The organism is Stenotrophomonas lacuserhaii, assembly GCF_014836545.1.
In the GTDB taxonomy this organism is placed as follows: domain Bacteria; phylum Pseudomonadota; class Gammaproteobacteria; order Xanthomonadales; family Xanthomonadaceae; genus Stenotrophomonas; species Stenotrophomonas lacuserhaii.
On record NZ_JACSQS010000001.1, the window covers coordinates 1 to 112,516 of the forward strand.

The 112,516-nt window shown below is 66.7% G+C and carries 107 protein-coding genes, 2 tRNA genes and 2 pseudogenes; 54 read left to right on the plus strand and 57 right to left on the minus strand.

All coding sequences use genetic code 11. The features are described 5' to 3' along the window. Window positions 1-186 precede the first annotated feature (186 nt). From H9654_RS00005 to H9654_RS00015, 3 genes are all read right to left on the minus strand, one after another. Window positions 187-1,395 carry an acetyl-CoA C-acyltransferase gene (locus tag H9654_RS00005; RefSeq protein WP_191768016.1) on the minus strand — a complete coding sequence of 403 codons (1,209 nt, stop codon included), beginning with the start codon at window positions 1,393-1,395 and terminating at the stop codon, window positions 187-189. Window positions 1,396-1,481: 86 nt separating this feature from the next. Next, entirely contained in the window at window positions 1,482-3,854 is a 2,373-nt protein-coding gene (locus tag H9654_RS00010) for a 3-hydroxyacyl-CoA dehydrogenase/enoyl-CoA hydratase family protein (RefSeq protein ID WP_191768017.1), read from the minus strand. Between the two features lie 26 nt (window positions 3,855-3,880). Further along, window positions 3,881-4,561 carry a TetR/AcrR family transcriptional regulator gene (locus H9654_RS00015; protein ID WP_101099043.1) on the minus strand — a complete coding sequence of 227 codons (681 nt, stop codon included), beginning with the start codon at window positions 4,559-4,561 and terminating at the stop codon, window positions 3,881-3,883. Window positions 4,562-4,810: 249 nt separating this feature from the next. Between H9654_RS00015 and ndk the strand changes: the two genes are divergently transcribed. The 13 genes and pseudogenes from ndk to H9654_RS00080 all read left to right on the plus strand — a co-directional run. Next, the gene (ndk, locus tag H9654_RS00020) at window positions 4,811-5,236 is read left to right on the plus strand and encodes a nucleoside-diphosphate kinase (RefSeq protein WP_042615376.1); all 426 of its coding nucleotides are present in this window, start codon (window positions 4,811-4,813) and stop codon (window positions 5,234-5,236) included. A 9-nt stretch (window positions 5,237-5,245) separates the two neighbouring features. After that, a complete protein-coding gene (gene rlmN, locus H9654_RS00025; protein WP_042615375.1) occupies window positions 5,246-6,463 on the plus strand; it encodes a dual-specificity RNA methyltransferase RlmN in 1,218 nt (405 codons plus the stop codon). Continuing rightward, complete coding sequence (locus tag H9654_RS00030; RefSeq protein ID WP_191768837.1) at window positions 6,450-7,259, plus strand: tetratricopeptide repeat protein; 810 nt, start codon at window positions 6,450-6,452, stop codon at window positions 7,257-7,259. The genes rlmN and H9654_RS00030 overlap by 14 nt, the downstream gene beginning before the upstream one ends. Window positions 7,260-7,265: 6 nt before the next feature. Then, a complete protein-coding gene (locus H9654_RS00035) occupies window positions 7,266-8,141 on the plus strand; it encodes a RodZ domain-containing protein (protein WP_191768019.1) in 876 nt (291 codons plus the stop codon). A gap of 80 nt (window positions 8,142-8,221) precedes the next feature. Then, window positions 8,222-8,860 carry a YfgM family protein gene (locus tag H9654_RS00040; protein WP_191768021.1) on the plus strand — a complete coding sequence of 213 codons (639 nt, stop codon included), beginning with the start codon at window positions 8,222-8,224 and terminating at the stop codon, window positions 8,858-8,860. Continuing rightward, window positions 8,860-10,065: an outer membrane protein assembly factor BamB gene (gene bamB / locus H9654_RS00045; protein WP_191768023.1), complete on the plus strand. Its 1,206-nt coding sequence runs from the start codon at window positions 8,860-8,862 to the stop codon at window positions 10,063-10,065. The genes H9654_RS00040 and bamB overlap by 1 nt, the downstream gene beginning before the upstream one ends. A gap of 16 nt (window positions 10,066-10,081) precedes the next feature. Beyond that, the gene (der, locus tag H9654_RS00050; RefSeq protein ID WP_101099048.1) at window positions 10,082-11,479 is read left to right on the plus strand and encodes a ribosome biogenesis GTPase Der; all 1,398 of its coding nucleotides are present in this window, start codon (window positions 10,082-10,084) and stop codon (window positions 11,477-11,479) included. Window positions 11,480-11,555: 76 nt separating this feature from the next. Further along, window positions 11,556-12,692, plus strand: a complete 1,137-nt coding sequence (gene moeB, locus H9654_RS00055) for a molybdopterin-synthase adenylyltransferase MoeB (protein ID WP_191768025.1) — start codon at window positions 11,556-11,558, stop codon at window positions 12,690-12,692. A 258-nt stretch (window positions 12,693-12,950) separates the two neighbouring features. Next, window positions 12,951-14,816: a monovalent cation:proton antiporter-2 (CPA2) family protein gene (locus H9654_RS00060; RefSeq protein ID WP_191768027.1), complete on the plus strand. Its 1,866-nt coding sequence runs from the start codon at window positions 12,951-12,953 to the stop codon at window positions 14,814-14,816. Window positions 14,817-14,880: 64 nt separating this feature from the next. Further along, entirely contained in the window at window positions 14,881-15,762 is an 882-nt protein-coding gene (gene folD / locus H9654_RS00065; RefSeq protein ID WP_101099050.1) for a bifunctional methylenetetrahydrofolate dehydrogenase/methenyltetrahydrofolate cyclohydrolase FolD, read from the plus strand. A 166-nt stretch (window positions 15,763-15,928) separates the two neighbouring features. Continuing rightward, the gene (gene guaB, locus H9654_RS00070; protein ID WP_101099189.1) at window positions 15,929-17,383 is read left to right on the plus strand and encodes an IMP dehydrogenase; all 1,455 of its coding nucleotides are present in this window, start codon (window positions 15,929-15,931) and stop codon (window positions 17,381-17,383) included. A 109-nt stretch (window positions 17,384-17,492) separates the two neighbouring features. Further along, complete coding sequence (gene guaA / locus H9654_RS00075) at window positions 17,493-19,058, plus strand: glutamine-hydrolyzing GMP synthase (RefSeq protein ID WP_042612478.1); 1,566 nt, start codon at window positions 17,493-17,495, stop codon at window positions 19,056-19,058. 191 nt (window positions 19,059-19,249) lie between these two features. Continuing rightward, window positions 19,250-19,485 (plus strand): annotated as a pseudogene (locus H9654_RS00080) (type IV toxin-antitoxin system AbiEi family antitoxin domain-containing protein); the annotation flags it as partial. 123 nt (window positions 19,486-19,608) lie between these two features. Here H9654_RS00080 and H9654_RS00085 read toward each other — a convergent pair. Continuing rightward, window positions 19,609-19,947 (minus strand): hypothetical protein, encoded by a 339-nt coding sequence (locus H9654_RS00085; protein ID WP_191768029.1) that lies wholly within the window; start codon window positions 19,945-19,947, stop codon window positions 19,609-19,611. A gap of 221 nt (window positions 19,948-20,168) precedes the next feature. On the opposite strand from H9654_RS00085, the gene H9654_RS00090 reads away from it, so the two are divergent. After that, the gene (locus H9654_RS00090; protein ID WP_191768031.1) at window positions 20,169-20,951 is read left to right on the plus strand and encodes a 3-hydroxybutyrate dehydrogenase; all 783 of its coding nucleotides are present in this window, start codon (window positions 20,169-20,171) and stop codon (window positions 20,949-20,951) included. Window positions 20,952-20,986: 35 nt separating this feature from the next. On the opposite strand, the gene H9654_RS00095 is transcribed toward H9654_RS00090, so the two are convergent. The 6 genes from H9654_RS00095 to H9654_RS00120 form a co-directional block, all read right to left on the minus strand. Then, a complete protein-coding gene (locus tag H9654_RS00095) occupies window positions 20,987-21,445 on the minus strand; it encodes an SRPBCC family protein (RefSeq protein WP_191768033.1) in 459 nt (152 codons plus the stop codon). A gap of 2 nt (window positions 21,446-21,447) precedes the next feature. Beyond that, window positions 21,448-21,762 (minus strand): ArsR/SmtB family transcription factor, encoded by a 315-nt coding sequence (locus H9654_RS00100; protein ID WP_191768035.1) that lies wholly within the window; start codon window positions 21,760-21,762, stop codon window positions 21,448-21,450. Window positions 21,763-21,771: 9 nt separating this feature from the next. Further along, window positions 21,772-22,227: an SRPBCC family protein gene (locus tag H9654_RS00105; RefSeq protein ID WP_191768037.1), complete on the minus strand. Its 456-nt coding sequence runs from the start codon at window positions 22,225-22,227 to the stop codon at window positions 21,772-21,774. A gap of 231 nt (window positions 22,228-22,458) precedes the next feature. Next, the gene (locus H9654_RS00110) at window positions 22,459-22,605 is read right to left on the minus strand and encodes a hypothetical protein (protein WP_191768039.1); all 147 of its coding nucleotides are present in this window, start codon (window positions 22,603-22,605) and stop codon (window positions 22,459-22,461) included. A gap of 297 nt (window positions 22,606-22,902) precedes the next feature. Continuing rightward, window positions 22,903-24,345 carry a tyrosinase family protein gene (locus H9654_RS00115; RefSeq protein WP_191768041.1) on the minus strand — a complete coding sequence of 481 codons (1,443 nt, stop codon included), beginning with the start codon at window positions 24,343-24,345 and terminating at the stop codon, window positions 22,903-22,905. Between the two features lie 206 nt (window positions 24,346-24,551). Beyond that, window positions 24,552-27,674, minus strand: a complete 3,123-nt coding sequence (locus H9654_RS00120; RefSeq protein ID WP_406833428.1) for a galactose-binding domain-containing protein — start codon at window positions 27,672-27,674, stop codon at window positions 24,552-24,554. A 488-nt stretch (window positions 27,675-28,162) separates the two neighbouring features. Between H9654_RS00120 and H9654_RS00125 the strand changes: the two genes are divergently transcribed. Beyond that, window positions 28,163-28,909, plus strand: a complete 747-nt coding sequence (locus tag H9654_RS00125) for a hypothetical protein (RefSeq protein WP_191768043.1) — start codon at window positions 28,163-28,165, stop codon at window positions 28,907-28,909. 21 nt (window positions 28,910-28,930) lie between these two features. On the opposite strand, the gene H9654_RS00130 is transcribed toward H9654_RS00125, so the two are convergent. From H9654_RS00130 to galE, 8 genes are all read right to left on the minus strand, one after another. Continuing rightward, entirely contained in the window at window positions 28,931-29,818 is an 888-nt protein-coding gene (locus tag H9654_RS00130) for a DMT family transporter (protein ID WP_191768842.1), read from the minus strand. Window positions 29,819-29,850: 32 nt separating this feature from the next. Continuing rightward, on the minus strand, window positions 29,851-30,894 hold the full coding sequence (gene murB, locus H9654_RS00135) for a UDP-N-acetylmuramate dehydrogenase (protein ID WP_191768045.1): 1,044 nt from the start codon (window positions 30,892-30,894) through the stop codon (window positions 29,851-29,853). Next, complete coding sequence (locus tag H9654_RS00140; RefSeq protein ID WP_191768047.1) at window positions 30,894-31,949, minus strand: quinone-dependent dihydroorotate dehydrogenase; 1,056 nt, start codon at window positions 31,947-31,949, stop codon at window positions 30,894-30,896. Before H9654_RS00140 ends, murB begins: the two co-directional genes overlap by 1 nt. A gap of 7 nt (window positions 31,950-31,956) precedes the next feature. Further along, a complete protein-coding gene (locus H9654_RS00145) occupies window positions 31,957-32,727 on the minus strand; it encodes a class I SAM-dependent methyltransferase (protein ID WP_191768049.1) in 771 nt (256 codons plus the stop codon). A 7-nt stretch (window positions 32,728-32,734) separates the two neighbouring features. Then, window positions 32,735-33,019 carry a DUF4190 domain-containing protein gene (locus tag H9654_RS00150; protein WP_042612490.1) on the minus strand — a complete coding sequence of 95 codons (285 nt, stop codon included), beginning with the start codon at window positions 33,017-33,019 and terminating at the stop codon, window positions 32,735-32,737. 46 nt (window positions 33,020-33,065) lie between these two features. Next, on the minus strand, window positions 33,066-33,854 hold the full coding sequence (locus H9654_RS00155; protein ID WP_191768051.1) for an SDR family NAD(P)-dependent oxidoreductase: 789 nt from the start codon (window positions 33,852-33,854) through the stop codon (window positions 33,066-33,068). Beyond that, a complete protein-coding gene (gene amaB, locus H9654_RS00160) occupies window positions 33,854-35,386 on the minus strand; it encodes an L-piperidine-6-carboxylate dehydrogenase (RefSeq protein WP_191768053.1) in 1,533 nt (510 codons plus the stop codon). The genes H9654_RS00155 and amaB overlap by 1 nt, the downstream gene beginning before the upstream one ends. Before the next feature lie 249 nt (window positions 35,387-35,635). Further along, entirely contained in the window at window positions 35,636-36,313 is a 678-nt protein-coding gene (gene galE / locus H9654_RS00165) for a UDP-glucose 4-epimerase GalE (RefSeq protein WP_318241092.1), read from the minus strand. A 309-nt stretch (window positions 36,314-36,622) separates the two neighbouring features. Between galE and H9654_RS00170 the strand changes: the two genes are divergently transcribed. Both H9654_RS00170 and H9654_RS00175 read left to right on the plus strand, forming a co-directional pair. Continuing rightward, complete coding sequence (locus H9654_RS00170) at window positions 36,623-38,041, plus strand: undecaprenyl-phosphate glucose phosphotransferase (RefSeq protein WP_406833444.1); 1,419 nt, start codon at window positions 36,623-36,625, stop codon at window positions 38,039-38,041. A 69-nt stretch (window positions 38,042-38,110) separates the two neighbouring features. Further along, window positions 38,111-38,545, plus strand: a complete 435-nt coding sequence (locus H9654_RS00175; RefSeq protein WP_182655657.1) for a low molecular weight protein-tyrosine-phosphatase — start codon at window positions 38,111-38,113, stop codon at window positions 38,543-38,545. 51 nt (window positions 38,546-38,596) lie between these two features. Here the strand turns inward: H9654_RS00175 and H9654_RS00180 are convergent, their stop codons facing one another. From H9654_RS00180 to H9654_RS00205, 6 genes are all read right to left on the minus strand, one after another. Then, complete coding sequence (locus H9654_RS00180) at window positions 38,597-40,804, minus strand: YjbH domain-containing protein (RefSeq protein WP_191768055.1); 2,208 nt, start codon at window positions 40,802-40,804, stop codon at window positions 38,597-38,599. Then, window positions 40,804-41,493 (minus strand): capsule biosynthesis GfcC family protein, encoded by a 690-nt coding sequence (locus tag H9654_RS00185; RefSeq protein WP_191768057.1) that lies wholly within the window; start codon window positions 41,491-41,493, stop codon window positions 40,804-40,806. Before H9654_RS00185 ends, H9654_RS00180 begins: the two co-directional genes overlap by 1 nt. A gap of 81 nt (window positions 41,494-41,574) precedes the next feature. Then, on the minus strand, window positions 41,575-42,264 hold the full coding sequence (locus H9654_RS00190; protein WP_225211772.1) for a YjbF family lipoprotein: 690 nt from the start codon (window positions 42,262-42,264) through the stop codon (window positions 41,575-41,577). Window position 42,265: 1 nt separating this feature from the next. Then, a complete protein-coding gene (locus tag H9654_RS00195; RefSeq protein WP_191768848.1) occupies window positions 42,266-43,375 on the minus strand; it encodes a polysaccharide biosynthesis/export family protein in 1,110 nt (369 codons plus the stop codon). Between the two features lie 81 nt (window positions 43,376-43,456). Next, window positions 43,457-43,792, minus strand: coding sequence for a hypothetical protein (locus H9654_RS00200; protein WP_191768059.1), 336 nt, complete (start codon window positions 43,790-43,792; stop codon window positions 43,457-43,459). Between the two features lie 94 nt (window positions 43,793-43,886). Continuing rightward, window positions 43,887-44,396 carry a phosphatase PAP2 family protein gene (locus tag H9654_RS00205; RefSeq protein WP_191768061.1) on the minus strand — a complete coding sequence of 170 codons (510 nt, stop codon included), beginning with the start codon at window positions 44,394-44,396 and terminating at the stop codon, window positions 43,887-43,889. A 245-nt stretch (window positions 44,397-44,641) separates the two neighbouring features. On the opposite strand from H9654_RS00205, the gene H9654_RS00210 reads away from it, so the two are divergent. Next, window positions 44,642-44,718, plus strand: a tRNA-Arg gene (locus H9654_RS00210). Window positions 44,719-44,799: 81 nt separating this feature from the next. Here the strand turns inward: H9654_RS00210 and H9654_RS00215 are convergent. Continuing rightward, complete coding sequence (locus H9654_RS00215; protein WP_191768063.1) at window positions 44,800-45,036, minus strand: DUF1272 domain-containing protein; 237 nt, start codon at window positions 45,034-45,036, stop codon at window positions 44,800-44,802. 138 nt (window positions 45,037-45,174) lie between these two features. On the opposite strand from H9654_RS00215, the gene H9654_RS00220 reads away from it, so the two are divergent. Next, window positions 45,175-46,203, plus strand: coding sequence for a TraB/GumN family protein (locus H9654_RS00220; protein ID WP_191768065.1), 1,029 nt, complete (start codon window positions 45,175-45,177; stop codon window positions 46,201-46,203). A 31-nt stretch (window positions 46,204-46,234) separates the two neighbouring features. Here H9654_RS00220 and H9654_RS00225 read toward each other — a convergent pair whose 3' ends face one another. Continuing rightward, complete coding sequence (locus H9654_RS00225) at window positions 46,235-47,380, minus strand: GAF domain-containing sensor histidine kinase (RefSeq protein WP_191768067.1); 1,146 nt, start codon at window positions 47,378-47,380, stop codon at window positions 46,235-46,237. Between H9654_RS00225 and H9654_RS00230 the strand changes: the two genes are divergently transcribed. Further along, window positions 47,342-48,427, plus strand: a complete 1,086-nt coding sequence (locus H9654_RS00230) for a MarC family protein (RefSeq protein WP_191768068.1) — start codon at window positions 47,342-47,344, stop codon at window positions 48,425-48,427. The genes H9654_RS00225 and H9654_RS00230 overlap by 39 nt on opposite strands. Before the next feature lie 14 nt (window positions 48,428-48,441). On the opposite strand, the gene H9654_RS00235 is transcribed toward H9654_RS00230, so the two are convergent. Continuing rightward, a complete protein-coding gene (locus H9654_RS00235; protein WP_101099076.1) occupies window positions 48,442-48,798 on the minus strand; it encodes a response regulator in 357 nt (118 codons plus the stop codon). Further along, the gene (locus H9654_RS00240; RefSeq protein ID WP_191768070.1) at window positions 48,791-49,948 is read right to left on the minus strand and encodes a two-component system sensor histidine kinase NtrB; all 1,158 of its coding nucleotides are present in this window, start codon (window positions 49,946-49,948) and stop codon (window positions 48,791-48,793) included. Before H9654_RS00240 ends, H9654_RS00235 begins: the two co-directional genes overlap by 8 nt. Window positions 49,949-50,092: 144 nt before the next feature. Here H9654_RS00240 and H9654_RS00245 point away from each other — a divergent pair, with 144 nt between their 5' ends. The 9 genes and pseudogenes from H9654_RS00245 to thrC all read left to right on the plus strand — a co-directional run. Next, a complete protein-coding gene (locus tag H9654_RS00245; protein ID WP_191768072.1) occupies window positions 50,093-53,236 on the plus strand; it encodes a response regulator in 3,144 nt (1,047 codons plus the stop codon). Beyond that, window positions 53,233-54,057: a CheR family methyltransferase gene (locus H9654_RS00250; RefSeq protein ID WP_191768074.1), complete on the plus strand. Its 825-nt coding sequence runs from the start codon at window positions 53,233-53,235 to the stop codon at window positions 54,055-54,057. The genes H9654_RS00245 and H9654_RS00250 overlap by 4 nt, the downstream gene beginning before the upstream one ends. Continuing rightward, window positions 54,057-54,626, plus strand: coding sequence for a chemotaxis protein CheB (locus H9654_RS00255; RefSeq protein WP_191768076.1), 570 nt, complete (start codon window positions 54,057-54,059; stop codon window positions 54,624-54,626). Before H9654_RS00250 ends, H9654_RS00255 begins: the two co-directional genes overlap by 1 nt. Continuing rightward, entirely contained in the window at window positions 54,623-55,735 is a 1,113-nt protein-coding gene (locus H9654_RS00260) for a hybrid sensor histidine kinase/response regulator (RefSeq protein ID WP_101099081.1), read from the plus strand. Before H9654_RS00255 ends, H9654_RS00260 begins: the two co-directional genes overlap by 4 nt. A 46-nt stretch (window positions 55,736-55,781) precedes the next feature. Then, window positions 55,782-56,480, plus strand: a complete 699-nt coding sequence (locus H9654_RS00265) for an AraC family transcriptional regulator (protein WP_191768078.1) — start codon at window positions 55,782-55,784, stop codon at window positions 56,478-56,480. A gap of 66 nt (window positions 56,481-56,546) precedes the next feature. Next, window positions 56,547-57,494, plus strand: coding sequence for a DMT family transporter (locus tag H9654_RS00270; protein ID WP_191768079.1), 948 nt, complete (start codon window positions 56,547-56,549; stop codon window positions 57,492-57,494). Window positions 57,495-57,845: 351 nt separating this feature from the next. After that, window positions 57,846-60,359 carry a bifunctional aspartate kinase/homoserine dehydrogenase I gene (gene thrA / locus H9654_RS00275; protein ID WP_191768081.1) on the plus strand — a complete coding sequence of 838 codons (2,514 nt, stop codon included), beginning with the start codon at window positions 57,846-57,848 and terminating at the stop codon, window positions 60,357-60,359. Then, window positions 60,356-61,270 carry a homoserine kinase gene (locus H9654_RS00280; RefSeq protein WP_191768083.1) on the plus strand — a complete coding sequence of 305 codons (915 nt, stop codon included), beginning with the start codon at window positions 60,356-60,358 and terminating at the stop codon, window positions 61,268-61,270. The genes thrA and H9654_RS00280 overlap by 4 nt, the downstream gene beginning before the upstream one ends. Window positions 61,271-61,296: 26 nt before the next feature. After that, a pseudogene (thrC, locus tag H9654_RS00285) lies at window positions 61,297-62,583 on the plus strand (threonine synthase); the annotation flags it as partial. A gap of 146 nt (window positions 62,584-62,729) precedes the next feature. Here the strand turns inward: thrC and H9654_RS00290 are convergent. After that, window positions 62,730-63,449, minus strand: coding sequence for a Crp/Fnr family transcriptional regulator (locus tag H9654_RS00290; protein WP_042612520.1), 720 nt, complete (start codon window positions 63,447-63,449; stop codon window positions 62,730-62,732). 140 nt (window positions 63,450-63,589) lie between these two features. Here H9654_RS00290 and hisS point away from each other — a divergent pair, with 140 nt between their 5' ends. The 11 genes from hisS (at window position 63,590) to hisIE (ending at window position 72,867) form a co-directional block, all read left to right on the plus strand. Then, a complete protein-coding gene (gene hisS / locus H9654_RS00295) occupies window positions 63,590-64,987 on the plus strand; it encodes a histidine--tRNA ligase (RefSeq protein WP_191768087.1) in 1,398 nt (465 codons plus the stop codon). Continuing rightward, window positions 64,984-65,277, plus strand: a complete 294-nt coding sequence (locus H9654_RS00300) for a hypothetical protein (protein WP_318241093.1) — start codon at window positions 64,984-64,986, stop codon at window positions 65,275-65,277. Before hisS ends, H9654_RS00300 begins: the two co-directional genes overlap by 4 nt. 172 nt (window positions 65,278-65,449) lie before the next feature. Beyond that, window positions 65,450-65,776, plus strand: coding sequence for a YerC/YecD family TrpR-related protein (locus H9654_RS00305; RefSeq protein ID WP_101099089.1), 327 nt, complete (start codon window positions 65,450-65,452; stop codon window positions 65,774-65,776). A gap of 13 nt (window positions 65,777-65,789) precedes the next feature. Then, entirely contained in the window at window positions 65,790-66,701 is a 912-nt protein-coding gene (gene hisG, locus H9654_RS00310) for an ATP phosphoribosyltransferase (RefSeq protein ID WP_182655673.1), read from the plus strand. Beyond that, complete coding sequence (hisD, locus tag H9654_RS00315) at window positions 66,698-67,993, plus strand: histidinol dehydrogenase (protein ID WP_191768089.1); 1,296 nt, start codon at window positions 66,698-66,700, stop codon at window positions 67,991-67,993. The genes hisG and hisD overlap by 4 nt, the downstream gene beginning before the upstream one ends. Beyond that, window positions 67,990-69,084 carry a histidinol-phosphate transaminase gene (gene hisC / locus H9654_RS00320; protein ID WP_191768091.1) on the plus strand — a complete coding sequence of 365 codons (1,095 nt, stop codon included), beginning with the start codon at window positions 67,990-67,992 and terminating at the stop codon, window positions 69,082-69,084. Before hisD ends, hisC begins: the two co-directional genes overlap by 4 nt. Next, window positions 69,081-70,154 (plus strand): bifunctional histidinol-phosphatase/imidazoleglycerol-phosphate dehydratase HisB, encoded by a 1,074-nt coding sequence (gene hisB, locus H9654_RS00325; protein WP_191768093.1) that lies wholly within the window; start codon window positions 69,081-69,083, stop codon window positions 70,152-70,154. The genes hisC and hisB overlap by 4 nt, the downstream gene beginning before the upstream one ends. Continuing rightward, entirely contained in the window at window positions 70,151-70,756 is a 606-nt protein-coding gene (gene hisH / locus H9654_RS00330; protein WP_101099094.1) for an imidazole glycerol phosphate synthase subunit HisH, read from the plus strand. The genes hisB and hisH overlap by 4 nt, the downstream gene beginning before the upstream one ends. Further along, window positions 70,753-71,487, plus strand: coding sequence for a 1-(5-phosphoribosyl)-5-[(5-phosphoribosylamino)methylideneamino]imidazole-4-carboxamide isomerase (gene hisA, locus H9654_RS00335; RefSeq protein WP_191768095.1), 735 nt, complete (start codon window positions 70,753-70,755; stop codon window positions 71,485-71,487). Before hisH ends, hisA begins: the two co-directional genes overlap by 4 nt. Further along, a complete protein-coding gene (gene hisF, locus H9654_RS00340; protein WP_191768097.1) occupies window positions 71,481-72,257 on the plus strand; it encodes an imidazole glycerol phosphate synthase subunit HisF in 777 nt (258 codons plus the stop codon). Before hisA ends, hisF begins: the two co-directional genes overlap by 7 nt. Beyond that, window positions 72,247-72,867: a bifunctional phosphoribosyl-AMP cyclohydrolase/phosphoribosyl-ATP diphosphatase HisIE gene (gene hisIE, locus H9654_RS00345; protein WP_191768099.1), complete on the plus strand. Its 621-nt coding sequence runs from the start codon at window positions 72,247-72,249 to the stop codon at window positions 72,865-72,867. Before hisF ends, hisIE begins: the two co-directional genes overlap by 11 nt. A gap of 18 nt (window positions 72,868-72,885) precedes the next feature. Here hisIE and H9654_RS00350 read toward each other — a convergent pair whose 3' ends face one another. Next, the gene (locus tag H9654_RS00350) at window positions 72,886-75,048 is read right to left on the minus strand and encodes a translocation/assembly module TamB domain-containing protein (protein WP_406833445.1); all 2,163 of its coding nucleotides are present in this window, start codon (window positions 75,046-75,048) and stop codon (window positions 72,886-72,888) included. 220 nt (window positions 75,049-75,268) lie between these two features. On the opposite strand from H9654_RS00350, the gene H9654_RS00355 reads away from it, so the two are divergent. The 3 genes from H9654_RS00355 (at window position 75,269) to H9654_RS00365 (ending at window position 77,053) form a co-directional block, all read left to right on the plus strand. Beyond that, window positions 75,269-76,045, plus strand: a complete 777-nt coding sequence (locus H9654_RS00355) for an SGNH/GDSL hydrolase family protein (protein ID WP_191768103.1) — start codon at window positions 75,269-75,271, stop codon at window positions 76,043-76,045. A 24-nt stretch (window positions 76,046-76,069) separates the two neighbouring features. Then, complete coding sequence (locus H9654_RS00360; RefSeq protein WP_191768105.1) at window positions 76,070-76,510, plus strand: hypothetical protein; 441 nt, start codon at window positions 76,070-76,072, stop codon at window positions 76,508-76,510. A gap of 114 nt (window positions 76,511-76,624) precedes the next feature. Next, window positions 76,625-77,053, plus strand: coding sequence for a hypothetical protein (locus H9654_RS00365; RefSeq protein ID WP_191768108.1), 429 nt, complete (start codon window positions 76,625-76,627; stop codon window positions 77,051-77,053). Window positions 77,054-77,131: 78 nt separating this feature from the next. Here the strand turns inward: H9654_RS00365 and H9654_RS00370 are convergent, their stop codons facing one another. The 6 genes from H9654_RS00370 to hutI form a co-directional block, all read right to left on the minus strand. After that, window positions 77,132-79,030, minus strand: coding sequence for a sensor histidine kinase (locus H9654_RS00370; RefSeq protein WP_191768110.1), 1,899 nt, complete (start codon window positions 79,028-79,030; stop codon window positions 77,132-77,134). An 84-nt stretch (window positions 79,031-79,114) separates the two neighbouring features. Then, window positions 79,115-81,229 carry a TonB-dependent receptor family protein gene (locus tag H9654_RS00375; RefSeq protein ID WP_191768112.1) on the minus strand — a complete coding sequence of 705 codons (2,115 nt, stop codon included), beginning with the start codon at window positions 81,227-81,229 and terminating at the stop codon, window positions 79,115-79,117. A gap of 363 nt (window positions 81,230-81,592) precedes the next feature. Next, entirely contained in the window at window positions 81,593-83,260 is a 1,668-nt protein-coding gene (gene hutU, locus H9654_RS00380; RefSeq protein WP_191768114.1) for a urocanate hydratase, read from the minus strand. Further along, a complete protein-coding gene (gene hutG, locus H9654_RS00385; RefSeq protein ID WP_191768116.1) occupies window positions 83,257-84,111 on the minus strand; it encodes an N-formylglutamate deformylase in 855 nt (284 codons plus the stop codon). Before hutG ends, hutU begins: the two co-directional genes overlap by 4 nt. After that, window positions 84,108-85,661, minus strand: coding sequence for a histidine ammonia-lyase (gene hutH / locus H9654_RS00390; protein WP_191768118.1), 1,554 nt, complete (start codon window positions 85,659-85,661; stop codon window positions 84,108-84,110). The genes hutG and hutH overlap by 4 nt, the downstream gene beginning before the upstream one ends. Window positions 85,662-85,675: 14 nt before the next feature. Next, window positions 85,676-86,881, minus strand: coding sequence for an imidazolonepropionase (gene hutI / locus H9654_RS00395; RefSeq protein WP_191768120.1), 1,206 nt, complete (start codon window positions 86,879-86,881; stop codon window positions 85,676-85,678). Between the two features lie 67 nt (window positions 86,882-86,948). On the opposite strand from hutI, the gene H9654_RS00400 reads away from it, so the two are divergent. Then, window positions 86,949-88,319, plus strand: a complete 1,371-nt coding sequence (locus H9654_RS00400; protein WP_191768122.1) for a formimidoylglutamate deiminase — start codon at window positions 86,949-86,951, stop codon at window positions 88,317-88,319. A gap of 24 nt (window positions 88,320-88,343) precedes the next feature. Then, complete coding sequence (gene hutC / locus H9654_RS00405) at window positions 88,344-89,075, plus strand: histidine utilization repressor (RefSeq protein WP_101099109.1); 732 nt, start codon at window positions 88,344-88,346, stop codon at window positions 89,073-89,075. 66 nt (window positions 89,076-89,141) lie between these two features. On the opposite strand, the gene H9654_RS00410 is transcribed toward hutC, so the two are convergent. From H9654_RS00410 to H9654_RS00420, 3 genes are all read right to left on the minus strand, one after another. Then, window positions 89,142-90,146 (minus strand): restriction endonuclease, encoded by a 1,005-nt coding sequence (locus H9654_RS00410; protein WP_191768124.1) that lies wholly within the window; start codon window positions 90,144-90,146, stop codon window positions 89,142-89,144. 236 nt (window positions 90,147-90,382) lie between these two features. Next, entirely contained in the window at window positions 90,383-90,883 is a 501-nt protein-coding gene (locus H9654_RS00415; RefSeq protein WP_191768126.1) for a phasin family protein, read from the minus strand. Between the two features lie 106 nt (window positions 90,884-90,989). After that, the gene (locus tag H9654_RS00420) at window positions 90,990-91,265 is read right to left on the minus strand and encodes a polyhydroxyalkanoic acid system family protein (RefSeq protein ID WP_042612543.1); all 276 of its coding nucleotides are present in this window, start codon (window positions 91,263-91,265) and stop codon (window positions 90,990-90,992) included. Between the two features lie 114 nt (window positions 91,266-91,379). On the opposite strand from H9654_RS00420, the gene H9654_RS00425 reads away from it, so the two are divergent. The 4 genes from H9654_RS00425 to aroA all read left to right on the plus strand — a co-directional run bounded on the left by H9654_RS00425 (window position 91,380) and on the right by aroA (window position 96,176). Beyond that, window positions 91,380-92,180 carry an FHA domain-containing protein gene (locus H9654_RS00425; RefSeq protein ID WP_101099112.1) on the plus strand — a complete coding sequence of 267 codons (801 nt, stop codon included), beginning with the start codon at window positions 91,380-91,382 and terminating at the stop codon, window positions 92,178-92,180. 258 nt (window positions 92,181-92,438) lie between these two features. Next, window positions 92,439-93,524 (plus strand): 3-phosphoserine/phosphohydroxythreonine transaminase, encoded by a 1,086-nt coding sequence (gene serC, locus H9654_RS00430; protein WP_191768127.1) that lies wholly within the window; start codon window positions 92,439-92,441, stop codon window positions 93,522-93,524. A gap of 62 nt (window positions 93,525-93,586) precedes the next feature. After that, window positions 93,587-94,783: a prephenate dehydratase gene (gene pheA / locus H9654_RS00435; RefSeq protein WP_191768129.1), complete on the plus strand. Its 1,197-nt coding sequence runs from the start codon at window positions 93,587-93,589 to the stop codon at window positions 94,781-94,783. Window positions 94,784-94,862: 79 nt separating this feature from the next. Beyond that, window positions 94,863-96,176: a 3-phosphoshikimate 1-carboxyvinyltransferase gene (gene aroA, locus H9654_RS00440; RefSeq protein WP_191768131.1), complete on the plus strand. Its 1,314-nt coding sequence runs from the start codon at window positions 94,863-94,865 to the stop codon at window positions 96,174-96,176. Between the two features lie 194 nt (window positions 96,177-96,370). Here the strand turns inward: aroA and H9654_RS00445 are convergent, their stop codons facing one another. Further along, window positions 96,371-96,940: an energy transducer TonB gene (locus tag H9654_RS00445; protein WP_191768133.1), complete on the minus strand. Its 570-nt coding sequence runs from the start codon at window positions 96,938-96,940 to the stop codon at window positions 96,371-96,373. A gap of 143 nt (window positions 96,941-97,083) precedes the next feature. Next, the gene (locus tag H9654_RS00450; protein WP_191768135.1) at window positions 97,084-97,728 is read right to left on the minus strand and encodes an energy transducer TonB; all 645 of its coding nucleotides are present in this window, start codon (window positions 97,726-97,728) and stop codon (window positions 97,084-97,086) included. A gap of 115 nt (window positions 97,729-97,843) precedes the next feature. Here H9654_RS00450 and serS point away from each other — a divergent pair, with 115 nt between their 5' ends. Beyond that, complete coding sequence (gene serS, locus H9654_RS00455; RefSeq protein WP_101099118.1) at window positions 97,844-99,124, plus strand: serine--tRNA ligase; 1,281 nt, start codon at window positions 97,844-97,846, stop codon at window positions 99,122-99,124. A gap of 314 nt (window positions 99,125-99,438) precedes the next feature. On the opposite strand, the gene H9654_RS00460 is transcribed toward serS, so the two are convergent. After that, window positions 99,439-100,017 (minus strand): FMN-dependent NADH-azoreductase, encoded by a 579-nt coding sequence (locus H9654_RS00460; protein WP_191768137.1) that lies wholly within the window; start codon window positions 100,015-100,017, stop codon window positions 99,439-99,441. A 123-nt stretch (window positions 100,018-100,140) separates the two neighbouring features. Between H9654_RS00460 and H9654_RS00465 the strand changes: the two genes are divergently transcribed. Then, complete coding sequence (locus H9654_RS00465; RefSeq protein WP_042612553.1) at window positions 100,141-101,133, plus strand: LysR substrate-binding domain-containing protein; 993 nt, start codon at window positions 100,141-100,143, stop codon at window positions 101,131-101,133. Between the two features lie 149 nt (window positions 101,134-101,282). Then, window positions 101,283-101,372 (plus strand) — tRNA-Ser (locus tag H9654_RS00470). 36 nt (window positions 101,373-101,408) lie between these two features. Here the strand turns inward: H9654_RS00470 and H9654_RS00475 are convergent. Genes H9654_RS00475 through H9654_RS00485 form a run of 3 tightly spaced genes read right to left on the minus strand, consistent with a single transcriptional unit; the run spans window position 101,409 to window position 102,581 of the window. After that, entirely contained in the window at window positions 101,409-101,651 is a 243-nt protein-coding gene (locus H9654_RS00475) for a helix-turn-helix transcriptional regulator (protein WP_191768139.1), read from the minus strand. After that, complete coding sequence (locus H9654_RS00480; RefSeq protein ID WP_318241095.1) at window positions 101,651-101,896, minus strand: hypothetical protein; 246 nt, start codon at window positions 101,894-101,896, stop codon at window positions 101,651-101,653. Before H9654_RS00480 ends, H9654_RS00475 begins: the two co-directional genes overlap by 1 nt. Beyond that, complete coding sequence (locus H9654_RS00485) at window positions 101,889-102,581, minus strand: hypothetical protein (protein WP_225211775.1); 693 nt, start codon at window positions 102,579-102,581, stop codon at window positions 101,889-101,891. The genes H9654_RS00480 and H9654_RS00485 overlap by 8 nt, the downstream gene beginning before the upstream one ends. A 49-nt stretch (window positions 102,582-102,630) precedes the next feature. Between H9654_RS00485 and H9654_RS00490 the strand changes: the two genes are divergently transcribed. Next, a complete protein-coding gene (locus H9654_RS00490) occupies window positions 102,631-103,443 on the plus strand; it encodes a hypothetical protein (RefSeq protein WP_191768141.1) in 813 nt (270 codons plus the stop codon). 161 nt (window positions 103,444-103,604) lie between these two features. On the opposite strand, the gene H9654_RS00495 is transcribed toward H9654_RS00490, so the two are convergent. Together H9654_RS00495 and H9654_RS00500 are read right to left on the minus strand one after the other, a co-directional pair. Beyond that, window positions 103,605-104,036, minus strand: a complete 432-nt coding sequence (locus tag H9654_RS00495) for a hypothetical protein (RefSeq protein ID WP_191768143.1) — start codon at window positions 104,034-104,036, stop codon at window positions 103,605-103,607. Then, a complete protein-coding gene (locus H9654_RS00500) occupies window positions 104,033-106,069 on the minus strand; it encodes a DNA cytosine methyltransferase (protein WP_191768145.1) in 2,037 nt (678 codons plus the stop codon). Before H9654_RS00500 ends, H9654_RS00495 begins: the two co-directional genes overlap by 4 nt. Before the next feature lie 157 nt (window positions 106,070-106,226). On the opposite strand from H9654_RS00500, the gene H9654_RS00505 reads away from it, so the two are divergent. Next, window positions 106,227-106,517 (plus strand): hypothetical protein, encoded by a 291-nt coding sequence (locus H9654_RS00505; RefSeq protein WP_191768147.1) that lies wholly within the window; start codon window positions 106,227-106,229, stop codon window positions 106,515-106,517. Between the two features lie 161 nt (window positions 106,518-106,678). On the opposite strand, the gene H9654_RS00510 is transcribed toward H9654_RS00505, so the two are convergent. The 10 genes from H9654_RS00510 to H9654_RS00550 form a co-directional block, all read right to left on the minus strand. Continuing rightward, entirely contained in the window at window positions 106,679-106,915 is a 237-nt protein-coding gene (locus tag H9654_RS00510) for a hypothetical protein (RefSeq protein WP_191768149.1), read from the minus strand. Window positions 106,916-106,928: 13 nt separating this feature from the next. Beyond that, window positions 106,929-107,204 carry a KTSC domain-containing protein gene (locus H9654_RS00515; protein ID WP_191768151.1) on the minus strand — a complete coding sequence of 92 codons (276 nt, stop codon included), beginning with the start codon at window positions 107,202-107,204 and terminating at the stop codon, window positions 106,929-106,931. 82 nt (window positions 107,205-107,286) lie between these two features. Continuing rightward, window positions 107,287-109,071 carry a hypothetical protein gene (locus tag H9654_RS00520; protein ID WP_191768153.1) on the minus strand — a complete coding sequence of 595 codons (1,785 nt, stop codon included), beginning with the start codon at window positions 109,069-109,071 and terminating at the stop codon, window positions 107,287-107,289. A gap of 2 nt (window positions 109,072-109,073) precedes the next feature. Then, on the minus strand, window positions 109,074-109,919 hold the full coding sequence (locus tag H9654_RS00525) for a recombinase family protein (protein ID WP_191768155.1): 846 nt from the start codon (window positions 109,917-109,919) through the stop codon (window positions 109,074-109,076). Beyond that, complete coding sequence (locus H9654_RS00530) at window positions 109,916-110,188, minus strand: hypothetical protein (RefSeq protein ID WP_191768157.1); 273 nt, start codon at window positions 110,186-110,188, stop codon at window positions 109,916-109,918. Before H9654_RS00530 ends, H9654_RS00525 begins: the two co-directional genes overlap by 4 nt. Beyond that, entirely contained in the window at window positions 110,185-110,397 is a 213-nt protein-coding gene (locus H9654_RS00535; RefSeq protein WP_191768159.1) for a hypothetical protein, read from the minus strand. The genes H9654_RS00530 and H9654_RS00535 overlap by 4 nt, the downstream gene beginning before the upstream one ends. After that, a complete protein-coding gene (locus H9654_RS00540) occupies window positions 110,394-110,774 on the minus strand; it encodes a hypothetical protein (RefSeq protein ID WP_191768161.1) in 381 nt (126 codons plus the stop codon). The genes H9654_RS00535 and H9654_RS00540 overlap by 4 nt, the downstream gene beginning before the upstream one ends. A 1-nt stretch (window position 110,775) precedes the next feature. After that, the gene (locus tag H9654_RS17845) at window positions 110,776-110,904 is read right to left on the minus strand and encodes a hypothetical protein (RefSeq protein WP_263614923.1); all 129 of its coding nucleotides are present in this window, start codon (window positions 110,902-110,904) and stop codon (window positions 110,776-110,778) included. 145 nt (window positions 110,905-111,049) lie between these two features. Next, a complete protein-coding gene (locus tag H9654_RS00545; protein ID WP_191768163.1) occupies window positions 111,050-111,739 on the minus strand; it encodes a PDZ domain-containing protein in 690 nt (229 codons plus the stop codon). 48 nt (window positions 111,740-111,787) lie between these two features. Continuing rightward, window positions 111,788-112,450, minus strand: a complete 663-nt coding sequence (locus H9654_RS00550) for a LexA family transcriptional regulator (RefSeq protein WP_191768165.1) — start codon at window positions 112,448-112,450, stop codon at window positions 111,788-111,790. Window positions 112,451-112,516 lie beyond the last annotated feature (66 nt).

Below are 112,516 nucleotides of genomic sequence, written 5' to 3' on the forward strand. Positions count from 1 at the left end.
GGTTCGCGGGAACGCTCATCCGCATGGATGCGGATGGCGAGCCTCCATGGATGGATTCACGGCGATTCCCGCGAACCCACCCGGCCCCGCCAAACACACAGCCCCACAGCCTCTGCTGTTGCCGTTACCGTTGCTCGAAAACAAGCAGGGTGCCGGGGCGCAGCCCCGGCAACCACAACCAACCCCTTACAGCGATTCGAAGATGCCCGCCGCGCCCATGCCGGTGCCGATGCACATCGTCACCATGCCGTACTTCTGCTGGCGACGACGCAGGCCATGCAGCAGGGTCGCGGTACGGATCGCACCGGTCGCGCCCAGCGGGTGACCCAGCGCGATCGCCCCGCCCAGCGGGTTGACCTTGGACGGATCCAGGCCGCAATCGCGGATCACCGCCAGCGACTGCGCGGCGAAGGCTTCGTTGAGCTCGATCCAGTCCAGCTGGTCCTGGCTCAGGCCGGCCTGCTTCAGCGCCTTCGGAATCGCCGCGATCGGGCCGATGCCCATCACTTCCGGGCGCACACCGGCCACGGAGAAACTGACGAAACGCGCCAACGGGGTCAGGCCGTAATCCTTGATCGCCTGCTCCGAGGCCAGCAGTACCGCACCGGCGCCATCGCTCATCTGCGAGGAGTTTCCGGCCGTAACCGTGCCACCGAACTGGCCGTTGCGGAACACCGGGCGCAGCTTGGCCAGGCCTTCGGCGGACGAATCCAGGCGCGGGCCTTCATCGGTGTCCACCACCCTGTCGCGGGTGATGATGCGGCGGCCGTCAGCCAGGTCCGGCTGGCGGGTGCGCACGTCGTAGGGACTGATCTCGTCCTTGAACTCGCCGTTCTGGATCGCCGCGATCGCCTTCTGGTGCGAGGCGAGGGCAAAGGCATCCTGCTCCTCGCGCGACACCTTCCATTCCTCGGCGACCTTCTCGGCGGTGATGCCCATGCCATAGGCGATGGCGACGTGGTCGTTGTCGAACACGCTCGGTGCCATCGCGATCTTGTTGCCCATCATCGGCACCATCGACATCGACTCGGTGCCACCGGCCAGCATCAGGTCCGAATTGCCCAGGCGGATCTGGTCGGCGGCCATCGCCACCGCCTGCAGGCCGGAGGAGCAGAAGCGATTGACGGTCTGCGCAGCGATGGTGTCCGGCAGGCCGGCCAGCAGCACGCCGATGCGTGCCACGTTCATGCCCTGCTCGGCCTCGGGCATGGCGCAGCCGATGATCGCATCGTCGATGCGGTTGACGTCGATGCCCGGCGCCTGGGCGACCACGGACCGGAGTACATGGGCCAGCATGTCATCGGGGCGGGTATTGCGGAACACGCCCTTGGGCGCCTTGCCCACCGGAGTACGGGTGGCGGCGACGATGTAGGCGTCCTGGATTTGCTTGGTCATTGCAGTGATCTCTCGAATAGGTTTCGTAGCGTCGAGCTTGCTCGACGGCCACAGCGGGACGTGCCGACCGGGGTCGGCACCTACGATCAATTGCGCAGCGGCTTGCCGGTCTTCAGCATGTGCGCGATGCGGGCCTGGGTCTTCTCCTGCTGGGCCAGTTCGACGAAGTGCTTGCGCTCCAGGGTCAGCAGCCACTCTTCGTCCACCAGCGTCCCGCGATCCACTTCGCCACCGCACAGCACGGTGGCGATGCGCACGGCGATCTCGTAGTCGTACGGGCTGATGAAGCGGCCTTCCAGCATGTTGACCAGCATCATCTTGAAGGTGGCGATACCCACGTCGCCGGCGACCTGGATGCGGCGCGCCGGCATCGGCGGGCGATAGCCGCCTTCGGCCAGTGCGCGCACTTCGGCCTTGGCGATGTACAGCGCCTCGTGGCTGTTGAACACCACCTTGTCGGTGGCCCGCATCAGGCCCAGTTCCTTGGCGTTGACGGCCGAGTTGGACACCTTGGCCATCGCCACGGTTTCGAAGGTCTTCTTCAGTTCGGCGAACACATCACCGCCCGGACCGGCTGCCTGCGAAGCACGCACCGCCAGTTCCTTCAGGCCACCGCCGGCGGGCAGCAGGCCCACGCCGGCCTCGACCAGGCCGATGTAGCTTTCCAGCGACGCCACGCTCTTGGCGCTGTGCATCTGGAACTCGCAGCCACCACCCAGTGCCAGGCCGCGCACGGCGGTCACCACCGGCACCAGCGAATACTTGATCGCCTGGCTGGTGCGCTGGAAGTTGTGCACCATCTCTTCGAACTGCTCGACCTTGCCGGCCTGCAGCAGGCCGAGCGCGCCGGCCAGGTCGGCACCGGCGGAGAACGGTTCCTTCTGCTGCCAGATCACCAGGCCCTGGAAGTCCTGCTCGGCGCGTTTGATCGCTTCCTGCAGGCCATCGAGCACGTGGTCGGAAACGGTGTTCATCTTGGTCTTGAAGCTGACCACCGCGATGCCGTCGCCGTCGTGCCACATGCGCACGCCGTCGTTTTCGAACACGGTTTCGCCCGGGGCGAACGTCTCGCCCAGCAGCGGATCGGGGAAGCGCTGGCGCTGGTACACCGGCAACGCCGAGCGCGGCAGCTTGGCATTGCGCGACGGGCTGTAGCTGCCCTCGGCGGCGTGCACGCCATCGCGGCCGTCGAACACCCAGTCCGGCAGCGGCGCGCTGCTCATGCTCTTGCCCGCCACGATGTCATCGGCGATCCACTGCGCGACCTGCTTCCAGCCGGCGGCCTGCCAGGTTTCGAACGGGCCCAGCGACCAGCCGTAGCCCCAGCGGATGGCCAGGTCGACGTCGCGCGCGGTCTCGGCGATGTCGGCCAGGTGGTAGGCGCTGTAATGGAACAGGTCGCGGAAGGTCGCCCACAGGAACTGCGCCTGCGGGTGCTGGCTCTCGCGCAGCTTGGCGAACTTCTCGGCCGGGTTCCTGATCTTCAGGATCTCGACCACTTCCGGGGCGGCGCTGCGGTCGGCCGGGCGGTAGTCCTGCTTTTCCAGGTCCAGCACCACGATGTCCTTGCCGACCTTGCGGAAGATGCCGGCGCCGGCCTTCTGGCCCAATGCGCCCTTGGAAATCAGCGCGTCCAGCCACTTCGGCGACTTGAAGAACTCATGCCACGGATCATCCGGCAGGGTGTCGCCCATGGTCTTGATCACGTGCGCCATGGTGTCCAGCCCGACCACGTCGGAGGTGCGGTAGGTCGCCGATTTCGGGCGGCCGACCAGCGGGCCGGTCAGGCCGTCGACTTCGTCGAAGCCCAGGCCGAATTCCTGCGTGTGGTGGATCGTGGACAGGATCGAGAACACGCCGATGCGGTTGCCGATGAAGTTCGGGGTGTCCTTGGCGTACACCACGCCCTTGCCCAGGGTGGTGACCAGGAACGCTTCCAGCGCTTCCAGCACCGCCGCATCCGTGGTGGTGGCCGGGATCAGCTCAGCCAGGTGCATGTAGCGCGGCGGGTTGAAGAAATGCACGCCGCAGAAGCGGTGGCGCAGCTGCTCGGGCAGCACGTCGGCCAGCTTGTTGATGCCCAGCCCGGAGGTGTTGGAGGCCAGTACGGCGTGGTCGGCCACGAACGGGGCGATCTTCTTGTACAGGTCCTGCTTCCAGTCCATGCGTTCGGCGATGGCCTCGATGATCAAGTCGCAGTCGCGCAGCTGCTCAAGCCCCGTTTCGTAGTTGGCCGGGGTGATCGCTTCGGCGTAGGACTTGCTGGCCAGCGGGGCCGGGCTCAGCTTGGTCAGATTGGCGATCGCCTTGATCACCACGCCATCGGCGGGACCTTCCTTGGCGGGCAGGTCGAACAGCACGGTGTCGACACCGGCGTTGGTGAGGTGGGCGGCGATCTGGGCACCCATGACGCCGGCACCCAGCACGGCGGCGCGGCGGACTGGCAGGGAATTGGACATGTCGATAAGCCTTGGTTGGTCAGCAGTTACTGGGTGGAAAGGGAGGGGGCAGGGGTCGAAGGCGTGGGGCTGCCTTCGCTGCGTGCCGCGGCGCGGAAACCGGCCTCGGCGAAGTGGATGAGTTCCTGGGCGGCCTGTGCACGATGGGCTTCTTCGGTGACACCGGCGGGACGCTTGATCAGGCCGAAATCGGCCATGGCGTAGGTCAACGAGCCGGCCAGGAAGTCCAGCCGCCAGTACAGCTCCTCCTTGCTCAGGCCCGGCACGCAACCGGCGATGGCGCGGCCGAAATCGCGCAGCACATGCCCGTAGTGGTCGGAAAGGAAGCGGCGCAGGTTGTCGTTCTTTTCGGCGTAGGCGCGCGCGATCACCCGCACGAAGGCGCCACCACTCTGGCGGTCCTGGGCCATCGCCAGCGCCGGTTCGACGAAGGCGGCCAGCACCGGCCGCAGCTCGCCCGGGTGGTCACTGCGGGCCCTTTCCAGCTGGCCCATGCGCGCGGCGGTCATTTCGTCCATGCGCCGGCGGAACACCTCGTTGACCAGGTTTTCCTTGGAGCCGAAGTGGTAGTTGACCGCCGCGATGTTCACGTCCGCCTGGGTGGTTACCTGGCGCAGCGAGGTCCCGGCAAAGCCATGCAGCGCGAACAGCTCCTCGGCAGCGCCGAGAATGCGGTCCTTGGTGGAGAAGTGGGCGGGTTTGGCCATGGAGATGGGACAGGTTCAATCAAACGATTGTTTGATACTAGACCCGCCCACGGGCCAGTGCATTGTGCGCCGCAGCATGTTGATGCCGGCGTTCATCGATGTGTATTACATGAATGGCCGGGGCTACCGTGGCGGGGACCGAGGCGTTACAATCCGCGCACGTTTATCAGGCTAAGCCCGCGTTTTGACGCGGGTTTTTTTCATGTTACCCTCGGGCCTTGAGTGGCCCGGACTTTCGGAGATACCACCATGGCGCTGGAGCGCACCCTTTCGATCATCAAGCCGGACGCCGTTGCCAAGAACGTCATCGGTGAAATCTACGCCCGCTTCGAGAAGGCTGGCCTGAAGGTCGTCGCAGCCAAGTACAAGCAGCTGTCGCGCCGCGAAGCCGAAGGCTTCTACGCCGTGCACCGCGAGCGTCCGTTCTTCAACGCACTGGTCGAGTTCATGATCTCCGGCCCGGTGATGATCCAGGCCCTGGAAGGCGAGAACGCCGTGCTGGCCCACCGTGACCTGCTCGGTGCCACCAACCCGAAGGAAGCTGCGCCGGGCACCATCCGCGCCGATTTCGCTGAATCCATCGATGCCAACGCCGCCCACGGCTCGGACTCGGTCGAGAACGCCACCAACGAAATCGCTTATTTCTTTGCCGCTACCGAAGTGGTTTCCCGCTAAGAGGTCGACGTGAACGAGGTCGTACAGACACCCGCCATCCAGCCGCTGCCGAAGTCGGCACCCACGGCTGGCAAGCAGAACCTGCTCGACCTCGATCGCGCGGGCCTGGAGCGCTTTTTCGTCGAGAAACTGGGCGAACAGAAGTTCCGGGCCCACCAGGTGATGAAGTGGATCCACCATCACTACGTCACCGACTTCGATGAGATGACCGACCTCGGCAAGAACCTGCGCGCCAAGCTGCAGGAACATGCCGAGGTCCTGGTCCCGAACATCGTGTTCGAAAAACCGTCCGCCGACGGCACCCACAAGTGGCTGCTGGCGATGGGCACCGATGGCAAGAACGCCATCGAGGCGGTCTACATCCCGGACAAGAACCGCGGCACGCTGTGCGTGTCCTCGCAGGTCGGCTGCGCGCTGAACTGCACCTTCTGTTCGACCGCCACGCAGGGCTTCAATCGCAACCTGTCCACCGCCGAGATCATCGGCCAGGTGTGGGTCGCCGCGCGCCACCTGGGCAACATCCCGCACAAGCAGCGACGCCTCACCAACGTGGTGATGATGGGCATGGGCGAGCCGCTGATGAATTTCGACAACGTCGTGCGTGCCATGAGCGTGATGCGCGACGACCTGGGCTACGGCCTGGCCAACAAGCGGGTGACGCTGTCCACCTCCGGCCTGGTGCCGCAGATCGACCGCCTGTCCACCGAAAGCGACGTGTCGCTGGCCGTTTCGCTGCATGCGCCGACCGACGAGCTGCGTGAGACGCTGGTGCCGCTCAACAAGAAGTACCCGATCGCCGATCTGATGGCCTCCTGCGCGCGCTACCTGCGCGCCAACAAGCGCCGCGAATCGGTGACCTTCGAATACACCCTGATGAAGGGCATCAACGACCAGCCCGAGCACGCCCGTGCACTGGCCCGGTTGATGCGCCAGTTCGACAACGCGGTGCAGGCCAAGGGCTCGGGCAAGATCAACCTGATTCCGTTCAATCCGTTCCCGGGCACCCGCTACGAGCGCTCGGACGATGTGCAGATCCGCGCGTTCCAGACCATCCTGCTGGACAGCAACGTGCTGACCATGGTGCGTCGCACGCGTGGTGATGACATCGATGCGGCGTGTGGCCAGTTGAAGGGGCAGGTGATGGATCGCACCCGCCGCCAGGCCGAGTTCAACAAGACGCTCGACAAGGCCATCAAGGAAGGCGCCGGGCGTGATGCAGCGGCCTGACCGCGCGTGGATCCTGGCCCTCGCTGCGCTGTGTGCGTTGGCGCTGGCCGCCTGCAACAGCGGTTCCAAGGGCGTCAAACTGCCCAAGGCGCAGCTGGCGGTGGCGCCCACCTACGTGGCCCAGGATGACGGTCGTATCCGCAAGCTGCACCAGTACCAGAGCCAGCTGACTTTGGCCGGCTCGGACTTCGGCACCGGCAAGTTGGACTCTGCGGAGAAGCGCGCGCGTGCCGCGCTCAAGCTCATGCCCGATCGTCCCGACGCGCTGCTGCTGCTGGCGGCCATCGCCGACCGCCGTGGCGAGGGTCCGCGTGCCGGTGAGCTGCTGCAGCGCGCCGTGGCACAGGCCCCCGAGCGCGGCGACGTTTTGAACAACTACGCGGCCTGGATGTGTGATCACGGCAACGCCGAAGCGTCGCTCGGCATGTTCGAGCGCGCCATCGCAGCGCCCGGATATTCCAGTCCCGGCGTTGCCTTGTCCAATGCCGGTGCGTGCGCGCTCCGGGCCAAGCAGCCGGTGCCTGCCGAGCGCTACCTGCGCGCGGCGCTCGCACAGGACCCGCGCGATGCCCAGGCATTGGATGCCATGGCCCAGCTTTCCTTCGACAATGGCCGTTACATGGAAGCGCGCGCGTTCTCCGAGCGCCGGCTCGCGGCTGCACCGCCAACGCGTTCCGTGTTACAACTGGCGTCGCAAATAGAGACGCGACTGGGTGATCAGCGAGCTGCTGAGCGCTACCAGCAGCGGATTCGACAGGAATTTCCGCAGGACGCGGACCTCAATTCCAAGGGTTGAAGCACTGTGACTGACAACCAGACCGTGAACGCTTTAGAGACGGCCGCCGGCTGTGGCCAACGCCTGCGCCAGGCCCGTGAAGCGGCAGGACTGACGCTTGATGATGTGGCCCAGCGCCTGCACATGCCGGCGCAGGTGGTGCGTTCGCTGGAAGAAGAACAATGGCAGCGGCTCGGTGCGCCGGTATTCGTCCGCGGCCAGCTGCGCAGCTATGCGCGCCTGCTGGGCGTGGACGTAGGCGAGGTGCTGGAACAGGCGCAGGTCGGCCCGATCGTTCCGCCCACCCTGGTCAGCCACACCCACACCCCGCGTGCGCGCCGCATTGCCGAAAGCGTTGGCCGGCGTCTGCTGTACGTGGGCATCACCGCCGCGCTGGCGGTGCCGGTCTGGTTCGCCACCCGCAGCCATCTGGATGCCGATGGGCAGGGGCCGAGCACGGCCTCGCTGGATGTGATTCCGGCCACCGTCGCCGTGGCTCCGCCGCGCAACGACGATGCGGCCACCCCTGGCGTTGACACCCCGGCCGTCGCGCCGGCGCGTCCTGTCACGCAGCCGTACGTGGCCTCGCTGACGCCGGTGCCGCGGCCTGCGGCGCCCAGCGAGGCGGCCACGACCAAGGGCGCACTCGGCCTTCAGTTCAGCGGTGACAGTTGGGTGGAGATCACCGCGCCGGATGGCAGCACGGTGGAAAAGGCGTTGATCCAGGCCGGCCAGTCGCGCAGCTTCACCCCGGGCCAGGTCGGCCGGGTGGTGCTGGGCAATGCCGCGCAGGTGCAGGTTCAGCAGAACGGCGCCATCATCGACCTTGGCCCGTATCGGCGAGCCAACGTCGCACGCTTTACGGTATCCTCTGAGGGCTCCGTGGTCCCGGTTTCAAACTGAGGCCCGGACCGGAATCCACAACCCATTGAACAGTCCTCCCCGGCGAGCTTGTCTCCGGCTCGGGTAGGGCGAGAGTACGCATGGCGATCGACGACCTGCTCGACGAGCACGAACAAAGTGAACGCGTCCGCACCTGGCTGCGGAAGAATGGCCTGAGCATCGTCGGCGGCGTAGTGATCGCCGTGGGTGCCATCTGGGGCTGGGGCTACTGGCAGCAGGAGCAGGGCAACAAGCTGGCTTCGGCCAACGTCGAATACCAGAAGGTGCTCAAGGGCATCCAGGAAAACAAGCTCGACGACGCCGGCAAGGCGGTCAAGGCGCTCGATGCCGGTCCGTCCAACATCTATTCCGAACTGGCTGCCCTGCAGCTGGCCAAGGCGCAGGTGGAAGCGGGCAAGGACGAAGACGCGCTGGCGACCCTGCGCGCGGTGAAGGTGGAAGGCGACCTCAAGCAGGTCGTCGACCAGCGCATCGCGCGCCTGATGGTGGCCACCGGCAAGGGCAGCGAAGCGATCACCCTGCTGGGCAACGCCGCCGATCCCGGTTCGCTGGAAATCCACGGTGATGCCCTGATGGCCACCGGCAAGCGCGATGAAGCGCGTGGGCAGTATGAGAAAGCGCTGAAGACGCTGGACGTGGCAGCGCCGCAGCGGCGCCTGCTGGAAACCAAGTTGATGGACGCCGGCGGCACCGTCGCGGCGACTGAGGAGTCGGTGTAATGAGTCAGATGGTCATCCTCAAGCGGGTTGCCACGGTTGCCATGCTCGGCATGGCGCTGTCCGGTTGCAGCACGGTCAAGGGCTGGTTCGCCGGTAAGGACGCCGAAGCCAAGAAACTGCAGGAGCCGGTGGAGCTGGTGAAGTTCGACGCCACCGTCAAGGTCGACAAGCTGTGGACGGTCAACCTGGGCAAGGGCGAGGATCGCATCGGCGTGCGCCAGGGTCCGGCAGTCGCCGACGGCCGCGTGTATGCCGCTGCCATCACCGGCGGCGTGCATGCCATCGACCTGCAGACCGGCAAGAAGGTCTGGACCTATGAGCCGGCCAAGGAAAAGAAGAAGCCCAAGCTGCGCCTTTCCGGTGGTCCGGGCGTGGGCGAGGGCCTGGTGGTCATCGGCACGCTGGACGGCCAGGTGATCGCGCTGGATGCCGCTGATGGCACCGAAAAGTGGCGCGCCAAGGTGCCGGGCGAAGTGATCTCGGCCCCGGCCGTCGGCCAGGGCATGGTGTTCGTGCGCAGCAATGACGGCCGCATCACCTCCTTCGACGCCACCAACGGCACCCAGCGCTGGTTCAACCCGCGCGAACTGCCGATGCTGACCGTGCGCGGCAACGCGCCGGTGGTGCAGGGCCCGGGCGTGGTCTTCGTTGGCAACGACGACGGCACCCTGGCTGCGCTGGGCGCCGCTGATGGCCGCACTCTGTGGGACCAGGTGGTCGGCAACCCGGAAGGGCGTACCGAACTGGATCGCATGTCCGACGTGGACGGTGCGCCGGTGCTGGAAGGCAACACGCTGTACGCCAGCAGCTTCAAGAACCAGACCATCGCCATCGAAGGTCCGACCGGGCGTCCGTTGTGGACGCGCGACCACGGTGGAGCAGGCGGCGTCACGCTGTCCTCGTCCTACGTGATCGTCACCGACAACCAGGGCGGTGTGTTCGGCCTGGACAAGCAGAGCGGTGCGGCCAGCTGGTCGCAGACCGGCCTGGCCCGGCGCCAGCTGACCGGCCCGGCCCTGCAGGGCGATTACGTGGTCGTCAGCGATTTCGACGGCTACGTGCACTGGCTGCAACAGTCCGATGGCGCGATGGCCGCCCGGGCAAAGACCGGCGGGACCGTCAAGGCCCAACCGATAGTCGCCGACGGGGTCCTGCTGGTGCAGAACATCGAAGGCAAGCTGACCGCTTTCCGGTTGGCCAATTAATTACGGAGTAAACGCGATGCTGCCCCTGGTCGCCCTGGTCGGACGGCCGAATGTCGGCAAGTCCACAATCTTCAATGCGCTCACGCGCACCCGCGACGCGCTGGTCCATGACCAGCCCGGCGTGACCCGTGACCGCAACTACGGTGTCTGTCGCCTGGACGAGGACAATCACTTCCTGATCGTGGACACCGGCGGCATCGCCGAACAAGAAGAAGGCCTGGCCGGCGCCACCGCGCGCCAGGCCCGTGCCGCCGCCGAAGAAGCCGATCTGATCGTCTTCGTGGTCGATGCGCGCGATGGCACCTCTTCGCTGGACGACGACATCCTGGCCTGGCTGCGCAAGCAGCAGCAGCCGAAGGTGCTGCTGATCAACAAGATCGACGGTACCGACGAGCACACCGTGCGTGCGGAGTTCTCGCGCTACGGCTTCAGCGAAATGCTGACCGTCTCGGCGGCGCATCGCCAGGGTCTGGACGATCTGCTGGAGGAAATCGTCGAGCGCCTGCCGGAAGAGGGCAGCGCCGAAGAGATGGACAACGATCCGAACCGCGTGCGCATCGCCTTCGTCGGCCGCCCCAACGTGGGCAAGTCGACGCTGGTCAACCGCATCCTCGGTGAGGAACGGATGATCGCCTCGGAAGTGCCGGGCACCACCCGCGATTCGATCTCGGTGGACTTGGAACGCGAGGGCCGCGACTACCGTCTGATCGACACCGCCGGCCTGCGCCGTCGTGGCCGCGTGGACGAAGCCGTGGAGAAATTCTCGGTCGTCAAGACCATGCAGGCCATCGAACAGTGCCAGGTCGCGGTGCTGATGCTGGACGCGCATGAAGGCGTGACCGACCAGGACGCTACCGTGCTCGGCGCGGTACTGGATGCCGGGCGTGCATTGGTCATTGCGATCAACAAGTGGGACGGACTGACCGACTACCAGCGTGAGCAGGCAGAGACCCAGTTGTCGCTGCGGCTGGGCTTCGTGCCGTGGGCCGAATCGGTGCGCATCTCGGCGATGCACGGCTCCGGGCTGCGTGAGCTGTTCAACGCGATCCACCGCGCGCACGATTCGGCGAATCACCAGTTCAGCACCAGCGAAGTGAACCAGGCGCTGGAAATGGCCTACACCGCCAATCCGCCGCCGACCATCCGTGGGCATGTGTCCAAGCTGCGTTACGTGCATCCGGGTGGCGCCAACCCGCCGACCTTCATCGTGCACGGCACGCGCCTGAAGGAGCTGTCGGAGACCTACAAGCGCTACCTGGAAAACTTCTTCCGCAAGCGTTTCAAGCTGGTCGGCACGCCGGTGCAGTTCATCTTCCGCGAGGGGACCAACCCGTACGAAGGCAAGAAGAACCCGCTGACCGAACGCCAGGTCAAGGCCAAGCGCCGCCTGATGAAGCACGTCAAGGGCCGCTGACCCGGTAGCGCCGGCCCATGGTCGGCGAGCGCTGCGGCAGTGTGCCGACCCGATGTGCATGGCCGATAATGCGGCCATGCGCATCCTCGAAATCTCCCCCGAGCTCGCCCTGCAGCGCCTTTCCGAAGGCGCCGTGCTGATCGACGTACGCCAGCCGCTCGAGCGCGCCGGCGGCATGGCCGAAGGCGCACGCGGCATCACCCTGGCTGACCTGCAGGCCGACCCGGCCGCGCACCTGCCACAGCAGCATCAAGACATCCTGCTGATCTGCCAGACCGGCAAACGCTCAGCCGATGCTGCGCTGTTCCTGCACGCGGCGGGTTATGCGAACGTCGCTTGGGTAGCCGGCGGCACCGTGGCCTGGCGTGCGCAGCAACTGCCGCTGGTGCAGCCGCCCGGCACCGCCGAAGACCGTGATTTCCATGACCGCTATTCGCGCCACCTGCTGCTGCCTCAGGTCGGTGAGGCCGGCCAGCGCCTGCTGCAGCGTTCGCGCGTGCTGGTGTTGGGCGCGGGCGGGCTGGGCTCGCCGGCCGGCTTCTACCTGGCCGCCGCCGGAGTAGGGCAGCTGCGCTTCGTCGACGACGACCGCGTGGAGCGCAGCAACCTGCACCGGCAGATCGTGCATACCGAAGCCGGCGTCGGCCAGTTCAAGGTCGACTCGGCGCGCGAGCGCCTGCTGGCGCTGAATCCCTCCATCACCATCGAAGCCATCGCCGAGCGCGCCACCTCGGCCAACATCGACGCGCTGATGGAAGGCGTGGACGTGGTGCTGGATGGTTCGGACAACTTCCCGCTGCGCTACCTGCTCAATGATGCGTGCATCAAGCACGCCACGCCGCTGGTGTACGCGGCCATCGAGCGCTTCGACGGCCAGGTGAGCGTGTTCGATGCCGGCCGCCAGCGCGGCGTGGCGCCGTGCTACCGCTGCCTGTTTCCCCAGCCTCCACCGCCGGAGTTCGCCCCCAACTGCGCCGAAGCCGGCGTCCTGGGCGTTCTGCCGGGCCTGGCCGGCGTGCTGCAGGCCACCGAGGTGCTGAAGCTGCTGCTGGGCATCGGCGAGCCGCTGACCGGACGGCTGCTGCGCTTCGATGCACTGGAAATGCGCTTCCGCGAAACCCGGCTGTCGCCGGATCCACACTGCGCGGTCTGCGTTCCCGGCCAGGACTTCCCCGGCTACATCGATTACGCCGCGTTCTGCTCGGGCCGCTGATCTGCCCGCTGCGCTCGCCGAGCGTGGCTCGGCGCTGCAGCGGTGCGATCAACGCGCAGTGCCGTGCCATCGGTAGCGCCGACCCATGGTCGGCGAGCGCAGCGGCAGCCGTACGTTCGCAGTGCAGGATAGAACGACATGGCGATGAATTGATCGCCCGTTTCATCCGCGGAACAATGAACCGCAACCCACGTGCTATTGATTGCCGCCTGCATGCCCTATCGTTGACGCACTTCAACGCATCACAGGAATGGCCGCATGGCGGTGGAAGCAGCTGCAAGCAGTGAACTGGTCAAGGTCGTCGCCCTGTTGGGCGCGGCGGTGGTGATGGTGCCGTTGTTCCGGCGTTTCGGCCTCGGGTCGGTGCTGGGGTACTTCACTGCCGGCCTGGCGATCGGGCCGTTCGGGCTGGGCTGGTTCTCAGATCCGCAGGCGATCCTGCACACCGCCGAACTCGGCGTGGTGATGTTTCTTTTCGTGATCGGCCTGGAGATGCGGCCCTCGCACCTGTGGAGCCTGCGCAAGGAAATCTTCGGCCTCGGCACCGCACAGATCGCCACATGCGCGATCGTGCTGACCCTGGTGGCCAAGCTGTTCGGGCTGCCTTGGCAGGTCGCCTTCATCGGCGCTACCGGCTTCGTGCTGACCTCCACCGCGGTGGTGATGCAGCTGCTGGCCGAGCGCGGTGACATCGCCCTGCCGCCCGGCCAGAAGATCGTCTCCATCCTGCTGTTCGAAGACCTGCTGATCGTGCCACTGCTGGCGCTGGTGGCCTTCATGGGCCCCTCGGCCGGCAGTGCCGATGGCGAAGGGTCGCGTTGGCTCTCGGTGGCCATCGGCGCCGGTGCGGTGGTCGGCCTGGTGCTGGTCGGGCGCTTCCTGCTCAATCCGTTGTTCCGCATCCTCGCCGCCGCCAAGGCGCGTGAAGTGATGACCGCTGCTGCGCTGCTGGTGGTGCTCGGTGCGGCGTTGCTGATGCAGCTTTCCGGGTTGTCGATGGCGATGGGCGCCTTCCTGGCCGGCGTGCTGCTCAGCGAATCCACGTTCCGGCACCAGATCGAAGCGGACATCGAGCCGTTCCGCGGCATCCTGCTGGGGCTGTTCTTCCTCAGCGTGGGCATGGCGCTGGACCTGGGCGTGGTGGCGCGCAACTGGCCGCTGATCGTCGGGCTGGTGCTGGCGCTGATGGCGGCCAAGGCCCTGTGCATCTATGCAGTGGCGCGCGTGATGGGCAGCAGCCATGCGCAGGCACTGGACCGTGGCGTGGTGATGGCGCAGGGCGGCGAGTTCGCCTTCGTGCTGTTCGCCGCGGCCGCCAGTGCCGGTGTCATCGACGTGGACATCAATGCCAACTTCACCGCCGTGGTGGTGCTTTCGATGGCGCTGACGCCGCTGGTGGTGCTGGCGCACAAGCGCTTTGCCGCGCCTGCGGTGGTCAGCATGGAAGGCGTCGAGACCGCCGAAGGCCTGTCCGGCAGCGTGCTGCTGATCGGCTTCGGTCGCTTCGGCCAGGTCGCCAGCCAGTCACTGCTGGCGCGCGACGTGGACGTGACCATCATCGACAACGACGTGGAGATGATCCACAGCGCCGAGCGCTTCGGCTTCAAGATCTATTACGGCGATGGCACCCGGCTGGACGTGCTGCATGCCTCCGGTGCGGCCAGCGCCCGGGCGATCGCGGTGTGCGTCAACGATGCCGCCGAAGCCGACCGCATCGTCGAACTGGTCTCGCATGAGTTCCCGCAGGCCAAGCTGCTGGTGCGCTCGTTCGACCGCGAACATTCGCTGCGGCTGATCCACGCCGGCGTCGATTTCCAGATCCGCGAAACCTTCGAATCGGCAGTGATGTTCGGCCAGGCCGCGCTGATGGAGCTCGGCGCGGACGAAGACGACGCGCGCGATATCGCCGAGCAGATCCGCGAGCGCGACGCCGAGCGCCTGCAGCTGGAAATGGCCGGTGGCGACCTCCGCGCCGGTGCCCACATGGCCTTCGGCAGCTCGCTGCCGGGCGTGCCCACGCCGACCCCGTTCACCGTGCCCAAGCGCCAGTCGCGCACGCTGAATGCCGATCAGGTGCCGCATGAAGAGGGGTCAGACCCCTTTTCCGGAGGCAAAGGGCTCTGACCCCGCACCCCGCCGGGCCTGAATCAGGGACAATAGCCATCCCCGCCGCTCCACGCCTGCTTCGATGACCCTGCCAACCGACGCCTCCCATTCCGCCCGCATCCTCGACGGCCGCCGCATCTCCGAAGCGCTGCTGGACAGCCTGAAGGTGCGCGTAGACGCCCGTGTCGCCGCCGGTGGCAGCCGTCCCGGGCTGGCCGTGGTGCTGGTGGGCGGCGACCCGGCGTCCACCGTGTACGTGCGCAACAAGCGCCGTGCGGCGGAGAAGGTCGGTATCGAGGCGCATGATTTCGATCTCCCCGCAGGCACCAGCGAAGCCGAGCTGCTGGCGCTGATCGATAAGTTGAATGCGGACCCGAAGATCCACGGCATCCTGATCCAGCTGCCATTGCCCGGCATTCCCGACGCGCGCCGGCTGATCCAGCGCATCGATCCGCGCAAGGACGTGGACGGTTTCCACCCGGAAAACGTGGGCCATCTTGCGCTGCGCGAGTTCGGCCTGCGCCCATGCACCCCGCGTGGCATCACCACGCTGCTGGGCCATACCGACCAGCCCGTGCGTGGCCGCAATGCCACCATCGTCGGCGTCAGCAATCATGTCGGCCGGCCGATGGGGCTGGAGCTGCTGATTGCCGGCTGCACCGTGACCAGCTGCCACAAGTTCACCCCCAAGGACGTGCTGGAACAGGCCGTGCGCAACGCCGACATCCTGGTGGTGGCGGTCGGCCGCCCGGGCATCGTGCCGGGTGAATGGGTCAAGCCCGGTGCGGTGGTGATCGATGTGGGCATCAACCGCCTGGACGACGGCCGGCTGGTCGGCGACGTCGGCTTCGAAGCGGCCGCAGAGCGCGCCAGCTGGATCACCCCGGTCCCCGGCGGCGTCGGCCCGATGACCGTGGCCACCTTGATGCAGAACACCCTGGAAGCCGCAGAAGCCTTCGTCTGAGGCAGCCCGGTGGGTGACGGAAGGGTAGCGCCGACCCATGGTCGGTGAGCGCAGCGGCGCCTTTCGCCCTACACCCACCGGCGCGACACTGCGTCGCATCTACCCCCTGCCGCTCGGCCGACAAACAGGGTAAAATGACGCGCTTCCCCACATCTCGGGTATGCCGATGCTGCGCATCCAGGCTGAAGCTCTCACCTACGACGACGTCTCGCTCGTCCCCGCCCACTCGATCATCCTGCCCAAGGATGTCAGCCTGGAAACCCGGCTGACGCGCGACCTGCGGCTGAAGCTCCCGATCCTGTCCGCTGCGATGGATACCGTCACCGAAGCACGCCTGGCCATCGCCATGGCCCAGCTCGGCGGCATGGGCATCATCCACAAGAACCTGAGCGTGGAACAGCAGGCCGCCGAAGTGGCCAAGGTCAAGAAGTTCGAAGCCGGCGTCATCCGCGATCCGATCACCGTCGGGCCGGAAACCACCATCCGCGACGTGCTGGCGCTGACCCAGGCGCGCAACATCTCCGGCGTGCCGGTGGTGGACGGCGGCCAGCTGGTGGGCATCGTGACCCACCGCGACATGCGTTTTGAAACCGAGCTGGACGATCCGGTCCGCCACATCATGACCAAGAAGGATCGCCTGATCACGGTCAAGGAAGGCGCCGCATCCGAAGAAGTGCAGCTGCTGCTGCATCGCAACCGCATCGAAAAGATCCTGGTGGTCAACGATGATTTCGCCCTGCGTGGCCTGATCACCGTCAAGGACATCCAGAAGAACACCGATTACCCGAACGCTGCCAAGGACTCCGCCACGCGCCTGCTGGTGGGTGCCGCGGTCGGCGTGGGCGGCGATACCGATCGCCGCGTCGAAGCGCTGGTTGCTGCCGGCGTGGACGTGCTGGTGGTGGACACCGCGCACGGCCATTCGCAGGGCGTGCTGGACCGCGTGCGCTGGGTCAAGAAGCACTTCCCGCAGGTGCAGGTGGTCGGTGGCAACATCTGCACCGGCGAAGCCGCACTGGCGCTGCTGGATTGCGGCGCGGACGCGGTGAAGGTCGGCATTGGTCCCGGTTCGATCTGCACCACGCGCGTGGTCGCCGGTGTCGGCGTGCCGCAGATCACCGCCATCGATCTGGTCGCCGAGGCGCTGCAGGATCGCATCCCGCTGATCGCCGACGGCGGCATCCGCTACTCCGGTGACATCGGCAAGGCGCTGGCCGCCGGTGCCTCCACCATCATGATCGGTGGCCTGCTGGCCGGTACCGAGGAATCGCCCGGCGAAACCGAGCTGTTCCAGGGCCGTTCGTACAAGAGCTACCGCGGCATGGGCTCGCTGGCGGCGATGGAAAAGGGGTCCAAGGACCGCTACTTCCAGGACGCTTCCAGTGCCGACAAGCTGGTGCCCGAAGGCATCGAAGGCCGCGTGCCGTATCGCGGCCCGGTCGGCGGCATCATCCACCAGCTGATGGGCGGCCTGCGCGCCACCATGGGCTACGTGGGCTGCGGCACGGTTGAAGACATGCGCAGCAAGCCGAAGTTCGTGAAGATCAGCGGCGCCGGCCAACGTGAGAGCCACGTCCACGACGTGCAGATCACCAAGGAACCGCCGAACTACCGCGCCTGAGGCCGGACGCAGCAAGAGGAACGAGGAAGCAGATTCCCGTTCCTCTTTCCATATCCGCCGCTGGTTGCGCTTTCGTACTCCGTTATTCCTCCTGCATCGCCCGGGCACCATGACCAACATCCATACCGACAAGATCCTCATCCTCGATTTCGGCGCGCAGTACACCCAGCTGATCGCCCGCCGCATCCGCGAGCTCGGTGTCTACTGCGAGATCTGGGCGTGGGACCACAACCCGGCCGACATCGCCGGCTTCGGGGCCAAGGGCATCATCCTGTCCGGTGGCCCGGAATCGACCACCCTGCCGGGGGCGCCCGCCGCGCCGCAGGAAGTGTTCGACAGCGGCCTGCCGGTGTTCGGCATCTGCTACGGCATGCAGACCCTGGCCGCGCAGCTGGGCGGTGAAACCGAAGCGGCCGACCAGCGCGAATTCGGCCACGCCGAAGTCAACATCGTGGCCCCGGATTCGCTGTTCGCCGGGCTGAGCGACCACCCGGGCGAGGCCCGTTTGAACGTGTGGATGAGCCACGGCGACCATGTGTCCAAGGCACCGCCGGGCTTCACCATCACCGCCACCACCGACCGCATTCCGGTGGCTGCGATGGCCAACGAAGAAAAGCGCTGGTACGGCGTGCAGTTCCACCCGGAAGTGACCCACACCCTGCAGGGCCAGGCGCTGCTGCGCCGCTTCGTGGTGGACGTGTGCGGCTGCGAAACCCTGTGGACCGCGGCCAACATCATCGAAGACCAGATCGCCCGCGTGCGCGAACAGGTCGGCGATGACGAAGTGATCCTGGGCCTGTCCGGCGGCGTCGATTCGTCGGTCGTGGCCGCGCTGCTGCACAAGGCGATCGGTGACAAGCTGACCTGCGTGTTCGTCGACACCGGCCTGCTGCGCTGGCAGGAAGGCGACCAGGTGATGGCGATGTTCGCCGAGCACATGGGTGTCAAGGTGATCCGCGTGAACGCCGCCGACCGTTACTTCGCCAAGCTGGAAGGTGTGAGCGATCCGGAAGCCAAGCGCAAGATCATCGGCAACCTGTTCGTGGACATCTTCGACGAAGAATCCAACAAGCTGAAGAATGCGAAGTGGCTGGCACAGGGCACCATCTACCCGGACGTGATCGAGTCTGCCGGCAGCAAGACCGGCAAGGCGCACGTGATCAAGAGCCACCACAACGTGGGCGGCCTGCCGGAGCACATGAAGCTGGGCTTGGTGGAGCCGCTGCGCGAGCTGTTCAAGGACGAAGTGCGTCGCCTGGGTGTTGAACTCGGCCTGCCGCGCAGCATGGTCTACCGCCATCCGTTCCCGGGCCCCGGCCTGGGCGTGCGTATCCTGGGTGAAGTGAAGCGTGAGTACGCCGAGCTGCTGGCCAAGGCCGATGCGATCTTCATTGAAGAACTGCGTAAGGCAGACCTGTACGACAAGACCAGCCAGGCGTTCGCCGTGTTCCTGCCGGTGAAGTCAGTCGGCGTGGTGGGTGATGCGCGGGCTTATGAGTGGGTGATTGCGCTGCGTGCGGTGGAGACGATCGACTTCATGACGGCGCACTGGTCGCACCTGCCGTATGAGTTCCTGGGTACGGTGAGCAACCGGATCATCAATGAGTTGCGCGGGGTTTCAAGGGTTGTCTATGACATCTCGGGGAAGCCGCCGGCTACTATTGAGTGGGAATGAGTTGAAACAACGAGGGCGCCGAGAGGCGCCCTTGTTGTTTATGGTTGGCCAGTGCTGAGTAAAGCTGGTTACTTTCAGGACGATCACGTTCGGGCAATACCGCCGGATTTCGTGAAAAACATGGATCGGGGCGCGGATCGATGTGCCGAAGCGGCTGCCGGAGAACATGATGGTCTCGGTGGTCAGCGCGGCTTTCTGATGCGAGGGGCCTTGCTTGGCATTCAGCGGCGTCTGGGACCGATGCGCTGGTTTGTTCTACGCCCGAGCGGGCCATGCTGGAACTGTGCGACAGCGCATCGGATGCGGCAGGTGTCTACGAAGCCGATGCGCTGGTGCAGGCCATGACCACGCTGCGGCCTCAGCGCGTCGACCTTATGCTGCGACATTGCCTATCAAGGCCAAGCGCCATCGGCATGCGTGGCTGGCCTGCTAGAACGACCGCCTGGTGTGCTCCTGAGAGATTGTCTCGTTAATGCCGCTTTTGGGAACCAGCTTCTCTCTCAGAGCAGCCGAGCATGAGTTTCATGATCCAAGTGGCTGTCCGGACCGATCATTCTTCAGCCGCCTCAAAGAACGCGTGAATCGATTCATCTCCCAACCAATGGCGCTTGAAGGAGGCACTGAACATCAGCTTCTCCTTTTCCCGAGCTTGGGTAATGGCTTTCGGATCGCCTGACGCCTCAGCATCGGCAAGCTCAATACGCGCTTCGCGGATGAACCCTTCAAGCTTGTCTTCCAAAGCCCAGACTGCGGCCTCAAAGGGCGGGGTGGACTTGATTCTTCTGTCCATCACCGAATTTAGAGCCTTCTGCAGCTGTTCGATGTGATCCGGATAGTCTTTGAGCATTTCCCGGAGCTTCGCCGGAACGGGCGGGGAGGGCGGCGGCATGTCTTCCACCTTTTCGTCGGATCCATGCGGTTTTGAGAGTACATGCACACCGCTTGAGGGGTCCAATGCGATTTGCGACATAGGGTCAGTCACGTTGTTTGAGCCGCCTTGGCCCCGGAACCGGCTCAATGGGGTGAAGAGCCGTCGAAGGAGCACATCCACGCATGGCGTGGGATCGACTGAAGCTACACTCACCACCTACGCCAGACGGAAGCTCCCCCATGTTCACCGGAAAAGTCGCGGTGGTCACCGGCTCCACCAGCGGTATCGGTCTTGGCATCGCCACGGCGCTTGCGCAGCAAGGCGCGGACATCGTGCTGAATGGATTCGGCGATGCGCAGGAAATCGAAAGAATCCGTTCCACTCTGGAAGCCGAGTTCGGGGTGCGCGTAGCACATGATGGCGCCGACCTTTCCCGAGGCGAGTCAGTGCGGGAAATGATCGCCCATGCCGTTTCCAGAATGGGGCGCATTGACATCCTGGTGAACAATGCGGGCATCCAGCACACCGCGTCCATCGAGGAATTTCCCGTCGAAAAGTGGGATGCGATCCTCGCGCTGAATCTATCCGCAGTGTTCCATGCAACAGCGGCGGCCTTGCCCCACATGAAGCAGCAGGGATCTGGTCGCATCATCAACATCGCATCGGTGCACGGACTGGTGGCGTCGGTGAACAAGTCCGCTTATGTAGCGGCGAAGCATGGCGTAGTTGGATTCACCAAAGCCACGGCGCTGGAAACCGCTGGCACCGGCATCACCGCCAATGCCATCTGCCCGGGGTGGGTGCGGACGGCGTTGGTCGAACAACAGATCACCGCGTTGGCGCAGCGGAAGGAAACAGACCAGGAGTCCGCCGCGCGCGCGCTGCTGGCCGAGAAGCAGCCATCGCTGCAGTTCGTGACGCCGGAGCAGATCGGCGCAATGGTGGTCTTCCTGGCCTCGGATGCCGCAGCGCAGATGACCGGCACGGCGCTTCCGGTGGATGGCGGCTGGACAGCCCGCTAGCGGGTCGGCCGTGCCCGCCGCTGCACAGCGTCTGCTTAGCTGGGCTTGGCGAACACATCCAGCCCCTTGCCGGTTTCCAACAACGATTTCAGGCTCGACAACACGATCGGCCAGCCCTGGCGGATACCCGTATCCATGCCGGTGCCCGGTTGCAGCTCCTCATGCGTCACCGTCAGCTTGACCATGTCCTCATACGGCACGATCTCGAACGTCACCCGGCTGTAGGCCTTGGGATCATCTGCCTGCGAGGCGGCCGCCCAGGTGATCACCAGCCGCGAGGGCGGGGTACTTTCCACTACCTCGCCGACCAGTTCCACCTTGCGTTCTTCGTTGGCGCGCACATGCTGCCAGCGCGAACCGGGCGCCCAGTCCGATACGTTTTCATGCCCCCAGTAAGCGCGTGCGATCTCCGGCCGGGTGATGGCCTCGAACACTTTCTGCGGGGTGGTCGCGATGTAGATCACGTGGATGAAACGGGTGGATTCTGCGGTCATCGTCATTCTCCTTCCAGTTCCTGTTTGAGGTCATGCAGCAGGCTCAGGCGCTGCTGCTCGAACTTGCTTACCCAGCGCGTATAGACATCGTGCAGCGGCACCGGATTGATGAAGTGCAGTTTCTCGCGGCCGCGCCTGACCGTGCTGATCAGGTTGGCTTCTTCCAGCAGGCCCAGGTGCTGGGTCACCGATTGCCGGGCCATCTGCAGGTGCTCGCAGAGCTGCCCCAGCGTTTGCCCGTTGCGCTCGCACAGCAGGTCCAGCAGCGTCCTGCGTGTGGGGTCGGCCAGGGCCTTGAATACGCTGTCTACACCCATTGGCGATCTTCAGTTCCAGTTGTCGATCTTGACGTCGTGCGGGCTCGGCTGGCCGCGTCCGGTTTCCAGCAGGGCCTTCAGGCTCATCAGGAAGATGGCCCACTTGGTACTGCAGTGGTGCATGAACTCCACGCGTTCCTTCCAGCCTTCGTGGCTGAACAGCACGATGCAATAGTCGCCTTCCTGGTGCAGGGCGAAGCGCGCGGTGGTGCCGATCCATTCCGCGGGGCCGTCGATGAACTCCCACAGCACCCGGTCATTGGGCTGCAGCTCCAGCAGCCTCATCTGCATGGCGCCGATTTCCGTGCCATCGGTAGTGAAGCGGGCGGTGACCGTGCCGCCCACGTGGCGGTCGCCGGCGCTGCCTTCGGCCCACCAGGCTGCAATGCCTTCCGGCGTGGCAAGGGCCTGGTAGACCTGGGCCGAGGGGGCCCTGACGCCGATCCTGTGTGCGATATCCACCATGACAACGCCTCCGCGATGGGCGGCGGGCGCCGTCCGTGCGGACACAATAGGCAGGTAAATGCCTGCATGTCAAACGGGGCGGGATGGCCCAGCTTCGACCCGCAGCTGCAGCCCAAGCGCCCGTGTCACCTGGAACAAGGTGACCATGTAAAGCGGAAAGGCACCGTTCAACTGCCGCCGCAGTGTCGCCGGATCCACGCCGCACGCCTGTGCCACTTCGTCCATTCCATCCTATTCCGCGACAAGCAGCAGCGCGCGGGAAAGGCTGGCTTCATCGCACGCCTCCATCCCCAGCCGGTCATCGATAAACGCTGCAAGCCGGGCGGCGCGCGCCTGCGGGCCGTTCACCATCGGCCCTCCCAACTCTGCGCCGATCACTGCGTGGACTCCATTCCAGCCGTCACTGTCGATGAGAATAGTTGCGAAGTGGGGAAGGTCGGTCAGTGTGGATGGTCGGCGGCTGGGCGGAGGAGCGCTCGGTGGGTGACGACCATTGGTCGTCACGTTTTTGGGGGGGGCGGGGAAGCGTGACGACCAACGGTCGTCACCCACCAGAGTGCGTCGTCACCCACCAGAGTGCGTCGTCACCCACCAGAGTGCGTCGTCACCCACCATGGCAGGGGCTCCCTTGACGACCAGCGGTCGTCACTATCAGGCAGGTCGTCACGCTTGTGGCTACACCGCGCCTATGTCGATCATCTCGGGCACGAAGGCGAGGTCGGTGGCGGGGCTGCCGGCCCTCTGCATCGGCACCAGTTGCAGCGTCAGTGATCCAGGCCTTGGCAGCCCATTCTGTCCGAGTTTCTTCAATGCGCTGGTCAACTCCACCGAATAGCAATGCCCGTGACTGCCCATGCCCTGGTGGGCCTTGTTGCCGAAGAAGTTGATCGAGGTGACGTAGTGTGGGTCGGTGGTCGGCGTGCGCGGCCCGGCAGTTGGCAGGTTGATGAAGACGCGCACGGAGTGCAGGTTGCTGCCGAACTTGGTGCCTCGCAGGACGGCGAAGACGCGATTGCCGCTCGAGGCTGACGCCGACGGGACGCTGAGCGCAGTGCTCAACGGCGCGGATGGTGTCGCAGCGCCGATGTTCCCGGTACGTGCCCGGGGGATGACGGTGGTCGCGGCGGGATTGAACAGGGCCTTGAAGCGGGTTTCATCCGCATTGGCCTGCGCCTGGCTGCGCGTGGCGCGGGCAGCAACCCGGCTGTCATCGTACTTGTAGCCCAGGTCCGCAGGGCGCAGCAACTCATCAACCCGGACGCTATAGCGCTGGCCATCCAGGCGCAGGAAATGATTGGGAAACACCATGTCCAGCCAGAGCGGGTCGGTGGTGTTGACATGCCCCTGCAGGATCCAGTTTTCCCAGATCCGGTCTACGTTGGCATGGTGCAGGAAGAACAGCGGGTCACGCGCGGCGGCGGGGAAACCCATGTAGCCGTTCACCTCATCGTGGACGTAATTGTGCGGACCCGATTCCAGCTCTGAAATGGCACCGCGCCGGCCCAGCCATACAGGCGTTACGTTGTTCTGGACCCGTGGTGGCGTGACGCTTTCATCGAAAGGGCGGCCCCCGCCGAAGTTCTCCAGGATGGTGGCGTTGAGCACTCCGCGTACTTTTTCCAGTCCTGTTTCGGCGGCCGGCAGGTTGGGAACCGGCTTCCTTACCTGGCGCATATCGTCGCCAGCAAGGGGCGAGAAGAGGGGGTTGGGCTTGCCTTTGTAGAACGGGGCGGTAAATGCAGGCGGATACGCCCGCTGGTTCGACCAGTCCCAGTAGGGCATGGCGAACCGCGTGTATCCGGTCATCGCGATGACGGCTTTCTCGTACATGTCCAGATACGCCCGGTGCCAGGGCAGGAAGTACCAGTTGCCGTGCTGGCAGTGGTTGAAGCTGTATGAGCCGCCATGGACGTCGGCGAACTTGATCCAGCTGGTCGCATTGGACTGGTTGCGGCCGCGCATCTCGTCGACAAACCACCTGAGCGCAACAAGATCAGGATCGTCCAGGGACATGTTCGCGATATTGCGGCGCACCCTGAGGGTCTGTTGTGCCGAGGCACCTTTCGAGCCTGCCAGTCCGCTTGCCAGGGCCAGCGCAGAAGCGGTTCCCACCATCATCGATCTTCGGTTAAGCACGTCATCTCCTTGGAAGGGCCGCAATGGCCCCTGCAAGGTCGATTCAAGGTTACGGCACCGTTGGCATCAAGCCGGGATTAACGTCGGACCATGCACAGCCGCGCACGGGAGCAGCGCGCCGCTCCACTCGCTGCCCGGCGACGACAATCCGCAGGCTCGTTAACGTCTGTACCTCCACGGCCAATGGTTTACCAGCGCGCTTGCAGATGCTTGAACGCGCGTGGCAGCAACACGCCATCGGCATCGAATGCGTCAACGCGACGTCCGTCCACGCGTATCTCGCGCGGTCGCGTGCGGCTGGGCCACCACACCCGCACGGCGGTTCCTGCGTGCAGCCCTTCGCCCAGCGCCACCGTCAGCACGCCGTCGCGCTGCCGCGCGTCCAGCTTCAACGTGCCATGGGCGGTCGGCAGGCGTTCCACCGACAGGCCATCATCGGCAAGCCACGACGCCGGGGTGCCGGGCAGCAGCGACAGCGCATCGTCGTCCTCGCGCATCAGCATCCCGAACAGGGTGCGGCCATATTCCGCGCCGATCCACGTGTGCGGCATGTCGCCCAGGTAGCGCGGAAAGCGCAACCGCGAGTGCACCACTTCGGCCAGTACCTGCCATTCCAGCGGACGTCGGTCGTGCAGCAGGCCGATCAGCAGTTCGTTGGCCGCCTCGGGCTGGCCGAGGTGCACATAACTAAGCACGTTGCGGATTTCGTAGGGCGTATAGGCATACAGCGCGCCGGGCCTCGCGCGCTTGCGCACATCGTCCAGGTATCGCGCGAAGGTGGTGCGCAGCGCCGCATCGGGCAGCACGTCCTGCGCGCCGGTGGGGTCCAGCGCGATCGAAACACCGGTCGGATCGCCATCGCCCAGGTCGGCCGAAGACGGAATGAAGTCGATGCCTTTCCACGCCATCGTGGCGCGGATCGAGGCGGCCACCGCGTCATGCAGCAGGCGGCCCTGTTCGCGCGCCCAGGCGGCGGTTTCCGGGTCACCCAGTGACTCGGCCAGCCACGCACCGTCGTGCCAGCCTTTGATGCCCCAGTAGTCATCCCAGTAACTGTGGGTGGGCGCGGGATAGCCTTCGTGACTGATGGACGGGGCCAGGATGCCGGCGAAACGCTCCGGCGCAGGATGGCCGGCCATGTAGCCCGGCACCAGCGTGCGCTCGCGCAGCTCCTGCAGGAAACGCATCGCGGCCTTTACCTTGGGCAGGTAGGCACGCACCGATTCCGGGCCGCCATCCAGTCGTGCCACGTCGGCGACCAGGCTGATGTACTGGCCCTGGCTGTCGTATTCGATATCCGAGCCGAAGCCGGTGTTGACGCTGCCGTCGTTGTTGAGGATCGGCGAGACCAGGCCGTTGGCATGCACGCCATGCGCGCTGTACCAGGCCAGGTAATCGCGTGCCACCGAGGCTTCGCCCATGCGCAGCAGCACCGCCGAGGTGGCCATGCCATCGCGGATGAACGAACGGTTGTAGTTGCGCGGGCCGGGCTGCATCGCCGGGCCGGTCTGGTTGATCAACATGTACGCGGCCTGCGCGCGCAGCATGTCCACCAGCGAATTGTCCGGCAGCCGCAGGCCGACCTGGCCGAGCCGCGCCTGCCAGTCAGCGGATGCGCGTGCGGCCAGTGCATCGAAGTGGGCGTCGGGCTCCTTGGCGGTGTCGGCGAGCTGCAGCGGTGGCGCCTGCGGCAGGCTGCCATCGGCGGCCGCTGGCGCGGTGCCCAGTGGGAAGGCGACCACTACGGAGCGGGATGCGCCGGGCCTCAACGCAACGCGGTAGGCGAGGGCGGCTGCGGCAAGGCCGTCGGCATCCTGCGCGCTCTGCGCGTGGGGCAGCTGGCCGCCGGCGATGGCCCCGCTGATTTCGCTGCTGCCATCCGCGCCGAACGGTGCCGCGCCGGCTTCGTCCACTGCGGTGAGGGATTGCAGCAGGCGGCGGCCATTCACGCTCACTGTCCGTCCGTCCACGGCGATCTCGCCGATGGGCGACAGGCCGCCGTTCTGCCACGGTGGGTTCATCTGCATCGGGCGCACGGCGAGTGTCAGCGTGCCGTTGATCGCGGTCGTGCCGGTGTTGTGCAGGCGATGACGCACCAGCGTCACCGGCTGCCCGCCAAGCTCAATGGCGAAGGCTTCGCTGCGCAGTTCCAGGCCCGGCTGCGGCAGCCAGGCCGCCGAGGGCATCGGCTTCCAGCCATCGCGCAGTGCGTGGCGTACCGGTTGCGCCGTGGCGCCTGTGGCGGTGCCGCCGTCAGCGCGCCAGATCGGTTGCACCAACGGAGCCCCCTTGAACGCTTCGATGTTGCCGTATTCATCGAAGATCGATTTCTGCACGCCTGCGTGCACGCCTACTGCCGTCCAGTAGGTCTGCTGCAGCAGCAGCGAGGCCGGGGCCAGCGCACGCTGGGCGCCGCTGGCGGCGACCTGGTAACGCTTCATCGGGGTCATCACCGCAGCCGGTCCGAGCAGGCGGATACGCTCGACCGACGGTGCGTCGCCCTCCACCCGCAGTCGCAGGCTGTGCGCATCCACCGCGGCGTTGCCAGCCAGCCAGCTCTGCTGTCGGCTGCCCGCCTGCGGGTCGCGGGCCAACACGGTCCACTTGCCGTCTGCGTCCTGCACCTCCAGCTGGGCAGCGCCATGCGCGCTGTCGGCCCAGTCCACCACCAGGCCAGCGGTGGCCAGTGCGCGGGGCAGGCCGATGGCCAGCACATGCCGGCCTTGGGCGTCGCTGGGAATCGTCACCGCACTGCCGCCCTGCCAGAGTGCGGCGGACGGCTCGGCCGCAAGCCCCGCCACGCGCGCGCTGTCGCGTGTATCCAGCGGTTCCATTTCAAGAATCGATACGCCCCAGTCCGAGGTGCGTTCGGGGCTCGCCACGCGCAGGTAACGGGCCCGGCGCGGAGCGAAGAACAGGGTCTCGATGCCGCCCAGCGAGTCGCCCATTGTGTAAGCCACGTCCCATTGCTTGCCATCCAGCGACGTCTGCAGGGTATAGCCCTCCGGATTGGAGACGTCCCAGGTGATGCGGACGCCGCCGAGCAGTGCCGGCCGGCCCACATCGATCTGGAACCAGTGTCCTGGGCTGAAGGCGCCGCCAGTGACGGTCTTCGGATCGTTGTCGATCAGGTGGCCGATGGCCATCGTCGCCACCTGCTGCGAGGAACTGCTGGCCTGCCATTGGCTGCGCGGCGCCAGTTCCTGCGCGCTGCAGATCCCGGCCCAGGCAAGGGTGGGCAGCAACAGGAGGCGTGCCACGCCCGCCGTCACAGCTCGGATCGTCTTCCTGTTACCGGCATGCAGCATCATTTTTTGCACTCCTCGGCGCATTGGAAACCCACGGGGTGAGCAGACGCTAACAGGCAGTGGAAGCGCTTACACGACGCGCTGCGGTAGGCTGCGGTCCGGCCCAGAGCGGATCAGGCAAGGGGCCGGGATGGGCAGGCGGTGTGCGGGAACGGGTGTCGAGAGAAGGCTCGCAGCCGATTGCGCGGACCGCTGGCTGAACGCGCCAGAGTGCGCCGTATGTCCACGCGTGCGTGCAAGCGATTTCTGGTAGCCGGGGTGCCGCCGACACCGCATCCTGCGCGGGCTCGGTCGTCCAGCGTGCGGTTGAAGGCAGGCCATAGCCCGCACCTCTCGACGATCCTGAGCCTTGGATGTCGTAAATGGCTTGTCGGTGAGCCGGTCCATCGGGCCGGGAGCGACCCACGATGTCGCCCCGGGGCTGTTTCTACATCCCGTTTTCCCGCTTCTGGGATAGTGCGGATTCAGACCAGTCCTATGGCGGATTCCTCATGAACCAGGTGCCGATCGTCCACGCAACGGAGGTGTTGGCCCGTGCGTTCGGCGTCGTCGCAGCGAGCGTACGGCGACAGTCCAGCGGGAGTGAAGACGCGACGGCGAGGTTCGACGTCGTCGATGTCGCAGGGCGGCAGTGGCGGCTGGAGGCAGTACCCGCGCGCCGTCAGGCTGGCCACGCATGGCCCCACGGCGCGACCCGCTGGGGTCGGCATTGGACGCTGAGGGAAGTGCTTGCCGCGCAGGACGGGCAGGGCGGCGCAACGCCGCCGCAACCGGATCGGGTTGAGCCGGCCCACTCCTGCAGACCGCACGCCTGGGAGTGCACCGACGGACGCGCACTGGAACGGGTAGGCAGCTGGCTCGCGCAGCCGGCCGGCCTGCCGACGGCAACGGATATCCCGGGACAGGCGTTCGTCGACACGTGGCTGAGCAACCGCCGGCACATCGCCACCATGCACGCGCGTGCCGAAGCGCTGCACGATGCGCTTGCCCGGCATGCGTCGGCAGTGGGCCAAACCCCTGCGGGCGGTGCCGCATCGCGGGTATGCAACGAGGCCTATCGCCACCAGCGCGTGCTGCGGCACCTCGTGGAAACCCAGCAGCTGCTGCTGGGGCCGCAGGCGACGGTGCACCCGGTTGCGGTACGCCGCGAGGCGCTGCGGCGCCTGAATGGCCTGTTGGAATCCGAGCGGGCCCGGGTGCTGCAGGCGGATACGTTATGGCAGGCCGGCGCAGGCTGATCCATCGCCCGCGGTGGGGGACTATTCGCCCGGTTTGGCCGCTGCGCTGACGGCCTCGCTTTTTGCGCGTCGCGCCAGCACGGCTTCCCGGTGCGCGATGTAGGCGTTGGAACCGAGGATGATCAGCGCACCGATGACCGTCCAGCGATCCAGTGCTTCGCCGAACAGCAGCCAGGCCATCACGCTGACCAGCGGCAACTGCATGAAGCTGATCGGGGTCAGGGCGGAGACTTCTCCAAGCCGCAACGCGCGCGTCCACAGCAATTGCCCCAGCGTGCCCATGACGCCGGTCAGGGCCAGCCACACCCACGCGATGCCGGTGGGCCATTGCCAGACGAACAGCGCCGGTATCAGCGACAGCGGTACCCAGAACACATAGGTGTAGAACACCACCGTGTCGGCGCTGTCCACGCGGGTGAGCTGCTTGATCTGGATGGCGACCACCGAGCTCAGCACGGCCGCGGCCACCGCCATCAGGCTGCCGGCGCTGAAGCTGCCGGTGCCCGGCCGCACGATCACCAGCACGCCGATGAAGCCGATGATCACCGCGGCCCAGCGCCGCACGCGCACCGTTTCACCCAGCCACAGCACCGCCGCGATGGTGACGAACAGCGGTGTTGAGTAGGACAGGGAGACGGCCTGCGCCATCGGCAGGTGGCCCAGCGCCCAGAAGGCGCACAGCATCGAGGCCAAGCCGATCGCGCTGCGCAGGAAATAGCGCGGCAACTGCTGGGTCTTCAGCGGGGCACGGCCCGGGCGCAGCAACATCGGCAGCAGCGCCACCAGGCCGAACGCATTGCGGAAGAAGGCGACTTCCTGGGTCGGCACGTAGGCGGTGGCGTAGCGGATGGCAAGGGCCATGAAGCCGAATGACAAGGTGCTGCCCAGCATCAGCCAGGCCGCGCGCATCGGCGGCGCGCCGGCACTGGACAGGCTGGGGCTCACCACTGCGCGCCGATCAGCCGCGGTTCCGGTTCAATCGCTACCGCGAAGGTTTCCAGCACGGAGGCGGAGATGCGCCTGGCCAGTGCCAGAAGCTCTGCGCCGCTGGCGCTGCCGTGGTTCACCAGCACCAGCGCGTGGCTGGGTGCCACACCGGCATCGCCGTCGCGGAAGCCTTTCCAGCCGCAGTGTTCGATCATCCAGGCGGCCGATACCTTGCGCTGTTCCTCGCGCTCTGCCGGATACACCGGCAGCGCCGGGAAGGACTGCAGCAGTACCTCGACCTGGTCCACGCCGAGGACCGGATTCTTGAAGAAGCTGCCTGCATTGCCCAGCACCTCCGGATCAGGCAGCTTGCGGCTGCGGATGGCGATCACCGCGTTGGCCACGTCCACCGCGCTCGGCGTTTCCACGCCCTGCGCCTGCAGTTCGTCGGCGATGCCGGCGTAGTCCATGCGCAGTTCGTGCAGCAACGGCAGGCGCAGCTCCACGGCCGTGATCAGGTAGCGGTCCGGCTGCTGTTTGAACACGCTGTCGCGGTAGCCGAAGGCGCACTGTTCATTGTCCAGCCGCACCCACTCGCCGGTCTGGCGATCCCAGGCTTCGACGGCCTGGATGAACTCACCGACCTGGACGCCGTAGGCGCCGATGTTCTGGATCGGCGATGCCCCCACGGTGCCGGGAATAAGCGAGAGGTTTTCCAGTCCGGACAGGCCGTGCTGCAGTGACCACAGCACCAGCTTGTGCCAGTTCACCCCGGCTGCGGCGTGCACCACGGTGTAGTCGGCACGGTGTTCCAGGATGTCGATCCCCTGGTTGGCGAACACCAGCACGGTGCCCTCCACGTCGTCGGCCAGCAGCACGTTGCTGCCGCTGCCCAGCACCAGCAACGGGCCTTCGGCAACGGCCGGCAAGGCCAAGGCATCGGGCAGGGTGGCGGAGTCCTGGATTTCCAGCAGCTGCGCGGCCTGCGCCTGCACGTGGAAGGTGTTGAGCGCCAGCAGCGAGGCGTTTTCGGTGAGGGTCCAGCCGGTGTTCGCCATCACAGGCCTCCCACCGCGCCGCGGCTGGGCGCTTCGCGGCGGCGGCGGATCGCCTCCACGCACTCGGACACCAGCGAGGGGCCACGGAACACCAGGCCGCTGTAAAGCTGCACCAGTGCGGCACCGGCGGCCATCTTGGCCACCGCGTCGGCACCGGAGCTGATGCCGCCCACGCCAACCAGCGGCATGCTTTCCGGCAGCCGCGCGCGCAGGCGGCGCAGCACCAGCGTGGACTGGTCCAGCAGGGGTGCGCCGGACAGACCGCCGGCTTCGTTGGCCAGCGCGTGGCCCGCAATGTGGCTGCGATCAATGGTGGTGTTGGTGGCGATCACCCCGTCCACCTGCAGCTCGGCGAGCACGCGCGCTGCGGCGTCGATATCACGCTCGTTGAGGTCCGGCGCCACCTTGACCAGCATCGGCACGCGCTTGCCGTGCATGCTGGCTAGTTGTTCCTGGCGCTCGCGCAGGCCGGCGACCAGCTGGCGCAGCGCGTTTTCTTCCTGCAGTTCGCGCAGGCCGGCGGTATTGGGCGAAGAGATGTTGACCGTGATGTAGTCGGCCAACGGGTACACCTTGTCCAGGCAGGCGATGTAATCGTCCAGCGCCTGCTCGTTGGGGGTGTCTTTGTTCTTGCCGATGTTGATGCCGAGCAGGCCGCGGCGGTCACGCGCCGCTTCGACATTGCGCACCAATGCATCCACCCCGGCATTGTTGAAGCCCATGCGGTTGATGATGGCGCCATGCTCCGGCAGCCGGAACAACCGCGGCTTCGGATTGCCCGCCTGCGGGCGCGGGGTGATGGTGCCGATCTCCACCGAGCCGAAGCCCAGCGCGAACAGGGCATCGATATGCGCGCCGTTCTTGTCCAGTCCCGCCGCCAGACCGACCGGGTTGGGGAAGGTCAAGCCGAACGCGGGCGTGGGCAGCGGCGCGATACGCGGCGCCACCAGCGGCGTGGTGCCGAAGCGGTAGGCCGTATCCAGTGCGGCCAGGCCCAGGCCGTGGGCGCGTTCGGCATCGAGGGAGAACAGGAAGGGGCGTGCAAGCGAGTACATGGGCAGATCAGTCCAGCGTGCCGAGGAAGGCACGGGTTTGGTATTCAAAAGCAACGTTGCCGTCGATGGCATGCTGGTCGAACAATGTGCGCAGCGCCGCCAGCATGGCGTCATGCTTCGGTTGGCCGGCGGTGGGGGCGTATGAAGAGGACAACAGGCGGCCCTTCAGGGCATCGAAGTCCAGCATCTGCACGTTGGGGAAATAGCCGATGGCCTGCAGGCCGCCGGCGAACCACTCGCGCATCTGTTCGTCGGTCTGGTAACGCTCGGCCACGGCGCTGTAGTCGGTGCCGAATTCCAGCAGCAGCTGCTCATAGCCACGCAGGAACGGGGAGGCGTCCAGCAGGCGCGAGTTCCAGAACACCAGCACGCGCCCGCCCGGGGCCAGGATGCGTTTCCACTCGCCGCGCACGGCGTCCGTATCGAACCAGTGGAAGGCCTGCGCGGCGCTGACCAAGCCGATGCTGGCATCGGCCAAGCCGGTCGCCTCGGCGGTGCCGTCGGCGGCGCGGAAGCGGGGGTACTCCGTGCCCAGCCACTGTTCGGCTGCCGCACGCATGGCCGCGTTGGGTTCCACCGCGATCAGCGGATGGCCAGCGGCCAGCAGGATCTGGCTGGAAATGCCGGTGCCGGCACCGATGTCGGCCACCAGCGCCTCGCGCGGCACGCCCTGTTCGTCGTGCAGCCACCGCAGCAGGGCGGGCGGGTAACCGGGGCGGAAGCGCACGTAGTCTTCGACGCGGTTGGAGAAGCGCGAGGCGGATTCCGGAGTGCTCATGTCCACCTCATGACGAAACGTGGGCCAGCCAGGCCAGGCCGCCGAAGAAGGCGAGGAAGGCGCCGATGGCAAGCACCGCGCCCAGCACCATCAGCCAGCCCAGGATCAGGCCGCCAATGGCCAGTCCGTCGCCATCGAGTTCGTGCGGGCGGCGGCGGATCTCGGCGCGGGCCATGTGCCCGGTGATGATCGCCCCGAGGCTGGCGATGAAGGGCAGCACGGTCCAGCTGCAGATCCCCAGGACCAGGCTGGCGACGGCCAGTCCACTGGTATGACGGTTAGGCACGCTCATGCGGGTCCTCCCTAAAGACCCGGTCATGATAGAGGTTGTGCCTCCATTAGCCCATCAATACCTGCCCACCATCGACATTGAGCACGTGACCGGTGATCCAACCGGCTAGCGGCGAGCACAGGAACAGCGCGGCATGGGCGATCTCTTCGGGCCGGCCGAAGCGGCCGAACGGAATCTTCGCCAGGGTGCCGTGGTACAGGTCCGGATCGTCCACGCGGCGGCGATCCCACAGGCCATCTTCGAATTCGATCGACCCCGGCGCGATGGCGTTGACCCGGATCCGGTGCGGCGCCAGCGCCAGCGCCTGGCTGGTCGTGTAATGCGACAGCGCGGCCTTGGCCGCCGCATACGGCGCAGCGCCGGGACGCGGTTGCTGGGCGGCGATTGAGGACAGGTTGAGGATGCAGGCATCCGTGGAGGCGCGCAGCCAGGGCAGGGCCAGCCGCGAGGCCCGCACCGCTGCCATCAGGTCCACCTGCAGGCTGGCGGCCCAGCCGTCTTCGTCGTCGGCCATGCCATAGCCGGTCGCGTTGTTGACCAATACGTCGACGCCGCCGAGGGCTTCGGCGGCGTGTTGCAGCCATCCGCCGATCTGTTCCAGATGGGACAGATCGGCGGCGTGGGTGTGCAACGGCGTGCCTTGGTCCAGGGCATCGCGTGCGAGGTCATCCAGGCCCTGCTGGCCGCGCGCGCAGACCGACACCGAGGCGCCTGCGCCGGCGAAGGCCAACGCGATGCAGCGCCCGATGCCCTTGCTGCCCCCGGCAATCAAGACCCGGCGGCCGGTGAAATCGATCGCCGGCCGGTAGTCGCGCACCGACGCGGTCTCTGCCATCACAGGTCGAACTTGATGCCCTGGGCCAGCGGCAGCGAATCCGAATAGTTGATGGTGTTGGTCTGCCGGCGCATGTAGACCTTCCAGGCATCCGAACCGGATTCGCGACCACCGCCGGTGTCCTTCTCGCCACCGAAAGCACCACCGATTTCCGCACCGGAGGTGCCGATGTTGACGTTGGCGATGCCGCAGTCGCTGCCGGCCGCGGACAGGAAGCGCTCGGCCACCTTCAGGTTGGTGGTGAAGATCGATGAGGACAGGCCCTGCGGCACGCCGTTCTGCATCTCGATGGCTTCGTCCAGGGTGCTGTACTTCATCACGTACAGGATCGGGGCGAAGGTTTCGTGCTGCACGACTTCGTCGCTGTTCTTCAGGCCGGTGACAATGGCCGGCAGCACGAAGTTGCCGGCGCGGTCGATGCGGGTGCCGCCGGTCTGCACGGTGCCGCCGCTGGCCTTGGCCTTTTCGATGGAGGCCAGGAACTGCTGCACGGCGCCGTCGCTGTTGAGCGGGCCCATCAGGTTGGCCGGGTCGGTCGGATCGCCGATCTTGCCTTCCACCTGCTTGTATGCCTTGACCAGCGTGGCCAGCACGTCGTCATGGATGGATTCGTGCACGATCAGCCGGCGGGTGGTGGTGCAGCGCTGGCCGGCGGTGCCGACCGCACCAAACACGATGCCCGGGATCGCCAGCTTCAGGTCGGCGGTTTCGTCCAGGATGATCGCGTTGTTGCCGCCCAGTTCCAGCAGGCAGCGGCCCAGGCGATGGGCGACCTTCTCGGCTACGGTGCGGCCGACCTGGGTCGAACCGGTGAAGCTGATCAGCGGCACGCGCTTGTCGGCCACCATCTTTTCCGACAGCGCGGTGCCGGCATCGTTGATCAGGAAGAACAGGTCCGGGAAGCCGGCTTCGCGCAGCGCTTCATTGCAGATGCGCATGGAGGCGATCGCGGTCAGCGGGGTCTTGTTGGACGGCTTCCACAGGCAGATGTCGCCGCAGACGGTCGCCAGGAAGGCATTCCATGCCCACACCGCGACCGGGAAGTTGAACGCGCTGATGATGCCGACCAGGCCCAGCGGCTGGTACTGCTCGTACATCCGGTGGCCCGGACGCTCCGAGTGCATGGTGTAGCCATACAGCATGCGGCTCTGGCCCACGGCGAAGTCGGCGATGTCGATCATCTCCTGCACTTCGCCGTCGCCTTCCGGCTTGCTCTTGCCCATTTCCAGGGCGACCAGCGAACCCAGCGCATCCTTGTTGGCGCGCAGGGCTTGGCCGCACAGTCGCACCGCTTCGCCACGGCGCGGGGCCGGGGTGGTGCGCCAGGTCTTGAAGGCTTCCTGCGCCCGCGCGATCACGGTTTCGTATTCGTCGGCGGTGGTGGCGCGGACCTGGGCGATGGCTTCACCGGTGGTCGGGTTGACCGGGGTGATCAGCTCGCCGCCGGTGGCGGTGGACCACTCGCCGTTGCCCAGGTAGGTACCGGCGTTGATCGCATCCAGGCCCAAGGCCTTGAGCAGCTTGGCAGACATGCAGACTCCCTCTTTTCGCGTTGTATTGGGCGGCCGCGGGCCCTGTGGGCAGCGGCGCACTGAGCCGGAGATGGTAGCAGAGGGGCTGGCGGGGGCATGGTGCGCTGCGGTGGGGGTGGGGTCTGGTGGGTGACGACCGTTGGTCGTCACGCTGTTGCCGTTGGCGGTCCTCCCGCCGCTGCGCTCGCCGAGCGTGGCTCGGCGCTAGCTGGGGTGGTCCTGCTTCGACCAGTCCGGCTGATCACGATGTCAGCGCCACGCGCTTTCAATGATCGGCCCCAGTTCGGTCCAGCGCGGTACCCAGCCCAGTTGCGCCCGCGCCTTCTCACTGGATGCCACCAGGCTGGCCGGGTCGCCGTCGCGGCGCGGCGCCACCTCGAACGGCACCGGCTTGCCGGACACCTCGGCCGCCGTCGCGATGACTTCGCGCACAGAAAAGCCCCGGCCGTTACCCAGGTTGAAAGCATGCGCCCCGTCATTGGCTTCCATGAAGCCCAGGGCCAGCGCATGCGCCTGGGCAAGGTCCTGCACGTGCACGTAATCCCGCACACAGGTGCCATCCGGGGTCGGGTAGTCGTCGCCGAACACCTTCAGCGCCGGACCATCGCCCAAGGCGGCCTTCAGCACATTCGGGATCAGGTGGGTCTCGCACTGGTGCGCTTCGCCGATGCCCTGGTCGGGCAGGGCGCCGGCGGCGTTGAAGTAGCGCAGCGACACCGAGCGCAGGCCGTAGGCGGTGGCCGCATCGGCAAGGATCCGCTCGGCCATCAGCTTGCTGGCGCCGTAGGGGTTGATGGGCGCCTTGGGGTGTTCTTCGTCGATCATCTCGCTCACCGGGTTGCCGAAGATGGCTGCGGTGGAGGAAAACACGATGCGTTGTTGCGGGCCACACCAGGGCCCCCACGCGCGAGCCGCCCATGCTAGCAAGGCGCGGATCGCGAACGACGCGATTCGGCAGGCGGCACGTGACGTGGCGCGTCACCTTGTAGTGATGCGTGTCAATTATCTGGCGCCAAGATGGTCGTTTAGACGATAGATGTGACCCAGTTCACGAATCTGCTGCGATCTGGTACACGCCAAGTCTGGTACATTTACGTCACTTATTGACGCCCAAAGCGATCATCAAACGTAACTGTGCTGGCAGGGGAGGCCGGTGCGCTGGAGTGAGTTGTGCGGGCAGACGCCGAAGAAGGGAAGACCGACGTGCTACATGGATCCGTAGAGGGTTTGGCGCCAGTGCATCCGCAGCCGCGCCGGGTCGAGGCGCGCGCTGCACTGGAGCTGGTTCTCCGGCTCGCTGATCTGCTGTCCATTCCGGGCGCAGCGGTCGTCTCCCATCTTTTCCGCTTTGGCTTCGTGGCACCTTCCGCTTCGCAGCGCGTGGTCTTCGGCGCGGTCCTGCTGAGCACGATGGTGTGTTTCTCCGTGGCGCCGATGTATCGCCAGTGGCGTGCCCGCGGCCTGCTGGCCGACCTTTGGTTCCTGCTGCTGGCCTGGACAGCGGTCTTCGGCCTTTTCTCCACGTATGCCGTGCTGGTGGACATGACCGACTCGGTACCCACCACGTGGTTGGTCGGCTGGTACGCGATGGGGCTGGCGGCGATGACCACCACCCGCGTCGGGTTGCGGGTGCAGTTGCATCGTCTGCGGGCACGCGGACTGGATCGCGAGCGCGTACTACTCGTAGGCCTCCGCGCGCCATCGCTGAAGCTGCACCGACTGCTGCGGGGTAAACCGGAAATGGGCAAGGAGGTCATTGGTTACTTCTCCAGCCCCGGCGATATTCCAACCCGCCGCCGCGCCGACGTTCCGCGTTTCCTCGGGGGGATTGAAGACCTGCCGCAGTACATGGACCTGCATCGCGGCGAATTTGACCAGGTATGGGTGTCACTGCAGATGGGCAGTGGCCCGCAGATCAAGGACATGCTGAAGAAGATCGAGCGCTTTCCGGTGCCGGTCCGCATCATTCCGGATATCAGTGGTTACGGCACGCTCAACCCGGGTGTCCATTTGGTCGGCAACGTGCCGATGATCGGTGTGCGGCAGGGCTTGCCGGACCAGCATTTCAGGCTGGTGAAGCGGATCGAGGACCTGCTGGTGGCGGGCATCGCGGTGGTGTTGCTGGCCCCGGTGTTCGCCATGCTCGCGGTCGGCGTGAAGCTGAGTTCGCCGGGCCCGGTCCTGTTCCGCCAGCGCCGGCATGGGCTGGGCGGAAAGGAATTCTGGATGCTGAAATTCCGCTCCATGCGCGTGCATGCCGAGACCCCGGATACCATCACGCAGGCAACCCGCCACGATCCGCGCATTACCCGCTTTGGTTCCTTCCTGCGCCGCAGCAGCCTGGATGAGCTACCGCAGTTCTTCAATGTGCTCGGCGGCAGCATGTCGGTGGTTGGGCCGCGCCCGCACGCGATCCAGCACAACAACCAATATGAAAAGCTGATCGGGCGTTACATGCACCGTCATTACGTCAAGCCGGGCATTACCGGGTGGGCCCAGGTGCATGGATTGCGTGGCGAAACGCCGGAGCTGCGCTCGATGAAGAAGCGCGTGCAGTACGACATCGACTACATCCGTCGATGGAGTCCGACGCTGGACGTGCGCATCATCGCGTTGACAGCGTTCAAGGTGTTGGGGCAGAAGTCGGCTTACTAGGCCGGCTTGCTGATGCATCCTGGCCGGCCGCTGCGCTACCCTGTGCGTTGATGGCGACAGGAACCGGTTGTGTTCAAGAATATTCTTTTCGTGTGCGTGGGAAACATCTGCCGCAGCCCTTCGGCGGAGGTCATGCTGCGTGACCTGGTGGCCGGCAAGGGCATCGAGGTGTCTTCTGCGGGGCTGGGGGCGCTGGTCGACCATGGCGTCGACCCCACAGCACAGGCATTGCTGCTCGAGCACGGGCTGGATGGCAGCAGCCATCGTGGCCGGCAGATCAGTGGAAGCATCCTCGGGCAGGCTGATCTGGTATTGACGATGGAGCGCAAGCACGTCCGCCGCATCACCGAGATCGCACCGGAAGCCTCGGGAAAGACCTTCCTGCTGGGCAAGTGGCAGCAGGACCGTGAGATTCCCGATCCGTATCGTCAGCAGCGCGCAGCCTTCGAGCATGTGTACAAGCTGATGGCCGAAGGCGTGCAGAGCTGGGTCAAGTACCTGTAGCGCGCGTGGGTGTGCCGCGGCAGTGCCGACCCTGGCCGGCACCTCACCCGGTCAGTCGGTGATCGACTTCAGGTTGTCATAGAAGAAGCGCTCGTCGCGCTCGCCGGTCACGTTGTACAGCGAGTACTTGCGTGACAGCATCGCGCCACCGTCGCGGATCAGTGGGTTCCAGTTGATCGCCGCACGCGCGCGGGTGGAGCGGGGCAGGACGTGGTCGAACGGGATGCTGAAGTAGAGCCCCTTGTCGAAGCTGCCTTCGCCGAAGTCCGCGGCCGACACATCGGTCTTGGTCGCGTACGCGCCCATGGTCACGCCGTTGTCGAACACGCGCGCGATGTTCACCGTTGCGCCGTAGTCGCCAGCCAGGTATCGGCCGACCGACATCGAGCCTACGATGCGTTCGCGCGCATCAAAGGCGTAGTACAGCGTGGCATGGCCGGTGGTCATGCGGTAATCGCGCAGGCCCCAGTGCTGGTCGAAGTCGCGCTGCTGCACGCGGTTGATGTTCACCCCGACAGCCCAGGGCTGCTCCATCGGGCGGTAAAGCAGCTCACCACCGACGCCGGCATACATCCATTCCAGGTAGCCGGCGTACGCCATGCCGTAGACATCGCGACCGAAGCGGTGGGCGAGGTTGAGCTGCAGGTTGGGCAGGGTCACGTCATTGTCGACCATGTAGCGACGCAGATCGGTACGCACGCGCGGCAGCCGGCTGGGCGCGTTGTACTTGAACTTGTCGTAGTTGTTCAACAGGTCCGCGCTCACCGTCCCGGTCAGCCACATGTCCGGGCGGAAGAAGAAGCTGCCCGAATAGTTCGCCGCAACCTGGTACAGGATGAAGCCGTCCGGGCCACCGAGATTCTGCCGGTAACCCAGGCTGAAGCCGCCGCCGTACGGGCTGTGCGGGGCGCGGTAGAGCACCTCGCGGTCCACTTCGGCAGGTGCCTGCAGATCGGTGCTGCGCCGCAGGACATCGTCCTCGACCGTGCCGTCCAGATTGCCCAACAGCGCATCACGCTTGACCGACATGTCCACGATCGGCATGCCCAGTCGGGTGGTGCGCAGGGTGTACCAATCGTAATCCTCGCCCGTGGTACTGGACAGGATACGGCCTGCCCGACCGAGGCCCTTGGCCGGACTGAAGTGGCGCACCTGGTAGCCGTCGACGAACAGTTCGCCGCCACGGCGGGAAATCTGGTCCACGCGGAAACCGGCGTTGTCGCGCAGCTGCGATGAAACGGTTGCCCAGTCGGGCTCCACCCCACCGGAAGCGCCGGTTGCAGGCCCGTCGGCGGCCAACGCGAGGGCAGGGGCCTGGCCGGCCTCGGCGCGCTGCGCGGCGGCTGCGGCCGGGTTGATCGGCGGGGGATCAAACGGCTTGGGCGCCGCGGATGCGCCGCCGGGATTGCCGCGCAGCGTAAGCGAGAACATCGCCGCGTCGCCGCGCTCCCACGCCGCCGTCAACTCGACGTTGCGGTTGGGAACGTAGACGAGGCCGACATTGATCGGTGTGCGCTGGGTCAGGTTGTTGTTGCGCGGTTCCCGCTTGTAGTCGTTGCCGTCGTATTCCACTTTCACCAGCAAGGCATCCCACGGCGTCTGGTAGGTAAGACCACCAAAGATGCCGACCGGGCCGCGGAACATGTTGCTGACGCCGAACTTGCCGGCCTGGACAATGGCGCTGGTGGCGATCGGACGGCGGTCCTTGAACCGGTCATCGATGATGCCCAACGGGTTGGAGAAGTCGCCACGGTTGCCCAGGTAGCCGGTCGCCAGGCCCAGCGAGGCGTCGACGGGGCCGAAGTTCTTGCTGGCCACCAGATATTCACTGGAGAAGAAGCCGGTGCCGCCGATGTCGCGCACGCCGAACGCTACGTCCGGCATCCAGCGCGATTCCTGCCACAGACGCAGCTTGAAATCGATCGACTTGTCCTTGTAGTTCTGGTCGCCGGCAATGCTCGGACCATAACGGATATTGGACACGTTGATGTAGCGGAACGTTCCTTCGAGCCAGCTGAACGGCTGCAACGTGACGTTGTAGCGGCTGTAAGGGGAGTTGTGCGACGCGGTGAAGGCAATGTCGCCCGCGGTGTTCATGCGCGCAGTGGGGGTCTGCAGCAGCCCGCTGCCACCCCATTCGCTCGCGGTGACCGGCGGTGCCTGCTGCGCGTGAAGCGCGGTGGACAGGCACATCGCCAGCAGGCTCACGGCGAGGGTGGCGGGCCCACGGGCGGGCAGGAGTTTTGCGGAAACGGTCATCAAGGATCGACAGGTTGCGTAGCGATGAACGAAGCAAAGTCTTCGTTGAAGGAGGTGTCGATGTGCTTCATCGCCGACTCGCGTACTGGCACGTAGATCGTGCCGCCGGCGGCCACTGGCTGCGGATCGGCACGGTTCCACGCCGCAATGCCCAAGGCCTGCACCAGCCCGTCCGGCTGCACGACGTACAGCGTGTCCGGATCTGCGGCATCGGAAACAGGGCAGTGCGCCAGGTAGGCCTTTGCATCCTGCAGCGGCTGGTGGGGCAACGTGCAGGGCTGGATCACGGCGCCGACGACGTGCACGGTCTGCGGGCGCAGCGGGATGATGATGCTGTCTCCCCGCCTGGCGACGGGATTGTTGGGCGGCTGCACCTGCATCAAGCGGCGATCCAGCACCAGCCGCACGCGGCCGGTTGCCGGATGTGCTTCCAGCCACTCGTGCAGTAGTTCGCCTGCTGCCCGTACATCAAGGTTTTCATGCTGCGGCAACTGACTCAGCGTATGCAGCAGGCCGGCGCGCTGGCGCAGCTGGTCCTGCCTTTCTTGTTCGCGCTGCAGGCTGCTGCCGAGCAGGTAGGCCGCAGCGCTGGGGCGCGCTGCGTTGAGCACGTCGGAGATGCGTCCACCCGCCTGCACCTGGACGGTACCGGATTCCTCGACCGCGCCCTGCACGCTGACTTCGGACACACCCGGGACCGGTAATGCGGCCCACAGGGAGGAAGAGCAGGCCAGGAGTACAAGCGTCGCCGCACTGCGAAACATCATCATTCAGTCCTGCGCCGTGCGGTAGGGTTTGAGCTGGGTGAGTTCCACGGCATAGCCGGGCGCCAGGTGCTGGCGACTCTTCCAGATTAAACCGGTCGTCGCATCCGCCCAGTACAGGTTGGTGGCACCGATGCCCCCGCCTTGCAGCTGTTCTTCGAAACGCACCAGCTGCATCTGCCTGCCGAGGATTTCCACCTTGTCCGTGCCGTGTCGGGTCAGCGTCCCGGTGACCGGCACCGACACCGCATAGGCGGGGGTTGCGTCGTACTGGCGCTGCACCTTCACCGGCGTGGTGACCTTGGCGAGGTCGTGGAACGGCGAATCGCCGACGATGCGGGTGGCGATCTGTCGACCGTTGCCGGACGTCGAGGTCACCAGGCCATCGCGGTCCAGGTGGAACACCGCTTCCCTTCCTGCATACCAGACCTGCTGCCCATCATCGACATAGCCGAGCACCATGACGGCGCTCATGTCCGGGGCGCGCAGCTGGATCTGCGGATAGCGGTTGGCGGCGACCTGTACGGGCGTGGCTTCAACATCACGGTTGAAAAGCAGCCGGAACGAATCGCTGGTGGAGCGACTGGCCGATGTACAGGCGGCCAGCGCGAATACCAGCGAAGATCCGGCGACAAGCGGTCGGATGGCGCGCCAGCTGCGGCAGGCAGCGCGCTGCGAGGCCTTACGGGCCATCATGTCAGTTGCTTCCGACTTCGTTTTCCGTCCGCGCGGCGGTGTACAGGATGCTGGTGAACGGCAGCAGCTGGTTGACGAAGCGGTTCCAACGGGTGACGCCGGCTGCACCGACGAAGACGACGTCACCGGGCTGCAGCATGAACTGGCTGGCCACGGCAAAGGCGGTCGGCGAGCGCGCTTCGAGCTGGTAGACCATCGACGGCTCGGCGATCAGGTCCTTCGCGCCCCGGATCACGTAGACCGAATTGCCGCTGGCGGTGGCCTGCGTGATGCCACGCGCACGTCCGAGAGCCTGGTTCAGCGACACATCGCCGGTACGAAAACTGTAGGCGCCGGGCAGGTTAACTTCGCCAACGACGAAGATTTCCTTGCGGTCCAGGTACGGCACGAAGATCGAGTCCCCGTCCTTCAGGTAAAGCTGGCGCCCGCCGTATTGATTGGCCAGCGTCTCCAGATTGATCGTATAGGTCACCCCGGCACGGCTGAGGCGCACGCCAGACAAGTCGGCCTGGCTGGCATTGAGGCCGCCCTGACTGATCGCGTCGGAGAGTGTCAACGGAGACGTACCCAGTGACAGCGGCGTCGAGCGCTCGGCTGCACCGGTGATCCATACCCGCTGGCTGCCGTAGGTCAGCACGGAGACGTCGACCTGCGGGGATTCAATGTACTTGGCGAGCCTTTGGGTGATCTCTTCGCGCAGCTGGACCGGCGTCCTGCCCTGTGCGTTGATCTTGCCGATGTAGGGGTAGAACATCGAACCGTCGCTCTGCACCAGCCGGCCAGCCAGATTGCCCTGCTGCTGCGAGCCGGCAGGCACCGTCAATTCCGGATGGTCCCACACCGTCACATACAGTACGTCGCCGATGCCTACCTGGTATTCCTGCGGCTGGTAGTCGAAAAGCTCTGCGGGCAGCACCTTCCCGGCCTGCGTTGCCCGGTCCATAGCGATCAGCTTGGGGGTGATGGTGGCCATTTCGAGGCGACCATCGTCGCTCTGCGTGGAGTGCGAGACATCGCCCTGCCGCAGGTGCTGGCCCGGCGCCAGCAGGCAGCCGGACAAGGTGGCAGACGCGACAAGGGCGACAGCAACGCAGGAGAGCTTGGTTTTCATGGATCTATCTGGTTCCAGCAGGCAAAAAAAACCCTCGCCAAGCATTGCCCGGCGAGGGCTGGGATTCAAGCGGGCTGCGGATCAGCCGCCAGTGCCACCGGTACCGCCAGTGCCACCGGTGCCGCCAGTGCCACCCGTACCGCCGGTGCCACCACCGCCGTCGCCGCCACCACCGCCACCGCCGCCGCCTGCGTCATCCTCACCGCTGGAGCTGTCGCCGCCAACGCTGTAGAGAACGGCTGCGGTCGCAACAGCCGCCACAGCGGTGCTGGCGATGGCAACGGTCGAATAACCCGTTGCTTCGGCGCCTGCGACTTCCGCGCTGGTGGTGGTCGAGGACTGCTGAACCTGAGCATCCTGAGCCAGGACGGGGGAAGACAGGCCAACGAGGGCCAGTACTGCAAAGATCTTCTTCATAAAACGGGGTCTCCTACTCCGTCTGGGGGGATTTGAACACCCCTATGGTCAGGGCATGCGCGAGTGCTGTCAAGGCAATCACGACATGAAAGGCCTATGGCGTCAGCATTTTACGTTGCAATGTGACGGATTTCTCATGCAGCGCGCTTCGCGCGTAGGCTTTCTTCGCTCCTGACAGCGCGGTGGCCAAACGCACCACGGCCTCGTGCGTCGTTGCCTGGGGAAAAACAGCCGGCATGAACGCGCCCGCGAAGAGTGCCGCTGCAAGCCACCCGGGCGATGCGAGGGCGGTCGGGTCCAGGCGCCGTAGGGTCCATGCGGCAGCCAGCGAGCCGAGCAGCCATCCACTCGTCACTTCCGACCAGGAATGCGCGTTCAGCGGAAGGCGCGAGTAGGCGATTGCGGCTGCCAACAGCAGGCCGCCCGCGCTGGCCCAGCACGCGCCGCGCCTTGGCAGGCAAACGGCCAGCAGCACGGGCCAGATCGCGGCAGACATGGCCGCATGGCCGCTGACGCCGGTGAAATCCAGGCGCGCCGAACCGATGCCCCAGCCGAGGAAGGCCAGTTTGGAGGCCAGCACGATAGCGCCGATGATGCACAGCATGAGCATCCACCGCAGATGCCAGCGGCTGCGCCGACGCCAGCCCATGACGATCAGGACCAGCGCTGCCGGTACGAGCAGGCGGCTGTCACCTAGGATTGAAAGGAGGTGCCACGTGGACGGCATGCAGGGGGAGGGACCGGATAGGGGGGGGACAGAATACGGCGCAGTTGCACCGCCCAGCTGACCATAGCCCTTACGTGGTAGTCCTGCGTGCGCTCAGGCTGTATCCTTCACACCCTCGATCTGGCCCCGTAGCTCAGCTGGATAGAGCGTCCCCCTCCTAAGGGGAAGGTCGCCCGTTCGAATCGGGCCGGGGTCACCAGAATCAATGGGTTGGAAAACTTCCCCACAGATCCGCCGCATCGACGCCAACCACTGCCGCTGATTCCGCGCGCAGCCGGGCTCAGCCGTCCACCGGCTTGAACACCCGTACCGGCGAGGCAGGGCTGCGCTTCAGCGCGGCACCCTCGCGCGTCGGGCGTGGACACAACGCGCCGCTGCAGTTCGGGCAGCGCCCGCCCAGACGTCCCTGCGCGCAGGCGGTGCAGAATGTGCATTCGAACGAGCAGATCCACGCGCCGGTCGACACTGCGGGCAGGTCGGTGTCGCAGCATTCGCAGCCAGGACGCATCTGCAACATGGGCTGGGCCCGGAACAAGAACACAGCGCCAGCGTAGCGCCCGGCCGCCGTGGTTCCAGCGCCATCCGGCGCCAACGAACGTTTTACACAGCAGGAAGAAGCACTGGATACAGTGCGCGATCACTCAGGGGATTGGCCATGCAGCACCGACGTAACGGGCACTGGATCAGGTGCGGCATCACCCTTGCGGCGCTGCTGCTGGCACCGCTCGCCGTCGCCGCGCAGGCCATGACGGCAGAAGGACCGGTGGTCGACATGGCGGCCGTGCAGGTCACCGGCGAGCAGCCCGGTCCGGGGCTGTGGAAGGTGAGCAACGCGCAGGGCCACGTGCTGTGGCTGCTGGGTACGGTGGCGCCGTTGCCGGCCGGCGTGACCTGGCGTTCGGACCAGGTGCAGCAGGTGATCGCCACCTCCGACCACGTGCTCGGTCCGCCTGGCTGGACACCGGACGTCAAGCTCGGCCTGCTGCGCGGCCTTACCCTGCTGCCTTTGGCGATGAAGACCGCCAGGGATCCGCAGGGGCGCACCCTGCAGCAGATCGTGGCGCCGGAAACCTACGCGCGCTGGCTGGGCTTGAAGGCCACCTATCTTGGCCGCGATGGCGGGGTGGAAAAGAAGCGCCCGATGATCGCTTCGGGCGAGCTGTACATGGCCTTCCTCAAGCGCCAGTGCCTGCGCGATAGCGGGCAGGTGACCGAAGCCCTTGAACGTGCCTACAAGGCCAACAAGCTGGAGCCGGAAGAGGCGCGGGTGAAGCTTCCCATCGCCGATGCGCGGGGCGCCCTGAAGGAATTGCAGGGCACCGAAGTCGACGACCGTGCCTGCTTCGAACGCACCCTGGATACGGTCGAATTCCAGGCCCCGGTGCTGCGCGAGCGTGCCAACGCATGGGCATCGGGGGACATCGGGGCCCTGCGCCGGCTGGCCGTGATGTCCATGGCGCGCACCTGCCGGGACGTGGTGCAGGATTCGGCGTTCGCGCGCAGCCGCGGTTGGAACGACTTGCCGCAGCAGGCGCGCACGCAGTGGGTGGGCCTGGCCGACAAGGCGCTGGCCCAGCACGCCAGCACGTTCTCCACGGTACCGGTCAGCCTGCTGCTGGGCCCGGAGGATTACCTCGGTGCGTTGCGCGCACGCGGCTATGAGATCGAGCCGCCGCCGGAATGAGTGCTGGCGCTGGGACTGACGCGCGTACAGCTCAGCGCAGCGGCATGCGCAGGGTGAAGGTGGTCCCGATAGCCTCGCCGGACTGCACCGTCAGTGCGCCGCCATGCGAAACGGCGATCTGCGAAGCGATGTAAAGCCCCAGGCCCAGGCCGGAATCCAGTCGCTGGTCGCCGGTGCGGTGGAAGGGCTCGAACAGGGTCTTCATCGACGCCTCGGCAATCACCCCTTCGTTGTGCACTTCCAGCACCAGCGCGGCGTCGTCGGCGTGCCCGCGCAGCGTGATCGGACGGCCCTTGCGGCCGTGGATGGCCGCGTTGATCAGCAGGTTGCTGACCAGTTGCGAAAGGCGGTCCGCATCGCAGGTCACCACCTCGGGCAGTGCCAGTTCAACGATCAACGGGCAACCGGGGTAGGGGGCCAGTGCCTGCTCGGCGGCGTTGGCCAGCAGCGCAGACAGGTCACGCCAGGGCCGCACGCGCAGGGCGATGCCCGAGCCCAGCCGGCCGCGTGCGAAATCCAGCGTCACCTCGATCAGTTCCGCCATCCGGTCCGCGCTGTCGTCCAGGTGCCGCAGCAGGCTCTGCTGCGCCTCGCTGGTGGCCGACAAGGACAGCAGGTCGGAGGTGACCCGAATCGCCTGCAGGGGGTTGCGCAGATCATGGGCGAGCACGGCGATGAACTCCTCGCGCTCCTTGCCTTCCTGTCGCAGCGCGCTGTTGAGCACTTCGGAGGCCTGCAGGCGGCTTTCGGGCGACGCGTTCGCTTCCCGCTTGTCGCCGTCGTGCTGGTCATCGGTATCGTGCGCTTCCGCCGCGCCGATCTGCTCGGCCACCACCGCACCCAGCGCACGCATGGCGTGCACGATTTCATCGGTGATCACGCGCGGCTCGGGATCCAGCGTGCACAGTGTGCCGAACACCCGCCCATCGGCCAGTACCACCGGCACCGAGATGTAGCTGCGGAAGCCATGCAGGGCCGGGATTGGACTGTCGCAGCGCTTCTGGTCCTGGCGGCAATCGCCGAACCAGACCGCTTCACCGGTCGCGGTCACGTCGCGGCAGAAGGTGTTGATCAGATCCAGCCGAAGGCCGGCGGAGATGCCGAGCCCAGCGCGGTCCAGTGCGTGCACGGCGCGCCATTGCTGCTCACCGACCTCGCCGATCAGCGCCACACGCATGCCGCTTACGGCACAGGCAAGTTCCAGGCAGGAGTGGAACGAGGGCAGGGGACCTTCCTTGGTGGATCTGTCATGCATAGGGCGGGGCATGTGTCGTTTCAGGAACGCTGGCCGGACGTCAGCCGTAATGGGTCGATTGTGACATTGCCATTCGTATCCCGTTATCTGGCGTCGCGCCGCATCCTTAACCGTTCATACGACTGGCCGGGTGTGCGCAGCGCTCAGATGTCGAAGGCAACAACGATCAGCGGCAAGCCGGAAATGGATAGTGGAGTCACGTTCTGCCGGCTGGAGAATCAGTCGCGTCTGATGGGCTGGGTGCGTCCAAGGCTGCACGCTTGCGCCGCAACAGCTGACGCCCCGTTGGCATGGAGTTTTGCCATGGAATACATGATCGCGCTGTTGAAAGAAATGGCGCTTGTCCCGGTAACCCTTCTGCCGATCATCAATCCGCTGAGCATCGCCTCGATATTCGTCTCCACCGTTGGCAACAAGCACACCCTGGCGCGCGTGCTGGCGCGCCAGATCGGGATGAACGTGGCGTGGGTGATCATTGCCTCGATGCTGGTCGGCACCTACGTGCTGACCATCTTCGGCATTTCGCTGGCGGTGGTGCGTTTCGGTGGCGGCCTGCTGGTGGCGGCCAGTGCCTGGCGCATGCTGGCGCCGCGCCCGGATACCTCACCGACGGTGCAGGAGACCGAGGCGGCGGGTATTGCCGACAATCAGTTGATGCAGCGCAGTTTCTATCCGCTGACGTTCCCGCTGACCACTGGCCCGGGTGTGATTTCCGCCTGCATCACCTTGGGCGCACACGGGGAATCGATGAACCCGCTGCATTTTCTTTCCGGCGCGATCGTCGCGGTCGGCGGTGCACTGATGGTGGCAGTGGTGATCTACCTGATCCTGCGCAATTCGATCGTGGTGGTCACCCGCCTGGGGCCCTCAGGCGCGGTGGTGATGCAGCAACTGGTTGCCTTCGTGCTGTTGTGCATCGGCATCCAGCTGGTGTGGTCGGGCTGGCTGGACCTGAGCGCAGCCCATTGAAAGGAAGCGGCCGCTCAACGTGCGGTCAGCAGCTCCACCAGCTGCCGCAGCCGATACGGCTTGGGCAGGAATTCCACGTGCCCCGGCAACGGCGGCAGCTGCGAGCGCGCATAGCCGGAAGACAGGATCATCCGTGCGCCCGGCTGGGTACGGGCAACGTGTTCACTGAGCTCGATCCCGGACATCCCGTTGGGCATGCTGACATCGCTGAACACCACATCGTATTGATGCTCGCCAGCCATCATCGCCAGCGCTTCGTGGCCATCGGCGGTGGTATCGACGTTGATGCCCAGATCCTGCAGGGCCAGGCCGATCATGTCGCGCAGGTCTTCCTGGTCTTCGACCATGAGTACGCGGATGGAATCAGTCATTGGCGGGAACCTCCAGGGCAGGCAGCAGCAGGCTGACCGTCGTGCCACCACCTTCGGTGCTGGACACATCGACGAAACCGCCGCATTGGGTGATGAAACCGAACACCTGGCTCAGGCCCAGACCGCTGCCCTTGCCGATGTCCTTGGTCGTGAAAAATGGCTCGCTGGCCCGGGCGGCGACGTCTGGCGCCATGCCGTGGCCTTCATCCTGCACGCGGATGGCGACGAAATTCCGGTACGTGGGCGTGTCGGCCTGGGGGTCCAGGCGACGCTCGATGTCGCCAATGATACAGATCCGGCCGCCATTGGGCATGGCATCGCAGGCATTGCCGACCAGGTTGGACAGCGCCGCCTCCAGTTGCCCGGGATCCAGCAGCACGTCCGGCAGGTCGCTGCGCAGCTGCAGGCTGAGCGAATGATGGGCCAGGCAGCGCTGCTGGAGCGCGGCCATCGCCGGTTGCAGCCAGTTCGCGGTGGTGACGCGTTCGCGCACCAGCGTCTGGCCGGCACCGAAGGCAAGCAGCTGCCGGGTCAGCAGCGCGCCACGGTCGGCCGCGGCCTGCGCATTGCCGATCAGGCGTTCGGTGGTTTCATCTGAAGCGCAACGCAGGGCGATCAGGTCCAGCGCATTGTGGATGGTGGTCAGCAGGTTGTTGAACTCGTGCGCCAGCCCGCGGCTGAGTTGGCTCACTTTTTCGAACTGCTGGGTGCTGGCGAGCGCCCGTTGCGCATCACGCAGCAGCACCTGCGCCTGGTAGCTTTCGGTGATATCGCGGGTCACCTTGACGAAGCCGACGAGGTGCTCGGCTTCATACACCGGTTCGATGACCACGCTGGCGCGGAAACGGCTGCCGTCACTGCGCACGCGCCAACCCTCACCGGCATAGCGGCCTTCGCTGGCGGCGATGGACAGCGAGCGCTCGGGCTCGCCGGCATCGCGGTCGGCGGGGCAGTGGAAACGGCTGAAATGGGTGCCGATCACTTCCTCGGCACTGTAGCCCTTGATCCGCTGCGCGCCGGGATTCCAGGTGCACACCACGCCTTCCGGATCCATCAGGTACAGGGCATGGTCAGTGACGCTCTCGATGAGGAGCGTCAACTGTCTGGACGTATCTGTCTGGGCGGTGAGCTTGGAGACGGCGTTTACCACGGGACTGCGCTGAAACCCCTGAGGCCGGTGACGCTAGAAGCGACAGTGTGAAGGAATTGTGTACGGTGTCACGTGCCGAAAGTCGTGCCGGAAACGACGGGCATTCAGTTAACATCGCACTTCTTTGTGCCGGGATCTCCACCCATGACGTCAGCTTCAAGTACGCGCGACCCCTGGATATGGGGCCTGTCGGCCGCCCTGCTGGCGGCAACCGCTGCGCTTGAACTGGTTGTCCCGCTTGGGTATGCGGTCTGGCTGGCATACTTCCTGGCGATCGGCGTGACGGTGTTCCAGCGCCATGCTGGGCTGCCGCTGGTGGTCGCCGTGGCCGCCTGTGTGTTCCTGGCGGTGGGCTACAACATTGCGCCTGCGAGTACCAATTCAGCTTTTTCATACGTCAACCGCAGCATTGGCGGATTCGCCTTCCTGATGATCGGATTGATCGTCAACCGCGCAATCCAGGCGCGCCGTGAGGCGGCCGAGGCGCTGTGGCTGCAGGAGAGTGAAAACGTCGTGGCGATGAGCCTGCGCGGCGACCTGGGGCCGGAAAAGATCGCCGAGGCGGCGATGACCACCCTGGCCGAGCAGCTGAAAGCGCAGACCGCGGTGATGTACCGCATCGAGAACCATCAGCTGTTGCTGACCGGCGGCGTTGCGTTGCCGGCCACCGTCCCGCAGTCGCTGGGCCTGAACGAAGGGCAGCTGGGCGAGGTGATCCGCGAAGGCAAGGTGCGCCACCTGCAGGAAGGCGAAGGCAGCGTGCTGCAGATCAGCAGCAGCCTGGGCAGCACCCCGTTGCGCGAACGCGTGCTGGCGCCGATCTTCAGCGATGACCAGATCGTGGGCGTGGTGGAACTGGGCCGCATCCGCGCAGGCCGTGCGCCGCAGCTGGACCGTGAGCTGCTGCAGCGCTGCGCCGACACCATCGGCATCGCGCTGCGCGCGGCCGTGTTGCGCGCGCGGCTGGCCGAACTGCTGGAAGAATCCCAGCGCCAGAGCGAAGAGCTGCAGGCCCAGCAGGAAGAGCTGCGGGTGGCCAACGAAGAACTGGAAGAACAGAGCCGCAGCCTGCTGCATTCGCAGACCAACCTGGAGCAGCAGCAGGCCGAGATGGAGCAGACCAACGTGCAGCTGGAAGAGCGCACGCATGAGCTGGAAGGCCAGAAGCAGGCGCTGCTGGTGGCGCAGGCGCAGCTGGTACGCAATTCCAATGAGCTGTCGGCCGCTTCGCGCTACAAGTCCGAATTCCTGGCCAACATGTCGCACGAGCTGCGCACCCCGCTCAACAGCTCGCTGATCCTGGCCAAGCTGCTGTCGGACAATCGCGATGGCACGCTCAGCGACGAGCAGGTCAAGTACGCGCAGGCCATCCTGTCGTCCAACAACGACCTGCTGGCGCTGATCAATGACATCCTGGACCTGGCCCGCATCGAGGCCGGTCACGTGGAACTGGCCGATGAAATCGTCGTCGTCGAAGGCGCCCTGCAGCGCCTGCGCGAGACCTTCGAGCCGCTGGCGCGGGAGAAGGGGCTGGCGCTGGAGATCGTCGCCGATACCGGCGCGCCCAGCCAGTTCACCGCCGACAGCCAGCGCCTGCAGCAGATCCTGAAGAACCTGCTGGCCAATGCAGTGAAGTTCACCGAACACGGCACGGTCAGCCTGCAGGTGCAGGCCGCCGGCCGCGACCGCGTGCGTTTCGTGGTGCGCGACAGCGGCATCGGCATTGCCGCCGAACAGCTGGACGCCATCTTCGAGGCCTTCCGCCAGGCCGATGGCAGCACCCGCCGCCGCTACGGTGGCACCGGCCTGGGGCTGTCGATTTCGCGTGACCTGGCCACCCGGATGGGCGGTGACATCGGGGTGGAGAGCGAGCCGGGCCGCGGCAGCACCTTCATCGTGGAACTGCCATTGAGCGGGGCGCCGGAACAGCCCGACGCGCCGGCCACGCTGGGCAGCGCGCACGCGCCTCAGCCGATGGTCGCATCGGCAGCGGCACCGTCACCGGTTCGCGCAGGGTCCAGCGCCGGCTCGCCGGCGGTGCGCAGCGAAGCGGCTTCGCCATCGTTGGGCGCCTGGAAGACGGCTGTGGCCCATGGCGCCAGCGCCCAGCGTAGCGAGCGCCTGATCCTGGCAGTGGAAGATGACGCCGCGTTCGCCGAAGCGCTGGTCACGCTGGCGCGCGAACTCGATTTCGACTGCGTGGTGGCCACCACCGCAGAGGAAGCCTTGTCGCTGGCGCGCGAGCTGCGCCCCAGTGGCGTGCTGCTGGACATCGGCCTGCCCGATGTGTCCGGCCTGAGCGTGCTCGAACGCCTGAAGCGTGACCCGCTGACCCGCCACATCCCCGTGCACGTGGTATCGGGCATGGAGCGCAGCCAGCTGGCGATGGAACTGGGTGCCATCGGTTACGTGATCAAGCCGGCCACGCGGGAGCGACTGGTCGAGGCGATCCAGCACCTGGAAAAGACCAGCCAACGCGACGTGCGCCGGCTGCTGATCGTCGAAGATGACACCGAACTGCGCGGCAACCTGGAACTGCTGCTGGGCCGGGAACAGCTGGAAATCACCGCCGTGGGCACCCTCGCCGAAGCGGTGCAACAGCTCAGCAGCGCGACCTTCGACTGCATGGTGACCGACCTGGCGCTGCCCGATGGCAGCGGTTATGACCTGCTGGAGTTCATGGCCGGCAGCGAGGACGTCAGCTTCCCGCCGGTGATCGTCTACACCGGCCGCGCGCTGGGCCGCGAAGAAGAACAGCGCCTGCGCCGGTATTCAAAGAGCATCATCATCAAGGGCGCACGGTCGCCGGAGCGCCTGCTCGATGAAGTCACCCTGTTCCTGCACAGCGTGGAAGCCAACCTGCCCAGCGACCAGCAGCGCCTGCTGCGCGAAGCGCGTCGCCGCGATTCGGTGCTGGACGGGCGCACCGTGCTGCTGGCCGAAGACGATGTGCGCAACATCTTCGCCCTGTCCAGCGTGCTCGAGCCGCTGGGGGTGAAGCTGGAGATCGCCCGCAACGGTCGCGAAGCCGTTGATCGCCTGGCCAGCATGGAAGTGGACCTGGTGCTGATGGACATCATGATGCCGGAGATGGATGGCCTGACCGCGATGCGCGAGATCCGCAGCCAGCGCCAGCACAAGGACCTGCCGATCATCGCGCTGACCGCCAAGGCCATGCCCGACGACCGCGAGCGCTGCCTGCAGGCTGGTGCCAACGACTACATCGCCAAGCCCATCGACGTCGATAAACTGGTGTCGCTGTGCAGGGTATGGTGCTCGCGGCAATGAACGAGCAGGAGCTGTTCGACCTGGAACTGAAGGTGCTGGTGGAGGCGATCTACCAGCGCTACCACTACGATTTCCGCAATTATGCGGTGTCCTCGCTGCGGCGTCGGATGCACCAGGCGATGCAGCGTTACGACTGTGCGCGCCTGTCGGATCTGCAGCACCGGCTGCTGCACGAGCCCGAACTGTTCACCCAGGCGATGCAGTTCTTCACCGTGCAGGTGTCGGAGATGTTCCGTGATCCGACCTACTTCCTGGCGCTGCGCGAGCATGCCGTGCCGGTGCTGAAGACCTATCCGTCGATCAAGCTGTGGGTGGCCGGCTGCAGCACCGGCGAGGAAGTCTGGTCGCTGGCGATCCTGCTGCAGGAAGAGGGACTGCTGGACCGCAGCATCATCTACGCCACCGACATCAATCCGGCCGCGCTGGCCGCGGCTGAATCGGGCACCTATGGCATCGACCGCATCGCCCAGTTCAGCCGCAACTACCTGCAGGCCGGCGGCCAGGGGTCGCTGTCGGACTACTACACCACCGGCTACGACGGGGCGGTGTTCGACCGTCGCCTGCGTCGCAACGTGGTGTTCGCCGACCACAGCCTGGCCACCGATACGGTGTTCTCCGAAGTGCATCTGGTGTCCTGCCGCAACGTGCTGATCTACTTCAACCGGCCGCTGCAGGACCGCGCCGTCGGCCTGTTCCGCGAAGCCCTGGTCCATCGTGGCTTCCTGGGCCTGGGCAGCAAGGAATCGCTGCAGTTCGGCGAGCACGGCAATGCCTTTGAAGCCGCCGCGCGCGAACAGCGCCTGTACCGGAAGGCGGCCTGATGGACGGTCCGGCCCCGCGCGTGTTGGTTATCGGTGCCTCGGCGGGCGGCGTTTCGGCGCTGCAGCGCGTGCTGGGCGCGTTGCCGGCGGCGCTGCCGTGCCCGGCGCTGGTGGTGCTGCACATACCGCGTGACCGCCCCAGCCGCATCGCCGAACTGCTCGATCCGGCTTCGGCGCTGCGGGTGCGCGAGGCCGAGGACAAGCAGCCGCTGGAGGTGGGCACGGTAACCTTCGCCCCGCCGGATTACCACATGCTGGTGGAAGACGAAGCCTCCATCGCGCTGTCGCTGGACGAGCCGGTGTTGTTCTCGCGCCCGGCCATCGACCCGTTGTTTGAATCGGCCGCGGCGGTGTTTGGTGCCGATGTACTGGCGATCCTGCTGACCGGGGCCAGCAGTGATGGCAGCGAAGGCGTGGCTGCGGTGCGCCAGGCCGGTGGCAAAGCCTGGCTGCAATGCCCTGAAGATGCCGAGGCGTCGATGATGCCTGCCTCGGCCCTGCAGCGTGCCGGCGCCGATGCGGTGCTCACGCTGGATGAACTATGCGAATGCCTGAAGGAATTGAAATGAACCTGCTTGCTCCTGCGCCGGTGGAAGACGCGGCGCCGGTCAACATACTGATCGTTGATGACGTGCCGCAGAACCTGGTGGCGATGGAAGCGCTGCTGCGTCGTGATGGCCTGCGCATCCTCTGCGCTGCCTCCGGCAACGAGGCGCTGGAACTGCTGCTGGAACACGAAGTCGCGCTGGCCCTGCTGGACGTGCAGATGCCGGAGATGGATGGCTTCGCCTTGGCCGAACTGATGCGGGGTTCGGCACGCAGCCGCGACGTGCCGATCATCTTCCTGACCGCTTCGCCGCAGGATCCAGTGCGCGCCTTCAAGGGCTATGAAAGCGGTGCGGTGGATTTCCTGCACAAGCCGATCGAGCCGCAGATCATCCTCGGCAAGCTCGGCGTGTTCATCGAGCTCTACCAGCAGAAGCGCCTGTTGAAGTCGCGCAACGAAGCGCTGGAGCGCGCGCTGACGCTCAACGAAACCATGATGGCCGTGCTCACCCACGACCTGCGCACGCCGCTGTCGGCGATCCTGCTGTGCGCGGACAAACTGTCGCTGGATATTCCGGCCGACGCCAGCGCGCAGCAGACCCTGCGCCACCTGGAAACCAGCACGCTGCGCATGGCGCGCATGGTCGACCAGCTGCTCGACTTCTCGCGCATCCGTTCCGGCGGGCTGCGCCTGGAGCGCACCCCATGCAATGCGGCCACGGTGATCGATGCGGTGGTGCAGGAAGTGGAGCAGGGCAATGCGACGGCGGCGATCGAGGTCGTCGCGGTGGGCGATGCGCGCATGCAGGGCGACCCGGACCGGCTGGCCCAGGTGGCCTCCAACCTGATCGGCAACGCGCTGCTGCATGGCGGGCAGGCCCCCATCCAGGTGCATGTGGATGGCGAGGACCCGGCCCAGGTGGTGTTGCGCGTGCGTAACCGCGGGCAGATCGGTGAAAGCCTGCTGCCGCGGCTGTTCGAACCGTTCAAGGCCAGCTTCCACGCCAGCAAAGGGCTGGGCCTGGGCCTGTTCATCGCCGACCAGTTCGTGCGCGCGCACGGCGGCCAGCTGCAGGCACGCAATGAAGCGCAGGACGTAGTGTTCGAAGCTCGGCTGCCGCGCCGGGCCTGATTCGGCCGGCATTGCGCGGCCGCCATGGCGGCGGCAGACTCTTGCCATGCACGCGCCACGCTTCCATGTCCGCAGTTATGGCGACGCCTCCGGTGGCGATCGCCACGAATATGCGCAGTGGGTGTTGCCGCTGCATGGCGAACTGCAGTTCGAACTCGACGGACACGGTGCGCGGCTGGACGCCCTGCAGGGCGTCTTCGTGGCACCCGCCGAATCCCATGACCAGGTCGGACAGGGCGACAACCAGCACCTGATCATCGACTGCGACGCGTCCTGGTTCGACGACCACACGTTGGAACACCTGCGCGGACAGCGCTGGTTGTCGCTGCCACGCGCGCTGCGCACCTCGCTGCAGGCGTTGCCGGCCGGGAGCGCCGGCGAGCACCTGCTGCCACTGCTGCTGCAGGCGTTCGCGCCCGATGGCAGCGGTGCACGCCTGCAGGCCCTGTGCGCTCGCATGCAGGCCGCCCCCGCCGAAGCCTGGCCGGTGGAGCGCATGGCCCGGTTGGCAGGGCTCAGTGCCAGCCATCTGCACGCCCGCTTCCTGCGCGAACTGGGGCTGCCGCCGCAGGCCTGGCTGAGTGCGCTGCGGTTGCGCTGGGCGCGTCATCTGCTGCGCAGCACCCAACTGCCGATCAGCACGGTCGCGCAGCTGGCCGGTTACTCCGAACAGAGCGCGCTGACCCGTGCGCTGCGCCGCGACACCGGACTCACCCCGTTGATGTGGCGACGCCAGACACCGTAGGCCGGGTCAAGACGCGCGCCACCGGGGCGCACTAGACTTCGCGCCTGTCTGCCGCAAGGGTGTGCGATGAATCGTTCGATGGGGGTGGGGATCGGCAACGGCGTGATGGCCGGAGCGCTGTGGGGCGTGGTGTTCCTGGCGCCTGCGGTGCTGCTGGCGTTTGATGCGCTGCAGCTGTCGGCTGGGCGTTACCTTATCTACGGGCTGGTCGCGCTGGTGCTGCTGGCGCCGCGCTGGAAGCGGCTTGCACCGCAGCTGGGCATGGCCGAATGGCGCGGACTGGTGTGGCTGAGCCTGGCGGGCAACCTGGTGTATTTCCTGCTGTTGGCCACGGCGGTGCAGTGGGCCGGCGGTGCCGCCGCGTCGTTGATCGTCGGCCTGATTCCGGTGGTGGTGACCCTGGTGGCGGTGCGCGAGGAGGGCGCGGTACAGCTGCGCCAGCTGGCGCCCGCGCTGCTGCTGTGCCTGCTCGGCGTGGCGCTGGTGGGTTACGAAGCTTTGGTGTCCGAACATGTGCAGACGCCTTGGCGGCAGCGCGTGCTCGGGTTGTTGTGTGCGTTCGGCGCGCTGCTTTCATGGGCGGCCTATTCGGTGGGCAACAGCCGCTGGCTGGCCCGGCGCCCGGATCTTTCCGCGCACGACTGGTCGCTGCTCACCGGCGTGGTCACCGGTGCGCTGGCGCTGCTGCTGGTGCCCTCGGCATTCCTGTTCAACGGCGCGGTGCACGCGCCCAGCCAATGGGGGTTGTTCTGGGCGGTCAGTGCTGGCATGGCGGTGATCGCCTCACTGCTCGGCAATGCCTGCTGGAACCGCGCCAGCCGCCTGCTGCCGCTGACCCTGACCGGACAGATGATCGTGTTCGAGACCCTGTTCGCGCTGCTGTACGGCTTTGCCTGGCAACGCCGCTGGCCGACCCTGCTGGAAACAATGGCGATCGGTTGCCTGGTGGCGGGCGTGTTGTGGTGCGCGCACGCACACCGCGCACCGCCGGCTATCGCCGAACATGCCGGATGAAGGCCGGCCGAGCCTGCATGGTCTCCGATGCAACCTTTTTCGACGACGTTGGCGGCTGATCGGGGTGCGCGGTTTTTGCACTGCAACACTTGACAGCGGCTTACCCGGCGGTGTTTTCTAGCGTCATGGTCCTTGCCGCCGCCCCCTTCGCTCCGCTCCTTGCCGCTTCTGCGGCAGGCAGCCGTGCGGGTTCGACGGCCGTCACCACCACCATTACCACCATTACCACCACCACCCGCAGGGTGCGGTCCGTCGTCTTCGCGTAACTCACGAAAACCACGGCCCCGCACCGAACCAGGTGGCGGGGAAACCTTCCACTGGCGCGATGCGGGGCCTCCCACCGAGGTCACCATGTCCATTGCCGCTGCTGCACCGTCCGCCGATTCCGCTCCGCCACCTTCTGCCGCGCAACCGCGCGTGGTGGTGCACAAGTTCGGCGGTACCTCCGTCGCCGACGCGGACTGCTACCGCCACGTCGCGCGGCTGCTGCAGGCGCGTCCGGAAGCATTGCAGGTCACCGTGGTGTCGGCCATGAAGGGCGTGACCGACGCGCTGATCGCGCTGGCGCGGTTGGCCGCGGCCGGCGATGCGCAATGGCGCGAACACTGGCATGACCTGCGCGCCCGCCATCGCGGCGCGGCGGCGTCGCTGCTCGGCGAACACGCCGGCGCCAGCGTGGAATGGCTCGATGCCAGTTTCGATGAGCTCGCCGAACTGCTGGCCGCGCTGGCGGTGATCGGTGGCCTGCCCGAGGAAGTGCTCGATCGCGTGCAGGGCTTGGGTGAAGTCTGTTCGGCGCACCTCCTGGGCCAGCATTTCCTGGCCAGCGGCGAGCCGTGCGCGGTGCTGGATGCGCGCGAGGTGCTGGTGGTCGAGCACGGCGAGCTGGGCGTCAACGTCGATTGGGAAACCAGCGCACAGCGCCTGCACGCGTGGCGGCAGGCGAACGTGCAGCAGCGCGTCGTGGCCACCGGCTTCATCGCACGCGACCGCCAGGACCGCATCACCACCCTCGGCCGCAACGGCAGTGATTACTCCGGGGCGATCTTCGCGGCGCTGTTCAATGCCGATGAGCTGCAGATCTGGACCGACGTCGATGGTGTGCTGTCGGCTGATCCGCGGCTGGTGCCCGAAGCGGTGCAGCTCGAGGCGCTGAGCTACGACGAGGCCTGCGAACTAGCCTATTTCGGCGCCAAGGTGGTGCATCCGCAGACCATGTCCCCGGCCATCCAGCGCGGCCTGCCGATCCTGATCCGCAATACCTTCCAACCCGAGCATCCCGGTACCCGCATCAGCGCGGAGCGCTCGGTGCGTGGACCGATCAAGGGCCTGACCCTGAGCGCGGAACTGGCCCTGCTGAACCTGGAAGGCACCGGCCTGATCGGCGTGCCGGGCACGGCCGAGCGGGTGTTCTCCGCGCTGCGCCAGGCGCATGTGTCGGTGGTGATGATCTCGCAGGGCTCGTCTGAACACTCCATCTGCTGCGTGGTCCGCGGCAACGAATCCCAGCGCGGTCGTGACGCGTTGCTGCAGGCCTTCGCGCATGAGCTGGCGGTCGGCCAGGTACAGCGCGTGCAGTTGCGCGGCGGGGTCAGCGTGCTGGCGGCGGTAGGCGACGGCATGGCCGGCCAGCCCGGCGTGGCCGCGCGCCTGTTCGAATCGCTGGGCAGGGCGCAGGTGAACATCCTGGCCATCGCGCAGGGCTCGAGCGAGCGCAATATTTCAGTGGCGGTGGACAGCGGCGATGCCACCCGTGCGCTGCGTGCGGCGCATGCCGGATTCTGGCTGTCACCGCAGACCTTCGCGGTCGGGGTGATCGGGCCGGGCAACGTCGGTGCGGCATTGCTGGACCAGCTGCAGGCCGCGCAGCCGCAGCTGCTGGGCAAGGCCAACATCGACCTGCGCCTGCGTGCGGTGGCGTCCCGGCGCGGCATGCACCTGGCCCCGCGCGCGTTGCAGGGGCCGTGGCGTGCCGCGCTGGCAGACGCACCCAGCGCCAGCGACCTGGATGCCTTCACCGCGCACCTGTTGTCAGCGCACCTGCCGCATGCGGTGGTCATCGACTGCAGCGGCAGTGCCGAGGTTGCCGGGCGCTACGAAGGCTGGCTGGCGGCCGGCATCCATGTGGTGACGCCAAACAAACAGGCCGGCTCCGGGCCGCTGGCGCGTTACCAATCGATCCGCGCTGCGGCGGCGGCCAGCGGGGCGCGCTTCCGTTACGAGGCCACCGTCGGCGCCGGCCTGCCGGTGATCACCACGCTGCGCGACCTGGTCGATACCGGCGATGAAGTGCTGTCCATCGAAGGCATTTTCTCCGGCACCCTGGCGTGGCTGTTCAACCGCTTCGACGGCAGCCAGCCGTTCTCCGCATTGGTAGAGCAGGCACGTGGCATGGGCTATACCGAACCGGACCCGCGCGATGACCTGTCCGGCATCGACGTGGCCCGCAAGCTGGTGATCCTGGCGCGCGAAGCCGGGCGCGAGCTGAGCCTGGAACAGGTGCAGGTGGAAAGCCTGGTGCCCGAGGCGCTGCGTGCCGGCAGCGTGGACGACTTCATGCAGCGCCTGGGCGATAACGATGAGGCGCTGCTGCAACGCCTGCAGCAGGCGCGCGGACGCGGCGCCGTGCTGCGTTACGTCGCCGCGCTGTCCGCGCAGGGCGCATCGGTCGGGCTGGTGGAAGTGCCGGTGGACCATGCCTTCGCCAACCTCAAACTGACCGACAACGTGGTGCAGTTCCGCACCCGGCGCTACTGCGACAACCCGCTGGTCGTGCAAGGGCCGGGCGCGGGTCCGGAGGTCACCGCGGCCGGCGTGTTCGCCGATCTGCTGCGGGTGGCTGCGGGCGAGGGAGCGCGCCTGTGATCGCACGTGCATTCGCACCGGCCTCGGTGGGCAATGTCGGGGTAGGCTTCGACATCCTTGGCCATGCCATCGCCGGTGTCGGTGACACGGTGACGGTGCGCCGCATCGCCGAGCGCGAGGTGCGCATCGAGGCCATCCACGGGGCCGCCGTGCCGTTGCCACGGGAGGCTGCGTTGAACACGGCCGGTGCATCGCTGCTGGCGTTGCAGCAAGGGCTGGACCTGCCGTTCGGCTTCGCCGTGGAGATCGACAAGGGCATTCCGCTGGGATCGGGCATGGGCGGCTCGGCGGCCTCGTGCGTGGCGGCGCTGGTGGCTGCCAATGCACTGCTGGACAGCCCGCTGGACCGGCACGCGCTGTATCGCTTCGCGCTGGAAGGTGAACTGGTAGCCAGCGGCGGCCGCCATGGTGACAACCTGGGTCCGATGCTGCTGGGTGGGCTGGTGCTGAGCACCGCCGACCGGCTGGTGCCGATCCCGGTGCCGGCGCAGTGGCACAGCCTGCTGGTGCACCCGGATGCGGTGCTGGAGACGCGCCGCGCGCGCGCCGCGCTGCAGGGCAGCTATGCGTTGGGCGATTTCGTGGCGCAGAGCGCGAACCTCGCGCTGGTGCTGGCCGGCTGCCACCAGGGCGATGCCGCGCTGGTGCGCGCCGGCCTGCGTGACGTGCTGGTCGAGCCGCGCCGCGCGCCGTTGATCATCGGCTTCGATGCCGCGCGTGATGCCGCGCTGGCAGCCGGTGCGATGGGCGCCAGCATCTCCGGCGCCGGCCCGAGCGTGTTTGCCTGGTTCGAAGACCGGGCCAGTGCCGAGGCCGCTGCAGCGACGGTGCAGGCCGCCTTCGCCACGGTCGGCTTCGACAGCCAGGCTTGGGTGTCTTCGCTGGCGGCGCCGGCGGCGGTGCTGCTGTGAACTCTACTTCCTTACAGGATCGTGCGATGCGCTTTGTCTCTACCCGCGGCCAGTCCCCTGCCGTTTCGCTGAGTGCGGCGATCGCCGCCGGGCTTGCTCCGGATGGCGGCCTGTACGTGTCCGAACGGTTGCCCGCGCCGCGCGAATGGATCGCAACGCCGAGCCTGGCGCAGACCGCCGCGCAGGTGCTGGCACCGTTCTTCGAAGGCGATCCGCTGGCCGACGCGCTGCCGGCGATCTGCGCCGAAGCCTTTGATTTCCCGGTACCTCTGCGCCCGCTGCCGCGCCGGGGTGACCATGTGCTGGAGCTGTTCCATGGGCCCACGGCGGCCTTCAAGGATGTCGGGGCGCGCTTCCTCGCCGCCACCTTGGCACGCCTGCGCAATGGCGAGTCGAAGCCGCTGACGATCGTGGTAGCCACCTCCGGTGATACCGGTGCGGCGGTGGCGGCGGCCTTCCACGGCCAGCCGGGTCTGCGCGTGGTGGTGCTGTATCCCGATGGCCGGGTGTCGCCGCGGCAGGCGCACCAGCTGGGCTGTTTCGGGGAGAACATCCAGGCCTTCCGCGTTGCCGGTTCGTTCGATGACTGCCAGGCGCTGGTCAAGCGGGCGCTCGGCGATGGCGAACTGCAGGCCATCGTGCCGCTCAGCTCGGCCAACAGTATCAGCCTGGGCCGCTTGCTGCCGCAGATGAGTTACTACGCCCACGCCGCGCTCCAGCACCAGCAGGCGGGCAGGGCAGCGCTGAACCTGGTGATCCCGACCGGCAACCTGGGCAATGCGATGGCCGCGATCCTGGCCCGGGCGATCGGCCTGCCGATCGGGCGCATCGCGCTGGCAACCAATGCCAACGATGTGCTGCCGCGCTACTTCGCCGGCGCTGACTACCAGCCCGCCGACAGCGTGGCCACCACTGCCAACGCCATGGATGTCGGCGCGCCGAGCAACTTCGAACGGCTGCGCTGGCTGTTCAACGGCGATGACGCGGCGTTGCGGCAGGCATTCACCGCAGAGGCGGTGGATGACGTGGCGATCCGTGCGACCATCGCCAGCGCGCATGCCGGGAGTGGCGAAGTGTTCTGCCCGCACACCGCCACTGCGGTCACCGTGCTCAACACGCTGCGCGCCAGGGGAGCCAAGGGGGACTGGGCGGTGGTGGCGACCGCGCACCCGGCCAAGTTCGAATCCGTGGTGGAACCGTTGATCGGCGAGGCGCTGGCGGTGCCGCCGGCGCTGGATGCGCTGCTGCGCAGGCCGGCACATGCCGAGCCGCTGGCGGCCGACTACGCGGCGTTCCGTGCGGTGCTGCAGGCCGGAGAAGCCGCCGAGCATGGCTCGGCGCTACCAGGGCGTGGCGCAGGCACGTCGAGCGTGGTGAGGTAGCGCCGACCCCAGGGCCGCCGAGCGCGCAGCGCGGCCTGTGTCCGGCTGCACCCCAGCCGCCGCCTGCGTGGAGCGCCTTACCCGGTCGCCAGCGTCCGCAGCGCCGGTTCGTCCAGCAGCTCCACCACGTTCAGGTGGGGCAGGGCGATCAACGCCTGCTGGCGCAAGCGGGTGAAGGTGCGGCTGACCGTTTCCATGGTCAGCCCGAGATGGTCGGCGATGTCGCCGCGGCCCATCGGCAGGGTGACCCGCAGCGGATCACCGCCCAGCCGTGCCTCGCGCTCGGCCAGCCGCAGCAGGAAATCGGCCACTTTTTCGGTGGGTTGCAGGCGGGCCAACGAAAGTGCGGCATCCTGCGCGTCATCCAGCGCCTGGCAGGCACGCTGCAGCAGCTTCCGTTCCAAGTGCGGGTAGCGGCTGCGCAGCTCGCGCATGTGCGCCACCGATACCCGGCAGACCCGGCTGTCGGCGATGGCTTCCACGTCGTGGCGATGGTGGTCGCTGCTGCTCAGGCCCAGGTAATCGCCGGGCAGCACGAAGCCGGTGATCTGGCGGCGGCCGTCAGAGAGCGTGCGCACCAGCCGCAATGCGCCGTGGGTCAAGGTGTAGACATGCTGTCGCGGCTCACCACTACGGGCCAGGGTCGCGCCCATGGCGACCTGTTGGGACACGGTCACCGCTTCCAGTGCCTGCCCTTCTTCGGGCGACAGAGCCGAACACACTGCCAGGTGGCGCACCGAACAGTGGGTGCAGTCCAGCGTGGTACAGCCGGCGGGGGCGGGATCAGGACGCGACATGGCGTGGGGACGAGGCGCGCAGCAGGGAAGCGCTCATGATACGCCATGTGGTCCGGTTGGCCTGGCGCGGGCGCGGCAGGCGGCGCAACCGCTACACTATCCGCCCTTGCCCTTCCCCCCGTTTTTCGCAGGAGCCCCACGTGATCAAGCCCCGTACCCCGCCCGGCATCATGGAACTGCTGCCGCGCGAGCAGATTGCGTTCCAGCGCATGCTGGACGTCATCCGCCGCAACTACGAGCGGTTCGGGTTCCTGCCGGTGGAAACCCCGGTGTTCGAGTTGTCCGACGTGCTGCTGACCAAGTCCGGCGGCGAGACCGAGCGCCAGGTGTATTTCGTGCAGTCCACCGGTGCGCTGGCCAATGCCGCGCAGGCCGGTGATACCTCCCTGCCGGAACTGGCGCTGCGCTTCGACCTGACCGTGCCGCTGGCGCGTTACGTGGCCGAACACGAGCACGACCTGACCTTCCCGTTCCGTCGTTACCAGATGCAGCGCGTGTACCGTGGCGAGCGCGCCCAGCGCGGCCGCTTCCGTGAGTTCTACCAGTGCGATATCGATGTGATCGGCAAGGATGCTCTGAGCATCCGCTACGACGCCGAAGTACTGGCGGTGATCCATGCGGTGTTCTCGGAACTGCGCATTGGCGATTTCGCGGTGCAGCTGAACAACCGCAAGCTGCTGCGTGGTTTCTTCGAAACCCTCGGCGTGGCCGAAGGCGAGCGCCAGCTGGCGGTACTGCGCGAAGTGGACAAGCTGGACAAGCGCGGCCCCGACTACGTGCGCGAAACGCTGGTCGGCGAAGGCTTTGAGATCCCGGCCGAGCAGGTCGAGCGGATCCTTGCCTTCGTCGCGGTCCGCTCCAGCAGCCATGCCGATGCGTTGGCGCAGCTGGACGCGCTGTTGGCTGATCCGGCCGCCAGCGAGACGCTCAAGGTGGGCGTGGCCGAACTGCGCGAAGTGCTGGAGCTGGTCAAGGCGCTGGGCGTGCCGGAAACCGCGTACTGCCTGAATTTCTCCATCGCGCGCGGCCTGGATTACTACACCGGCACCGTGTACGAAACCACGCTGACCGACCACCCGCAGATCGGTTCGATCTGCTCCGGTGGCCGTTACGAAGACCTGGCCAGCCACTACAGCAAGTCCAAGCTGCCGGGCGTGGGCATTTCCATCGGCCTGACCCGCCTGTTCTGGCAGCTGCGCGAAGCCGGCCTGATCGCCGGGATCGAAGACAGCAGCGTGCACGCGCTGGTGGCGCTGATGGACGACGCCAGCCTGGCGCAGTCGCTGGACATCGCCCGCCGCCTGCGCGCCGGTGGCATCAACGCCGAAGTGCAGATGGAGCCGAAGAAGATCGGCAAGCAGTTCCAGTACGCGGCCAAGGCCGGGATCCGCTTCGTGGTGCTGGCGGGCGAGGATGAGCTGGCCCGTGGCGTGGTGGCGGTCAAGGACCTGCTGCGCGAGCAGCAGTTCGAGGTCTCCCGCGAGGACCTGGCCAGCACCCTGCAGGTGGAACTGGAGCAGGCCAAGGTCATGCCGTGAGGCGGTTGGGGGCGGCGGCAACGCTGCTGCTCCTGCTGACCGCATGCCGGACCGATCCTGCGCTGCATGGCCAGCGGATCGGTCCGGGCCAGTACCGGCTGACGGTCGACCGCTGCCATGTGTTCGACCGGGAGCAGCTGCAGCGTGACCTGCGCGGGTTGGCCGCGCAGAATTGCCCGGACGGGGCAGGGGAGCTGGAAGCCATCCGGTCCGTCCCGAGCCGCCAGGGCAGCCTGTTCGGCGAGTGCCTGCGCAGCGGCGCCCTCCGCGCCGAGGTAACGTGCCGGTAGGTTATGACCGCCGTTGCTCGGTACGCCCTTCATCACCGGATACCCAAACAAACGCCCGCTCAGCGGGCGTTTTTCGTTCCCGCTCCTGAACCAACCCGGTCCGGGCAGCAAGCCGGTTTGACCCTGCGCCTCCGTTTGCGCTAATGTAATAGCACGCTATTACATTGATACGATGAAACTCCGTCCCGCACCCCGAGAAAAAGACGCCCAGGCCGATCTGGCCTGCCTGGCTGCGGCCTTCGCCGCGCTGTCCAGTGCCGAACAGGTCACCGCCTTCCTGCGCGACCTGTGCACGCCGGCCGAGCTGGAGGCGCTGTCGGACCGCTGGAAGGTGGTGCCGCTGCTGCAGCAGGGCGTGCCGTATCGGGAAATCCATGAACTGACCGGCGTCAGCGTTACCACCACCGGGCGCGTGGCGCGTTCGCTGGAGCATGGCCATGGCGGCTATGCGGCCGCCATTGCTGTCACCGCCACGCCTACGCCCCCCGAATCCGAGTAAGAGAGCCTCCCCCATGAGTGCAACCCAGAACGCCCCGGCCCGTGACCGGCTGCGTATCGCCATCCAGAAGAACGGGCGGCTGGCCGAGCCGGCGCGCAGCCTGCTCACCGCCTGCGGGCTGAGCTGGCGGCAGAGCCGCGACAAGCTGTTCTGCTACGGCGAATCACTGCCGGTGGACCTGCTGCTGGTCCGCGACGACGACATCCCGGGGCTGATCGCCGATGGTGTCTGCGACTTCGGCATCGTCGGCCGCAACGAGCTGGACGAGCAGGGGGCTGCCCGCCGCCGGATCGGCCTGCCGGACGCCTACCAGGCGCTGCGTGGCCTGAATTTCGGGCAGTGCCGGTTGATGCTGGCGGTGCCCGAAGAGTGGCAATGGACCGGCGTTGAGCAGCTGGCCGGCAAGCGCATCGCGACCAGCTACCCGGCGATCCTGGCCGACTGGCTGGCCGCGCGCGGCGTGGATGCGCAGGTAGTGGAGCTGTCCGGGTCGGTGGAAATCGCGCCGCGTCTGGGCACCGCCGACCTGATCTGCGATCTGGTATCCAGCGGCGCCACCCTGGCCGCCAACCAGCTCAAGCCGGTGGAAACGCTGCTGGAAAGCGAAGCGGTCCTGGCCGGCCCGGTAAAAACCCCCGACGACGCCCGCGCCGGCCTGATGGCGATGCTGCTGCGGCGGCTGGATGGCGTGGTCAAGGTGCGCGACAGCAAGCTGCTGATGTTCCGCGCCGCGCTGGACCGCGTGTCCGAACTGACCCGCCTGCTGCCCGATGCCGACCCGCTGGTGCAGCTTCCCGACGACGGCGGCCACCTGCGTCTGCAGACCATGTGCCACGGCGCTTTGACCTGGCAGCGGTTGGAAGACCTGGAGCGCGCGGGCGCCCAGGGCTTGATGGTATTGAGCGTGGAGCGGTCGCTGGCATGAATCGTCTGAACTGGTCGGAACTCAATGAACTGGCCCGCGCCGAGGCCTTGCAGCGCCCCGTGCAGGCCGTCGCCGCGCAGACCCGCGAAGCGGTGGCCGCGCTGATCGTGCAGGTACGTGCCGACGGCGATGAGGCCCTGCGCGGGATCACCGCACGCCTTGATCGGGTGCAGCTGGATGACATCGAAGTGACCGCCGCCGAGTTCGAGGCGGCCGAGCAGGCCGTGGCCGCCGATCTGCGCGCGGCGATGGAAGAAGCCGCCGCGCGTATCCGGCGTTTCCACGAAGCCGGCATGAGCCAGGGCTATACGGTGGAAACCGCGCCGGGCGTGCATTGCGAGCGGATGATCCGCCCGATCGGCCGGGTCGGTCTCTACGTGCCGGCGGGCAGCGCGCCGCTGCCCTCCACCGCACTGATGCTGGGCGTGCCAGCGGCGTTGGCTGGCTGCCCGCAGGTGGTGCTGTGCACGCCGCCGCGCGCCGATGGCAGTGCCGACCCCGCGGTCCTGGTAGCCGCGCGCCTGACCGGCGTGCAGCGCGTTTTCAAGCTGGGTGGCGCGCAGGCAATCGCCGCGATGGCCTATGGCACGGCCAGCGTGCCGGCCTGCGACAAGCTGTTCGGCCCGGGCAACTCCTTCGTCACCGAAGCCAAACAACAAGTAGCGCAGGACGGCAGCGTGGCCATCGACATGCCGGCCGGTCCGTCGGAGGTGCTGGTGATCGCCGATGCCGGCGCCAACCCCGCCTTCGTCGCCGCCGATCTGCTGTCCCAGGCCGAACACGGCCCGGATTCGCAGGTGCTGCTGTTGACCGACGATGCCGCGCTGCTGCAGGCGGTGGAAGCCGAAGTGGAGCGCCAGGTGGCGCTGTTGCCGCGCGAAGCCATCGCACGCCAGGCTCTGGGCGCATCGCGCCTGATCCAGGTGGATCGCCTGCAGGACGCGTTCGATATCAGCAACCGCTATGCACCGGAACACCTGATCCTGGCGCTGCGCGAACCGCGCGCCTGGCTGGGCCAGGTGCAGGCGGCCGGTTCGGTGTTCCTCGGCGATTACACCCCCGAAGCGCTCGGTGACTACTGCAGCGGCACCAACCACGTGCTGCCCACCGCCGGTGCGGCGCGGGCCTGGAGCGGGGTCAGCGTGGCCAGCTTCCAGAACACCATCAGCGTGCAGAGCGCCAGCGCCGAGGGCATCGCCGCCATCGGCGGTTGCGCGCGCATCCTGGCCAGCGCCGAAGGCCTGGACGCGCACGAACGTGCGGTCGCGCTGCGCATGGAGGCGGTGGCATGAGCGCGAGCGTGCAGGACGTGCTGGCGCTGCTGCGACCGGACCTGCAGTCCTTCGCCGGCTACAGCTCGGCGCGCAGCACGGCGCTGCAGGGCGATGTGTGGCTGAACGCCAACGAATCGGCCTGGGCCAATCCGGCCGATGCCCGTGGCAGCAGCCGGCGCTACCCGGATCCGCAGCCGCCCGCTCTGCTGGAGGCATTGGCGGGGTTGTACGACGTCAGCCCGCAGCAGCTGCTGGTCGGGCGGGGCAGCGATGAAGCCATCGATCTGCTGGTGCGCGCGTTCTGCCGCCCCGGGGTGGATGCGGTGCTGGCCACGCCACCGGTGTTCGGCATGTACGCAGTCTGCGCGCGGCTGCAGGGCGCACCGCTGCTGGAGGTCCCGCTGGTGGAGGGCCCCGACGGCCTGCAGGTCGATATCGACGCGGTGATCGCCGCCGCACGCGGCCAGGGCGCGCGGCTGGTGTTCCTTTGTTCGCCGTCCAACCCGGCAGGCAGTGAGATCAGCAGCGCGGACATCATCCGCACCGCGCAGGCGCTGCAGGGCCAGGCCATCGTGGTGGTGGACGAGGCCTACATCGAATACAGCAGCCAGCGCTCGGCCGCCGCGCTGCTGGCCGCACATCCCAATCTTGCCGTACTGCGCACGCTGTCAAAAGCGCATGCGCTGGCCGCCGCGCGCGTGGGCAGCCTGATCGCCGCGCCGGAAATCATCGCCGCGCTGCGCCGCTGCCAAGCGCCGTATCCGGTGCCGCAGCCGTGTGCCGAACTGGCACTGGCGGCACTGCAGCCAGCCGCGCTGGTAGCCACCCGCGCCCGTATCGACGAAGTCGTGCAGGAGCGGGCGCGGCTGTCCAGCGCACTGGCGGCCGTGTCCGGCGTGCGCCAGGTGTATCCCTCGGCCGGCAACTATCTGCTGGTGCGCTTCGACGACGCGCAGGGCGCGTTCGACGCGCTGCTGGCTGCCGGCGTGGTGGTGCGTGACCAGCGCGCCGCGCCGCAGCTTGGCGATGCGCTGCGCATCAGCATCGGCAGCACCGAAGAAAACCAACGCGTGCTTGCCGCGCTCTCGGCCTGGAGGGCCGCTGCATGACCCCCATCCTGTTCATCGACCGCGACGGCACCCTGATCGAAGAGCCCGCCGACCACCAGATCGACGCGTATGAAAAACTGCGCTTCGTGCGCGATGTCATTCCCGCGCTGATCAAGCTGCGTGACGCGGGCTGGCAGTTCGTCATCGTCAGCAACCAAGACGGCCTGGGCAGCGAGAGCTACCCGCAGGCGATCTTCGATGCGCCGCATGCGCTGATGATGCACGTGTTCGAAAGCCAGGGCATCGAGTTCCGTGACGTGTTGATCGACGCCAGTTGGCCGCATGAGAACCTGCCCACGCGCAAGCCGGGTATCGGGCTGATGACCGCCTACCTGCAGGACCGCAGCATCGACTGGGCGCGTTCGGCGATGGTGGGCGACCGCCTGACCGACATCCAGTTCGCGCAGAACCTCAACATCCGTGGCTTCCAGCTGCGTACCGAAGAATTCGGCGGCGAGTGGGACTGGCCGGCCATCGCCCACGCGTTGGCCGATGCGCCGCGCACCGCAGTGGTACAGCGCAACACCAAGGAAACACGCATCCGTGTCGAACTGGACCTTGATGCCCAGGCCGAGCCACGGATCCACACCGGCCTGCCGTTCTTCGACCACATGCTGGAACAGATCGGCAAGCACGGCGGAATCTCCGTGCGCATCCAGACCGAGGGTGACCTGCACATCGACGAACACCACACCATCGAAGACACCGGGCTGGCGCTGGGCCAGGCGCTGCGTGAAGCGCTGGGTGACAAGCGCGGCATCGGCCGCTACGGCTTCACCCTGCCGATGGACGAGACGCTGGCCAGCGCCGCGCTGGATTTCAGCGGGCGTCCTTACTTCGTGTTCGATGGCGAGTTCAAGCGCGAGCGCGTCGGCGACCTGCCCACCGAACTGGTACCGCATTTCTTCCGCTCGTTGTGCGATGCGGCCGGATTGAACCTCAACCTGCAGGTGCGCGGTGACAACGACCACCACAAGGTGGAAGCCTGCTTCAAGGCGCTGGCGCGCGCGCTGCGCACCGCCGTGGCGCGTCAGGGCACCGAGCTGCCCAGCACCAAGGGGGCGCTGTGACCGAAGTTGCCTTGATCGATGCCGGCGGTGCCAACCTCGGCTCGGTGCGTTACGCGCTGGAGCGGTTGGGCGCGCAGGTCCGGCTGGTACGCGATGCCGACGGACTGCGCGAGGCGCGGCGGGTGATCCTTCCCGGCGTCGGTGCGGCGGTGCCGGCCATGCAGCGCCTGCATGCGCAGGGCCTGTTCGAGCCGCTGCGCCAGCTGGAGGTGCCGCTGCTGGGCATCTGCCTGGGCATGCAGCTGCTGTTCGAGCGTTCCGAAGAAGGCGGTGGCGTGCAGACGCTGGGGCTGATCCCCGGCACGGTGCGCAAGCTCGTACCGGCCACCGGCATCCGCGTGCCGCACATGGGCTGGAACCGCCTGTTGCCGCTGCGCGGGTCGCCGCTGCTGCGCGATATCCCCGAACGCGCCAGCGCCTATTTCGTGCACAGCTATGCCGCCCCGTTGAACGCGCACACCGTGGCCGCCTGCGACCATGGCGGGCTGTTCAGTGCGGTGGTCGAACATGGCCGCTACTTCGGTGCGCAGTACCACCCCGAACGCTCCGGTGACACCGGCGCCTTGCTGTTGCGCAACTTCCTGCAGGACACCGCCGAATGAGCTTCATCGTCTATCCCGCCCTTGATATCCGCGAAGGCCGCGTGGTGCGCCTGCGCCAGGGCGACTACGCCCAGGAAACCCGCTACGGCGACGATCCGCTGCCGCGCGCGCAGGCCTTCGCCGGGCAGGGTGCACAGTGGATGCACCTGGTCGACCTGGATGCCGCCCGCGCCGGCGGCTATACGCTTGCGCCCCTGCTGGCGCAGATCCGCCAGCAGGCGTGCCTGCACGTGCAGACCGGTGGCGGCGTGCGCGGTCGCGCGGACGTCGAGCGCATCCTGCAGGCCGGTGCCAGCCGGGTGGTAATCGGGTCGCTGGCCGTGCGCGAACCGGATGCAGTGATCGGCTGGCTGGCCGAGTTCGGGCCCGAACGCATCACCATCGCACTGGATGCCCGCCAGGACGACGACGGCCGTTGGCAGTTGCCGATCCACGGCTGGACGGAAAACGCCGGCGTCACCCTGGACGTGCTGGCCCAGCGCTATGCTGCGGCCGGCATGCGCCACCTGCTGTGTACCGACATCGCCCGCGACGGCATGCTGGCCGGCCCCAACCTGGGCCTGTACCGCCACCTGGCCGGGCTGCTGCCGGGCGTGGCGATCCAGGCCTCCGGCGGCATCCGCGACGTGGCCGACGTGGCTGCTTCGCGCGCCGCCGGCTGCAGTGGCGCCGTGCTTGGCAAAGCCCTGCTGGAACAGCGGATGGACCTGGCCGAGGCACTGGCATGTTGAGCCGGCGCATCATTCCCTGCCTGGACGTGCGCGATGGCCGCGTGGTCAAGGGCGTGCGCTTCCGCGACCACGTGGACATGGGCGATATCGCCGAACTGGCGCTGCGCTACCGGGACCAGGGGGCCGATGAGCTGGTGTTCTATGACATCGGCGCCAGCCCGGATGGCCGCAGCGTGGACGTGGCATGGATCGAACGCATCGCACGGCTGATCGACATCCCGTTCTGCGTGGCCGGTGGCATCAGTGACGTGGAAACCGCGCGCCGCGTGCTGCATGCCGGCGCCGACAAGATCTCGATCAACTCGCCCGCGCTCGGCCGCCCGGAGTTGATCACCGAACTGGCCGAGGCGTTCGGCGTGCAGTGCGTGGTGGTGGGCATCGACTCGGTGCGCGAAGCCGATGGCCAGTGGCGCGTGCGCCGCTTCACCGGCGACCCGTCCAAGACCCAGGCCGTGGCCGTGCGTACGCTGGACTGGGTGCGCGAAGTGCAGCAGCGCGGCGCCGGGGAGATCGTACTGAACTGCATGGACAACGATGGCGTACGCCGCGGCTACGACGTCGAGCAGCTGCGCCATGCGCGTGCGGCCTGCCACGTGCCGCTGATCGCCTCCGGCGGGGCGGGCACGCCCGATCACTTCGCCCAGGTCTTCGATCAGGCCGATGTCGATGGTGCCCTGGCTGCCAGCGTGTTCCACAGCGGCGCCATCGCCATTCCAGAACTTAAGCGCTATCTGCGCGAGCATCAGATCGAGGTACGTGATGTCTATTGAAGTGTTGCCGGGACTGCCGGCGCTGGAAAGCCTTGACTGGAGCAAGGGCGATGGCCTGTTGCCGGCGGTACTGCAGGATGCCGACAGCCTGCAGGTGCTGATGCTGGGCTATGTAAGTGCGGAGTCCCTGCAGGTGACGTTGCAGACCGGCCACATGACCTTCTTCAGCCGCAGCAAGCAGCGCCTGTGGACCAAGGGCGAGCAGTCCGGCAACGTGCTGGCGGTGCGGTCGATCGCGGTGGATTGCGATGCCGATACGCTGCTGGTGCGGGCACGCCCGGCCGGGCCGACCTGCCACACCGGCGCAGAGAGCTGTTTCCCGCAGGCACCGAAGGATTTCATCGGCCAGCTCGACCAGCTGGTGGCCACGCGCGAGGCGCAGCGCCCGGCGGGCAGCTACACCACCTCGCTGTTCGACGGTGGCATCCGACGTATCGCGCAGAAGGTCGGCGAGGAAGGCGTGGAGACCGCGCTGGCGGCGGTGGTGCAGGGCGACGACGAACTGCTGGGCGAAGCCTCGGACCTGGTGTTCCACCTGCTGGTGCTGCTGCGCGCGCGCGGCCTGGGCCTGCAGGACGTGCGCACGCTGCTGGAATCACGCCACCGCTGAACCAGGCGGTGACGCGGTTTATCTGGCGGGCAGGTAGCGTGGGCGCTGTTCGTACCACTCGCGCGCACCGGCCAGGTGCCACTGCCGCTGCTTGCCGTCCAGCTCCACTGCGGCACCGAGCACGCCCCAGCGCAGGTAGAGGTCGCCGCGTTTGCCGGCCTTGCCCAGGTCCAGCCGGCCGCGTAGCGAAAGCCGCGCGTTTTCTGCCTGCAGGTCATCCACCACCCACTGGCCATGGCGAAGCCGCAGTTGGCCGCTGGCCTGCACCTGCCCGGAATCGACCAGCCCCAGCACCCAGCGCGGGTAGCTGCTGCGCTCGCCGAAGGCATCCAGCAGCGGGCCGGCATCACGCAGGGTGATATCGGCCACCGCATCGGCGCCCAGCGGGGCCGCGGCTGCCAGGTGCCCGCTGCGCACCGCCACCTCGCCCCACCAGCCGGCGTCTTTCGAGTCGGCCACGCGCACGTCCTGCAGGCGCACCGTGGTGCCGCCCAGGTCGAACTGTTTCTGGCTGAAATCGGCGCGCCGAACGCGGGCTTTCAGCAGCGCATTGCCGCGCATCGCCACCCCCGCTACCTGCATGCGCGCATTCTGGCCGCTCAGGTCGGCCCGGCCGGTACCGATGCGGCCGGTGGCGTCCAGTTCCACGTCACCGCTGATCAGCCCGGTGCCGCCCAGCAGCTTCACCTGTTCGTTGCCCAGGTAGCGGTTGTAGCGGGTCAGGTCCGGCACCTGCGCGTTGTCGAAGCGCAGCCGCGCACGCACGCCTTCCTTCAGTTCCTGCAGGCGGGCATCGCCGCTCAGCTCCAATACCAACGCGCGCCCGTCGAACAGCACCTGCGACGGCGCATCGGATGGGGCGGCGCGGAACTGGTCAATGTCCACCTGCATGTGCACCTGCGGCGTGCGGCCCTCGACAATCCGGCCCTGCGCCCGCGCATCGCCCTGCATCCGTACGCCGGCCACCTCCGCGATGGCGGCCACGTTGGGAATCTCCGCGGTGCTGCCCGCTGCCAGCTGCCCATCGACCAGCTTCACGTCGGCCCGCAACAGGCCGCCGCCATCCAGCCGGAACCACGGCTTGCGCACGATCAGGTCGGAAATCCAGTTCAGCGAATCAAATGTCCACGCCGCCTTCAACTGCCCGGACGTGCGCGGCAGCAGCCCGGACATCGCGTGGAAGGGGATCTCGCGCCCGGCGATGTGCAGGTCGGCATCCAGTTCACTGCCGCTGGCCTCATCGCGGGGCAGCCGCGCCTGCACCCGGATGTCATCGGCCACGTCCAGCTGCAGCGCCAGCAGTCCACGGTCCTTGGCATGTTCGCCGGCGTGCACCGGCAGGCGCCACACTACATGCCCGCCGGGCCGCAACGTGCCATGGTCCATCGCCAGCTGGCCCTGCAGGCGGGCCGTGGAGGGCACCGTGCCCACCGTGGCACGGGCACCGGCGGTGTCGATGCGTACCGCCTGGCTGCGCCCGTCGATGGCCAGCTCAGCGGTCAGGATGCCGAGCTTGCGCAGTCCCGGCGCGTCGTCGCGGTAGTGGCGCGGGAAGCTGGCCCGCGCTTCGATATGCGCCTGGTCCAGCAGGGTAGTGCCATCCCAGCTGATCCGCGCATCGTCGAAGGTGGCGTTCGAATCGAACAGTTCGGACGGGCCGCCCTTCATCTGCTTCAGGAAACCCACCGTGGCGCTGGCCTTGCCGGAGATCAGCAGCTTGCCGAACTGGCCGCTGCGGATGCTGTCGCTGTGGATCGCATCCATCCGCACCGTCCAGCCGCGGTTGCCGCGCGGCGGCGGCGGGATCGCTTTTTCCACGCGTTCAACCACCGCGCGTACGCCGACCGCATCCACGCGCGGGATGTGGATCTCACGGCGTACCAGCGCCGGCAGCGAGATGAATGCACTGGCCCGTTCGGCGCTGAAGACGTAGACGGTGCGATTGGCCTGCCCGCGCACGTGCACGTTCCACAGCACCGCATGGCCCGGTATCAGGGTCAGCGCCGGCCCGTTGCGCAGCTGGAATTTCTCCGGCTTGCGGTTGGTCACCATGTCGAACAACGGCGTGTTGAGAAACACATTGCCGGCGATCAGGTACAGCAGGTAAAGCGCCAGCAGTATGGCCAACAGGATGCGCACCGGGCGCGGCCAGCGCCGCAATCGCTGCAGGCGCTCGGGAATCAGGGACATGGCGGGGCGCAGTTGGAAAGCATGCCGCCACTATCGGCAGTGGCGGCGCGCCATGGCGTGAAGGCGTGGCGGGTGCAGGGCTCAGCGACGGCGGTAATACGCCCGCGCCGGGCCGTGTTCAACGCTCCGGCGTGGCGCGGCGGCGTGTCAACCATGTAATGGGTAAAGGGCGGGTGGTACCTTCCCTGCACCGTGTTTTCCGTGATGCCTGATGAGCAAGCTGTCGCACCGTCTGTCGATCCTCCTGGCCGCCGCGCCGCTGCTGGGTACCGCCCACGCACAGCCCACCGCGTCCGATCCGCTGTTCACCGCCGCGCCGGAATCGCTGCAGCCGCAGCAGGTGCACTCGCTGCAGCAGCGCCTGTCGGACTGGCCGCAGCTGGCGTTCTACCGCGAACAGAACGCCACATTGCCGGCGCCGCGCAAGGGCGAAGCGCGCGTGGTGTTCTACGGTGACTCCATCACCGAAGGCTGGGGCCCGACTGGTAGTGAAAGCTTCTTCCCGGGCAAGGGCTACCTCAACCGCGGCATCTCCGGGCAGACCACCGCGCAGATGCTGCTGCGCTTCCGGCAGGATGTCATCGCGCTGGATCCTGCGGTGGTGGTGATCCTGGCCGGCACCAATGACATCGCCGGCAACACCGGCCCGGCCAGCCAGGCGATGATCGAAGACAACCTGCATTCCATGGTTGAACTGGCGCAGGCGCACGGCATCAAGGTGGTGCTGTCTTCGGTGCTGCCAGTCAGTGCCTACCCGTGGCGTCCCGGGCTGCAGCCGGCCGCCAGCGTGCGCGCGCTGAATGCCGCACTGAAGCGCTACGCAGGCCAGCAGCGGCTGGTGTATCTGGACTACCACGCAGCGCTGGGCAATGCGGACGGCGGACTGGACAAAGCGCTGGCCGAAGATGGCGTGCATCCCACGCCGGCGGGCTATGCAAAGATGGCCCCTTTGGCCGAAGCCGCAGTGGCGGCGGCATTGGCGCACTGAGCGATTCCATTACAGGGGGCTGGCATGGTGGGGATGCAGGCGTGGGGCGCGGTGGAAAGCGGGGTGGTGGGCGGTGCGCTGGCCAGCATGCTGGTGGCCTGGTGGACGCGGCGGTTGCCCCGCCATTACAAAGGCTGGTCGCGCGGCGCGTTGTCGCGTCGCCATCGCACGGAAATACGCATCGCCAATACGCTGTTCTTCGTCGGATTGCTGTTCGGGGTGGCGCTGTATCCGCTGAACGGCTTTGCGCAGAATGATCCGAGGCCGTTGTTGCTGGCCTTCGGCTTGGCCTCGCTGCTGCCGTTGCTGGCGCTGATGGTGGTGCCCTGGCTCAGCGGGCGCAGTGTGCGGGCGGCATTCGTCGCCTTCAGCCATGGCCAGGGCACGCCGGTCTGGGCCACCTATCCACTGCTGGCCGCCGGTCTGGTGGGGCTGGGCTTTGCCATCGCAGGCTTCCTGCGCTGAGTGCCTTGAGACGCACGGAAGGGCCCGCTAGCGTGAGCGCATGACAATCACTCTGCGAAAGGAACTGCCCGCCGATGCCGGCCCGATCACGCCCATCGCGTGGGGAGACATGCCATGACCGGGCGCGGCGTGGTTTCGCTGCTGGTCTGGCTGAGTTGCGTCCCAGGCATGTTCGTGCACAGCACGTTGGGGACGGCGCTGTTGGGCATGGAACTGGCCGAGCTGGCGTGGCCGCCGTCGTGGCAAAGCATCGGGTTGCTGTGTGCCGTCCTGGCCAGCCTGGCTGCCTGGCCGATGCTGGGTGTGTTGAACCTGCGCTGGCTGGAGAATCGTCCGCTGCACTGGCGATGGCCGCTGATCGGCACGCTGTTGGCCACCTGCTGGATGCTGCCGCACGGCTGGATTTTCGCGCTGTTTGTCGCCCCCGGGGTACTGTTCGCGTCTTACCTGTGCATATGGCACGTGCTCGGTTGGCGGCGGGCCCAGCGGTCACCGGCCCCTTCTTCCCGCGCTGACCCTGAGCGTCCTGTGGACGCGCCATAGCCACGGTGCCGGGAAGTCCCCCTGGGCAAGGCGGTGCGTCGCGGGCGGTATGCCGCCTGCGCTGCGGCCCGGCGAACCTCATGACGCCAGCGCGACGGCCTGCTCCGATACCGCCAGCAGGATCGAACAGCGCAGGCCGTCGTCGGCAAAGCCGTAATCCACTTTCGCACCGATCTGGTAGGGCAGGGCGCGTTCAATCAGCTCGCGGCCCGCGCCGCCACCGCGGATGCTCGAGGGATCGGGGGGCAGGTCGCGCACGCCATGCTCCTGCCAGTCCACGCGCAGCCGCGGGCTGGCGGCATCGGATGCCTCGGCGTCCACCAGGTTCCAGCGCACGTGCAGGCGGCCGCCCTGCTGGCGCAGGGCCCCGTACTTCACTGCGTTGGTGGCCAGCTCATGCAGGGCCATCGCCAGCGGCTGCACCGTGCCCGAACGCAGCGCCACTTCGGGCGGTCCTTCCAGCACGATCTGCGTGCCGTGCAGGGCCGGGTCCACGTGGGCGGAAAGTTCGGCACGCAGCAGCGCGTCGAACTGCACCCGATCCAGTTCACCCAGCCGCGACAGCAGGCTCTGCGCCCGTGCCAGCGCGTCCAGTCGGGCGTCGAAACGGCTCGAGAAGTCAGCCATGTCGCGGCTGGTGGCCAGCGTACGGCTGGCCATCGCACGCACCACCGACATGATGTTGCGCGTGCGGTGCTGCAGTTCGTCCACCAGCATGCGCAGCAGCGATTCGTTGCGCGCACGTTCCTCTTCGTGTTCGCTGCGTTCGGTGACATCGCGCGTGGTGCCGATGATCGCCTCGACCTCGCCATCCAGCCCCAACTGCGGCACGAAGATGTAGTCGTACATGCGCCGGCCCAACGGACCTTCGAAGGGCACGTCGCCGCGGATCGGACGACGCGTGGCGATCACCTGTTCGATCTCGCGGCTGTGCATGGCCGCGTGCCAGTCCGGATAGCCCAGTTCAAGGCAGTTGCGGCCCAGCGCCTCCTCTTCGGTCTTGCCCCACATGCGCAGCAGTGCGCGGTTGGCATAGGTGAAACGGTGTTCCAGGTTGAACACATAGGCCAGGTCGGGCGAGCTGTCCAGGAAGGCTTTCAGCCTGCGCCGCTCGCGCTCGGTATCATGCAGCGCACTGCCAACCGCATCGGCGGCCTGTTGCAGGGCGATCTGTTGGTCTTCGCGGTCCAGCACCAGCGCGGCGATGCGGGTGGCGAAGCTGGCTACTTCCTGTTCCCATCCTGTAAGCGTGCGCGGCGCGGACAGGAACAGCAGCAGCCATGCACGTTCGGGGTGGGCTTGCCGGGGGACCGCGATGGGCCTGCAGGCGGACAGGTCGTGCTGGCCGCACGCAGCCTGCCAGTTCGTGCGCCACTGCGTATCGGTCGCGACCTCGCTGCCACCCGGTAGTTCCAGATCCGTTGGCCTCGGCGCGGCGCCGGGATGTTCCAGCAGCGCGGTGATCGTCGGATGCACGTTGCAACTGCTGCCGTAACCCGGCCGCTGCCGGTCGCCCGGTGTGACGAAGAAGGCACTGCGCAGGCCGGGCTTCAGCCGTTCGATGGCCTCGGTGAGCACGCGCAGGCACTCGCGCGGCGGCGTACCCCGGGCGAGGGTATCCAGCAGCATTGCCTGCTCGCGGACCAGTTGTTCGGCACGCACCCGGCGGGTCATGTCCACGCACATGCCGCGCACTTGCCCCAGCGCGCGATCATGGCGGCCGCGCAGCATCAGCCAGCGGCGGCTGATGCCATCGGTCCAGGGCAGCTCGATCTCAAAGACCGGCTGGTCCGGTTCCTGCCGCAGGATCCGCCGCCACGCACTGCGCAATGTATGCGCGCCGATACCGGCCAATTGTGCGCTGGCCATGTCCGAGCCGCTCAGCTGGCGCGTTGAGATGTCGAACTGCCACACGCCTACGCGGGTGTCGTCGAGGATGGCGTCGATGGCGAGCGCGTCGGTCAGGACAGGGGGCATGGCAGGCGCGGGCGATCCGGGGATCGCCTTTTTTGCCAAGCTTGCCGCCAACATGTTGTGAAAGTGGCAACGCTCCAGTCAGGTTCAGTCAAGGCGGAGGCGCAGCCCGGCATACACCCCAAAACCTTCGCCCGGCGTGGAGCGCGCTACATCGCGCCCCCCATCGTCATAGCCCGGCGTCACCGTGGCGGCGTAATGGCGGTCACCCAGGTTGCGCAGCTCCAACCAGCCCTGCCAGCGCCCACTGGGCGCATCAAAGCCCACGCGGCTGCCGAAGATGCGGTGGCTGTCAGCGCGGTAGCTGTTGGCGTAGTCGACGAACACCTTGGAGGCGTACTCGGTGTTCACTGCGGCATACAGCCCCGAGGCATGGTCGTAGCGCAGTTCGGCCTGATAGAAGTGCACCGGCAGCCCGGGCAGGCGGTTGTCACCGAAGCGGTCGTCATGGCGGTAACGGAAGTCACTGAAGGTGTACGCCTGGCGCAGCGAGAGACGCCCGGTTCCTGCTTGCCACAGCGTGCTGTCCAGCCCGGCTTCGATGCCACGATGCATGGTGGGGCTGGCGTTGTTCTCGGCGATGAACAGGTTCGGCACCGGCACGACTTCAACGCTCAACAGTTCGTGGTTGACGTGCGCGTAGTAACCGGTGAGCTCCCAGCGGCCGATGCGGCCCTCGCCGCGCGCGCCGAGTTCCAGCGTGGTCGCGGTCTGGTTGTCCAGCTTCACCGGCGCGCGCTGGCGGCCGCTGGACGCGCCGTTGCCGGCGGCGAAGTACTGGTTGGAGCCCCAGATCATCGACCAGGGATGAGCCGGTTCCACCGAGCGGCTGAGATTGCCGAACCACTGCGTGGCGGGCGACGCCTGCCAGGTGAAGCCGAGACGCGGCGCGTAGTCCCAGTCGCGCTCGTTCAAGCGCTGATCGGTACGCGGCCAGGTCACTTCCACCGTGCGGCGGGTCTGCACCAGCGCCAGCCCGGTCTGCACGCGCAGTGCATCGCCCAGCTGTACGTCGTTGCTCAGGTGCAGCGTGCTGTCGGTGCCGTGATGAGAGAAGTCACGCGTGTGGGTGCCCGCCGCATACCCGTTGCTGGGCAGGCGCAGCGTCTCGCGCACGTCGGCATCCAGGTCATGGGTGACGCGCAGGCCGAGCGTGGTCACGCTGTCATGGCCGAACAGGGTATGCCGACGGTGGTAATCCATCGTGGCATTGAGGTTGGCGTAGTCCAGCTGCTGGCGGTACAGGCTCTCGTTCAAGTCCATCGGGTATTTGTGGTACACCAGCCCGGCCTGCAGCGAGGAGTCTCCGTCCAGCTGCAGCGTGGTCATGTTGCCGATCCAGGTGCTGCCCGGTTGCGGCCGCTTCGCGTCGATCGCCACGTTGGCCGGGTTGGCCGCGCGCGGGTCGTTGCGGATCTGCGCGCGGGTCAGTCTTCCGGGTGTTTCGTGGTTGGTTTCGCGGTAACGCAGGAAGAAGCGGGTCTGCAGGTCCGGGGTGATCTGCCAGCCGACGTTGGCCATCGCGCCCTTGCCATCACCGCTGGCATGCGTCTGATAGCCGTCGAACTCGGTGTCGGTGTAGGCGAAGTAATAGTCCAGCGTGTCCTGCACGCCGCCGAAGCCCAGGCTGCGCTTCTGGTAACCGCGGCTGCCGGCTTCGTAGTGCAGTTCCAGGCCCGGCGCATCGCGACCGTTGCGGCTGACGTAGTTGATCGCACCGCCCAGCGCCAGTGCGCCGCGCTCGAAGCCGTTGGCACCGCGAAGCACCTCCACCCGCGACAGCCACAGCGGCTCCAGCAGCTCGTACGGCGTGCCGCCGGCGGCCGTCAACGGCAGGCCATCCAGCGATACCGCGATGCCGGAGGCATGCGCGCCGGGGCCGCGGTTGATGCCCGATCCGCGGATGGACACCTTGGTGCCTTCGTTGCCCGGGGACTGCGCACTGATGCCCGGCTGGTAGGCCAGCACATCGGCGGTACTGCCGACGCGGCCCTGCGCGACCTTGGCCAGGTCGATCACGTTGTTGGCGCCGGGCACACGCGCCAGCGTCTTGCGGGCATCGTCGGTGTTCCCGGCGGCGGTGACCTCGACGCGGTCCAGGGTGGTGGGTTGGACAGCGGTTTCCGAATAGGCGGGCTGGGCGGCGAGGGCGCTCAGCACGGCAACGGTGAGCACGCAGGTACGTGGGCAAGCAGGAGTCATGAGCAGTAGAGCCAGCAGCGGAGTGGGGCCGCGGCCGGGGGTGTACCCTGTAAACCGCGTAGAGGCGGCGCAAGTTAACAGGGTGCTCTGGCGTTGTCGAGCCTCATCGAGGCAGGAGGTCGGGCGGTGTTAGTAGCGCCGAGCCGTGCTCGGCGAGCGCCGCGGCAAGAGCAGACGCGTGACGACCAGCGGTCGTCACCCACCAGAGCGAAGGGCGGGACGGCCAGCGGCCGTCACTACCGGGGAGCAGGTAGCGCCGAGCCGTGCTCGGCGAGCGCAGCGGCAAGGGCAGCAGCGTGACGACCAAGGTCGTCACCCACCAGAGCGAAGCGTGACGACCAAGGTCGTCACCTACATACTGGGTCAGCGCAGGATGCCGGGCAGGTCCAGGCCCTTTTCCTTCGCACAGTCAATGGCGATCTCATAGCCTGCATCGGCATGCCGCATCACGCCGGTGGCCGGGTCGTTCCACAGCACGCGGGCGATGCGCTTGGCGGCCGCTTCAGTGCCGTCGCAGACGATCACCATGCCGGCATGCTGGGAGAAGCCCATGCCCACGCCGCCGCCATGATGCAGCGACACCCACGTCGCGCCGCTGGCGGTGTTCAGCAACGCGTTGAGCAGCGGCCAGTCCGATACCGCATCGGAGCCGTCGGCCATCGCTTCGGTTTCCCGGTTCGGTGAAGCCACGCTGCCCGAATCCAGATGATCGCGACCGATCACCACCGGCGCCTTCAGTTCACCGTTGGCCACCATCTCGTTGAATGCCAGGCCGAGCCGGTCACGATCGCCCAGCCCCACCCAGCAGATACGCGCCGGCAGGCCCTGGAACTTGATCTTCTCGGCCGCCATGTCCAGCCAGCGATGCAGGTGCGGGTTGTCCGGAATCAGTTCCTTCACCTTGGCATCGGTCTTGGCGATGTCTTCCGGATCACCACTCAGCGCGGCCCAGCGGAACGGCCCGATGCCGCGGCAGAACAGCGGACGGATGTAGGCCGGCACGAAACCGGGGAAGTCGAACGCATCTTCAACGCCTTCTTCCAGCGCCATCTGGCGCAGGTTGTTGCCGTAGTCCACGGTCGGCACGCCCAGCGCATGGAAGGCCAGCATCGCGCGGATGTGGTTGGCCATCGATTCGCGCGCAGCTTTCTCCACGGTCTTCGGTGCGGACACGCGCTTTTCGTCCCACTCTTCCACCGTCCAGCCCTGCGGCAGGTAGCCGTTGACCGGGTCATGCGCGGAGGTCTGGTCGGTCAGCAGGTCCGGCTTGATCCCGCGCACCAGCAGTTCGTCCAGCACATCGGCGACATTGCCGAGCAGGCCGACCGACAGCGGCTTCTTCGCCGTGCAGGACTCCTCGATCAGGCGCAGCGCTTCATCCAGGTCGTCGGTCCAGGTGTCCAGGTAACCGGTGCGCAGGCGCATTTCGATGCTGGTCCTGCGGCATTCCACCGCCAGGCACGAGGCACCGGCCATCACCGCGGCCAGCGGCTGTGCGCCGCCCATGCCGCCCAGGCCGCCGGTGAACAGCCACTTGCCGGCCAGGCTGCCGTCGTAGTGCTGGCGGCCCATCTCCACGAAGGTTTCAAAGGTGCCCTGCACGATGCCCTGCGCGCCGATGTAGATCCAGCTGCCGGCGGTCATCTGGCCGTACATCGCCAGGCCCTTTTTATCCAGCTCGTTGAAGTGGTCCCAGTTGGCCCAGCGCGGCACCAGGTTGGAATTGGCGATCAGCACGCGCGGCGCATCGGCATGGGTGCGGAACACGCCCACCGGCTTGCCCGACTGCACCAGCAGGGTCTGGTCGTCCTCCAGCCGGGTCAGTGCATCAACGATGCCGTCGAAGCTTTCCCAGTCCCGCGCGGCGCGGCCGATGCCGCCGTATACCACCAGTTCCTGCGGTCGTTCGGCCACGTCCGGGTGCAGGTTGTTCATCAGCATCCGCAGCGGTGCTTCGGTCAGCCAGCTCTTGGCGGTCAGCGTGCTGCCGGTCGGCGCGATGATGGTGCGGGACGGGTCGTTACGGGTCATGCGGCGCTCCGGTTCGATGCGAATTCAAGGCAGGCGGTGAGTACCTGCGCCAGCGTGCGGCGCAGTGGCGTGGCGCGGTCGTCATCCAGTGGCGTGGGCCAGCTGTGGAAATCCAGCGCTTCGGCGGCCGGTTCGGCCATGTAGCCGCGGCAGGCCAGTTCCATCTGCAGGCTGTGCACGCCGCCGGGGATGTCGCTGTAATGGCGGGTGATCCAGCCGCCCTTGAAGCGGCCGTTGCGCACGTGGGGCATCCCGCTGAGCCGGCACAGGTTGTCCACCACGTCGGACAGCGCGTTGTCGCAGGACGTATCGACCTCGCCGGTCGGGCCGGCGGTACCCAGGTTGAACTGCGGCAGCTCGCCATCAAACAGGTGCGGGATGCGCGAGCGGATCGAGTGCGCGTCATACACCACCACGGTGCCGTGGCGCGCGCGCAGGCGGGCGATCTGTGATGCCAACGCGTCGTGGTAGGGCGAGAAGTACATCTCACGGCGGCGCACGATCTCCGCTTCGTCCGGTTCCTGCCCGGGCTGGTACAGCGGCTGGTTGTCGAAGGTGGTCAGCGGGCACAGGCCGGTGGTGTTCTGGCCGGGGTACAGCGATACCCCGCTGGGGTCGCGGTTGAGGTCGATCACTGACCGCGAAATGGCCGAGCGCACCGTGGTCGCGCCGAGCCCGCGCGCGAACGCGTACAGCTCATGCACCCACCAGTCCGCATCGCGCCGGGCCAGCCAAGGCGACACGAAACGCCCGGCCAGGTCGTCTGGCAGCTCGGTGCCGGTATGCGGGAAACTGATCAGCAGCGGCGCATCGCCTTCATGTACCTCCAGCCACGGCGGCTGCGTGCTCATGCCACCGGCTCCACGTTGGGCAGCACGTCGGCCAGCCCGGCGGCCAGCGCGCCACTGCGCACCAGGTCGGTGGCGGCCACCATGTCCGGGTGGAAGTAGCGGTCTTCTTCCAGCGTCGGCACTTGCGCGCGCAGCAGCACGCGGACCGCTTCCAGCGGGCCACTGGACTGCAGCGGGGCGTGGAAATCGCAGCCCTGCGCGGCGGCCAGCAGCTCGATGCCGACCACGTTGGCGGCGTTCTCGGCCATCTGCAGCAGGCGGCGCGCGCCGTGCGCGGCCATCGACACATGGTCTTCCTGGTTGGCCGAAGTGGGGATTGAATCCACGCTGGCCGGGTAGGCGCGCTGTTTGTTCTCGGACACCAGCGCAGCGGCGGTGACCTGGGGAATCATGAAGCCGGAATTCAAGCCCGGACGCGGGGTCAGGAAGGCCGGCAGGCCGGACAGCGCCGGGTCCACCAGCATCGCGGTGCGGCGCTCGCTGATCGAGCCGATCTCGCAGATCGCCATCGCCAGCATGTCCGCGGCGAAGGCCACCGGCTCGGCGTGGAAGTTGCCCCCGCTCAGCGCTTCGCCGGTATCGGTGAACACCAGCGGATTGTCGGACACGCCGTTGGCCTCGATTTCCAGCGTGGTGGCGGCCTGGCGGATGATGTCCAGCGCTGCGCCCATCACCTGCGGCTGGCAACGCAGGCAGTACGGATCCTGCACGCGCACGTCGTTGTCGCGGTGCGATTCGCGGATGGCCGAGCCCTGCATCAGCGCGCGCAGCGCGGCGGCAGTGATGATCTGCCCGCGCTGGCCGCGGATGCTGTGGATGCGCGGGTCGAACGGCGTGTCCGAGCCTTTGGCCGCTTCCACCGACAGCGCACCGGTGACCAGGGCGGCCTGGAACACGACCTCTATCTCGAACAGGCCGGCCAGCGCATAGGCGGTGGAGAACTGGGTGCCATTGAGCAGCGCCAGGCCTTCCTTCGCACCCAACTGCAGCGGCTGCAGTCCGGCACGCGCCAGTGCATCGGCCGCACTCAGGCGCTCACCGCCAACGAAGGCTTCGCCGACGCCAATCATCACGCTGGCCAGGTGGGACAGCGGCGCCAGGTCGCCGGAGGCGCCGACCGAGCCCTGCGCCGGAATCACCGGCACCACGTCGTGCTGCAGCAGCGCTTCCAGCAGCTGCAGCGTCTCCACGCGCACACCCGATGCCCCTTGCGCCAGACTGACCAGCTTCAGCGCCATCATCAGCCGCACCACCGGCAGCGGCATCGGCTCGCCCACGCCGGCGGCATGTGACAGCACGATGTTCCGCTGCAACGTGGCCAGGTCTTCCGGTTCGATGCGCACGCTGGCCAGCTTGCCGAAGCCGGTATTGATGCCATACACCGGCGCGCCCCGGGCCACGATCGCGTCCACGGCGGCAGCACTGGCACGCACGGCCGGCAGGGCGGCGGCATCCAGCGCGATGCGCGCCCCGCGGTAGACCTGCCGCCACTGCGCCAGCGGCACATGGGCGGGGCGAAGCACCAGGGTATGGGGTGTTTCATGCTGCATTGAAGCGTGCTCCGTCAGAGGGGATCGAGCTGCCCGCGCACCACGCGCGCGTGCAGCGGGTTGAAGCCGATGCGGTAGACCAGGTCGGCCGGGGCGTCGATGTCCCAGATCGCCAGGTCGGCGTCCATGCCCACCGCCAGCTGGCCGATGCGGCCGGCGCGACCGAGCGCGCGGGCGGCGTTGCGGGTGAATCCGGCGATGCATTCGTCCACGGTCAGCCGGAACAGCGTGGCGCCCATGTTCATCGCCAGCAGCGGACTGGTCAGCGGCGAGGTGCCAGGGTTGCTGTCGGTGGCCAGCGCCAGCGGCACGCCGGCCGCGCGCAGCGCCGGGATCGGCGGCAGGGTGGTGTCGCGGGTGAAGTAGAACGCGCCCGGCAGCAGCACGGCGACCGTGCCGGCGGCCGCCATCGCCGCGATGCCGGCCGCGTCCAGGTGCTCGATATGGTCGGCCGACAGCGCCCCGTGGCGCGCGGCCAGTTCAGCGCCGTGCTGGTTGCTCAGCTGTTCGGCGTGGATCTTCACCGCCAGCCCGTGCGCGCGTGCAGCGTCGAAGACCTGCGCCGCCTGCACGGTGGAAAACGCGATGTTCTCGCAGAAGATATCGACCGCCTCGGCCAGCCCTTCGGCGGCGATGGCGGGAATCATCAGCTTGCAGACTTCATCGATGTACTCCTGGGCGTCCCGCCCCGGCGGCACCGCATGCGCCCCGAGGAAGGTCGGCACCACGTGCACGCTGCACTCCATGCCCAGCTGGCGTGCGACCTGCAGCTGCTTGCGCTCATCGTCCAGGGTCAGCCCGTAACCGGATTTGATCTCCAGTGTGGTGATGCCTTCGGCGCGCATCGCCAGCAGGCGAGGGCGGCTCTGGCGTGCCAGTTCTTCGTGGCTGGCCGCGCGGGTGGCGCGCACGGTGGAGACGATGCCACCGCCGGCGCGGGCGATGTCGGCATAGCTGACACCCTGCAGGCGCTGTTCGAATTCGTTGGCCCGGTTGCCGGCGTAAACCAGGTGGGTGTGGCAGTCGATCAGGCCGGGCGAGATCCAGCGGCCTTCGCCGTCGATGCGCGTGGCCGGCTGCAGGTGCGCGCCACTGCCGGCCGCGCCGACATGCACGATGCGCCCATCCAGGCAGGCCAGTTCGGCATCGGCGATCACGCCCAGGCCGTCGCCCTGCAGGGTCATCAGGTGTACGTTGGTCCACAGGGTGTCGCAGTGCATGGGCGAGGCTACACGGATGAGCTTATATGTCTATACAATATAGGCGTCCCTTTCCGGTTGTCCAGCCATGACGGATTCGCTCTCTCCCCCTGCCTTCCACGCTGACCGCGCATTGCTGCCGCAGGGCTGGGAGCGCGATGTCCGGTTGACCGTGGTGGATGGCTGCATCGGGGAGGTGCACACCGGTGTTGCGGCCCAGGCAGGCGACCAGCGCGTGCGGATCCTGGTGCCGGGCGTGCCCAACCTGCACAGTCACGCCTTCCAGCGCGGCATGGCCGGGCTGACCGAAATCGGCGGGGGTGACGGCGATAGTTTCTGGAGCTGGCGCGAGCTGATGTACCGCTTCCTGGCCAAGCTGGTGCCCGATGCGGTCGAAGCGATCGCCGCCCAGGCCTACATGGAAATGCTCGAATCCGGCTTCACCCGCGTCGGTGAGTTCCATTACCTGCACCACGATGCCGACGGCCAGCCGTATGCCGATCGCGCCGAAATGTCCGCGCGCATCGCCGCCGCCGCCGCGCAGACCGGTATCGGCCTGACCCTGTTGCCGGTGTTCTACGCGCATGCTGATTTCGGCGGCGCGGCGCCCAACCCGGCCCAGCGCCGGCTGATCCACGACGTGGATGGTTTCGCGCAGCTGCTGGACGGTGCACGCACGGCCCTGCGGCCGCTGCCCGATGCGGTGCTCGGCATCGCCCCGCACAGCCTGCGCGCGGTGACCGGCGAGGAGCTGTCCGCGCTGCTGCCGCTGAACGATGGACCGGTGCACATCCACATCGCCGAACAGCTGCGCGAGGTGGACGCCTGCGTGGCGTGGAGCGGCCTGCGCCCGGTGCGCTGGCTGTATGAAAACGTGGCGGTGGACGCGCGCTGGTGCCTGGTGCACGCCACCCATATCGACGATGACGAGCGTGCGCGCATCGTCGCCAGCCGGGCCGTGGCCGGCCTGTGCCCGGTCACCGAAGCGAACCTGGGCGATGGCCTGTTCCCGTTGCAGGCCTTCGCCCGCGAGGGCGGCCGCTTCGGCGTCGGTTCGGATTCCAACGTGCTGATCGATGCGGCCGAAGAGCTGCGCCTGCTGGAATACGGCCAGCGCCTGAGCCTGCGCGGGCGCAATGTCATCGCCCCGGATGCGCAGCGCAGCAGCGGCCGTTACCTGTTCGATGGTGCGCAGCAAGGCGGTGCGCAGGCGTTGGGCGTGGCCGCCGGATTGCAGCCCGGCGCCAGTGCCGACCTGCTGGAACTGGACGCCGACCACCCGGCGATGATCGCCCGCGAGGGTGATGCCTTGCTTGACAGCTGGGTGTTCGCCGCACGTAATGGCGCGCTGCGTTCGGTATGGCGCCGCGGCCGCCAGTGCGTCGCAGACGGCCGCCACCTGCAGCGCGACGTCATCACCGCCCGTTTCGCCCAGGCCCTGCGCAGCGTGCTGGGCTGATCCTCTTTCCAGATCGAGACCACAGTGAAGGCCAGCAAGTCCGCCACGCTCAACCAGCGCATCCGCAGCGAACTGGAAGGCCGCATCCTCAGTGGCGAATGGGCGCCGGGATTCCGCATCCCGTACGAACACGAGCTGATGGAGCAGTACGGCTGCTCGCGGATGACCGTGAACAAGGTGCTGACCGCACTGGCTGAAAGCGGGATGATCGAACGTCGGCGGCGTGCCGGTTCGTTCGTGGCGCGGCAGTCACCGCACCTGGAACAGGTGGCGCTGGCGATACCGGACATCGCCATGCAGGTCACCGCGATGGGCCACCAGTACGCGTACCGGCTGCTGCGCCGCCAGTTGCGCACCGCGCGCGATGGCGATGCCGGCGAACGGGAGCTGGCCGGTGAGGCGAGGCTGCTGGCGATGGATTGCCTGCACCTGGCCGATGACCGGCCGCTGGCGCTGGAACACCGGCTGATCAGCCCGGCCGGCGTGCCGGAGGTGCTGGAGGTGGATTTCGAAGTCACCGCGCCGGGCAGCTGGCTGCTGCAGAACGTGTCGTGGACGCGTGCCCAGCACCGCATCAGTGCGTGGGGGGCGGATGCGGCCAGTGCCAGGCTGCTGGATGTCAAAGCCGGCACGGCATGCCTGGTGATCGAGCGGCATACGTGGCGCGGGGACCAGGCGATCACCCGGGTACGGCAGATATTTCTGGGCGATGCGTGGGATCTGGTGGCGCGGTTCGCGCCTGGGAATAATCGTTGATGGGTTGGCTTGGCTTCGGTGGGTGACGAGCGTTGGTCGTCACCCACGCCATCCGTCACTACCGGGTTAGAGGGTGCTGCACTGGCGCCAGCGGACGGGTTCGTCCACGCCGGGGCGGGCGTTGAGCTGGATGCGCACGTTGCTCAGCGCAGGGTAGCGGGTCACCTGGTCGCAGATCATCGGCCATACCTGGTCCAGTTCGCCGGTGCGGTTCACCGCCAGTGTCTGCCGGGTCTGCCAGATGCCGCTGTGCACGCCAGGCAGCTTGCTCAGCGCGCGGGAGATTTCCTGCTGGTAGCGATCCAGTGTTTCGGTATCCGGGTTGAGGTCCGGACCGGCCACGGTCGCCTGCGTGGCGCGCGGCGCCGGATCGGCGGCGGCAACTGCAGGCACGGTAGCGGCAACGGCAGGCGCTCCAGGCGCTGCAGGCGCGGCCCTGGTGACGGCTGGGGCGGGCGCCGGGTCTGGCGTGGCTACGTGTACGGTCTGGTATCCCATGCCCACCAGCAGGCCCAGCGTGCTGGAGGCAAATGCCGCGATCACGATGCGCCGGATCGCCTCATGGCGGGCGGCATTCTTGACGCCCGATTCGATGTCACCGGGCAGGTAGGGCGAGAGCAGCGGCCACAGCCGGCGGCCATCCAGCACTTCCACGGCCTGCTTCTCCGCAATGGCCTGGCCATCGCCGTCCACCAGGCCTTCGGTGATCAGGATGCCGCCGCGGGCACCCGCCAGCCGCGCCGCTGCGCCCAGTTCGTTGATCGCCGCGGTGCCGATGCGGTACGCCAGCCCATGCTTGCAGGTCACCAGGAAGTGGCCGCTGGCATCGGCCATCAGGAAGTCGCTGCGCGGCTCACGGGTTTCATCCTCGTGCCGGCTCATCTCGGTCAGCCCGCGCCGTTCGTGCAGGGCGCGCTTGACCAGTTCGGAGAAGTTGCGCCAGTGCATGCCGGCCAAGGCCTGCAGGCCCAGCTGCATTTCCTTGCGACGCCGTTTGACCAGCCACAAGTAGCCGGTGGCGAGGACGAAACAGGTGACGGCCAACAGCAGGGCCAGTATCCAGGAGAACATGCAGGCAGCAACGCACAACGCAGGAAGGGGCGGACAGTGTACTGGGGCGCACTGCTGATCGCGTCAGGGCGCCCCCTACAACTGGGCGCTGCATCTCAAATCGCAGGCACGAAAAACCCGCCATTACCGAATCCGTGAGGGGAGGGACAAACGGGGTAATGACGGGTTGGATGCAGTGTCACCCACCGCCTGCTGCATTGCAACAAAGCGGCGGGTAACACAGTGTTCCGGCAGGATCAGCTGCCGGTGGGCGACTGGTGACTGCCCGGGGTCGGTTCCCCGCTTGCCGCGCTGGCCTGCCGGCTTTCCAGCCGATTCAACCGCGTGGTCAGCGCATCGATGCGTGCATTGAGCGTGGACACATCCTCCGCATTGGGCACGTGCAGGCGCTTCAGGACTCCGTGCACGCGGTCTTCGAAGGCTTTCTCCACCTTGTCCCACGTGCCGGAGGCCTTTTCACGCGCCTGGCCCAGCTGTTCTTCCACATTGTCGCGCCAGCCCGGGCCGTCTTCGGTGCTCTTCTCGCGGCGGCGGTTCTCGAAGGCTTCGCCTTCCTTCACCAAGCCATCGAAGAAGCGGCTGCCTTCGGCCTGCGCGCGGCCCAGCGCACCCAGGCCGGCCAGCCACACCTGCTGCGCCGAGTCGCTGAGCTTGCGCGAAACGCGCTCGGCCTGGTCCTGGAAGGACGCCTTGTCCTGACCGTCGTTGCGGGGGTCGTGCTCGTCATACTGGTTCATGGGGTCTCCTGCATGGGCGGATGCAGGGACCAGACTAGCGCTGCAAATGCGGGGGCGGTGTGATGGCCGGCAACAGCGCTGGCCGGCAGTTCAGCCGACGGTTGGATCAGCCGAGCTTTTCCTTCAGCACGCGCTGGATCTCGCTTTCCACCATGCCCTTCATCGCCGACAGCAGGAAGCCGAGCTTGGCGGTCACGCGCACTGCGGTGGGCTGCAGTTCGATGGCACCGTCCACGCCGCTGCCGGAGAAATCCAGCACGTCGCCGCGCCAGGTGGACTGCAGGCCGAAACGATCGGCCAGTTTGGCGGCGACTTCCTCGATCGCCTGGCGCGCTGCCGGTGCGGCCAGGGCATGGGCGTGGACGATATCGATGCTGGACATGCGGGTTCCTTTGCGGGGTGGGGCGATGACAGGGCGAGCATTGTGCGCATCAGGCGCGCAAACGCCAAGCGAGGGTGCTTCTGCCATTGCCAGCCAACTGCTAGTCTGCGCCGCATGCCTAAACTGCTCGTGCACTACAGCCAACCCTCGCAACCCGACCAGCCGCTGGTGCCGGGCGTGCAGAAGATCGTGCGCCAGGCCAACGGCAGCATCCGCCTGGTCGAAGCCAGCCAGGGCAGCCTGCTGCTGGCCCAGCTCAGCCTGGACCAGCGCGGCCTGTGGCTGCAGGTGGCCGCCGGCGTGCGCGGCGTGCATGTCAACGGGCGCCCGGTGAAGCGCATGGCGCTGCTGCGCGCCGGTGATGCGGTGTACGTGGAAGGCGTGGAACTGTTGATCCAGGGCGAAGTGGATACGCCGATGCTGCCGCCCTCGCCACAGGCGGCGGTGCAGTCCGACGAACCGCGCCTGCTGCGCGGCGTGGGCGGGCCACACCACGGCCGCGGCTATCCGTTGCACGGACCCTTGCTGGTGGGTCGCAGCAGCGAAGCGGACATCGAAATCGACGAGCCGGCCTTCGCTGAACAGCACGCACGCATCGAAAGCCATGGCGAGCGGATCCTGCTGCGCGACCTGGGCACCGGCGAAGGCAGCCGGGTCAACGGCGTGGCAGTGCGCCACTGCTGGCTGCAGGGCGGCGACCAGGTGGTGTTCGACGGCCAGCACCGCTTCGTGCTGGAACTGCCCGACGACCCGCGCCAGCGCCCACTGCCGACCGAAGAATTCGTCTTCAACGACCTCGACGAAGCGGCCGAACCGCAGGCCCCGCGCCGCGTGCGCCGCTGGCCCTGGCTGCTGGTCAGCGCATTGCTGCTGGCCGGCGTATTGAGCCTGCTGCTGTGGTTCGGCGCCCGCTGACCTGCCGGTAGTGACGGCCCGCTGGCCGTCAGATCCTGCCTTGGTGGGTGACGACCGCTGGCCGTCAGATCCTGCCTTGGTGGGTGACGACCGTCGGTCGTCACGCTGTTGCTCCCTCACCGCTGCGCTCGCCGAGCACGGCTCGGCGCTACCAGATCGGGCTCCGATGGATACCAATGCAACCAAATTCCCTTGAACGGCGCGGCCTAAAGCCTGATGCGCTGCGGCATACTAGGGGTCTTGCCCCACAGGTGTGACATGACCCGCGCGTACAACTTCAGTGCCGGCCCTGCAGCGTTGCCGGAAGTGGTCCTGCGCCAGGCGCAGGAAGAGATGCTGGACTGGCATGGCGCCGGGGCCTCCATCGTGGAAATGAGCCATCGCGGCCCGGAATTCATGGCCGTCGCGGCCGCAGCCGAGGCCGACCTGCGCCATTTGCTCAGCGTGCCCGACGACTACGCGGTGCTGTTCCTGCCCGGTGGTGCCACCACACAGCAGGCGCTGATTCCGATGAACTTCGCCAGCCCCGGCCAGCGCACCGATTACGTGCTCACCGGCCACTGGGGAAAGACTGCGGTCAAGCAGGCCTCGCCGTACGTCAGCGCGCACATCGCCGCCAGCAGCGAGGCCAACGCGTTCCGTGACATCCCCGCGCGCGCCGGCTGGCAGCTGTCCCCGGATGCTGCCTACGTGCACATCACCGCCAATGAAACCATCCATGGCGTGGAGTTCCGTGACATTCCCGATACCGGCGATGTCCCGCTGGTGGCCGATTTCAGTTCGTCCATCGCCAGCGAGCCGCTGGATATCAGCCGTTTCGGCGTCATCTACGCCGGTGCGCAGAAGAACCTCGGCCCGGTCGGCATCGCCGTGGTGATCATCCGCCGTGACCTGCTCGAACGCACCGGCCAACCGCGTGCGGACATCTTCAACTACGCCTCGCACGCCGCCCGCGATTCCATGCTCAACACCCCGCCCACCTGGAACTGGTACCTGGCCGGGCTGGTGTTCAAGTGGATGCTGGCCGAAGGCGGGGTGGTGGAATTCGCCCGCCGCAACGCCGCCAAGGCTGCGCTGGTGTATGCCGCCATCGACGCCTCCGGCGGCTTCTACCGCAACGAAGTGGCCGTCTCGGCGCGCTCGCGGATGAACATCCCGTTCTTCCTGCCCAGCACCGAACTGGACGCGCGATTCGTCGCCGATGCCAAGGCTGCTGGACTGCTCGCGCTGAAGGGCCACAAGGCGGTCGGCGGCATCCGTGCCTCGCTGTACAACGCCATTCCGGTAGCGGGCGCCGAAGCGCTCGTTGCCTTCATGGCTGATTTCCAGCAGCGTCACGGTTGAGTCGCTTCACTGTGTCTACCCCCGGCGCGCGTTGACCGCGCGCCCTGCACCAAGGAACACCGATGGCACGCAAACCTGCCAAGCCGGCCAGCCCCAAGGCCCTGGCTGCAACGCCGAAGACCGCCAAGCCGAAAGCCAAGGCTACCAAGCCGGCCAAGCTGGAAACCGCTACCAGCGCACCGCCGGTACTGGCCGATGTGCGCGGCAAAATCGACCAGATCGACCGTGACATCCAGTCGCTGATCGCCGAGCGCGCGCGCTTCGCCCACCAGGTCGGCAAGGCCAAGGGCAAGCTGGCCGCGGCCGTGGACTACTACCGTCCCGAACGCGAAGCGCAGGTGCTGCGCATGGTGGTGGACCGCAACGAAGGCCCGCTCAGCGATGAACTGCTGGTACATGTCTACCGCGAAATCATGTCTGCCTGCCTGGCCCAGCAGGAGCCGCTGAAGATCGGTTACCTCGGCCCGGAAGGCACGTTCAGCCAGCAGGCCGTGCTCAAGCATTTCGGTCGTTCGGCACTGGGCCTGCCGATGGCCAGCATCGAAGAAGTGTTCCAGGAAGTTGAAGCGGGCAACGCCGATTTCGGCGTGGTGCCGGTGGAGAACTCGGGGCAGGGCACCATCCAGATCACCCTGGACATGTTCCTGACCTCCAACCTGAAGATCTGCGGCGAAGCCGAACTGCGCGTGCAGCAGTACATCATGTCGCGCAGCGGCCACCTGGAAGACATCGAGCGCATCTACGCGCATCCGCAGTCGTTCATGCAGACCTCCGCCTGGCTGCGCGCCAACCTGCCCAATGCCGAAAAGATCCCGGTGTCCAGCAATGCCGAAGGCGCGCGGCGTGCCCGCAATGCCGACGACGCGGCGGCGATCGGCGGTGAGAACGCCGGCCACGTGTACAACCTGAAAAAGGTGGTCACCAAGCCGATCCAGAACGATGCCGACAACACCACGCGCTTCCTGGTGATCGGCCGCAGCCTGTTCCCCAGTTCCGGACACGACCGCACTTCGGTGCTGGTGCTGATCCATGACAAGCCCGGCGCGCTGTTCGATGTGCTCAGCCCGTTCGCGCGCCATGGCATCAGCATGAACCGTATCGAATCGCGGCCCTCGCACCACGGCAAGTGGGAATACGGCTTCTTCATCGACCTGTCCGGCCACATCGACGACGCGCCGATGCAGGCTGCGCTGGCCGAACTGGAAGGGCATGCGGCACAGATCAAGGTGCTCGGCTCCTATCCGGTAGCCGTGCCCTGAGTGACTTCCGCGGGGGTGCCAACGCGTCCCCGCGCCCAGATCCCTCGCCGCACTGCGGCGCTGACGGAAGCAACAGACGATGAGCAACGCGCAACACTGGATCGCCCGCAAGGGCCGGCCCCTGCAGGGCAGCCTGGTCATCCCGGGCGACAAATCGGTTTCCCATCGCGCGGTGATGTTCGCCGCCCTGGCCGATGGCACCTCCACCATCGATGGCTTCCTGGAAGGCGAAGACACCCGTGCCACCGCGCGCATCTTCAGCCAGATGGGCGCGCGCATGGAAACCCCGTCGCCGTCGCGGCGCGTGGTGCATGGCGTGGGCATCGATGGCCTGCAGGCCCCGCAGGGCGAACTGGACTGCGGCAACGCCGGTACCGGCATGCGCCTGATTGCCGGTGTGCTGGCCGGGCAGGCGTTCGACAGCGTGCTGATCGGCGATGAGTCGCTGTCACGCCGCCCGATGCGCCGGGTTACTGGCCCGTTGGCCCAGATGGGCGCACGCATCGATACCCAGGCCGACGGCACCCCGCCGCTGCACGTGCACGGTGGCCAGCCACTGAAGGGCATCGCGTTCGCCTCGCCGGTGGCCAGCGCGCAGGTCAAATCCGCGGTGCTGCTGGCCGGGTTGTACGCCGATGGCGAGACCTCCGTGGTCGAACCACATCCCACCCGTGACTACACCGAACGCATGCTCGCTGCCTTCGGCGTGGAAATCGAATACTCGCCCGGCAAGGCCCGCCTGCGCGGCGGCCAGCGCCTGCGTGCCACCGATATCGTGGTGCCGGCGGACTTCTCCTCGGCCGCGTTCTTCCTGGTCGCGGCCAGCATCATTCCCGGTTCCGAACTGCGCCTGCAGCAGGTCGGCCTGAACCCGCGACGCACCGGCCTGCTGCACGCACTGCGGCTGATGGGCGCGGACATCACCGAAGAGAACCCGGCCGAGCAGGGCGGGGAGCCGGTGGCCGACCTGCTGGTGCGTCATGCCCCGTTGAAGGGCGCACGGATTCCCGAAGCGCTGGTGCCGGACATGATCGATGAGTTCCCGGCGTTGTTCGTGGCGGCCGCTGCGGCCGAAGGCCAGACCGTAGTGACCGGTGCGGCCGAACTGCGGGTCAAGGAATCCGATCGCTTGGCCGCGATGGCCACCGGCCTGCGCACACTGGGCGTGCAGGTGGACGAAACCGAAGACGGCGCCACCATCCACGGCGGCGCGGTACTGGGCAGCGGCACGATTGAAAGCCACGGCGACCACCGCATCGCGATGGCCTTTGCCATTGCCGGCCAGCTGACCGATGGCGACGTACGGATCAACGACGTGGCGAACGTAGCGACCTCGTTCCCCGGCTTTGACAGCCTCGCCGGTGGCGCAGGCTTCGGCCTGACCGCCGCATAGACCCGGTAGTGACGGCTGCTGGCCGTCATGCTTCGGCCCTGGTGGGTGACGACCGTTGGTCGTCACGCTTCTGCTCTGCTGCCGCTGCGCTCGCCGAGCATGGCTCGGCGCTACCAGGTGCCGGTTCTGCTTACGCGCACAAAAAATGCCGGCCCAGAGGGGGCCGGCATCTTTATTTCACACCCTCACCGTACTCAACGCCCGGTACGGAAATCCACCGGCACGTTGACCACGCTGGCAATCGCACGGCCATTCTGCATCGCCGGCTCGAACTTCCAATCACGCACGGTCGTCAGCACCGCACGATCCAGCGCGCGGTCGCGCTGGCCGGTACGCGAGACGATGCTCGCCTCCGTCACGCTGCCACTCGGGGCCACTTTCAGGCTGGCCACCACGCTGCCCTGCACGCCATTGCGCAGTGCGCTCGGCGGATACGACGGCTTGGCATTGCTGGTCAGCGGACGCGCCTCGCGGTTACGCACGGCCGGGGCTGCACGCTGCTGGGTCGGGGCCGGTGCAGCGCGCGGCGTGGTGGCCGGCGCATTGGCAACGGGTGTGCCGGTGGCCGGCAGCATCCGCTCGCCAATCGGCGCCGGGGCGACTTCAGTGTTGGACGTACGCAGCCACACCAGCGCGGCGGCGAACATCGCCACGATCAGCGCCATCCACAACAACGGGGACGGGCGGCGGCGTTCGTGGGCGAGGTCGGCATCGGCCTGGTGACGCGGCGAGGCCGGCATTTCCGGAGCATGGGTCGCACTCATGTTTGATCTCCTGCACTTGTCGTTTCCGACGACGCCCAGAGTCTTGCCGCTAACGCAGGCGCGGGTGTAAGCGTCACGTCAAGGCAGTGCAAGGAGTTCAGGTTCGGGTGCGGGGACCGTTCAGCGATGCAGCGCGTGCGTGATCAACGGCCGGGCGTGAAATCGAACGGCACCTCGATGGTGCCCGGCACGGCCTGGCCATTGCTCATCGCCGGGGTGAACTTCCAGCGGCGCACGGCCTCGGTGGCCGCACGATCCAGGTCTCGCGACCCGCTGCGCTGCACCAGCGCCACCCCATACGGGCGGCCGGTGGCATCCACTTCCACGCGCAGCACCACAGAACCGGACTCGCCACGGCGCAGTGCGGCAGGCGGGTAGCTCGGCGGCGGCGACTGACCGGCGATCGGCATCGGGCGGTCGTTGGCCACCGGACCGGCGGTGCCCGGTGTGGTGCCCGGGGCCGGCATGCCTTCGGCCATCGGCGCGGGTGCCGGCGTGGTTTCCACCAAGGTCGGGGTTTCTTCCGGCGCCGGGGCAGGACGCGCGTCAGGCATGTCGCTGGAGCCGGCTGCGGCGGCCAGTGGCTCGGGCAGCGGCTCGACCTCGGCCACTTCCTGCGGCGTCTTGGCGGCCGGTTCGGCCTGGAAGAAGCCCTTGTCGCGGCTGCTCAACCACACCACCACGAAGAGCAGCAGCCCCACCGCGAACGCGATGCCGGCGATCTTCAAGGCGTTGCGGGGAATCTGCAGGGTGATGGACTTGCCGGATGAGGTGCGGGTAGCAGGCATGACGCAAACCAATACGGGACCGGGCGATTCTGGCACAGCCGCGATGAACCGTCCGGCAGAAATCCGCATAACAGGCGATAATCCGGTTCCTGAACCACAACCACCGACCGCCGCCATGCTCGATCCAGCCCTGCTCCGCAACCAGCCCGCCGACCTTGCCGAACGCCTGCGCACCAGTCGCGGCTTCGAGCTGGACGTGTCCGCGCTGGAGTCGCTGGAAGCAGACCGCAAGCGCATCCAGGTGCGCACCCAGGAACTGCAGAGCCTGCGCAACAGCCGCTCCAAGGCCATCGGCCAGGCCAAGGCCAAGGGCGAGGACGTGGCTGCGATCATGGCCGAAGTGGCTGCGTTCGCCGACGAACTGAAGGCATCGGAAGTCACCCTGGACGAACTGCGCGAGAAGATCGACGCGGTCGCGATGATGATCCCGAACCTGCCGGCCGACGACGTGCCGGCCGGCGCTGACGAAAGTGAAAACGTGGAACAGTCGCGCTGGGGCACCCCGCGCCAGTTCGATTTCAAGGTGCTGGACCACGTAGAGCTGGGCGCGCGCAACAAATGGCTGGACGGCGAAACCGCGGCCAAGCTGTCTGGTTCGCGCTTCACCGTGCTGCGCGGCCCGATCGCACGCCTGCACCGCGCCCTGGCCCAGTTCATGCTGGACCTGCACAGCGGCGAGCACGAGTACCAGGAAACCAACGTACCGGTGATCGTCAACGCCGACAGCCTGTATGGCACCGGCCAGCTGCCGAAGTTCGAAGAGGACATGTTCATCACCCACCTGGGTGAGCAGAAGCGTTACCTGATTTCGACCTCGGAAATCTCGCTGACCAACATCGTGCGCGATGAAATCGTCGACGCCGAGCGCCTGCCGCTGCGCATGACCGCCCACTCGCTGTGCTTCCGTTCCGAAGCGGGCAGCGGCGGCCGCGACGTGCGCGGCATGATCCGCCAGCACCAGTTCGAGAAAGTGGAGCTGGTCACTGCCTGCCGCCCGGAAGACAGCGATGCCGAGCACCAGCGCATGACCCGCTGCGCCGAAGTGGTGCTGGAAAAGCTGGGCCTGCCGTACCGCAAGGTGCTGCTGTGCACCGGCGACATGGGGTTCTCCGCAGTGAAGACCTACGACCTGGAAGTGTGGCTGCCCTCGCAGGAGACCTACCGCGAGATCAGCTCGTGCTCCAACACCGGTGACTTCCAGGCCCGCCGCATGCAGGCCCGTTGGCGCAACCCCACCACCGGCAAGCCCGAGCTGCTGCACACCCTCAACGGCTCCGGCGTAGCGGTGGGCCGCGCGATGATCGCGGTGATGGAGAACTACCAGAACGAAGACGGCAGCATCACCGTCCCGGACGTCCTGCGCCCGTACATGGGCGGCATGGAAACCATCGGCTGAAGCCGCCCCGGTAGTGACGACCTTGGTCGTCAGCTCCTGCCTTGGTGGGTGACGACTGTCAGTCGTCACGCTTCTGCCTTGGTGGGTGATGACTGTCAGTCGTCACGCTTGCGCTCCTGCCGCTTTGTACGGGGTCAGAGTCCTTTTCTGCGAAAAGGAGTCTGACCCCATCGCCACGACCCCATCTGCGCACCAAAAAAAACGGCCCCGCAAAAGCAGGGCCGCCGGGTCGGGCTGGAATGGGGGAGGGGATCTTCCAGCCCACGGTTACCGGCCGACGACGAGCCCGCCAGCAACCGTCTTGAACGCTTTACTCAGGCCTCAGCGAATTCCGCTTCCGGCAGGCTCGCCAGCGCGGACGCAATCGCCTCTTCGCGGTGCTTCGGCGAATACGCGATGCCCTCGGCACGCACGAACTCCACCTCGGTGATGCCCATGAAGGCGAACATCTGGCGCAGGTAGGGCTCCTGGAAGTCCGCCGGCGAATCGACATAGATGCCGCCGCGGCTGCTGGCGATGATCACCCGCTTGCCACCGGCCAGGCCCACCGGGCCCGCTTCGGTGTACTTGAACGTCTTGCCGGCCACGGCCACGCGGTCGATCCAGGCCTTCAGCGTGGAGGGAATGCTGAAGTTGTACATCGGCGCACCGATGACCACGACATCCGCCGCCAGGAACTGCGCCATGACGTTTTCAGCATCCGCCACCTCGGCCGCATCCGCGCCGGCCAGCGAACTGCCGCGCAGGTGGGGGATCGGGTTGGCATCCAGATCACGGTAAGACACGTCGAGCGATTCGACCGAATCCTTGAAACGGGCGACCACGGCCGCCGACAGCTGGCGGGAGACCGAGTTGTCGCCGAGCGCGCTGGCGTCGATGTGAAGAAGCTTCATGGCAGTCACCTGAGGTTTGTGGGGTGGGCAGCCGTGCTGCCGACGGAGCAAACGATAGGTTGTTGCCAATCTGGGATAAAGATGGTTGAATGCCACGTATTGTTCTAGATATGGAACTGCAGCATGCAAGACCTCAACGATCTCTACTACTTCGCCATGGTCGTGGACCACGGTGGTTTTGCCGCAGCCGAACGCGCGCTGGGCATCCCCAAGTCCCGCCTGAGCCGCCGCATCAGCCAGCTGGAGACCGATCTGGGCGTCCGCCTGCTGCAGCGCTCCACGCGCCGTTTCGCAGTTACCGACGTGGGAACCAGCGTACACCGACACGCGCAGACCATGCTGGCCGAAGCCCAGGCCGCGCGCGAAGTGGTAGACCGCCTGAGTGCCGAGCCACGCGGCCTGGTGCGTGCCAGCGTGCCGGTATCGCTGGCGCAGATGCAGCTGCCCAAACTGCTGCCGAAGTTCCTGGAGCAATACCCCAAGGTGCGGCTGCAGTTGAACATCAGCAACCGCCGCGTGGACATCATCAACGAAGGCTACGACGTCGCCCTGCGCGTGCGTTCGCGGCTGGATGACGATGGCAGCCTGGTGATGCGCAGCTTCGGCCAGGTGCAGGAACTGCTGGTGGCCAGCCCCAAATACCTGGACCGCGCCGGCCGACCCAAGGACCCGGACGAACTGACCAACCATGTCACCCTGAGCATCAGCGAAGACGAAGCCCGCCAGCGCTGGGAACTGCACGGCCCGGAAGGCGCCGTGCGCCGCGTGGACCTGCAGCCGCGCGTGGCCGGCTTCGATTTCCCGCTGCTGCAGAGCATGGTCAAGGACGGTTTCGGCATCACCATGCTGCCGGAAACCGTCTGCGCCGATGCCGTACGCAAGGGCGAACTGGAAGTGGTGCTGCCGGACTGGTCGCTGCCGCAGGGCATCTGCCACGCCGTGTTTGCCTCGCGCCGCGGCCTGCTGCCGGCCGTGCGCGTGTTCATCGACTTCCTGGCCGAGCACCTGCCGCCGCAGCTGGAGGCCTCGCGCCTGGATTGCGGTGGCGCCTGCGAGCGGGCCAAAGAGAAGATCAAGGCGACAGCCCTGGGCGCGCTGGCCGTAGACGCCGGCTGACCCGACAGGCTGATTCCTGGTAGCGCCGAGCCATGCTCGGCGTAAACCATCACCGCCTGGGCTAGTGGCGCGCGTTGGACCATGGGCAAACGCCCCCGACGCATGCGAGAATACGCCTCCCCGGACAGCCTCCGGGACTGCAGCACATCGGAGAGATGGCCGAGCGGTTTAAGGCACCGGTCTTGAAAACCGGCGAAGGGTCAAACCTTCCGTGGGTTCGAATCCCACTCTCTCCGCCAAGACCTTTTGTAAGTGACTGAAAATGCAGTGGAATACTACGCTGCCAAATCCTGTCCCATACAGTCTCCCATACTTCCGTCGCCGATCACCTCGGCGCAGAATCGGTCGATATCCGTTTTAGCCCACACCGTGCGTGCGCCCAGCTTCCGCTGCTTGGGGAAGCTGCCTTGTGCCATTCGGCGATAGATCGACGCCCGACTCAACGAGGTGCGGATCATTACGACCTCGATGTCCTGGAGGTCAGCGGCCAAATCGGCCGCGGTCTTCGTGCCGCTCATTAGTGCTCCTTCGCCGCGTCGATCGCGGGCGGTTTCGTGTTGCCAGTGCGGCCTCTTGCATGCGCCATGATTCTGGCCACCTCGTCTATGTCACCGCGCAACATGGCGATCAGCGCCAGGCCGCGCGCTTCCCACAGCCGCACGACGCCTTTCCGTGCGCGCGTCAGGTTCACCCCGGAGCAACGGGCCAGTTCGTGGCCAACTTCCCGATGGTCGGGCGCTCCCTCCTTCAGCAAGTCAGCCACCTGCGACCTCCACGCGTTTGAACTCGATCACCCACACCCACGGATTACTGCCCCAGTCGCCGCCGGCGGTGTCCCACAAGTCCGCGAAAATCTGGCGAGAGTCGCCGTAGATCATCGGCAGGCCGGCGCGAGGATGGGCGCGGGGTAGGCGGATATCCGGGAGCACGTGCGCGTTGGCACCCTCTGCATCTGCGTCGGCCTTGCTGATCGCCTGCAGCTGTTCCACGCGCACGTTGGTGATCTCCAACACCAGGCGGCACGCCCAGCGCGGCATGTGGATGCTGGGGCGCCACCGGCCCGGATCGCATCGGTCGAAGCCTTCGCGGTAGTAAGCGATCTGCTTGCCGTCATCCGACACGGTGGATGGCAGACCACCCCACGGGCCCCAGCGCTCACCATCGGCGCGGTGCCGGCCGTGCGTAGGGAAGATGGCGTGCGTCTCCCGCCCCCACAGTCGATCGCCGGGCTGGCCGAAGGGGCAGACCAAGGTGTCGCCGGTACGGGTGTGCCAGATGCAAACTTCCTCGGGCACGAGGTTGCCTTTGCGATCACGCGCACCGTGCCCCCCGGAGGTGCAAGCCTCCCACTGTCCCAGCGGGTTGTGGTGCGGGAGCTTGATCGCCCTCCGCGTCTGCGTCTTGGCACCCGACAGGATGGCACGCACCATGGCGCCGTTGAACAGCATGGGGCGTTCGCGAACAGTCATGGCAGAATCGGCTCCAACAGGGGGGAAGATGAACAACAATTTCAACTGGATCGAGCTGGCTTCGGCCTCGGCTACTTCGGGCGCCGTTGTAGTGGCGATGTGTGCGATCAGAAGCGAAAACAAACACAGAAATGCCGAACGCCGTAGAGCTGAAAAGCTGAGGCAGCACGATTTGGAGGAGGCAAACCGCGAACGTGTCCGCGCAGAGGCGCTTCGGAGAGAAGATCAGGACGCAGCCAACCGTGATCGAGCCAGAGCGGATCAAATCCGAAAGGACGACCTTGACGCCGCCGTTCGTCGGGAAGAAGCGGAGGCTCAACGCAGCTCCCAAGAGAGGAGTTCTCGCGCGAGGCGCCTTGCGAAAATCTTTGATCGCGAGCTCACCGAAGCGGCCGCTCAACTGAATACGCTGGGTAAACTCTTGGAAGACGCCACGCCTGAAACTATTCCGCAATTTGTCCAGATCTATGCACGGCCCTTGGGTCCCAAAGTTTTCAAGATGCACGAGCGTTTTCTCGATCAGCTCGATGTTTTTCCCGACATGCTCGCCATTTCGATTGTGAACAACATGACTAATTGGTCGAGCATTCCCCTGTTTTCTGATGGACTCGCGCAGTCCCCCGGGATAGATATGCTCCGGATCCGACACAAGGTCTTGGCAGACATTGAATCTCGCGTTGAGCTTTTCGGGGAGACTAAGAGCGAGCTTGTGAAGTACTTCGCAGATCTTCCCGGACTCAGGATGTTCACGTTTGAAGAGATTCGAGGAATGAACGAAGCCAACGCTGAGGTTCGGCGCCGAAGGAAAGATGCCGGAAAGCCGGGGAACACTGCTGGCTGAATGGAGACTCATTTCGCCACCTCCATAGCTACTAGGTCGATCTCGTCCACCTTGTCCCTGAGGAACTTGCAAGCCTCGCCGATGGCGAAGCGCTGGACGCAGCATCTTCTGGATGTCGTTGATTGCGTTCCTGCCGCTGGTGGCGTTCTCATAGGGCAGGATCACGACTGCACCGCCTTGTCGATCCGGGCGACCAGCCCGTTTGCGTGCCTGATGTAATCCCGGCGCGGGTCTGTCTCAGGGAGCTGGATTGCTTGACAGGGCCCGAAGCCCATCAAGTCCCGCAGTTGCCCCACGTCTATGGTCCGCGCGGGCGGAGCGTGTTGGGCCAGCAGTTCGAGAATGGCGCAGGCGTCCTTGAAATCGCTCATGTATCCGGTCAGGTTCGGATCGTCCTCCCACATGTAGAGCACGGAGGCGGCGTGGCGCAGCGTTGCGGCTTCCGACATCTGCCTCACCGGGCCGGCGGCTACCAGGTTGCTCAGGGCGATCAGGTCGTTGACGCCGGTGCCGGCGTCGCCATAGAGCTTCGTGGCGATGCCCTGCACCAGGTTGGCGGCGGCCGTGGCCGCCATGGTGTTCTGCTGCTTCATGCGGCGATCCTCAGGTCTGCTTCGGCCGGGTCCAGGTTGGCCTCGGCGAGTGCGCGCAGCGGCGGCGGGCTGACGCTGTTGCCGACCATGCGCACGGCGGCGCTGGTGTTGAGCGGCGTGCCGTTGGCGGTGCGGTCAATGATGTAGCCCACGGGGAAGCCCTGAGCGCGGTACAGCTCGTGCGGCTTGAGCATGCGCAGGCCGATATCCACGATGACGTAGGGCGTGCCTTTGATCACCACGGTGACCAGCGCCAGCCGGTCCTTGGTGGTGACGGTATCGAGCGGCTCGGCGAGGCCGACGGCGATGCCGCTTCCGTAGTACTTCACGAGGAACGCGGCAACACGCTCGGCGCCCTCGATCTGTTCGGCGCTGAGGGTGCACTCGACCACCCCGTGGTGCACGGTGCTGGCGCACACGGTCCCGAGAGGGGCAACTGCGTCCTGGCCGTGAGCGTTACGGCGCATCGTCAGCAGATGCGCCGTCGCGAGGCGCTGCTGGCTGCCGCTGGCGGTGATGGTGCTGACGGGATCCCGCGCGTCGTTGCCGGCGCCTTGGTAGAACCCGCCATTGGCCTGCTCAACGAAGGCGCACGCGACCGCGTGTCCGCCGCTGCCGCTGGCCGTAACAGTCCCGACCGGCTCCCGCACATCCTTGCTGCCGGCGCCCCAGCGCTGCACTCCACCAGGCCGGCCCTCGCCGTGCGCGGCCTGAACCATTACTGGCGCAGCAATGCCGAGCGCATGGGCCGCGCCTGCGGGGCGCTTCGCCCCGGCGCCGGAGGTGATGGTGGGAACCGGATCCGTGACCGAATGGCCGATGCTGTCGCCGCGGAACTTGACCAGCGAAGGAGCTACCAGCGCGGTGTCCGCCTTGGCGGTCATGGTGTAGAGCGGGTCCGCGCCGGAGCGCGGCTCGGACTGGCCGGCACGGCCGCCGACGCCCGCAAGGATGGGAGTGACCACCGAGAAGTGCCCGCCTTTCACGCTAGCGCAGACGGTGCGCAGCGGCTCATCGGCGGCCATCGTGCGCTGGTTGCTCGCGTTGGCATGCTCAGCGATGAAGGCAGCCGCTGCGGCGGCGTTGTCCGCGCTGGCGCTGGGCATCGGAACGACGAACGGATCCGCCGCCTGCAGCACGTGCCGCATGACGCCCTTGGCTACGCGCCGCATCGTGGCATCGGCCAGCGGCCGGGGCCTGGCGAAGATCGAACGGCAGGGGATGCTGAAGTCCAAGCAGTCGGCGGCGCTGACGCGGCGCTGCAGGCCTGTCGCGACCCCATGGGTCGCTGCCGGCCAGACGATAGCCTCGCCGTCGCGGCGGCCCAGCACGAACAGGCGCTCGCGGCTGGTGCCCGCACCGTAGTCGCTGGCCACCAGCTTGCGCCACTCCACCACGTAGCCCTCCGCACGCAGAGCGGCCACCAATTGGCGCCAGGTGCGACCGCTGTGGCGCTTGTCCGGCACAAGCTGCTGGTTCTCCACCGGCACGCGCTCGCCGCGCGCTGCAATGGTGCCGTCCATCTTGACCACGCGGCCCGTGCTCTTGCAGCGCTTGGCCACCAGCGGTCCCCAAGTCAGCATCTGCCAAACGTTCTCCATCGAGAAGATGCGGGGCGCAGTGTTGGTGCCGTTGAGGAGATCGGCGCGCCGGAGCATGCCGATCCACTTCTTCACCACCCATGACAGGGCACGCGTCCTCCGGCTGCGCGGCTGGCCGCCCTTAGCCTGGCTGAAGTGCGTGCAGTCCGGGGAGGCATGGAACCAGCCGATGGGCCGGCCGGCCACGTCCACGCGCGGATCCGCATGCCAGATATCTTCGCGGTGATGCTGGGTGAGCGGGTGGTTGGCCGCGTGCATGCCGATGGCCAGCTCGTCGTGGTTGTAGGCCAGTGCCGGGTCAATGCCGAGGGCCTGCTTGAGGCCTTCGCTGGCCCCTCCGCCGCCGGCAAACAGATCCACCACGATCTCGCCGGGGCGCAGGCGCGAGCGCTGTGGGAGCGGAAAATTGAACGAGCGGAAGCCCTCAGCCATGGGTCCGCTCCTTGAGACGGGCATGAACGCGCATCTTCGTATGGCGCTCCGAGATGGGTGTAGACCTTCCAAGTACCATTGACTGCAGTGTGTTCACGTCGCCCTCACGTGATAGGCTCCCCGTGCCATCTGGCATACGGAAACTGGGGGAAATGGAATGAAAATTGAAATCAAAGACCTCGACGCCGCAATTGAGCTGAAAAACAACGGCATGGAAGTCGAGGTAAGGGACCCTGATGGGACCTTCCGTGGTGACTTGGTCATCACGAAGAGCTCTTTGATCTGGTGTAAGGGCAAGACGGGCCGCGCTAAGGGAGTCAAGTTGTCCTGGAAGCAGTTCATTGACGCGGCAGAAGCCGGCGCGATTGCGGCGGCGAAGCCCGCTCCGAAGCCGCCGGCGAAGAAGGCGGCGAAGAAGGCGGCGAAGAAGGCGGCCCCCGCCAAGTAATGAGCAGCTGCTTCGCGAATGGCGGGGTGCTCGAACACTCCGCCATTTTTCTGCCCTCGGCAGCGGTTGCATTTCGCGTTGAGCGCCGCGCGGCGTGACGACTTGGTCACCGCCGTTCCACGACATGGGACCAGTCATCGGGCTGTTGTTCTTCTGGATCGTCATGGCTTGCTTCCGTTCCCGTGGTCGTTGATGTGGTCGATGGGGCAGGTGGCTTTACACTGCGCGGCCAGCGCGTCCAGTCGCTCGGCCTCGCGGATGTAGTGGTCGTGCCGTTCTTGGCGAACCGGCGGAGTGAACTGGGCGTCTTTCAGGGCGGTTTCGGCTGAGGCCCGGTACAGCACCGCCATGCGTCCCGGGTCGTGTTCGAAGATGTCGAGCTGCTGCCGCTTCTTCATGGCGGGCCCCGACTTACGCCGCCAGGGCGGATTCGTCGATCTTGGTGAAGGGGTATTTGGCGACCTGGTCTTTGATGTGGGCGCCGAAGTGCTTGCCCTTCGACTCGGCCGCCTGGAAGGCTGCGAAGTCCTCGGCGGTGAAGTTGGCGTAGTGGTACAGGCTGCCCGGGCCGACCACGCCGCCCTTGCGGCTGGTGAAGCGGATGGCCAGGGTGCTGGTCTCGGCGTCGTGGCCGATGGCGTGGATCTGGTTGGACTCGACGTCCTGCAGGGTGATGCGCAGTGCCATGGTGGTGCTCCAGTTGGAAAGGGACGCCGGCGCGTGGACCCGGCCGGGGCGGGGCCCTGCAGTGCAGGGCAGGGGTGATTCGTTATGCGGCCAGCGGGTACGTTTCGCCGTTGGCCGCAGCCCGCAGGACGCGGATCATCTGCTCGCACATGGCCGGCACCCGGTCGGCGGCGTAGAGCTTTGCGCCGCGCTCGGTGCTGACCGGCTCGAAGCCGAGCTGGCGCAGGCCGTCGGCGCTGATGGTCAGCGGGCCGATCAGCGCGTTGATCTCGCCGAGCTTGATCTTTTTGCCCTCCGGGACCCACGGCGCGGCATCTTCAGCGACAGGGGCAGCAGCGACCGCGGCGACGTGCCGGATCGTTGTGGGCTCAGGCGCGGCCGCGACCGGCTCAACAGCCGGCGCGGGAGCAGCCGCCGGCGTGGCCACGGCGATGGCTGCCGCTGCATCCCGAGCTGCCTGTGCATCCTTCTCCCGCTGCAGCCGCTCTGCGCGCTCCTGTTCTTCCTTGCGGATCCGGGCGCGTTCGTCTTCCAAGCGCTGCTGCTCAGCCTGCTGGTGCGCCCCGATGCGAGCTGCGACCAGGTTGCGCAGGTCGTCCGGCGCCTTCGTGGCGCACAGCTGCACCCGATCAGCGAACAGCGTCGCGTGCAGGGCATGTTCGTTGAGGATCCGGACGTTGACGCGGATCCGTTCGGCCAGCTGGCTGGCGGCGATCTTGATGTTCGCTGCAGCCGTGCTGACCGCATCTTCCATGCTGGTGAACGACTTCTTGCCCTTGATCGAGGCGCCGAGCTCTGCCGTCACGGCCTGCGCCGGGAACGCGATCGCGTGCTGGCCCATGGAGGCATTGATCTGGTCGTAGTGATCCTGCACGTTGGTGCGCCCGGCCTGGACAATCTCGATCCGACGCTCGTCCTTCCGCTTGCCGACGAGCTTCTCCAGCTCCAGGCGAATGCGGCGGGTCTCGGCCTTTACGTCGTCCACGGTGCGGAACATGGCGTCGATGTCGGCCGTCTGGCTCAGGGCGTGAGCCTTCGCGGCGTCCAGCTTCTCTTCCACTGCCTTGGCCCACTTCACCGTCTGCTCGGCATCGGCAAAGTCGTTGTCGGTCTGCAGGTTGCGGTTGATGCCGCCCAGCACGGCCATGGCATGGGCACGGAAGTCGCCGAGGTTGCTGGCGGTGACCATGCCTTGCAGCTCGATGCGCAGCGCCGGCAGCTGGTCTGGGGCCTTGCCCACCACCGGCTCGGCGACCGGCACGACCTGGTAAGCGCACACGTCTGCTTCGAACTGCTCCCAGCCGGGGACGATCCGTGCACGCAGCTCGGGGTTGGGGTAGTACCAGCAGTGCCGTTCTTCAACGAGCTGCCATTCTTCGGTCTGCGGGTCTTGCTTCCACTCGGAGGCCATGAACAGCACGCGCTCGGCCTGGCTGACCATGCACTGCTGCTCCATCTGGATCTGGTGGTAGAGCGGCAGGTCGGTGCCAACGCAGTCCGGCGTCATGCAGGCGCGCAGGGTGGCGTTGAGCGTCTTGTGTTCGAACGCGGTGTCCTCGAGGAGGGTCAGGCCGTCGAAGCTGGCGGACAGCTTCCCCTGCGTACCCACGCACGGGTAGAGGTCCTCTCCGACGATTTCCTCAGCCAGTGGGCGGGCCAGTGCTTCGAACTGGTGTCCGTTATCGAAGATCTGCTGCAGGAACCAGCTGATCTCTTGGGCCACGCCAGTGGCGCGGACCTTGAGCAGCTCGGAGCGGCTGATGTTCGGGAACTCGCCCAGCATGATGGGCACTTCGCTGGCATTGAGGTGGTCAGCGCGGTGGGCATGCCATTCGGGCGTGCCTTGGATCAGGTTGACGGTACGCATGATCAGCGCTCCAACGCAGTTTGGGTGGGGCCGCCAGCGGCAGCGGCAACGTCGCTCTGGGGCTCGCCTTCGTCCTCATCCTTCGGCGGGTTCCGGATTTCCTTCAGCTGCTCGGCCGTGAACCGCGCCTTCGTCTGGAGGGTGGCAATCAGCTCTTCAGCCGACTTACGACCGCTGGCGATGATGTCCCACCACTTCGTCAGGTTCGCGCTGAAGTCAGCATCGGAGTACAGCGGCAGCGCTTTCTCAGCCGTGCCGGTGATGGCAGGGCGGTTCTGGCTGCTCACTTGGGTCGCGTCACCAGTGGGGATATCCATCACTTCTTCGGCGATGGGCATGCCGCGCAGCACGTCTGGGAAGACGTCGCGCAAGGCGAAGGCACGGGCGCGCATCTGGCGCATACGCTTCGGGTACTGGGTCCACGGACCCGCCTTGGTGTCCAACCCTGCCTTCTTGGCATCGTCGATGCTGAAGGTGCGGAACTCTTCGGGCTCCCCGCGGCGTTTGACCCTGCACACGGCGGTGTGACCGTCGTCCGATTCGGTGACGTACTCGCACAACGGGGAGCTACGTACCAGGGCGATCACCGCATCACCCCACAGGGAGGGGCGACCATTGATGATGGCCAGGTTCTGGATAGCCTGCATCGGCTTCAGACCGAGCTCGCTACCCCACTGGATGGCGATGAAGCAATTGTCAGGCTTGCCCTTGAAGTCCTTCGGGACAAGGTCGCTGTTCGCGAGATAGTCACAGAACTGCAGGGCCTGCTCGAACGTCTGCGGGCTCAGGTCGAACTGCTGGCGTGGCTGGGCAGCGAGCGTGGTTTGCGGTTGGGCTACAGCGTTCATCGAATGTCGTCCTTGCGGAGGTTGATGCGGGTAAGGGGGATCGAGCGGCGAAGGGCCTTCCGCGCCGCCAGCTGGGCGGTGAACTGCTTCCAGACCTGGTGCGTCTCCGTGCAGACGCGGAACCCGAAGAAGAGGGCGCCGGCACCGCCGACCAACACGAAGCTGTCGGCGTTGCGCGGGCTGGCCAGCAGCGCCAGCGCAAGGCAGAAGGCGAACAGCACGGCGGCGATGAAGGCCGGGGTGAGCAGCGCAACGGGGTGACGGCTCATGCGTTATCTCCGTATATCAGTGCCATGCGCCGGCGGCGGGCGCGCTCCCAGATGCGGTTCTGTGCGGCCTTGCTGCAGCCCGAAGCGATGAACTCGCGCTCGGTTTCTTTGACGTCCAGCCCGGACCGGGCGGCGCAGGCGCGCACGCTCTCCAGCAGGTATTTCTGGCTGTTGGTCTGGATGGGGAAGGCGAGGACCTGGGCGCTCATGCGGCTTCCTCCAGGTCGCTGTTGCTGCGCTGGATAGCGTCGCCCTGCAACGCGAAGGGGTTCGGCAGCGCCCGGCAGGTGTCGATCAGGCTCTGGCGGCGCTTCCGGGACGACTCTTCGTCGGCAAGGCCACGGGGGTAGCTCAGGCCGCCGGTCGAGTAGATTTCGTCGGGGAAGCCGATCATCGTCAGCTCGTGCCGGCGCGCTGCCTCCCAAGCCATCTCATCCGAAGCACCGGCGAACGCGGCGGCGCGGTAGGCCACTTCGACACCAGGCATACGCAGGCCGGTGGTCAGGAGGTTGGCCAGCAGGACGGCGCGGTTGTGGCGCTCCTCGCGGACCTTGGCTTCCGGGTGTAGTTCCGAGATCGAGGCCATATCAGCAGCCCTTCCCGAAGGTCCAGCCGCACATCAGCCCGCCGAACCGGACGCCGGCGGCGCAGGCAAAGATGGCCAGCGCGTAGACCACTGCGATCAGTTGCCAAAGGGGACGACGCTTGATTGCCATCTCGTTCTCCGAGCCCTGCGGATTGCCGGGCGACGGAGACAGTAAAGCAATGCTTTAGCGGGAAGTCAAGCGATGCTTAAGTGATTTTTAGCCAGACATGAAAAGGCCCCTGAGAAGGGGCCTGTGCGAGCTCGATTTGGGATTGTCAGCGGCTGAGTCTGTAGAACAGCAGGAACAGCCCTGCTACGACTGTAAGCACAAGGACCCAAGTGCCAAAGCCTTCGGACGGCTTGTCGATGGAGCCATGGCCTTCGACCACATCGTCAGTTCGCGCGATTGCACCAAGCGACACATCTTCATCGGACTGCAATTCGCGGAGTACTTCCGCCGAAACTGCTCGGTCACCGCGCCGGAGCGTGAGGCTGACGAAGGTGCCAGGATCGCCGCTCAACCGAATGGTATTCCCTCGCAGATCGTTGCCGACGAACTCGCCATCAATCTGCACGAGTCGATCGCCGGAAAGGATACCTGCGGCCGCCGCTGTAGAGCCCTCCCTTACAGAGTGAACCACCTTGGCATCGTGGCTGCTCAGCACAATTCCTGTGCGCGCTCTTCCAGCCAAGAGCACGTCGAGATCCTTTACTTCCTCTGCGGAGAGTCCCTTCTCAGGTGGCGGCACCGCGATGCCAGGCGCTCTGGGCCGTCCCGCGTATCGCATCAGAAACCCGATCAAGACCAACCCAAACCCGGTCATCAGCAGCATGTTTTGCTGATGCATGAGGCCGATGTTGTTGACTCTGGTCCCGGAGTCGGTGGGAACGCTGACGTCCATGGTGCACGACACAAGCAGGGCAATGATGCCGGCGATGACCGCAAGTGATCCAAGTGTTTTCATGTACGTCCCTGTTTCCCAGATGCTGATGCCGTGGCGCGTCGCGGTTGTTTAGTTGAACCTTTCAATCCGGTTGCGCAGGTACACCTTTCCACCAATGAGGGAAGTTCCCGGCAGAGGGAATGATGGGTAGAGCGTGGTGTTGGCGCTTACAACGTATATCGCGTCACCACGGTCCTGAAGACCCTTCACCTGGTGGCCGTTGCCCGTGTTGATCAGATAGATGCCGTCGCCGTCAAAGGCGGTGATGCCGGTGTCAACCATCAAGGTCTCCCCCGGCTGAATGATCGGGATCATCGAGTCGCCTCGTCCGGTCACAAGCACCAGCCTGCCGGGTGGCGGTACAAAGCCCACCACGGAGCGTATGTAGCTAGGGGTGAAGTCCATAGACTTGATCACCTCTGGATAGTCGTCGTTGATTGTCTCTCCCCCCATGCCTGCTTCCGCGTCCAGTTGCTGGACGCGAACATAGTCGGAGGGAGTCGCATCTGGCGAGACCACATCAAGGACGTCTCCCATCCCGAAGTGAGACAGGGGCTTTCCGGTCAGTGCCGCTAGCCTCGGCAGCTTGCGCTTGTCGACCTTCCCGGTGCGCAGCCACCCAGAGACAGCCTGCTCGGTGACACCGAAGGCATCAGCGATACCTTTCTGCGTCATCTTCGAATCGTCTATGGCCGCTCTGATCGCGGCCGCCATGGCGGAATTATCAAGCATCGCTTGATTGTCCAGATAGGCAATGCAGATTGTAAGAAAGCATCGCTTGACCACGAACTAAAGTAA

Coding starts and splice junctions, on each gene's coding strand:
- H9654_RS00500 (WP_191768145.1), bottom strand. CDS start 106,069: ATGGCTGAGGGCTTCCGCTCGTTCAATTTTCCGCTCCCACAGCGCTCG.
- hutU (WP_191768114.1), bottom strand. CDS start 83,260: ATGACCCGTAACGACCCGTCCCGCACCATCATCGCGCCGACCGGCAGC.
- H9654_RS00180 (WP_191768055.1), bottom strand. CDS start 40,804: ATGACCGTTTCCGCAAAACTCCTGCCCGCCCGTGGGCCCGCCACCCTC.
- H9654_RS00425 (WP_101099112.1), top strand. CDS start 91,380: ATGCCTAAACTGCTCGTGCACTACAGCCAACCCTCGCAACCCGACCAG.
- hisA (WP_191768095.1), top strand. CDS start 70,753: ATGAGCTTCATCGTCTATCCCGCCCTTGATATCCGCGAAGGCCGCGTG.
- H9654_RS00415 (WP_191768126.1), bottom strand. CDS start 90,883: ATGAACCAGTATGACGAGCACGACCCCCGCAACGACGGTCAGGACAAG.
- H9654_RS00360 (WP_191768105.1), top strand. CDS start 76,070: ATGGTGGGGATGCAGGCGTGGGGCGCGGTGGAAAGCGGGGTGGTGGGC.
- H9654_RS00485 (WP_225211775.1), bottom strand. CDS start 102,581: ATGCTGTTCAACGGCGCCATGGTGCGTGCCATCCTGTCGGGTGCCAAG.
- pheA (WP_191768129.1), top strand. CDS start 93,587: ATGGCACGCAAACCTGCCAAGCCGGCCAGCCCCAAGGCCCTGGCTGCA.
- H9654_RS00010 (WP_191768017.1), bottom strand. CDS start 3,854: ATGTCCAATTCCCTGCCAGTCCGCCGCGCCGCCGTGCTGGGTGCCGGC.
- H9654_RS00525 (WP_191768155.1), bottom strand. CDS start 109,919: ATGAACGCTGTAGCCCAACCGCAAACCACGCTCGCTGCCCAGCCACGC.
- H9654_RS17845 (WP_263614923.1), bottom strand. CDS start 110,904: ATGGCAATCAAGCGTCGTCCCCTTTGGCAACTGATCGCAGTGGTCTAC.
- murB (WP_191768045.1), bottom strand. CDS start 30,894: ATGGCGAACACCGGCTGGACCCTCACCGAAAACGCCTCGCTGCTGGCG.
- H9654_RS00305 (WP_101099089.1), top strand. CDS start 65,450: ATGAAACTCCGTCCCGCACCCCGAGAAAAAGACGCCCAGGCCGATCTG.
- folD (WP_101099050.1), top strand. CDS start 14,881: ATGACCCTGCCAACCGACGCCTCCCATTCCGCCCGCATCCTCGACGGC.
- H9654_RS00090 (WP_191768031.1), top strand. CDS start 20,169: ATGTTCACCGGAAAAGTCGCGGTGGTCACCGGCTCCACCAGCGGTATC.
- amaB (WP_191768053.1), bottom strand. CDS start 35,386: ATGTCTGCCAAGCTGCTCAAGGCCTTGGGCCTGGATGCGATCAACGCC.
- H9654_RS00060 (WP_191768027.1), top strand. CDS start 12,951: ATGGCGGTGGAAGCAGCTGCAAGCAGTGAACTGGTCAAGGTCGTCGCC.
- hisD (WP_191768089.1), top strand. CDS start 66,698: ATGAATCGTCTGAACTGGTCGGAACTCAATGAACTGGCCCGCGCCGAG.
- H9654_RS00235 (WP_101099076.1), bottom strand. CDS start 48,798: ATGACTGATTCCATCCGCGTACTCATGGTCGAAGACCAGGAAGACCTG.
- H9654_RS00260 (WP_101099081.1), top strand. CDS start 54,623: ATGAACCTGCTTGCTCCTGCGCCGGTGGAAGACGCGGCGCCGGTCAAC.
- H9654_RS00120 (WP_406833428.1), bottom strand. CDS start 27,674: ATGATGCTGCATGCCGGTAACAGGAAGACGATCCGAGCTGTGACGGCG.
- H9654_RS00375 (WP_191768112.1), bottom strand. CDS start 81,229: ATGACTCCTGCTTGCCCACGTACCTGCGTGCTCACCGTTGCCGTGCTG.
- hisB (WP_191768093.1), top strand. CDS start 69,081: ATGACCCCCATCCTGTTCATCGACCGCGACGGCACCCTGATCGAAGAG.
- H9654_RS00215 (WP_191768063.1), bottom strand. CDS start 45,036: ATGTTGCAGATGCGTCCTGGCTGCGAATGCTGCGACACCGACCTGCCC.
- H9654_RS00520 (WP_191768153.1), bottom strand. CDS start 109,071: ATGCGTACCGTCAACCTGATCCAAGGCACGCCCGAATGGCATGCCCAC.
- H9654_RS00370 (WP_191768110.1), bottom strand. CDS start 79,030: ATGCCCCCTGTCCTGACCGACGCGCTCGCCATCGACGCCATCCTCGAC.
- hisF (WP_191768097.1), top strand. CDS start 71,481: ATGTTGAGCCGGCGCATCATTCCCTGCCTGGACGTGCGCGATGGCCGC.
- H9654_RS00475 (WP_191768139.1), bottom strand. CDS start 101,651: ATGAGCGGCACGAAGACCGCGGCCGATTTGGCCGCTGACCTCCAGGAC.
- H9654_RS00105 (WP_191768037.1), bottom strand. CDS start 22,227: ATGGTGGATATCGCACACAGGATCGGCGTCAGGGCCCCCTCGGCCCAG.
- H9654_RS00530 (WP_191768157.1), bottom strand. CDS start 110,188: ATGAGCCGTCACCCCGTTGCGCTGCTCACCCCGGCCTTCATCGCCGCC.
- H9654_RS00195 (WP_191768848.1), bottom strand. CDS start 43,375: ATGAAAACCAAGCTCTCCTGCGTTGCTGTCGCCCTTGTCGCGTCTGCC.
- H9654_RS00250 (WP_191768074.1), top strand. CDS start 53,233: ATGAACGAGCAGGAGCTGTTCGACCTGGAACTGAAGGTGCTGGTGGAG.
- der (WP_101099048.1), top strand. CDS start 10,082: ATGCTGCCCCTGGTCGCCCTGGTCGGACGGCCGAATGTCGGCAAGTCC.
- hisC (WP_191768091.1), top strand. CDS start 67,990: ATGAGCGCGAGCGTGCAGGACGTGCTGGCGCTGCTGCGACCGGACCTG.
- H9654_RS00490 (WP_191768141.1), top strand. CDS start 102,631: ATGAACAACAATTTCAACTGGATCGAGCTGGCTTCGGCCTCGGCTACT.
- H9654_RS00400 (WP_191768122.1), top strand. CDS start 86,949: ATGACGGATTCGCTCTCTCCCCCTGCCTTCCACGCTGACCGCGCATTG.
- H9654_RS00115 (WP_191768041.1), bottom strand. CDS start 24,345: ATGATGGTGGGAACCGCTTCTGCGCTGGCCCTGGCAAGCGGACTGGCA.
- H9654_RS00365 (WP_191768108.1), top strand. CDS start 76,625: ATGACCGGGCGCGGCGTGGTTTCGCTGCTGGTCTGGCTGAGTTGCGTC.
- guaB (WP_101099189.1), top strand. CDS start 15,929: ATGCTGCGCATCCAGGCTGAAGCTCTCACCTACGACGACGTCTCGCTC.
- H9654_RS00545 (WP_191768163.1), bottom strand. CDS start 111,739: ATGAAAACACTTGGATCACTTGCGGTCATCGCCGGCATCATTGCCCTG.
- H9654_RS00085 (WP_191768029.1), bottom strand. CDS start 19,947: ATGCCGCCGCCCTCCCCGCCCGTTCCGGCGAAGCTCCGGGAAATGCTC.
- H9654_RS00410 (WP_191768124.1), bottom strand. CDS start 90,146: ATGTTCTCCTGGATACTGGCCCTGCTGTTGGCCGTCACCTGTTTCGTC.
- H9654_RS00130 (WP_191768842.1), bottom strand. CDS start 29,818: ATGCGCGCGGCCTGGCTGATGCTGGGCAGCACCTTGTCATTCGGCTTC.
- H9654_RS00155 (WP_191768051.1), bottom strand. CDS start 33,854: ATGGCAGAGACCGCGTCGGTGCGCGACTACCGGCCGGCGATCGATTTC.
- H9654_RS00265 (WP_191768078.1), top strand. CDS start 55,782: ATGCACGCGCCACGCTTCCATGTCCGCAGTTATGGCGACGCCTCCGGT.
- H9654_RS00100 (WP_191768035.1), bottom strand. CDS start 21,762: ATGGGTGTAGACAGCGTATTCAAGGCCCTGGCCGACCCCACACGCAGG.
- hutH (WP_191768118.1), bottom strand. CDS start 85,661: ATGCAGCATGAAACACCCCATACCCTGGTGCTTCGCCCCGCCCATGTG.
- bamB (WP_191768023.1), top strand. CDS start 8,860: ATGAGTCAGATGGTCATCCTCAAGCGGGTTGCCACGGTTGCCATGCTC.
- serC (WP_191768127.1), top strand. CDS start 92,439: ATGACCCGCGCGTACAACTTCAGTGCCGGCCCTGCAGCGTTGCCGGAA.
- hisG (WP_182655673.1), top strand. CDS start 65,790: ATGAGTGCAACCCAGAACGCCCCGGCCCGTGACCGGCTGCGTATCGCC.
- H9654_RS00190 (WP_225211772.1), bottom strand. CDS start 42,264: ATGATGGCCCGTAAGGCCTCGCAGCGCGCTGCCTGCCGCAGCTGGCGC.
- H9654_RS00450 (WP_191768135.1), bottom strand. CDS start 97,728: ATGCCTGCTACCCGCACCTCATCCGGCAAGTCCATCACCCTGCAGATT.
- H9654_RS00040 (WP_191768021.1), top strand. CDS start 8,222: ATGGCGATCGACGACCTGCTCGACGAGCACGAACAAAGTGAACGCGTC.
- H9654_RS00505 (WP_191768147.1), top strand. CDS start 106,227: ATGAAAATTGAAATCAAAGACCTCGACGCCGCAATTGAGCTGAAAAAC.
- hisIE (WP_191768099.1), top strand. CDS start 72,247: ATGTCTATTGAAGTGTTGCCGGGACTGCCGGCGCTGGAAAGCCTTGAC.
- H9654_RS00005 (WP_191768016.1), bottom strand. CDS start 1,395: ATGACCAAGCAAATCCAGGACGCCTACATCGTCGCCGCCACCCGTACT.
- H9654_RS00355 (WP_191768103.1), top strand. CDS start 75,269: ATGAGCAAGCTGTCGCACCGTCTGTCGATCCTCCTGGCCGCCGCGCCG.
- H9654_RS00140 (WP_191768047.1), bottom strand. CDS start 31,949: ATGTACTCGCTTGCACGCCCCTTCCTGTTCTCCCTCGATGCCGAACGC.
- H9654_RS00445 (WP_191768133.1), bottom strand. CDS start 96,940: ATGAGTGCGACCCATGCTCCGGAAATGCCGGCCTCGCCGCGTCACCAG.
- thrA (WP_191768081.1), top strand. CDS start 57,846: ATGTCCATTGCCGCTGCTGCACCGTCCGCCGATTCCGCTCCGCCACCT.
- H9654_RS00245 (WP_191768072.1), top strand. CDS start 50,093: ATGACGTCAGCTTCAAGTACGCGCGACCCCTGGATATGGGGCCTGTCG.
- H9654_RS00550 (WP_191768165.1), bottom strand. CDS start 112,450: ATGCTTGATAATTCCGCCATGGCGGCCGCGATCAGAGCGGCCATAGAC.
- H9654_RS00205 (WP_191768061.1), bottom strand. CDS start 44,396: ATGCTGTGCATCATCGGCGCTATCGTGCTGGCCTCCAAACTGGCCTTC.
- H9654_RS00145 (WP_191768049.1), bottom strand. CDS start 32,727: ATGAGCACTCCGGAATCCGCCTCGCGCTTCTCCAACCGCGTCGAAGAC.
- ndk (WP_042615376.1), top strand. CDS start 4,811: ATGGCGCTGGAGCGCACCCTTTCGATCATCAAGCCGGACGCCGTTGCC.
- guaA (WP_042612478.1), top strand. CDS start 17,493: ATGACCAACATCCATACCGACAAGATCCTCATCCTCGATTTCGGCGCG.
- aroA (WP_191768131.1), top strand. CDS start 94,863: ATGAGCAACGCGCAACACTGGATCGCCCGCAAGGGCCGGCCCCTGCAG.
- H9654_RS00515 (WP_191768151.1), bottom strand. CDS start 107,204: ATGGCACTGCGCATCACCCTGCAGGACGTCGAGTCCAACCAGATCCAC.
- moeB (WP_191768025.1), top strand. CDS start 11,556: ATGCGCATCCTCGAAATCTCCCCCGAGCTCGCCCTGCAGCGCCTTTCC.
- H9654_RS00150 (WP_042612490.1), bottom strand. CDS start 33,019: ATGAGCGTGCCTAACCGTCATACCAGTGGACTGGCCGTCGCCAGCCTG.
- H9654_RS00200 (WP_191768059.1), bottom strand. CDS start 43,792: ATGAAGAAGATCTTTGCAGTACTGGCCCTCGTTGGCCTGTCTTCCCCC.
- H9654_RS00220 (WP_191768065.1), top strand. CDS start 45,175: ATGCAGCACCGACGTAACGGGCACTGGATCAGGTGCGGCATCACCCTT.
- H9654_RS00510 (WP_191768149.1), bottom strand. CDS start 106,915: ATGAAGAAGCGGCAGCAGCTCGACATCTTCGAACACGACCCGGGACGC.
- H9654_RS00540 (WP_191768161.1), bottom strand. CDS start 110,774: ATGGCCTCGATCTCGGAACTACACCCGGAAGCCAAGGTCCGCGAGGAG.
- H9654_RS00225 (WP_191768067.1), bottom strand. CDS start 47,380: ATGCGTGTGGCGCTGATCGGCGAGGTCGGTGAGCAGCAATGGCGCGCC.
- H9654_RS00465 (WP_042612553.1), top strand. CDS start 100,141: ATGCAAGACCTCAACGATCTCTACTACTTCGCCATGGTCGTGGACCAC.
- H9654_RS00460 (WP_191768137.1), bottom strand. CDS start 100,017: ATGAAGCTTCTTCACATCGACGCCAGCGCGCTCGGCGACAACTCGGTC.
- hutG (WP_191768116.1), bottom strand. CDS start 84,111: ATGAGCACGCAGCCGCCGTGGCTGGAGGTACATGAAGGCGATGCGCCG.
- H9654_RS00015 (WP_101099043.1), bottom strand. CDS start 4,561: ATGGCCAAACCCGCCCACTTCTCCACCAAGGACCGCATTCTCGGCGCT.
- H9654_RS00290 (WP_042612520.1), bottom strand. CDS start 63,449: ATGTCGCGTCCTGATCCCGCCCCCGCCGGCTGTACCACGCTGGACTGC.
- H9654_RS00255 (WP_191768076.1), top strand. CDS start 54,057: ATGGACGGTCCGGCCCCGCGCGTGTTGGTTATCGGTGCCTCGGCGGGC.
- H9654_RS00420 (WP_042612543.1), bottom strand. CDS start 91,265: ATGTCCAGCATCGATATCGTCCACGCCCATGCCCTGGCCGCACCGGCA.
- H9654_RS00270 (WP_191768079.1), top strand. CDS start 56,547: ATGAATCGTTCGATGGGGGTGGGGATCGGCAACGGCGTGATGGCCGGA.
- H9654_RS00495 (WP_191768143.1), bottom strand. CDS start 104,036: ATGAAGCAGCAGAACACCATGGCGGCCACGGCCGCCGCCAACCTGGTG.
- serS (WP_101099118.1), top strand. CDS start 97,844: ATGCTCGATCCAGCCCTGCTCCGCAACCAGCCCGCCGACCTTGCCGAA.
- H9654_RS00095 (WP_191768033.1), bottom strand. CDS start 21,445: ATGACCGCAGAATCCACCCGTTTCATCCACGTGATCTACATCGCGACC.
- H9654_RS00535 (WP_191768159.1), bottom strand. CDS start 110,397: ATGAGCGCCCAGGTCCTCGCCTTCCCCATCCAGACCAACAGCCAGAAA.
- H9654_RS00125 (WP_191768043.1), top strand. CDS start 28,163: ATGAACCAGGTGCCGATCGTCCACGCAACGGAGGTGTTGGCCCGTGCG.
- H9654_RS00030 (WP_191768837.1), top strand. CDS start 6,450: ATGCAGCGGCCTGACCGCGCGTGGATCCTGGCCCTCGCTGCGCTGTGT.
- hutI (WP_191768120.1), bottom strand. CDS start 86,881: ATGCACTGCGACACCCTGTGGACCAACGTACACCTGATGACCCTGCAG.